This window comes from Pseudooceanicola nanhaiensis DSM 18065, from assembly GCF_000688295.1.
In the GTDB taxonomy this organism is placed as follows: Bacteria; Pseudomonadota; Alphaproteobacteria; order Rhodobacterales; family Rhodobacteraceae; genus Pseudooceanicola; species Pseudooceanicola nanhaiensis.
Window position 1 is genome coordinate 732762 of sequence record NZ_JHZF01000013.1, and the last position, 110886, is coordinate 843647.

Below are 110886 nucleotides of genomic sequence, written 5' to 3' on the forward strand. Positions count from 1 at the left end.
AGACCCGGTGGCCTTCCTTCAGCACCGCCTCGACCCGCGCGTCGGGCTGCATCTTCGACACGGCGATCAGGCTGACGGAGCCGGCCGCGCGGCCCGCGTCGGCCTCGGCCTTTGCGATCTGGTCCCGGATCTCGGTAAGCGACATGGCGAAACTCCTCGTGGCGGCGGGGCGGAGAGAACACCAGATCGGGCGGGAAGGAAAGACCGTCGCGGCCGGAGCGGTGTGGCGCGATCAGCGGCGGGGCAGCGCCTGCGGCCGGCCGGTCGTGATGTAGTAGCGGGGGGCGGCGATCTGCGCCGGGCGGCCCGGATCGGCCCGGAGCCGGGTCTGGGCCCCGATGGTCAGGCCGCCGTCGGTCCGGATGCGCGGCGAGAGGTCGAGCGTGTAGCGCGTGTGCACGTCGCTGCCGGCCGCGCCGTAGGTCACGCCGAATTCGGCCTCGCCGTTCAGCGCGATGACGGGCTCTGCCCCGAGGGGCGCGGCGATGCAAAGGGCGAGAAGGGGGGCGGTCAGGCGGGTCATACGGTCAGCATCGCGCCCCGGCGGACACCACGCAAGAGGGACGCGCAAAAGAAAAAGGGCAGGCCGTGAGGCCTGCCCTTCCGGGAAAACCCGGTCTGGTCAACTCAGAAGTTGAACAGAACGCCGAGGTCGGCGCGGGTGGTGCCGTTCAGGGACGCCACACCGCCGCGGAGCGAAGCGCCGCCGCCGATGTCGTGGGTGAAGCCGACACCGTAGGATTCTTCGGTGACCGAAGCTTCGTCGTAGTTGTAGTACGCCTGGATTTCGGTTGCGGCTGCAACGTCAGCGGAAACGGCCAGGTTGTACTGGTCGAAATCTGCGTGGTCCTTGGCGTAGGCGACCGACACGGTTGCCGGGCCGACTTCGCCAGCGGCGATTGCGACGAACTCGACGTCCGGGCCGTACTCGGAGTCCTGGTAACCCAGGGCGATGGTGTAGCCGCTGAAGTTGGCCGATGCCGCGATTGCAGCGCGCGACTGCGAGCCGACTGCACCGCTGATCGGGTCGGAGTACGACGCGTGCACGCTGTACATGTCGGCTTCGTAGATGACTTCCATGCCGGTGCGGTCTGCACCTTCGGAGTTGAAGTCGTCTGCGCCGAAGTCGGACACGACGTTGACGTAGCCGAGGCCGGTCAGGCCGACGGAGCCGTGGTACAGGTAGGGCATCGAGTCGATGGCGCCCAGGATGTTACCGGCGGCAACGGTCAGGCCGCTGGACATCGCGTAGAAGCGGGCAGCGCTGAGGGTCGGCGAAGCGGTGAAGCCGGCCGCGTTGCTGTTGCCCTGCATACGGACGCGAGCACCGAAGGTGACGCCGTTGTCGGCAGTGGTGGTGCCGTCGATGTTCAGGCGGAAGCGCGACGTGATGGAGGTCTCGTCGTTGGGCGCCGTGGTGACCACGTCATCGGCGGTGCCGGGAATGCCGTCAGCGCCCGGGGCACGGCTGATGACGGTCGTGCCAGGCGCTTCATTGTAGATGATGCCGAACCGGCCGTAGCCGCTCAGCTTGACGTCTGCAGCTGCCATGCCGGCGGTGGCGATCAGCGCAGTCGTTGCGAAGAGAACTTTTTTCATCGTTTTCCCTCGGTTTCTCAGTCGCCCAAAACGGGGAATCCGATTTGGGTATGAAGGGTCTTTCGCTCTTTTCGGCCCTCGATGGCAAGCGCGTGTAACGGCGGTGAAGGTTTGGCGCCTGAATTGGTGCAGCAATGCCACAGTGATGCCATGGTTGCCCCCCGCGCGCCGCCGGCGCGGGCCGAAGCCCGCGTGCCCCTCGTTAATTGACTTGCCCCCTGCAAGGGGCTTGGTTAGGAGGGATTGCACACGATGGGAGCGGATATTCCGATGATTTTTTCGCGTGTTTTCAGGTTCGCGGCGGCGGTCGTCCTTGTGGCGACGGTGGCGGCCTGTGGCGGAGGCGGCGGCGGGTTTCTCGGCGGGTTCGACAACAACTCGGGCGTGACCGAGACCGAATACCGGCGTGAACGGTTCCCCAATAGCGGCAACCAGATCGAAGAGGGCGACGGCACTTCGATCTTCGACCTGTTCCGGCAGCGGGACGACGGCTCGAAGGTCGGCGTGAACCGCTACCTCTGGAATGCCTCGCTCGACGTGCTCGATTTCCTGCCCGTGCAATCGGTCGATCCCTATACCGGCGTGATCACGACCGGCTACGGCGTGCCCCCGGGCGGCGGCCGGGCCTATCGCGCCACGGTCTACATCCGCGACCCCGCGCTCGAGGCGCGCTCGCTCAACGTCTCGCTGCAGACGCAGGGCGGCCAGCCGGTCAGCGCCTCCACCCAGCGGGCGGTCGAGGATGCGATCCTGACCCGGGCCCGTCAGCTTCGGGTCGGCGACTCGCGGTTCTGAGCCCGCCCCGGATTGTCCGGACACGGCGCCCGCGGGGCGCCGTTTTCGTTTCAGACCGTCATGTCGGCCAGGTCCGAGACCCAGTCGAGTTGCCGGGGCAGGCAGATCGACCGCAGGTCGTAGGTCTCGCGCACATGGGCGCGTGCCGCGCGGCCGAGCCTCCGGCGGGCTTCGGGATCGTCGAGCAGGCGGCCCACCTCCTCCACCAGCGCGTCGCCGTCGAAGAAATCGACCAGCCGACCGGTGACGTCATGGGTGATCGCCTCGCGCACCGGGGCGGTGTCGGAGGCGACGATGGCGCCCTCGCAGCTCATCGCCTCGAACAGCGACCAGGACAGGACGAAGGGATAGGTCAGGTAGACATGCACCCGCGCGACCTGCAGCAGCGCGGTGAACTGGCCATAGGGCATGCGGCCGAGGAAATGCACCCGCGCCCAGTCCGCATCCGGGATGTCTCCCCGCACCTCGTCGATGAAGGTCTGCTTCCAGCTGCGCCCGTCGGGCGGCGCGGCGCCGTAGCTGACACCGTCGCCGCCCACGATCAGCACCTGCGCCTCGGGCCGGGTCGCCAGCAGGCGGGGCAGGGCGCGCATGAAGACGTGGTAGCCGCGGTAAGGTTCGAGGTTGCGGTTCACGAAGGTCACCACCTCGTCGTCCCGCGTGAAGGTGCCCGCCCCCGGGACGGTGACCGAGGCGCCCGGGTCCGCGACCAGCGCGTCGGTGTCGATCCCGTCGTGGATCACGCTGATCCGGCTGCGGAACGGCTCGGGGAAGGTGTCGGCCTGGAAGCGGGTCGGGCTGAGGCCCGCCTGCGCCGCGTCGAAATGCAGCTGGTTGTTGATGTTCTTCATCCGGATCCGCATCGGCTCGATCTGCGCGGTGCCGCGGTCGAACTCGGGATCGAAGCCCGCGTGGGGATAGCCGGCCAGATGGTAGAGCTCGCAGTAGAGCCCGATCGGCACCTCGGGCCAGACATCGCGCAGGAAGAGCGATTCCCCCCAGCCGGGATGCGCGATGATGATGTCCGGGGTGAACCCCTCGGCCTTCAGCTTCGTCGCGGCATGGAAACAGGCCTCGCCCCGCGTGACCTTGCTGTCGAGGTCCGTCACCCAGGGGTGGCAGTTCTGCGGCGTCTTCCGCCGGAGCGCGTAGGGCACCAGGCGCACGCCGTTCCAGGTGGTCGCCTGCTTCACGCGCAGAGTCAGCGAAACGACCTCGTGACCCTGCCGCGCGAGCGCGACGGAGAGGTGTTTGAACTGCCCGGGAAAGTTCTGGTGGATGAACAGGACCTTCATGGCGCCTCGTCTTGAGCGGTCCCGCATATATACCCGGCGCGCCCGGCGAGAACAGGGCAGGCCGCCCCCTGTCGCGGGAATGCCACTGGACCCTTGCGGAATTGCCGCATATCACGCCCGGGAACGGAAATTGACCAGGGAGCGCAGGGGATGACGCGCTACGACCCCGCGACGATCGAGGCGAAATGGCAGAAGGCATGGGACGACGCGGGGCTCTTCCGCGCCGAACGCGATCCGTCGCGGCCCAAGTACTACGTGCTCGAGATGTTCCCCTACCCGTCCGGCCGGATCCACATCGGCCACGTCCGGAACTACACGATGGGCGACGTGGTGGCGCGCTACAAGCGGTCCACGGGCCATAACGTGCTGCACCCGATGGGCTTCGACGCCTTCGGCATGCCGGCCGAGAACGCCGCGATGGCGAATGGCGGGCATCCCAAGGACTGGACCTACCAGAACATCGACACGATGGTCGGGCAGATGAAGCCCCTCGGCCTGTCGCTCGACTGGTCGCGGATGTTCGCGACCTGCGACCCGGAATATTACGGCCAGCAGCAGGCGCTCTTCCTCGATTTCCTCGACAAGGGCCTCGTCTACCGCAAGAACGCCGTGGTGAACTGGGACCCGGTCGACATGACCGTGCTCGCCAACGAGCAGGTCGAGAACGGCCGCGGCTGGCGCTCGGGCGCGGTGGTCGAGCGGCGCGAGCTGACGCAATGGTTCTTCCGCATCTCCGACATGGCCGACGAGCTGCTCGAGGCGCTAGACGGGCTCGACGACTGGCCGGCCAAGGTCAAGACGATGCAGGCCAACTGGATCGGCAAGTCGCGCGGGCTCCAGTTCTCCTTCGGCGTGGTCGATGCCGCGCACGGCCACGACCGGATCGAGGTCTACACCACCCGCCCCGATACTCTCATGGGCGCGAGCTTCGTCGGCATCTCGCCGGACCACCCGCTTGCCAAGGAGCTTGAGCGCCACGACCCCGAGGTCGCGGCCTTCTGCGAGAAGGCGCGCCAGGGCGGCACCACCGAGGAGGCGATCGAGACCGCCGAGAAGCTGGGTTACGACACCGGGATCAGGGTCCGTCATCCCTTCGACACGTCGTGGGAGCTGCCGGTCTACATCGCCAATTTCATCCTGATGGATTACGGCACCGGCGCCATCTTCGGCTGCCCGGCCCACGACCAGCGCGACTTCGAATTCGCGACGAAATACGACCTGCCGATCATCCCGACCTTCGAACCGCTCGAGGGCGCCTGCCCCGAGGGCGAGGCCTTCGTGCCGATGAAGTCCGAGAAGGTCCGCTGGATCCGCGGCTTCGGCTGGGACGAGGAGGCCAGTGGTCAGGACGCCGTGAATGCCGCAATCGCGTTCTGCGAGGCGAACGGCGTCGGGCAGGGGGTGACGAAGTTCCGCCTCCGCGACTGGGGCCTCTCGCGCCAGCGCTTCTGGGGCGCGCCGATCCCGGTGGTCCATTGCGACAGCTGCGGCGTGGTCCCCGAGAAGAAAGAGAACCTGCCGGTCGAGCTGCCCTACGACGTGAGCTTCGACCAGCCGGGCAACCCGCTCGACCGTCACCCGACCTGGCGCAACGTCTCCTGCCCCGCCTGCGGCGGGCCGGCCCTGCGCGAGACGGACACGATGGACACCTTCGTGGATTCGTCGTGGTACTTCGCGCGCTTCACGGCGCCCGAGGCCGACACGCCGACCGTGGCCGAGGATGTCGATTACTGGATGAACGTCGACCAGTATATCGGCGGCATCGAGCACGCGATCCTGCACCTGCTCTATTCGCGCTTCTTCGCCCGGGCGATGCATCTCTGCGGCCACCTGCCCGCGAAGTCGAAGGAACCCTTCGATGCGCTCTTCACGCAGGGCATGGTGACGCACGCGATCTTCCAGACGAAGGATGCGAACGGCCGCCCGGTCTATCACTACCCCGAGGACGTCGATCTGCGCGACGGCCGCGGCTTCCTCAAGGACGGCACGGAGGTGGAGATCGTCCCCTCCGCCAAGATGTCCAAGTCGAAGAACAACGTCGTCGACCCGGTCGCGATCATCGGGCAATACGGCGCCGACACCGCCCGCTGGTTCGTCCTCTCGGACAGCCCGCCGGAGCGGGACGTCGAATGGACGGCCGCCGGGGCCGAGGCCGCGCACAAGCACCTCGCCCGGGTCTGGCGGATCGCGGCCGAGGTGGCCGAGGCCAGTGGCGAGGCGACCGTGCAGGGCGCCGACGAACAGCTCCTGCGCGAGATGCACAAGGCGATCCGCGACGTGACGCTCGGGGTCGAGAGCTTCGGCTTCAACGCCGCGATCGCGAAGCTCTACGCCTTCACCAACACGCTCTCGAAATCCCAGGCGGGCGCCAGGGCGAAGCGCGAGGCTGCCATGGTCCTCGCGCAGCTCATGTCGCCGATGACCCCGCACCTCGCGGAAGACGTCTGGGCGATGCTCGGCGGCGAGGGGCTCATCACCGAAGCCCGCTGGCCCGAGGCCGACGAGGCGATGATGGTGGAGGATTCGGTCACGTTGCCGATCCAGGTGAACGGCAAGCGGCGGGGCGAGATCACGGTGCCCAAGGACATGGATCAGGCGGAGGTTGAAAAGGCCGCGCTGGCGGTCGACAATGTCCAGAGGGCGCTGGATGGGGCACAGCCCCGCAAGGTGATCGTCGTCCCCGGCAGGATCGTGAATGTGGTCGTCTGACCGACGCAGCTTCCTGGCCCTCGCGGGCCTTGCCGCCCTCGGCGCCTGCGGGTTCACCCCGGTCTATGGCCCCGGGGGCGGTGGCGCGGCGCTGACGGGCCGGGTGCGGCCCGCCGCGCCCGACACCACGGACGATTACATCCTCGTCCGCGAGATCGAGACCCGTCTCGGCCGGGCGGGCGAGGGGGCGCCCCTGGCGCTCGACTACCAGACCTCGGTGGTCGAGGAGGGGATGGCCGTGACCACCTCCAACGTCACGACCCGGTTCAACGTGATCGGCAGCGTCGCCTACCAGCTGACGGACGCCAGGACCGGCCTCACGCTGCATGAAGGCCGGGTGCGCAGCTTCACCTCCTATTCGGCCACCGGCTCGACCGTCGCCACGCAGGCGGCGCGCCGCGACGCGCGCGAGCGGCTGATGGTGATCCTCGCGGACCTGCTGACCACGCGCCTCTATGCCGAGGCGGCGGACCTGCCGGCATGAAGCTCACCGCCCGCGACGCGCCCGGATATTTCGCCCGGCCCGATGCGGACAAGACCGGGCTGCTGATCTACGGCGGCGATGCCATGCGGGTCGCGCTGCGGCGCCAGCAGGTCGTCAAGGCGCTGGTCGGTCCGCAGGGCGAGGAGGAGATGCGCTTCACCCGCATCGCCGGTGCCGATCTTCGCAAGGACCCCGCCATGCTGGCCGACGCAGTGAAGGCCGTGGGCTTCTTCCCCGGTCCGCGCGTCGTGCTGGTCGAGGAGGTGAACGAGACGCTCGCCGACAAGATCATCCCGGCGGTCGAGGATTGGGCGCCGGGCGACGCGCAGGTGATCGTCACGGCCGGGTCTCTGAAGGCCACGTCGAAGCTGCGGAAGTTCTTCGAATCCCACCGGAACGCCTATGCCGTCGGCATCTACGACGACCCGCCGAGCCGGGGCGAGATCGAGGGCATGCTGAAGGACGGCGGGCTGCAGAACCTGTCGGACGAGGCGATGCGCGACTTGGTGGCGCTGGCGCAGACCCTCGATCCGGGCGACTTCCGCCAGACCGTCGAGAAGCTCGCCCTCTACAAGCTGGGCGATCCCGTGCCCGTCACCGGCGCCGATATAGAGGCCTGCGCGCCCGCCTCCACCGAGGCGGCGATCGACGACGTGCTGAACGTGGTGGCCGAGGCGCAGCCCTCCGAGATCGGGCCGGTCATGGCGCGGCTGCAGGCGCAGGGCGTGCAGGGCGTGGCGCTCTGCATCGGCGCGATGCGGCACTTCCGGACGCTCTACGCCGTCGCCTCCCATCCCGGCGGCCCGGGCGAGGGGATCGGCCGCCTGCGGCCGCCGGTCTTCGGTCCGCGCCGTGATCGCATCCTGCGGCAGGCGCAGGGCTGGGGCGCGGCAAAGCTGCAGGACGCGCTGACGCTGCTGACCGACACCGACCTCCAGCTCCGCTCGGCGGGGCGCACCGCCCCCGACATGGCGCTGGTGGAGCGGACGCTGATCCGCCTCGCGATGATGGCGGGACGGCGGTAGGCCGGCAGCCCCCGCATCCGCCACGCGACGCCGGCGCCGATGACCTGACCGACCGCCCGAAGCGCCCGGCCCCGTGGGGTCTCTTGCCGTCAGACCGCCTGACGCCGGCCCTAGCGCAGGGCTATTCGTCGTGCTGGATCTGGAGCAGGGCGACCGCGGCGAAGAACAGAGCGAACAGGAGCGCCGAGGGCAGCGAGACGCCGTCGAACAGCCGCATCTTGTACAGCGACCGGGCGTCGAAGGCATGGCCCGCGACGACCGAAAGGCTCGTCGAGAAGCCGAGCAGCGCGACAAAGGTCATCGTGTCCGAGGCCCGGTCGCGGAAGGTCAGGATCGCCAGGATGCAGGCGGAGCAGACGATCAGGCCGACCGAGGTCATGATCGCCATCCGGTCCGTCCCGAACCGCGAGGCGCGGAACACCCAGTCGATGCCGCTGCCACCGACCACGTAGACCGTCGCCAGGTTCGCGACGCAGATCATCACCACCACCCCGGTGATCCAGGCCACGGAGGACGTCACGACGCGTCCCCGCGGCAGGAACAGCTGAAGGAACGCGATGCCGAGCAAGGCGAAGCACAACGCGGTCGACGGCACCATCGCGCGGAACTCAGGAACCAGACGGATCGTCGCCTCGTGGCCCAGCATCCAGCCATGCGTGAGCACGAGCGAGGAGACGACCAGCATGGCGGTCGCCACGAAGAGGCAGAAGCCTCTCGCCACGCACATCGGGGTCGGTTTCAGTTTCATCGGGAACGGCGCTCCAGGGCTCGGGCGGTATGGTGAGGGTGTCGGCTGCGAAGAGCCGAATGTGACATTACAGCATCCCACCCCCGCCTGTGCAGAGCTTTTTCCTGTCCGCATCTTTTTTTTTTGTGATCCGCCGAGCGCCGGTCCGCGTCGTCCCTTCACCGGTTCCCGGACACGCTTTCCGGGTGCTGGCATGTTGTCTTGCACGCATCGGCGCTCCATACTCCGGGTGACGTGGCGGAATGCAGCCTGCGCCGCCCAGAACCGGAGTTTCGTCATGGTCCCCAGACAGATCACGCTGGCCGCCGCTGCCCTTCTCGTGGCAGCGCCGCTGTGCGCGCAGACGTTCGACCCGAGCCTCGGGGTGGAGGCGGTCGCCGTGCTGGAGGGCGGACGCCTGCTGGTGGCGAATGCCGAGGCCTCCTTCGACTGTGCGCTCGTGGTGAAGACCGACGCCGTCCTTCTGTCGGATTGTCGGCCCGCCTCCGGCAGCGACGGAGCGGAGGAGCTGACCGCGCTGTCGGACGGCCAGTGGCAGGAGATGGTGCGCGAGACGCTGGTGGCGGCGGATTGCAAGCTGTCGGCCGCGGCCGCCGTCACCGACATCGTGACACAGGCGGCCGAGGACCGTGGCGCCACGCCCGAAGAGATCGAGTCGCTGCGCACGACGCTGGAGGAGAAGGCCGACGCGGCCGTCGACCGCATGATGAAGGACGGCAAGCTTTCGGTCATGGACGGGCAGCTCGTGCTCTACGACTGCCCCTGACCGGCGTCGAGACGTGAAACGGCCTCCGCCGGGATACCGGGGAGGCCGCTTTCATGCCCTGGCGGCGCCTCAGGCGAGGTGGTCGACCACCTCGAGCTTCTGCGCCAGCTTGCCGACCTCGGCCAGCCAGTCCTCGATCACTGCCGGATCGTGCGGGGCGGGGGTCACGCCCGCGGGCAGCCGCCCGGCGAGCACCGCCTCGATCGCCAGAGAGACCGGCACCGAGACGAGCCGCCCCATGGCCGAGCTCTCCGCGTCGCCCCAGGCGTCCATCGCGTAGGTCCGGTGCCAGACGGTCGCGCCGTCCTTCTCGGCCTTCAGCGAGACGAAGAGGACCACGCGGTCGGCCTCGCCCTCGTCATAGGCGTGATCGGCCCAGAACTGGTCCGACATCTCCTTCAGCCTTGCGTCGCCCTCGGGGCCGTTCAGGGTCTCGACCTCGCGGAAGACCGGCGCCCAGGCCTCGGACCAGCCGTCGAGCCGCAGGGTGCCGCGCACGAAGGTCTTCACCTTCCAGTCGGGGTCCAAACGGTAATCCGCGATGAAGGGCAGGGAGTCGCGGTTCGGATAGGCCTCGAACTCCTCGGCGCCGGCGAGCGGGGTGGTGAAGCGGGTGATCGCGTTCCACGGCCGGTCGACGTTCAGCTCCTCGAAATCCTTCAGGGACCGGGAGGGCGACCGCAGGGCCTTCAGCACGCCGAGGGGCGACCAGCTGAACTTGTAGCGGAAGTCGTTCGGCACCTTCGGGAAGCCGCCGCAATAGGAGGTGAAGGAGAGCTCGTTCGCCGGATCGAAGGCCTCCGAGGCGCGGTAGGCGGCGACGAGGTGGTGCGCCATCAGGTGGTCGATGCCGGGATCGAGCCCGACCTCGTTCACGAAGCTGAGCCCCTTCGCCCTGGCCGCGTCGTCCAGCGCCCGCATCTCGGGCGCGATGTAGCTGGACGAGACGAAATGCGCCTCCCTGGCGAGGCAGATCTCGGCCAGCGCCACGTGCCAGTCGGCGGGCAGCATGGAGACCACGACATCGCCCTTCTGCACGGCCTCGGCCAGCGCCTCGGGGGTGAAGGCGCGGATGTCGTCGGTCAGGTCGCCGACCTCGGCCCTGGCCTTCTCGGGCGTCCGGTTCCAGACGGTGACGTCGTGGCCGTTCCGGATCAGCCGGCGCAGGCCGGGGATGGCCGACAGGCCGGTGCCGCACCAGTGGATGGTCATGCGTGCTCTCCCATGTGTTGGTCGTAGATGGCTTTCGCCCGGCCCCAGACGCCCGCGTCGAGATCGTCGAGCGTGAGCAGCGACGGCAGGAGCTGGGCCGCGTAATCCTGCGAGCTTTCCAGCGGCAGGAGCGAGGGCAGGTTGTCGATCGCGGTGACGTCGAGCACCGGGTCCTCGTGGACGCGCAGCGCCGGGGCCTCCCAGCTGGTCGTGCGGTCGTAGACCTTGATCGGCGAGAAGTCCGAGGTCGGATCGCAGGCGACGTCGCCGATGACGGACAGCGCGCGCGGCTCGGTGAGCGTCGAGCGGGGGACGAAGACCGGGGTGCCGGGCATGGCAAGGATCGCGTTCAGGAAGATGTCGTGCCGGGCGATCTCGGGGAAGGGGCCGCCATGCGCGGTCTCGGCCATGTCCCACCTGGTGACGGGCATCCCCATGGCCTCGCACAGGTCCGAGGCGCCGGTCCCGACGCGGCCCCTGGCGCCGATCACGATGGCCGAAGGGCTGCGCCCGGCACCGTCCAGCGCGCCGCGCAGCTCGGCCAGGAGGGCGTCCTTGTCCGGGTAGGACGAGACGGGCCCGCAGATTCCGCCCGCCTGCTGCGCCAGCCAGCATTTCAGCGAGACGGCGGCACCGGCGAAGCCCGCCCAGTAGCCGAAGGCGGCGACGCGGCGGCCGGACTCGTCCAGCAGGTATTCCAGGTCGTAGAGCGTGCCGCCCCCCGCCGCGAAGCGATCGAGCAGGATCCGTCCGGCCGGCTGGCCCTTGAAGGCATGGCCGAACATGATGTGCCGATGGACCAGCGGCGTGCCGTCCTCGGGCAGCTCCTTCAGGCCGAAGATGATGGCGTCGCGGGGGGCGTCGGGCCAGCTGCCCTCGGGCGCGATCCGGGCGCCGGCGGCGCGGTAGCCGTCGAGCGGGATGATCCGGCTGCGGCTCTCTTCGACCGTCAGCGTGAATCCCTTGTCGATCAGGGCTTTCGCGCCCTCGGGCGTCAGCCCGGCGCGGTCTTCGTTGGGGCGCTGTTCGGCGCGCAGCCAGATATGCGTCATCGGCGGTTCCTTTCGGCCCGAACGCCTATGGCATAGCGCCGCCGTGCGCAATCGGGGAGAGGAACGGGCGGCCCGGTCGGCGCGTTGGACAGGCCCAACCATGGAGACCAAGATGAAGACAACGCTTTGCACCACCGCCCTCGCCCTCCTGCTCGCCACGCCGCTGGCGGCACAGAATGCGGAAACCGGCGACGCCGGGCCGGTGACCAGCCGCGACGCGACCTACCTCAAGAGCATCGAGGACATCGACGTGGTCTCGGCCGACGGCGACAAGATCGGCGAAGTCGAGGAGATCCTCGTCGATGCCGACGGCAATCCCGCCGCCTTCCTGATCGAGTTCGGCGGCTGGTTCGATCTGGGCGACGACGACGTCGCGGTGCCGCTCGAGGCGCTGACCTACGATGGGAAGAACTACGTCTCGAAGATGACCGAGGAGCAGCTGCAGAATCTTCAACCGTGGGATGAGTAAGAACCCGCTCAGCGGGGCGGCTGGGGGGTCTGTGGATTTGACCCGCCAGCGCCGTTGACGTCTACTCGCCGCGGGGGGGCGAGGAGGCTCCTATGATGATTCAAATACGGCCCGACAGATTCCTTCAGGACCTGCACACCCTGCGCCAGTTCGGTGCCGCCGGCGTCGGAAAGGGCGTGGTGCGTCCGGCCTATTCCGACCCCGATATCGCCGCCCGTGAATGGCTGGCCGAGCGTTACGCGGACGCCGGCCTCAAGACCCGGTTCGACCCCGTGGGCTCTGTCTGGGGTCTGGCCAAGGGCCAGTCCCTTCTGATCGGGTCGCATTCGGACAGCCAGCCCGAGGGCGGCTGGCTGGACGGTGCGCTCGGCGTCGTCTGCGGTCTCGAGATCGCCCGCGCCGCGATGGAGGCGGGCGGCCCCGCGGTCTCGGCCGTGTCCTTCCAGGACGAGGAAGGGCGCTTCGGCGTCACCACCGGCAGCCGCGTCTGGTCGGGCGCGACCGACCTGAAATCGGCGGACCGGCTGACCGACACCCAGGGCCTGAGCTTCGCGGACGCCCGCGCGCGGATGCGGCACCTCGCCGGGGATTTCGTCGATTACAAGCGGTTCACCGGGTTCCTCGAGGCGCATATCGAGCAGGGCCCGTGGCTCTACGAAGCCGGCGAGGCTGTCGGCGTGGTCACCGACATCGTCGGGATCCGCGACATGCGCATCACCTTCGAGGGCGAACAGAACCACGCGGGCACCACCCCGATGCACCGCCGCCGCGATCCGCTGCAGGCGATGGCCCGGTTCCAGGTCCTGATCGCCGAACGCTTCCGCAATGTCGTGACGCCGCAGACGGTCTGGACCACGGGCCATGTCGACGTCCACCCCGGCGCCCATTCCATCGTCCCGGGCCGCTGCACCTTCTCGATGCAATGGCGCGACGGAGAGACCGAGCGGCTGAAGAAGATGGAGGAGATCATCCGCGACACCGCCGGCGAAGTGGCCGAGGACGGCGGCTTCAGCGTCTCGACCTCGGACCTGGTCGGGATTGAACCGGTTCCCATGGACGCGCGGATGCAGGCCGCCCTCGGCGACGCGGCCGAGGACGTCGCCCCGGGCCGCTGGCGCCGGATGCAGTCGGGAGCCCTGCACGACGCGGCCAGCGTCGCCCGCCTGATGCCGGTCGCGATGCTCTTCGTGCCGTCGATCAACGGGATCAGCCACGCCTTCGCCGAGGACACCCGCGAAGAGGACCTCGTCACCGGACTGCAGGTGATGGCCCAGGCCGTGGAACGGATGTCGGTCGCGCTGGCGGCGTGAGGGGGGCATTGCGGCTGCGGCCGCTACCCCCACTCGACATCCCCCAGGAAGATGTACCCCGCCCCGTAGATCGTCTTGATCAGGCGGGGGTTCTTCGGATCCTCGCGCAGCTTCTGGCGCAGGCGCGAGATCCGGACGTCCATCGCACGGTCAAAGCTCTCGCCCGCGGCGCCGCCGAGGCTCTCCTGCATGGCGGCGCGGGAGATCAGGCGTTTGGGCCGCTCGAGGAACAGCCGCAGCACCTCGCCCTCGGCATGGGAGAAGGGGGTCTCGGCCCCGGTTTCGTCCTCCAGCGCGAAGCGGTCGAAATGGGCGGTCCAGCCGGCGAAGCGGGCCGTCGTGCCCGCCGCGGCGGCGGGGCGGTCGCGCAGGCGGGCGCGCACGCGGGCCACCACCTCGGCCGGGTCGAAGGGCTTGATGATGTAATCGTCCGCCCCGAGTTCCAGCCCCGTCACCCGGTCCTGCACCTGCGCACGGCCCGAGACGATGATCACCGTCGCCCCCTGCTCCAGCGCCAGCCGGTGGACAAGCGTCAGCCCGTCCCGGTCCGGCAGCGACAGATCCACCAGGCACAGGTCCGGCGTGTGCGACTTCAGCGCCGCCTCGAATTCGGTCGCGCGGCCGAAACCCATGGTGCGGAACCCGGCCTCCTCCAGCGCGGCGGAGAGCATCTGCCGGATCTCGGGCTCGTCGTCGAGGATCGTGACAAGGGGGGCGCGGCTCATGCGGCCTCCTCCCCGCGCAGGAAGGCGGCGAGGGCCTTTGCGCCGAAGGGTTTGCGCAGCACCGGCACCCGGGCGCGGGCGGCGGCATGGAGCGGGTGGTCGGGTCTCAGCGAGGTCATCAGGTAGCAGGGCGGCGCGCCCTGCGGCAGCCGGTCCAGCAGGTCGAGCCCGGTGTCGGCGCCCTCCAGCGTGATGTCCGACAGGATCAGGCAGATCCCGGGCACGGCGGCGGCGAGCGTGGCGGCCTCTTCCGCCGTCGTCGCCTCGATCACCGAATGGCCGGTGTCGCGCAGCATGTCGCGGATCGAGCGGCGCAGGTCGACGCTGTCCTCGACCAGCAGGACAAGGCCCGGATCCACCGGCCGCGGCGCCTCCCGCCACGGCAGGCGCAGCGACACGCGCGCGCCGCCGCCCGGCAGGTTCCCGGCACGGACCTGTCCGCCGGCCAGCTTGGTGGCGTTGTAGACCATGGCGAGCCCCAGCCCGGAGCCTTCGCCGCCCTTGGTGGTGAAGAAGGGATCGAAGGCCTTCGCCAGCGCGGCCTCGGAAAAGCCGGGCCCGGTGTCCTGCACGGCGAGCTCGAGCCAGGTCTCCTTCACCGCGCGGGCGATCAGGTCGATCCGTCCGCCCGGCCCGCAGGAATCGCGCGCGTTCAGCACGAGGTTCAGGAGCGAATCCTGCAGCATCCCGCGGTCGATCATCAGCCGTGCCCCCCCGGTGTCGTCGCGGACGTGCAGCCGGGTGCCCTCGGGCATGGCGGCCTGCGCCAGCGTGGTGAAATCCGACAGGAAGGCGCCCAGGTCGGTCGGCACGGGATCGTGCTCCGGCCCCGAGGTCATGTCGGCGATCCGGTTCAGCAGGTCGCCGCCGCGCCGCGCCGCCCCCTGCGTGGCCGAGACCAGCTCGGCCGCCTCTCCGGGCAGGTCCATCTTCTCGAGCCGTGCCTGCATCCCGAGGATGATCGTCAGCAGGTTCGAGAAATCATGCGCCATGCCCGAGGTCACCTGCGCCGCGATCGCCCGCCGCCGGGTCTGGGCGAGCGCGACGCGGGTCTGGGTCTCTTCGGTGACGTCCATCGACAGGATGTAGGTCCCGTCCTTGCGATCGGGCGTCAGCGCCACCCGGATCCGGCGGGACGAGGATTCGTCGGTGAAGGAGAAGGTCGAGGCCCGGCCCTGCAGCGCCGCCTCGAGGTAGGGCAGCACGGCCTGGTGCGCCTGCGCGCCCAGCACGTCGGCGATGTGCAGCCCGACGATGTTCGACGGCCGCCCCGGCATGATCGTGTTCAGCCGCCGGTTCGAATAGGTGTAGCGCCGGTCGGGGCCGAGATGCGCGATATGGGCGGGCATCATCTCGGTGGTCAGCCGGGTCCGCGCCTCCATCTCGGTCAGCTCGCGCTTCGCCTCGGCCAGCGCGGCGTTGGTCGCCTGCAGCTCGCGGTTCGCGGCAGCGAGCTCCTCGGCCCGGGTCAGCAGCTCGGCATGCAGCTCCTCGGAGCGGGCGCGCAGCAGGTGCTCCTGCGCCTTGATGTCGGTGATGTCGGTATAGACCGTGACCCAGCCGCCCTCGGGCAGCGGCGCCCCCTCGACCGAGATCGTCCGCCCGTTCGACCGCCGCCGCTCGATGTAATGCGGCTGGAAGGTCAGCGCCTGCTCCACCCGCTCGCGCACCGCGGCCTCCTTGTCGGTCAGCTGGCCGTATTCCCCGCGCTCGACCTGGTGGCGGATCGTGTCCTCGAAGGTGGCCCCGGGGGTGGTGAGATGCGCCGGCAGCCCGAACATCTCGCGGAACCGCGCGTTGCAGAGCACCAGCCGCAGGTCGTCGTCATAGATCGACAGCGCCTGCTGGATCAGGTTCAGCCCGGCGAGGGTGAGGGAGGATGGCGCGGATCGGGTCACGGGGGCTCCGGGAGGCTGGTTGAGACTGGCTAGCATCCGGGAGGGGGAGGTGGGAAGGGTTTGGGGGGGGGGGGGACGGGAGCGGACCTTCACATCATGCGCCTCGGATGGGCACGCGTCGCCCATTGCAGTCACTCATCTCATCTCAAGCGCCAGACACGGGACCTACGGCCTCGCGTGGACTGAAGAGCCAAGAGGAGTCAGCGCAGTGAGCGAAAGACCCGCCAAAAGAGCACGAACAGTGAAACCGATGCGGTGACGAGGCCGACGAGACACAGCGCCACAAAAAGGTACTCCACCGTCCCGGAACAATAAGGGTTAGTGGAGATGAGCCTTGGTGCAAGCTTGCGACGGCAATGCTTACTTCCAATCTAGAGCAAGGATCGCGCTATCAACCTACTAAGCTTCAACTGAAGAGCGAAACGCCTTAGGCTTAGCCAAGTTAACTCTGGAGTGATTCTGAAATGTCAGAAAAGTTCGAAAAGTTCTCCAAGGCGCTAGATAAATTAATTAAGGACGGAGATATGCTGCATATGGCAATGCAGCTTGACTGTTTTGGAGAGGCCTTCGTCGAGCGCGTGAGAGAGCAACTTGGCGACGACAAAGTCGAAGCCTACCTGGAGAAACTTCCCGAATTTAAGGATACATATCAGGCTTGGTACTCCGAGGCGCAGTCCGTTGTTAAGCAAGTCCTTCCTGATCGGCTTTCAGACTTTCAGTCCTACTATGAGTATCCAAGGGTCAGAAAGGAAATTACGTTCCAAAATTATATGATTCGAGATTACTTGCAGGGGCTCCGTATCACGCGAGGCTACGAGCAGAAAGTAATTGCGGAAGCTCGCCACGCAATTCCTGAATTTGTTCAGCAGTTGAATATCTTGAAGGCTGCTCGGGACAAGCTGGAAAGCGCCTTGATCGACCTAACTGCTATAATGCAGGCGGACCTATTCGACTCAGAGGTTTCTAGCGCCCGCGCATTGGCAAAGGCTGGCTATCTCAGGGCCGCTGGTGCCATTTGTGGAGTCGTGATCGAGAAGCACTTGCAGCAAGTTTGCGATGCACACGGCGTCTCTATCAGAAAGAAGAACCCAGGGATTTCTGATTTCAATCAAGCCTTGAAGGACAAAGATGCGGTCTCAGTTCCTCAGTGGAGGTTCATTCAACACTTGGCCGATATTCGAAATTTATGCGACCATGCGAAAGGCAAAGAGCCCACAAAGGATGAGATTGAAGATTTACTTTCGGGAACTGAAAAAGTTCTCAAAACTGTCTTCTGAATTACGGCCGTGCCGACATAGTCACATGTCTGCTAGCGTGTCGAGGCAAGGGTGCGTTCGCAGCCGCAGCGAACTGCAGCCCCCGCCCTAAACCACCGCGGGACTGTCGGCCGTAAGCCTGTCGCCCGCCCACCCCCTCGCAACAATTCGTTAGATTCCCGACACGATCGCGCAAAACTTCCCCGGGACAAGTGATCTGCGGGCCGGGTAGGCTCGCGAGGAATCGCCGGTACAGGCGAGCGCCCCTGGGGAGAGGGGCAAGGGAGGAGAGAACTTGGCACCTACGTCTGGCGACGGGGGCGCTTGCGCGTCCATTCCGGCCCTGCTCGACCGCAACGCGACCCGGTTCGGGTCGCGCCCCGCCTATCGCGAGAAGGAATTCGGGATCTGGCAGACCTGGTCCTGGGCCGAGGCGAAGGAGGAGATCGAGGCCTTCGCGCTCGGGCTGCTCGGGCTGGGGGTCGAGAAGGGTGATTTCATCGCGATCATCGGCTCGAACCGGCCGCATCTCTACTGGGTGTTCCCGGCGGCGCAGATGATCGGGGCGATCCCGGTGCCGGTCTACCAGGACAGCGCGGCCGAGGAGATGGCCTATGTGCTCGACCATTGCGGCGCGCGCTTCGTGGTGGCCGAGGACCAGGAGCAGGTCGACAAGGTGATCGAGGTGCAGGACCGGCTGCACCAGTTCGAGCACATGGTCTATCTCGATCCGCGGGGGATGCGGAAATACGACCACGGCAAGCTGCACGAATACGCGAAGGTGCAGGAGGAGGGCCGCGCCGCGAGGGCCGGGCGGCAGGCGGAGCTCGACGCGCGCAAGGCCGCGATCCGGTGGGAGGACGTCTGCGTGATGCTCTACACCTCCGGCACGACGGGCAAGCCCAAGGGGGTGGTGCTGTCGAACCGGAACGTGATCGAGACCTCGAGGAATTCCTGCGATTTCGACAAGCTGGGGCCGGGCGAGGACGTGGTGGCCTACCTGCCGATGGCCTGGGTGGGGGATTTCATCTTCTCGATCGGGCAGGCGGCCTGGTCGGGCTTCTGCGTGAACTGCCCGGAGAGCGAGGAGACCCTGCTCACCGACCTGCGCGAGATCGGGCCGACGTATTTCTTCGGCCCGCCGCGGGTGTTCGAGAGCCAGCTCACGCAGGTGATGATCCGGATGGAGGATGCGGGGCGGCTGAAGAAGTGGCTGTTCCACCGCTACATGGCCCATGCGCGCAAGGTGGGGGGGCGGATCCTCGACGGGAAACCCGTGGGCGCGTGGGACCGGTTCCAGTACTGGCTGGGCGACCTGCTGGTCTATGCGCCGCTGAAGAACACGCTGGGGCTGAGCCGGGTGCGCGTGGGCTACACCGCCGGCGAGGCGATCGGGCCCGAGATCTTCGACTTCTACCGCTCGCTCCGGATCAACCTGAAGCAGCTCTACGGCCAGACCGAGGCGTCGGTCTTCATCACCCAGCAGCCGGATGGCGAGGTGCGGTCCGACACGGTGGGCGTCGCCTCGCCGGGGGTGGAGCTGAAGATCGGCGAGACCGGGGAGGTCTATTACCGCTCGCCGGGCGTCTTCGAGTATTACTACAAGAACGAGGAGAGCACGGCCTCGACCAAGGATCCCGAGGGCTGGGTCGCGACGGGCGACGCGGGCTTCATCGAGGAAGAGACGGGCCACCTCAGGATCATCGACCGGGCGAAGGACGTCGGCAAGATGGCCGACGGGACGCTCTTCGCGCCGAAATACGTCGAGAACAAGCTGAAGTTCTATCCGAACATCCTGGAAGCGGTCGTCTTCGGCAACGGGCGGAGCGAATGCACGGCCTTCATCAACATCGACCTGAACGCGGTCGGCAACTGGGCCGAGCGGAACAACATCGCCTATTCGTCCTACCAGGAGCTTGCCGGCCATCCGAAGGTGATGGAGACGGTGCAGTCCCACGTCGAGGAGGTGAACGCGAGCCTTGCCGAGGACGAGATGCTCTCGGGCTGCCAGGTCCATCGCTTCGTCATCCTGCACAAGGAGCTCGATGCGGACGACGGCGAGATCACCCGGACCCGCAAGGTCCGGCGCAGGACGGTCGAGGAGAAGTACCACGACATCATCGCCGCGCTCTACGACGGGTCGGACAAGGTCTCGACCCGGACCGAGGTGACCTACGAGGACGGGCGCAAGGGCTACATCTCGGCCACGCTCGAGATCCGCGACGCGAAAACGGTGCCGGTGGCGGCGCCCAAGCCGGTGGCGGCGGAATGACGGTGCGGCGCGCGACTGCGTCGACGCCCCGCCCGCCATCCCGCCGGACGAGGGAGGAAACGTGATGCCGGACACCCAACAGGACGGCTACATGACCGCCGACGGCCGCAGGATCGGCCCGGTGGTGATGGAGATGCGGAACATCACCCTGCGCTTCGGCGGCGTGGTGGCGATCAAGGACATCTCCTTCGACATCCGCGAGGGCGAGATCCGGGCGATCATCGGGCCGAACGGGGCGGGGAAGTCCTCGATGCTCAATGTCATCTCGGGCTTCTACAAGCCGCAGGAGGGCGAGGTCATCTACAAGGGCGCGCGGCGCCCGCCGATGAAGCCCTACCAGGTGGCCCGCGACGGGATCGCGCGGACCTTCCAGAACATCGCGCTCTTCGAGGGGATGACGGTGCTCGACAACGTCATGACGGGCCGGCTGAACCACATGAGGAGCGGGCTTCTCGGGCAGGCCTTCTGGTGGGCCGGCGCGCAGAAGGAGGAGGTCGCGAACCGCGAGGTGGCCGAGAAGGTCATCGACTTCCTCGAGATCCAGAACATCCGGAAGACGCCCGTCTCGCGCCTGCCCTACGGGCTGAAGAAGCGGGTGGAGCTGGCGCGCGCGCTGGCGGCCGAGCCGAAGATCCTGCTCTTGGACGAGCCGATGGCGGGCATGAACGTCGAGGAGAAGGAGGACATGTGCCGCTTCATCCTCGACGTGAACGACGAGTTCGGCACCACCATCGCGCTGATCGAGCATGACATGGGCGTGGTCATGGACCTCTCGGACCGCGTGGTCGTGATGGATTACGGCAAGAAGATCGGCGATGGCACGCCGGACGAGGTGCGCGCGAACCAGGAGGTGATCGACGCCTATCTGGGGGTGGCCCATGACTGAGCGGGCGATCACCGGGCAGGCCGGGTGGCAGGGAATGGCCGTTTTCGCGACCTTCGCGGGAACCGGAGGGGGAGTGATTCCGGTTGGACTCCGATCGTCAGGATTGGAGACCCGTGATGCCTGCTCAGACCTGGACCCGCCGTACGCTTGCCAGCCTGCTGGACGAGAAGACCCCGAGCGAGGAGGTGCTTCGCGTCGCCGCACCCTTCACCAAGATGGACCTGGAACGGATGACGGAGGGCGAACGCGACGCCGTGCTGGACGCCTTCCGGGATGCGGCGCTTCGGGCGCGGCAGGACCACGGTGGCGCGCTGACGTCCGAGGACGTGATGGCAGGGCTCAGGGCCGCGCGTGCGGCGCTGGAAGCCGTGCCTCAGGACGAGAGGTCGAACCGCGCGATCCGGCTGCTGGCGGATTGCGCCTGCGTGCCGGCGGCGCCGGCCGAAAGCTGAGAGGGGCGCCCCGGCCGCGTCCCCTGACCATGGGGGAGGCGGCCAATGCCTGAACAGCTTCTATTCGCGATGGAGGTCACGCTGAACGGCCTCATGGCGGGCGTGCTCTACGCGCTCGTGGCCCTGGGCTTCGTGCTGATCTTCAAGGCCTCCGGGGTGTTCAACTTCGCCCAGGGGGTGATGGCGCTCTTCGCGGCGCTGACGCTCGTGGGGTTCATGGAGGGCCAGATCCCCTTCGCGCATCTCATCAACGCGATCTTCGGCACCGACATCCACCATTTCGGCTGGCACGTGAACGCGCTGGTGGCGATCCTGATGACCATGGTGGTGATGGTCGCCCTGGCCTGGTGCGTGAACCATTTCGTCATGCGCCACCTCGTGAACCAGGAGCCGATCATCCTGTTCATGGCGACCATCGGGCTGGCCTATTTCCTGGAAGGTCTCGGCGACCTGATGTGGGGGTCGGACATCAAGAACCTGAACGTGGGTCTGCCGCAGGGGATCAACGGCTGGATCGACGAGACGACCTTCAACCTCTTCGGTTACGGCTTCTTCATCGACAACCTCGACATCGTCGCGACCATCGTCGCGGTGGCGCTGGTCATCGTGCTGATCGCCTTCGCGCAATACACCAAGCAGGGCCGGGCGATGCGCGCCGTGGCGGACGACCACCAGGCGGCGCTCTCGGTCGGCATCTCGCTGAACTTCATCTGGGTCATGGTCTGGTCGGTCGCGGGCTTCGTCGCGCTGGTCGCCGGGATCATGTGGGGCTCCAAGTCCGGGGTGCAGTTCTCGCTGTCGCTGATCGCGCTGAAGGCGCTGCCGGTCCTGATGCTGGGCGGCTTCACCTCGATCCCGGGCGCCATCGTCGGCGGTCTGATCATCGGGGTGGGCGAGAAGCTCTTCGAATTCGCCGTCGGCCCGCTGATCGGCGGTGCGACCGAGAACTGGTTCGCCTTCGTGCTGGCGCTCGTCTTCCTCGTCTTCCGGCCGCAGGGGCTGTTCGGCGAGAAGATCATCGAGAGGGTGTAGCGGGATGGGACATCCGCGGATGAATGTACGGACGATGCGCAAGCTTATCGCGGTGCTGAACGTGATGGCATGGGCCGGGTTCTGGGCCTTCGGCTACCTCGCGCTCTCGGGCGACGCGGCGGCCGGAGACGGCCGGATCGTGACGGCGGCGCTGCTCGCGGCGCTTGGCGGCGGGCTGGGGCTCTGGGCGTGGATCACGCTCATCCGGCTTGGCGGGGAACGGGGACAGGCACGGCCGCTGCGGCCGGCGCCGGTGGAAAGTGAAGGGGAGAGGGTCTGATGCTGTACCGCGAGGCCGGGGACTTCAAGACATCCTACGCGAAGGACAACCAGACCTTCCCGATCAGGTTCGACCGCTGGGGCTATTTCGCGCTGCTGGCCGTGGCCTTCCTGGTCGTGCCCTTCGTGATCAACGATTACTGGGCCAGCGCCGTGCTTCTGCCCTTCCTGATCTATTCGATCGCGGCGCTCGGGCTGAACATCCTCACGGGCTATTGCGGGCAGGTCAGCCTCGGCACCGGCGGGTTCATGGCCGTGGGGGCCTATTCCTGCTACAAGCTGATGACCGCCTTCCCGGAGGTCAGCATCGTGATCCACGTCCTGCTCGCGGGCGGCATCACCGCGGGCGTGGGCCTTCTCTTCGGGCTGCCGTCGCTCAGGATCAAGGGCTTCTACCTCGCCGTGGCGACGCTGGCCGCGCAGTTCTTCCTCGTCTGGCTCTTCAACAAGGTGGGCTGGTTCTACAATTACTCCGCCTCGGGCCAGATCTCCTCGGCCCCGCGGTCCGTGCTGGGCTTCGAGGTCACGGGCCCGACCGCCTCGGCGGCGGCCAAGTACCTCATCTGCCTGAGCTTCGTGGTCGTCATGGCGTGGCTCGCCCGCAACCTCACCCGCGGCTCCTACGGCCGGAAGTGGATGGCGATCCGCGACATGGACATCGCGGCCGAGATCATCGGGGTGAACCCGCTCGCCGCCAAGCTCTCGGCCTTTGCCGTGTCGTCCTTCTTCGTCGGGGTCTCGGGCGCGCTGTTCTTCAGCGTCTATCTCGGCGCGGTCGAGGTGGGCGAGGTCTTCGGCATCCAGAAGTCCTTCCTCGTGCTCTTCATGATCATCATCGGCGGGCTGGGCTCGATCCTGGGAAGCTTCGCGGGCGCGGCCTTCATCGTGCTGCTGCCGGTGTTCCTGAAGAACGTGCTCGTCGGCAGCTTCGGCTGGGCCACCGACCTCGCCGCGCATCTCGAGATCATGACCCTCGGCGGGCTCATCATGATGTTCCTGATCCTCGAACCGCACGGGCTGGCCCAGTACTGGCGGACGACGAAGGAGAAACTGAGGCTCTGGCCCTTCCCGCATTGAGGCGGGGCCCGACATGGACCGCGGGGAGGAGGAACCCGCGGCGGTTGAGGACGACAGACAAGAGATCGGTAGAGAACCAATTGGGAGGAAAAAAACCGATGAAATTCAAGATCCTTGCGGCCGCGGCCGCAGCGATGATGGCGGCGGGGCCGGCACTGGCCGACCTGACCGTCCCCGCGCTGAACTACCGGACCGGGCCCTACGCGCCCTCGGGCATTCCCTATGCCGACGGTTTCTCGGACTACATGACGCTGCTCAACGAGCGTGACGGCGGCGTCGGTGGCGAGAAGATCAACGTCGTGGAATGCGAGACCGGCTACAACACCGAGAAGGGTGTGGAATGCTACGAGCAGACCAAGGGCCAGGGCGCGCTGCTCTACATCCCGCAATCCACCGGGATCACCTACCAGCTGATCCCCAAGGCCAGTGCGGACCAGATCCCGATCTGGTCGGTGGCCTACGGCCGCACCAGCGCCGTGAACGGCGAGGTCTTCGAATGGGTCTTCAACATGCCGGTCACCTACTGGGACGGCGCCTCGGTCGCGGTGAAATACGCGATGGAGCAGGAGGGCGGTTCGCTGGACGGCAAGAAGATCGCGCTGGTCTACCACAACTCCGCCTACGGCAAGGAACCGATCCGCACGCTCGAGGCGCTGGCCGAGAAGCACAATTTCGAACTGACGCTGCTGCCGGTCGACCACCCCGGGCAGGAACAGAAGTCGCAATGGCTGCAGATCCGCCGCGAGAAGCCGGATTACGTCTTCATGTGGGGCTGGGGGGTGATGAACTCGGTCGCCATCCAGGAAGCCGCGAACATCCGCTACCCGATGGATCACTTCATCGGCGTGTGGTGGTCGGGCTCCGAGGCGGACGTCGTTCCCGCCGGTGAGGGCGCCGACGGCTACAAGGCGCTGACCTTCCACGGCGTGGGCACGGACTTCCCGGCCCTGCAGGAGATCAAGTCGCAGGTCATCGACGCCGGCAAGAACGCGGGCGACGGGTCCAAGTTCGGCGAAGTCGGCTACAACCGCGGCGTCTTCACGGCTGCCGTCGTCGCCGAGGCGATCAAGACGGCGCAGGAGGCCACCGGCAACGCCGAGATCACCGCGGCCGACATGCGCGACGCGCTCGAGAACCTCGAGATCAGCGATGCGCGGTTCGAGGAACTGGGCCTCGGCGGCTTCGCCCCGGCGATCCAGACCTCCTGCGCGGTCCATTCCTCGCCCCGTCTCGCGGCGGTGCAGCAGTGGAACGCGGCGGACAAGACCTGGACCGTGCTGACCGACTACATGGAGCCCGACTTCGAAGTGGTCGATCCGCTGATCGAGGAGGATTCGATGGCCTACGCCCAGGAGGCCGGCATCGAACCGCGTACGTGCGAGTGACGCTTGGTTGAAGCATCCCGGGGGCCCGGTCGGGCCCCCGGACCCACCCGGGCACGACGCCCGGACGATTTTCCCGGGCCCGCGCGCCCGACCAGAGTGATCGAGGACAGGATGACCGAGGCCCAGACGCTAGAGCCGACCGCCCCCGTGGACGCCCCCGGGACGGGCACCCCGCTGCTGCAGGTGAGCAATGTCGAGGTGATCTACAATTCCGTGATCCTCGTGCTGAAGGGCGTCTCGCTCGCCGTGCCGAAGGGGGGCATCACCGCGCTGCTCGGCGGCAACGGGGCGGGCAAGTCGACGACGCTCAAGTCGATCTCGAACCTGCTCCGCAGCGAGCGGGGCGAGGTGACCAAGGGCCGCATCACCTATCGGGGCGAGCAGATTTACGGGCTGAACCCCTCGGACCTCGTGTCGCGCGGCGTGATCCAGGTGATGGAGGGGCGCCACTGCTTCGAGCACCTGACGGTGGAGGAGAACCTGATGACGGGCTCCTACACCCGCAAGGCCAGCCGGGGCGACATCGATGCCGACCTCGAGATGGTCTACACCTATTTCCCGCGCCTGAAGGAACGGCGCCGCAGCCAGGCGGGCTATACCTCGGGCGGCGAGCAGCAGATGCTGGCGATCGGCCGCGCGCTGATGTCGCGGCCCGAGACGATCCTGCTGGACGAGCCCTCCATGGGCCTCGCGCCGCAGCTCGTGGAGGAGATCTTCAACATCGTCAAAAGCCTCAACGAGGAGCAGGGCGCGACCTTCCTGCTGGCCGAGCAGAACACCAATGTGGCGCTGCGCTTCGCCCATTACGGCTACATCCTGGAAAGCGGGCGGGTGGTGATGGACGGCCCTGCCGCCGACCTGCGCGAGAACCCGGACGTGAAGGAATTCTACCTCGGCATGTCGGAGGAGGGGCGCAAATCCTTCCGCGACGTCCGCTCCTACCGCCGCCGCAAACGCTGGCTGAGCTGAGGCGACAGCCCCTCCGCCCGGAACGCCGCGGCTCGGCGGCCGTTGGGTCAGGACCGGACGGAGGATCGAGATGTCGCGCAGGAAAATCGCCGAGGCCCTGATCGACGAGCAGGGCGAGTTGTTCAGCGTGCAGGTCGGGGCGAACATCGCCCGGGACGTGCCGCAGCAATGGTTTCACTGGCTGCTCACCGTGCAGCTCTGTTCCGCCCGGATCTCGGGCGCGCAGGCGCTGCAGGCGGCGAAGGCACTGAAGGACGAAGGGCTCCACAAGGTGAAGACGCTGCTCGAAAGCGACCGGCAGAGGCGGATCCGGGTGCTGAACCGCAACGGATATGCCCGGTTCGACAACCTGGGCGCCGATCAGATACGCGCCGCGGCCGAACTGGTCGACCGGAGCTATGGCGGCGACCTGAGGCGGCTGCGCGAGGCGGCCGGGGGTGATGCCGGGGAGATCCGGCGCCTCCTGCAGGAGGTGAAGGGGATCGGGCCCGCGGGGGCCGACATCTTCTGCCGCGAGGCGCAGCTCGTCTGGGACGAGCTGGCGCCGACGGCGGACCGGCTGTGCCTCGACATGGCGGCGGAGCTGGGGTTGCCGGACGAGGCCGGTGCGCTGTCCCGTCTCGCCGGCGATCGCGAGAGTTTTGTGCACCTGCTCGCGGCGCTGGCCCGGGCGAAGCTGGACGGGCCGTCCGAGCGGGTGCGCGCGGCGGCGGGGCAATGAGGGCGCGATGAAAGTCAGGACGGAGCGACGGCGATGAGCACCTATTTCGACACGGCCGAAACCCGCAGCGCGGACGAACGCGCCGCGGCCATCGCCCGGGACCTGCCGATGCAGGTGGAGGCGGCGAAGGGCCTGCCCGGAAACGCGGCCCTCGCGGAGGTCGATCCTGCCGCCGTCACCTCGGCCGAGGCGCTGGCGCGCCTGCCCGTGCTCAGGAAATCCGACCTCGTGGCGGCGCAGAAGGCGCGCGCGCCCTTCGGCGGGCTGACAGCGCTGCCGGTGGCGGGTTTCGCGCATGTCTTCCAGTCGCCGGGTCCGATCTACGAACCGGGCGGGGCGGGCCACGACTGGTGGCGGATGGGCCGCTTCCTGCATGCCTGCGGCATCGGGCGCGGCGACATCGTGCAGAACTGCTTCGGCTACCACCTGACGCCCGCGGGCATGATCTTCGAGAACGGCGCGCGGGCGGTCGGGGCGACGGTGCTGCCGGCCGGAACCGGCCAGACCGAGCTTCAGGCGCAGGCCGCGCATGACATCGGCACCACGGCCTATGCCGGCACGCCGGATTACCTGAAGGTGATCCTCGACAAGGCCGAGGAGATGGGCCTGCCGCTCGGGATCAGCCGCGCGGCGGTCGGGGGCGGGGCGCTGTTCCCCTCGCTCCGGCAGGAATACGCGGATCGCGGGATCACCTGCCTGCAGAGCTATGCCACCGCGGACCTCGGCAACATCGCCTACGAGAGCCCGGCGATGGAGGGGATGATCGTCGACGAGGGCGTCATCGTCGAGATCGTGACCCCCGGCACCGGCGATCCGGTGCCGCCGGGCGAGGTCGGCGAGGTGGTGGTGACGACGCTGAACCCCGACTACCCGCTGATCCGCTTCGCCACCGGGGACCTCTCGGCGGTGATGGAGGGCAGCTCGCCCTGCGGGCGCACCAACATGCGGATCAAGGGCTGGATGGGACGCGCGGATCAGACCACGAAGATCAAGGGCATGTTCGTCCGGCCCGAGCAGGTGGCCGCGCTGGTGGCGAAACATGACGAGATATCAAAGGCCCGTGTGATCGCGGAGCGCGACGGCGAAATGGATGTCATGATCGTCCGGATCGAATCACCGGACGGCGGGGGCGGGGAACGTTACCTGTCGTCCGTGGTTGATGCGCTGAAACTGAAGGGCCGGATCGAGATCGTGCCGCCGGGGTCGCTTCCGAACGACGGCAAGGTGATCGAGGATCTGCGCCGGTACGACTGAGCCCCGGCGCTTCCGCCGGCAGGCGGAAGGAGGAGCGATGAAACTCACACGTGTGATGACGGTGGCGCTGGCCGCCGCGGCGGCGAGCCCGCTGGCGGCCGAGGACCTCGCGCTGGTGATCGTGAACGCGGAATACGACCGCGTCCGCGATCTGGACGGCAACGGGCTGGACCAGACCTTCGAGGATGCGCTCGAGGACGCGGGCTTCCGCGTCTTCGCCGGCGCCGACCTGACCGGGCCGCAGATGCAGCGGCTCGCGGGCGAGTTCGCGGCGGCCGCCGGAGACTCGGACGAGGACGACCGGATCGTCGTGGTCCTCTCCGGTCATCTGGCGGGCAGCGCCGCGGACGGCTGGCTTCTGGGGCGCGAGGTGCAGGTGCCCAATGCCTTCGGCGTGGGGGCCGCGGCACTGCCCTTCTCGCCGCTGGCCGAGATCGCCGCGCGCGCGCCCGGGCAGGCGGTCCTCATGGTCGCCGATCCCGAGCGCGAGATCGAGGTGGGCGCCGGCCTGCAGGGCGGCACGGCCCCGCTGCCCGCGCCGCAGGGCGTGACCGTGGCGCAGGGCGAGATCGAGGGCCTGCTCGATTTCCTGCGCGACGGGCTCCTGCAGCCGGGGATGAGCTATGCCGAGGCGATCGACGAGGCGGGCCGCGACGTCACCGTCTCGGGCTATGTCTCGGCCGCGAGCGGCCTGCTGCCCGCCGAGGGCGCCGCCCCCGCGCCGCGCCCGCAGCCGCCGCGCGAGGAGAGCACCGACACCGGCGAGATCGCCTATTGGAGCGCCGTACGCGACATCGGCACGGTGGAGGCGCTGCGCTCCTATCTCGAGCGCTATCCGGACGGCAAGTTCGCCGCGGATGCGCGCCGGCTGATCGACGACGCGGTGACGGCGCCGCAGCGGCGGGCCGAGGCGGCCGAGGCCGCGCTGGAGCTCTCGCGCGACCAGCGGCGCCAGATCCAGCGGAACCTGTCGCTGATCGGCTTCGATCCGCGCGGGATCGACGGGATCTTCGGCCCGGCCACCCGCACCGCGATCGGCGCATGGCAGAAGGCCAAGGGGTTCGACGCCACCACCTTCCTGACCGCGCGCCAGATCCAGGACATCCAGACCGCGGCCAACGCCCGCGCCGCAGAGCTCGAACGCGAGGCCGCAGAACGCCGCGCGGCCGAGGAGCGGCAGGACCGGGCCTATTGGCGCGACCTGGGCGAGGGGCGCGACGAGGCGGCGCTGCGGGCCTACCTGAAGCGCTATCCCGACGGGATCTTCTCGGACGTGGCGCGCGACCGTCTGGCCCAGATCGAGGACGACCGGGCCGGGCAGGTGCGCCGCGAGGTGCGCCAGGCCTGGCGCGGGGCGCAGGAGGCGGACAACATCGCCGCCTACCAGTCCTTCCTCGAACGCTACCCGGACACGCCCTTCGAGGATGCCGCCCGCGCCCGGATCGCCGAGCTGGAGGACCAGAACCGGAACTCCGCCGAGGTCGAACAGGCGCGGCAGGAGGAGACCGGCGTGGCCGGCAACACGGTCACGCGGCTGCTGGTGGAACGCCGGCTTCAGCAGATCGGCTTCGATCCGGGCGCGGTGGACGGCGCCTTCGACGAGGCCGCGCGTCGGGCGATCCGCCGGTTCCAGCGCGACCAGGGCGTGCCGATCACCGGCTACGTCACCCGCGAGACCATGGTGCGCCTGCTCGCCATGCGGTGAGGCGGCCGGACCTTGCGGAGCGCGGCCCCGCGGGGGCCGCGCACGCGATGCCTTGCGATTTGGCCGTGGGCCAAATCGCGGGTGCCTCCGGCGGGGATATTTTCGGCAAGAGGAAGCAGGCGGGGGGATCGGAGGGGGCTGCGCCCTGGCGGACGGTCTCTTCGGTCTCCCGGAATGCGAAAAGGCCGCCCCGGGGGGCGGCCCTTCGGTCACGCGGCAAGCCGCGGCCGGTTCAGCCCTGGCGGGCTTTGAAACGGCGCTGCGTCTTGTTGATCACGTAGACGCGGCCCTTGCGGCGCACGACGCGGCAATCGCGGTGACGGCTCTTGAGCGAGCGGAGCGAGTTGCGGACCTTCATGGACCATCTCCTCTTGTCGCGGCGCGGCGAGCGCCCGGGTTTCCGTCGTGATCCCCCCTGGAGGGGACCGGTGAATGGTGGGCGATACTGGGATCGAACCAGTGACCCCTTCGATGTCAACGAAGTGCTCTACCGCTGAGCTAATCACCCATATGGCCTTCGCTTCGCTTCCCTCCAGGTCATTCTGGCATGCGCCCCAACAAAAGGGGCGCGGGTGAGTTCCGCGCCGGTTCGCAGGTCTATAAAAGGAGTCGAAACCGGGATCAAGGGCTTTTGGCGCGTGTTTTTCACTGTATCATGAAAGCGGAGGCTCGCCATGCAAGATCGCCCATATCGCCTTGATTCGCCTGCGCAACAGACCACCAGCGTGGTCTTTTCCTCGCCGCACAGCGGACGGGACTACCCGCGCGAGTTTCTCAGGGCGAGCGTGCTGGACGATTCGTCGATCCGGTCCTCGGAGGACGCCTTCGTCGACGAGCTCTTCGCTGCCGCGACGGAATTCGGCGCACCGCTGCTCGCGGCCCGCACGCCGCGGGCCTACGTGGACCTCAACCGCTCGGCGGACGAGCTCGACCCCGCGCTGGTGGAGGGGGTGCGGCGGTCGTCGCACAACCCGCGGATCACCTCGGGTCTTGGCGTGATCCCGCGGGTCGTGTCGAACGGGCGGGCGATCTATCGCGGGAAGATGCCGCTGACCGAGGCGCGGCGCCGGATCGACGCCTGCTGGCGGCCCTATCACGCGGCGCTGCAGGCGCTTCTCGACGTGACCAACCGGAGCTTCGGGGAGGTGGTGCTGATCGATTGCCACTCGATGCCGCACGAGGCGGTGGACTGCATCGCCCGCGCCGGGGCGAAGCGGCCCGACGTGGTGATCGGCGACCGGTTCGGCGCCTCCGCCGATGCGGCGATCGTGGACCGGGTGGAGGAGGCCTTTGCCGCCGCCGGTCTGCACGTGATCCGCAACGCGCCCTTCGCGGGGGCCTATGTGACCCAGCATTACGGGCGCCCCTCGCGGCGGCAGCACGCGATCCAGATCGAGATCGACCGCTCGATCTACATGAACGAGCAGATGATCAGGCCGAACGCGAATTTCGAGCCGTTCAAGCGCCTGATCCGGTCCGTGGTGTGCGACCTGACCGAGATCGGACGGCGGAAGGATGTGCCCCTGGCGGCGGAGTGACGCCGAGTGCAGGTCATTGCCGGCCCGTTTCGCCCTGCGCGCCGGGATTGACGGTCCGGCTTGCGCGGGCAGGGCGCGCCCTCAGCGCAGCGCCCGCCCCTTGATGATCGCCTCACTGCCGTAGCGTTCCCGGATCAGGTCCGCCGCCCTCTCGGCCTTGCTGCGTTTCGCGGCCTCCGGGTCGAGGAGGTCGCCGGAGCGGTCCGCGTCGGCCTCGGGCGCCAGCTCCGAGATCCCGACGCCGATCAGCCGGAACGGCGCCTCGCCCGCGACGGGGTCGTAGAGCGCCCGGGCCCGGCGGTAGATCGTGTCGGCCATCTGGGTGGGCTCCCGCAGCGAGACGCGGCGCGTGATCGTCCGGAAATCGGCGCGTTTCAGCTTCAGCACCACGACCCGCCCGGCGAGTGCCCGCGCCTTGGCCCGGTCCGAGACCTTCTCGGACAGCCGCCAGAGGTGGCCGTCCAGCAGGTCCGCATCGCCGGTGTCCTCGTGGAACGTCGTCTCGTTCGAGATCGACTTCACCGGCGCATTGGCCGAGATGCGGCGATGGTCCTGCCCCCGCGCGAGGTGCCAGAGCCGGTCGCCCATGGCGCCGAAGCGGGCGTGCAGATCCGTCCTCTCCCACCTCAGGAGGTCCGAGAAGGTCCGGATCCCGGCCTTGTCGAGCGAATCCTGCGCCGCGGCGCCCACGCCCCAGATCAGGCGCACCGGCTTGTCGCGCAGGAAGTCCGCCGTCTCGGCGGCGCCGATCACCGAGAACCCGTGCGGCTTGTCGAGGTCGGAGGCGACCTTGGCGAGGAACTTGTTGTGCGACAGCCCGACGGAGCCGGTCAGCCCCAGCTCGTCCCGCATCCGCTTCACCAGCCGCGCCAGCATGAAGGCGGGCGCATGGCCGTGCAGCCGCGCGGTGCCGGTCAGGTCGAGAAAGGCCTCGTCGAGCGAGAGCGGCTCGATCGCGGGCGTCATCTCCTCCATCATGGCGCGGATCGCGCGGGAGGCTTCGACATAGGCGGCCATCCGCGGCTTGATGACCACCGCCTCGGGGCAGAGCTTGAGCGCCTGGAACATCGGCATGGCGGACCGCACGCCGCGGATCCGGGCCACGTAGCACGCGGTCGAGACCACGCCCCGCCGGCCGCCGCCGACGATGACGGGCTTGTCGCGCAGCTCGGGATTGTCGCGTTTCTCGACGCTCGCGTAGAAGGCGTCGCAATCCATGTGGGCGATGCTGAGCGTGTTCAGTTCGGCATGCGCGACCACCCGGCGCGACCGGCAGGAGGGGCAGCGCGGGCCGTGGTCGAATTCGGTGAGGCAGTCGCGGCAGAGGGCGGGCATCGTGACATCGCTGGCGGGTGGCTCCCGCCCATCCTACATTGGGGCCATGGAGTATGACAGGCCGTTCGACGGCGCGAAAGTGGCGCTCTTCCTCGGGGACGACCTGCTGGTGATCCGGCGGGACGAGGGCAAGCCGATTCCCTGGCCGGGCTACCTCGATTTCCCGGGCGGCGGGCGCGAGGCGGGCGAAAGCCCCGTGGCCTGCGCCCTGCGCGAAACGCGGGAGGAGACCGGGTTGATACTGGCCCCGGCGGACCTCTTCTGGCGGGCGTGGTATCGGGCCCCCCGCCGGATGTGGTTCTTCGGCGCCCGCCTGGCCGAGCGCCGCCGGGACGAGGTCCGCTTCGGCGACGAGGGGCAGGGCTGGGCGATGATGCCGCCCGAGAGCTACATGCGGGATGCCATGGCGATCCCGCATTTCCGCGACCGGCTGCAGATCCTGCTGGACCACGCCGCAGCGCGCTGACGCGGCCCCGGGGGCGGCTCAGGCGAAACTGGTGTTCGACTGCCAGGCGGTGGCGATTTCCTGCTGGATTGCCTGCGCCGCGCCGCGCGGGTCGTCGGCGCGCCAGACCGGGCGGCCCACCACGATGTGATCGGCGCCGTCGCGGATGGCGGACCGGGGCGTCGCGACGCGCTTCTGGTCGTCGTCCGCGGCGGCCAGAGGGCGGATGCCGGGGGTGACGATCAGCCGGCCCTCGGCTTGCGGAAGGGCGCGGATCGCGGCGGCCTCGCGGGCCGAGCAGATCACCCCGTCGGCCCCGGCCTCGAAGGCGCGGGCGGCGCGGGTGCAGACGATCTCGCGCAGGTCGCCCTGGGTGATGAGCGCGGCGTCGAGGTCTTCGCGCTCCAGCGAGGTCAGGATGGTGACGGCGAGGATCTTGGTGTCCGAGCCCGCCGCACCCTGCTTGGCGGCGCTGACCACGTAGGGGTCGCCATGCACGGTCAGGAAGTCGAGCCCGTAGGCGGCGATGCCGCGGACGGCGTTTTCGACCGTCGCCGGGATGTCGAAGAGCTTCATGTCGAGGAAGATGCGCTTGCCGTGTTCCTGCTTGAGCTCGTTGGCGAGCGCCATGCCGCCGCCGGTGAGCATCCCGAGCCCGATCTTGTAGAAATCCGCCGCGTCGCCGATGCGCTCGGCCATCTGCAGGCCGTCCAGCGCGTTCGGGACGTCGAGGGCCACGATCAGCCGTTCATCCGCCATGTCCGCCTCCTGTGGGATATGCGGGTCTATTGGGGGAACGGTCGGGATGCGTCAAGGGCGGAGGGGTGATGCGTCGCTGCGCGCCGGGCTGCGGTCGGCGGGGTGGGCGGGACGATGCCCGCCACGCCCCCGGGTCAGGCCGCCCGGCCGCCGCTCAGCAGCCGGTCCCAGAGACCGACTGTGGCCTCGCGCACCGAGGGCGGAACGATGATGGGCATCGCCAGCGCGTCCTCGGACGGTTTCCGGCTGCGGAAGCCGGGGTTTGCACCTTCATGCATCCGCTTGGCGCGGGCGAGGACGGCCTTGGTGACGTCCTCGTACGAGCTGTCGAGCGGTGCGGGAATGGAGACCGGATAGGTGAAGGCCTCCTCTTCCATGATCAGCGTCACGGCTGCTTCGAAGCATTGTGTCGCCGGGTTGTAGGTGATCTGCGAAATCCTGTTCTTCTGACGGGCCATGGGTGCCTCCTACGATGTCCCTGCCTGTGTCCCTGCCTGCGAATTCTTGCGATTCGGTCTGTTTCGCTGTGAACCCCCGAAACCCCCGCGCGGTTCCATTTTCGACCTGAAGCGAACTTGAACCGCGCGGTGCGATCCCCATCTCTAGTCCTGAGGTTCCGGCGCGGCACATGCCTTTCGAAGGGTGGCCGTCAGGGGACGCTTTACTGAAGGAGAGAACGATGGACTTGTCGAAGTTCACGGAGCGGTCGCGCGGTTTCATCCAGGCGGCGCAGACGATCGCGATCCGGGAAGGGCATCAGCAGCTGGCCCCGGAACATGTGCTGAAGGCACTCATGGATGACAGCGAAGGGCTGGCCAGCAACCTGATCCGCAAGGCGGGCGGCGATCCCGCGCGGGTGGTGCAGGCCACGGACATCGCGCTGAAGAAACTCCCCAAGGTCTCGGGCGACGCCGGGCAGACCTATCTCGGACAGCAGACCGTGAAGGTCCTGACCGAGGCCGAGAAGGTCGCGCAGAAGGCCAAGGACAGTTTCGTGCCCGTCGAACGGCTGCTGACCGCGCTTGCGCTGGTCAAGAGCCCGGCGCGTGACGCGCTGGAGGCGGGCGGCGTGCATGCGCAGACCCTGAACGAGGCGATCAACGACATCCGCAAGGGGCGGACGGCGGACACCGCCTCGGCCGAGGACACGTTCGAGGCGCTCGAGAAATACGCCCGCGACCTGACCAAGGCCGCCGAGGAGGGCAAGATCGACCCGATCATCGGGCGCGACGACGAGATCCGGCGCTCGATGCAGGTTCTGTCGCGGCGGACCAAGAACAACCCGGTGCTGATCGGCGAACCCGGCGTCGGCAAGACGGCGATCGCGGAGGGCCTTGCCCTGCGGATCATCGACGGCGACGTGCCGGAGAGCCTGCGCAACAAGCGGCTGCTCGCGCTCGACATGGGCGCGCTGATCGCGGGTGCGAAGTATCGCGGCGAGTTCGAGGAACGGCTGAAGGCCATCCTGAAGGAGATCGAGGGCGCCGCGGGCGAGATCATCCTCTTCATCGACGAGATGCACACGCTCGTCGGCGCCGGCAAGACCGACGGCGCGATGGATGCCGCGAACCTCATCAAGCCGGCGCTGGCCCGGGGTGAGCTGCACTGCATCGGCGCGACCACGCTCGACGAATACCGCAAGTACGTCGAGAAGGACGCGGCGCTGGCGCGGCGGTTCCAGCCGGTGACGGTGGCCGAGCCGACGGTCGAGGACACGATCTCGATCCTGCGCGGCATCAAGGAGAAGTACGAACTGCACCACGGCGTGCGGATCAGCGACTCCGCGCTGGTGGCGGCCGCGACGCTCTCGCACCGCTACATCACCGACCGGTTCCTGCCGGACAAGGCGATCGACCTCGTGGACGAGGCCGCAAGCCGGCTCCGGATGGAGGTGGATTCCAAGCCCGAGGAGCTCGACCAGCTCGACCGCCAGATCCTGCAGATGCAGATCGAGGCCGAGGCCCTGAAGAAGGAGGACGACGCGGCCTCCAAGGACCGGCTGGAACGGCTCGAGAAGGAGCTGGCGGACCTGCAGGACCGCTCGAACGAGATGACCGCCAAGTGGCAGGCCGAACGCGACAAGCTCGCCTCGGCGCGCGACCTGAAGGAACAGCTCGACCGGGCGCGGGCCGATCTGGAGATCGCCAAGCGGCAGGGTGACCTGGCGAAGGCCGGGGAGCTCTCCTACGGCGTGATCCCGCAGCTCGAGAAGGAGCTGGGTGCCGCCGAACAGCAGGAAGCCGAAGGCGTCATGGTCGAAGAGGCCGTGCGTCCCGAGCAGATCGCGCAGGTCGTCGAGCGCTGGACGGGGATTCCCACGTCGAAGATGCTGGAAGGCGAACGCGAGAAGCTGCTGCGGATGGAAGAGGGCCTGCACAAGCGGGTCGTCGGCCAGAACGCGGCCGTCACCGCGGTGGCGAATTCCGTCCGGCGGGCGCGTGCGGGTCTCAACGACGAGAACCGGCCGCTGGGCTCGTTCCTCTTCCTCGGGCCGACGGGCGTCGGCAAGACCGAGCTGACCAAGGCCGTCGCGGAGTTCCTGTTCGACGACGACAACGCCATGGTGCGGATCGACATGTCGGAATTCATGGAGAAGCACTCCGTGGCCCGGCTGATCGGCGCGCCTCCGGGCTATGTCGGCTATGACGAGGGCGGCGTTCTGACCGAAGCCGTGCGGCGGCGGCCCTACCAGGTCGTGCTGTTCGACGAGGTCGAGAAGGCGCATCCGGACGTGTTCAACGTGCTGCTGCAGGTGCTCGACGACGGGGTGCTGACCGATGGTCAGGGCCACCGGGTCGACTTCAAGCAGACGCTGATCATCCTGACGTCGAACCTCGGGTCCCAGGCCCTGTCGCGGCTGCCGGAAGGCAGCGACACCGGCGAGGCCAAGCGCGAGGTGATGGAGGCGGTGCGGGCGCATTTCCGGCCCGAGTTCCTGAACCGTCTGGACGAGATCGTCGTCTTCGACCGGCTGGCGCGCGGCGACATGTCGGGGATCGTGGACATCCAGATGTCCCGGCTCCTGAAGCGTCTGGCGCAGCGGAAGATCACGCTCGACCTCGACGACGGCGCGCGGAAGTGGCTCGCGGACGAGGGCTACGACCCGGTCTTCGGGGCGCGCCCGCTGAAGCGGGTGATCCAGAAGGCGCTGCAGGATCCGCTGGCCGAGATGCTGCTGGCGGGCGACGTGAAGGACGGCGACACGGTGCATGTCTCGGCCGGGGCCGAGGGGCTGATCCTCGGCGACCGGGTGGGCAACACCAACCGCGACGCGCCGCGGGATGCCACGGTTCACTGAGCCGCGTGACGTGATGGAGGGGCCCCGCTTCGGCGGGGCCTTTTCGCGTTTCAGGGGCTGAAGGCCGGTCTGCGGCGGCAGGCAGCGGGGCCGCCCGGGCACGACCATGGCACGAAGAGGCAGGCCCGGCCCCGCCGACCCCCCGAACAGATCCCCCCGCCCGGCGCAAGGCCGCAGGGCGCCCGGCCGGCGCCGGCCAGGCTTGCCAGAGCGGAGGGAAGGATGCCCCCGGCGCCGTCCCCGGAGCGGAGGCGCTGGTGCGGTGGCCGCAGGGGGCGGCCATGGCAGGCATGGATCAGAGGGTCGAGAGTTCAGGCTACCAGCGCGGGCCGCGCCGGCGAGGGTCGGACCCTCAGCGCTTCCGCAGGCGGATGACCACGTCGATCTTGCTGATCTCGGCGCCGTCGGGCGCCTTCGGAAGGCGCGCGATCTCGAGCTCTTCCGCGGGGGCGTCCGACAGGCGCCCCTCGTCTTCCCAGTAGAAATGCGGGTGATCGTGCATGTTCGTGTCGAAATAGCTCTTCGACCCGTCCACCGTGATCTCCTGCATCAGCCCCGCATCGCAGAAGGCCCTCAGGGTGTTGTAGACGGTGGCGAGGGAAACGCTTTCGCCGCAGCTCATCGCCGCCTCGTAGAGGCTCTCTGCGGTGACGTGCCGGTTGCGGCCGTCCCCCACGAGAAGCGCCGCCAGCGCAATGCGCTGCCGCGTCGGACGCAATCCGCCCTCGCTGAGCCAGTCGGTTCCGGTCTGGGTTGCGTGTTGCGTAATGGGCTGCACGATATCCGTCTCCTCGGCAGGCAATATAGGGGCGGAAGGTCCGGGATTTCAATCGGTTTCACGGATTTGGCGGACCGGGCCGCGCCGTTGCGTCAGAATGTCATGCCCTTGCATGGGGCTTTCGCCGGATGGTAGAGGGAAGCGACGCCCGGTAAGGGCATGGCGATTGAGGGGGCGAGCCTGTATGGCCGGGTATCCGACCAGTTTCGACAAAGACGATCTGCTGAAATGCGCCCGGGGCGAATTGTTCGGCGAGGGCAATGCGCAGCTACCGGCGCCGCCGATGCTGATGATGGACCGGATCACGGACATCAGCGGGGACGGCGGCAAGCACGGCAAGGGCCACGTCGTCGCCGAATTCGACATCACCCCGGACCTGTGGTTCTTCGAGTGCCACTTCCCCGGCAACCCGATCATGCCGGGCTGCCTCGGGCTCGACGGGCTCTGGCAGCTCACCGGCTTCAATCTCGGCTGGCGCGGCTGGCAGGGGCGGGGCTATGCTCTGGGCGTCGGCGAGGTGAAGCTGAAGGGCATGGTCCGCCCCGACCGCAAGATGCTGACCTACTACGTGGATTTCACCAAGGCCGTGCAGACCCGTCGCCTGACCATGGGGGTCGCGAACGGCATTGTGGAAGCGGACGGAGAGGTTATCTACGAGGTGACCGACATGAAGGTCGCCCTGTCGGAAAGCTGACACCGCCACTATTCCCGGGAAGGAGAGCGCCATGCGCCGCGTCGTCGTCACAGGTCTGGGAGTCGTCTCCTCGATCGGCAACAACGCCGAGGAGGTCACCGCCTCCCTGAAAGCCGGACGCTCCGGCATCGAGCCGGTCGCCGAGATGGCCGAGAACGGCTTCCGCAGCCAGATTGCGGGCACGCTGAAGATCGACCCGTCCGAGCACGTGGACAAGCGCACCCTGCGCTTCATGGGCCCGGGCGCCGCCTATGCCCATATCGCGATGCAGCAGGCGATCGCGGATGCGGGGCTGGACGAGGGCACGATCGTGAACCCGCGCACCGGGCTGGTGGCGGGCTCGGGCGGTCCCTCGACCTCCGCGATGTTCGCCGCGCACCAGACGGTGCTGAAATCCGGCGGGACCAAGCGGATCGGGCCCTTCGCGGTGCCGAAATGCATGTCCTCGACGATCTCCGCGAACCTCGCGACGGCGTTCAGGATCAAGGGGATCAACTATTCGATCACCTCCGCCTGCTCGACCTCGCTGCACTGCATCGGCAACGCGGCCGAGCAGATCATGATGGGCAAGCAGGACGTGATGTTCGCGGGCGGCGGCGAAGAGCTCGACTGGACGCTGTCGTGCCTGTTCGATGCCATGGGCGCGATGTCCTCGAAGTACAACGACGATCCGACGAAGGCGTCCCGCGCCTTCGACGCGGACCGGGACGGCTTCGTGATCTCGGGCGGCGGCGGCATCGTGGTGCTGGAAGACCTCGAGCACGCGCTGGCGCGCGGCGCGAAGATCTATGCCGAAGTCACAGGCTACGCGGCCACCTCGGACGGGCATGACATGGTCGCGCCCTCGGGCGAGGGCGGCGAGCGGGCGATGCGTCTGGCGCTGTCCACGCTGCCCGACGGGCGCAAGGTCAGCTACATCAACGCGCATGGCACCTCGACCCCGGTCGGCGACGTGGGCGAGGTCGAGGCGGTGCGCCGTGTCTTCGGCGACGGCTCCACCCCGCCGATCTCGTCGACCAAGTCGATGACCGGGCATGCGCAGGGCGCGGCCGGCGCGCTCGAGGCGATCTTCTGCCTGCTGATGCTCGACCAGGACTTCATCGCGCCCTCGATCAACGTCGCGACGCTCGATCCGGCGCTGAAGCCCGAGGAGATCGCGACCGAGCTCCGCGAGGCGGCCGAGCTCGACACGGTGATGACCAATTCCTTCGGCTTCGGCGGCACCAACGGCTCCATGCTGCTGTCCCGCTATCGCGGCTGAGTGACGAAGAGGCGGAGGGTAGGGACATGGGCGATCATCTCAAGGGCAAGCGCGGGCTCATCATGGGGGTGGCCAACGACCGCTCCATCGCGTGGGGCATCGCGAAGGCCATGGCGGCCGAGGGGGCGGAGCTGGCCTTCACCTACCAGGGCGAGGCCTTCGGCAAGCGGGTCGAGCCGCTGGCCGCCTCGCTGGGCTCCACGCTGCTGCTGGATGCCGACGTGACCGACGACGCCTCGCTCGATGCGGCCTTCGACCGGCTCGAGGCGGAATGGGGACGGCTCGACTTCCTCGTGCACGCCATCGCCTATTCCAACAAGGACGAGCTGGCGGGCCGGTTCATCAACACCAGCCGCGCGAACTTCAAGCAGTCGCTCGACATCTCGTGCTACTCGCTGATCGACGTGTCGCGGCGGGCGTCGAAGCTGATGACCGAGGGCGGCACGATCCTGACGCTGACCTACCAGGGGTCGAACCGGGTGACGCCCTTCTACAACGTGATGGGCGTGGCCAAGGCGGCGCTCGAGGCCGCGGTGCGATACCTGGCGAACGACCTCGGGCCCGACGGGATCCGGGTGAACGCGGTGTCGCCGGGGCCGATGAAGACCCTTGCCGGCGCGGCGATCGGCGGCGCGCGGAAGACCTTCCGCCAGACCGAGGCCAACGCCCCGCTGCGCGCCAATGCGACGCTCGAGGCGGTCGGCGGCACGGCGGTCTACCTCGCCTCGGACGCGGGCGCCTGCACGACCGGAGAGATCATCCGCGTCGACGGCGGCTACCACGTCCTCGGCATGCCCCAGCCCGAGAACCTGTAAGAGCGGGTCCGTCCGAAAGGCGCGGCCCTGCGGGCCGCACACGATGTCTTGCGATTTGGCCCGAGGCCAAATCGCGGATGCCTCCGGCGGGAGTATTTCCGGAAAAGTGAAGAGGCGGGCCTGCGGCGCGGTTGATCGCGGGGGTCCTCGCGGTGAATGTGTCGGGCGTCCGGAGGAGGCCGGGCACAGCAGGGAGAGGCGCATGGTCCGTGTCGTTGCAATCGGTGAATGCATGGTCGAGATCGCCCGCCCCGAGGGCGCGCCGCCGCGGCTGGGCTTTGCCGGGGACACCTACAACACCGCCTGGTACCTGCGGCGGTGCCTTCCCGACGGGGATGCCGTCGATTACCTGACCGCCCTCGGCGACGATCCGGTGTCGGAAGAGATGCTTGGCGCGATGCGGGCGGCGGGGATCGGCACGGGGCATGTCCGCCGGATCCCGGGCCGGGTGCCGGGGCTCTACATGATCCATACGGAGCGGGGCGAGCGCAGCTTCACCTACTGGCGCGAGACCTCGGCCGCCCGGTGCCTGGCCGATGATCCCGCCGCGCTGGCGGCGGCGCTGGAAGGGGCGGGCTGGGTCTATGTCTCGGGCATCACCATGGCGATCCTGTCTCCGGAGGCCCGCGCGCGCCTGCTGGCGGCGCTCGGGGCCGCGCGGGCCGCGGGCGCGTGCATCGCCTTCGATCCGAACCTGCGGCCCCGTCTCTGGGAGGATGCCGGGACCCTGCGCCGGGTGGTGACGGAGACAGCGGGGCTGGCGGCGCTCGTCCTGCCGAGCTTCGACGACGAGGCGGCCGCCTTCGGCGATGCCGACCCGGGGGCGACGGCCGCGCGCTATGCCGCCGCGGGGGCGGAGGTCGTGGTGGTCAAGACCGGCGGCGGGCCGGTCGTCACGCTGGACCGGGGCGGGCGCGGCACCGTGGGGTGCGAAGCCGTCGCGCCGGTGGACACGACAGGTGCCGGGGACAGTTTCAACGCCGGGCTGCTGGCCGCGCTGATCGGCGGCGCGGGGCTGGAAGCGGCGGTGCGTGCGGGCCATGCCGTGGCCGCCCAGGTGGTCCGCCAGCCGGGGGCGCTGGTGCCGGTCACCGTCTGAGACGAACCTTGCCGGGGCCGGGGCCGGGGCGCCTGTGTCCGCGAACGGACGGCGGGACGGGAAGGGGCGCTTCGCCTTCGTCCCGCTGCCGGAGGCTTGTACGCTGGAGTTCGCCATCGGCTCCTGCCCCGACCATGGGGGGGCGACGGGGCAGATCGGCAGGCGACGTCCGGGCGGCGCATGTCGATTCGGCGCGTGGCCCCTGGTGCGTCTGCGGGCCCGAGCCCGTGTTCGACGTCGTCATCGGCGCAGTTTCGTCGCCCGGCGTGGAAAATGAGCGGATACTCACCGACGATCCGGATTGATCCCAATTCGGCCTAAGCACCGCCGCAATCACCTGTTAAACATGGGGTATGGCAGAGCTGAACTTCAAAACCACCAAGCGTAAATCCTTCGCCCGTGGCCGTGCGTCGAAAACGGCGCTGCGGCTCGTGCTGGGCGGGGTCGCGCTTGCAGGCATCCTGATCCGCCTCGACATCGGGGCCTGATCCGGGCCGGGCCGTGGGCTCAGAACCACTGGCCGGGCTCCATCAGGCCGAGGTCGAGAAGCTGGCGGGAATGCCATTCGAATGGCGCCGAGTTGTGCCACCGGAAGCTGTGGATGTCGTAGCGGGATCCCGGATTGCGCCGCAGCGCCTTTGCCGTCCGGAAGGAACAGATCGCCGCCGTCAGGTTGTGATGCCAGGGGCAGGCGTAGGTGTTGTATTCCGCCTCGTTGAAGACATGCCCCTCGAGCAGCTCCAGCCCGGGCTTGGCCAGGAACAGCGCGATCCGGTCGATCCGGCGGCGGTCCTCGGGAACGTGTTCCTCGAAGCGCCAGCGCAATCCGCCGTGGAAGTCGAACTGCCGCTCGGCGGACCGCCCGGGGTGCGCGGGGTCCGGCCGGTCGACCGCGTAATACCCCGTCCGGTCCAGATGCGCCGCCTCGAGCGAGACGGCGCCCGGCACGGCGGTGAGATCGTCGGCGTAGAGGTCGATCACGTAGGTCAGCATCGCCTCCCGCCGTTCCTCGGCGTGGAAGGCCAGCATCTCGGATACCGAGCGCGTCTCGCAGAACGGGTGGAAGAGGTATTCCGCATTGTAGCAATAATAGAGCCAGGTGCCGGGTGCGGCCGCGATCACCGCGTTGACATTGCGGCAGAGCGCGCCGTCCTCGCCCCGGTCCCATCCGATCCGGATCATGGGTTCGATCCCCTCCGGCGCCGGCGCGTCCGCGGCCATGAAGACCAGGACCTCGGCGAAACCGGCCTGCCGATGGTGCCGGATGGTCGAAGCCAGCTCGACCCCGTCCTCGTCGAAGATCATCGCCACGGGGCCTCTGGTCAGTGCCGTCCGTCCGTCTTTCAGGAAGTGGTCCACCCCATCGTAGCGCATCGCCTGCCTTTCCCGCATCGTGCCGCCAGACTTGCCGCAAGCCGTGCGCATTGCAAGCGGCGGTCCGGATGGTGTAGGCACGCGCCCTGAACCCGCATCCCGGAGGCCGCGAGATGGGCGAGGCGAAGAAGCTCTACATCAAGACCTACGGCTGTCAGATGAACGTCTACGACAGCGAGCGCATGGCCGAGGCCCTGGGCGGCAACGGCTATGTCGAGGTCGGTTCGCCGGAAGAGGCGGACATGATCCTGCTGAACACCTGCCACATCCGGGAGAAGGCGGCCGAGAAGGTCTATTCCGAACTGGGCCGCTTCCGGGGCCTGAAGGCCGACAAGCCGGGGCTGAAGATCGGCGTGGCGGGCTGCGTGGCCCAGGCCGAAGGGGCCGAGATCATGGCGCGGCAGCCGATGGTCGACCTTGTCGTCGGGCCGCAGAGCTATCACCGCCTGCCCGAAATGGAGGCCAGGGCCGGGACGGAAAAGGTCATCGACACCGATTTCCCCGAGGAGGACAAGTTCGCCCGTCTCAGGGAGCGGCCCAAGGCGAAGCGCGGTCCGACCGCGTTCCTGACGGTGCAGGAGGGCTGCGACAAGTTCTGCGCCTTCTGCGTCGTGCCCTATACCCGCGGGGCCGAGGTGTCGCGCCCCGCGGCCCGCATCCTACACGAGGCGCGGGATCTGGTGGACCGCGGCGTGCGCGAGATCACCCTGCTGGGCCAGAACGTCAACGCCTACCACGGGGCCGGGCCGGAGGGCGGCGACTGGACCCTCGCGCGGCTGATCCGGGCGCTCGACCGGATCGACGGGCTGGAGCGCATCCGCTTCACCACCTCGCATCCGAACGACATGGGCGACGACCTGATCGCGGCCCATGCCGAGTGCGGCAAGCTGATGCCCTATCTCCATCTTCCGGTGCAATCGGGCAGCGACCGGATCCTCAAGCGGATGAACCGGCGGCACACGGCCGAAAGCTACATGCGCGTGGTCGAGCGTATCCGGGCGGCCCGGCCGGACATCCTGCTGTCGGGCGATTTCATCGTCGGTTTCCCGGAAGAGACCGAGGCGGACTTCCGCGCCACGATGGAGCTGATCGAGGCGGTTAACTACGGCTCGGCCTTCACCTTCAAGTATTCGCCGCGCCCCGGAACCCCCGCCGCCGAGCGCCCGCAGGTCGATCCGGCCGAGGCCGACGAGAGGCTCCACCGGCTTCAGGCGCTGATCCTGCGCCAGCAGCAGGCGGCCCAGGATTCGATGGTCGGCCGCACGGTCGGGGTGCTTTTCGAGAAGCCGGGCCGGCGGCCGGGCCAGATGGTCGGCAAGTCGGATTACCTGCATTCGGTCTTCGTCGATGCGCAGGAGCTGGACGCCGGCGATCTGCGCCGCGTCCGAATCGTTTCGAGCGGGCCGAACTCGCTGCAGGGCGTGCTGGCCTGACGGCCGCCGCGACACCGGCGCCACATTTCCGCCGCAAATGTGACGGGTTTAGACCTGAATTGCGGCCGTTTCCGGGCTTTGTTTCAGTAGGCGCGACAATAGGCAGATTTCCTTTGCCACCGGTCGCGCAAGCCCCATTATCCAGCTCAGACGCGCCGGGGGGCGCCTTCATCGTGTCACGCGGGGCCGGATGGTTTGGGGCCGGCCGACACGGTTTTGCGAAGTCAGATCCCAAGGGGAACGATATGAAAAAGTTCATTCTCGGCGCCGCCATGGCGGCCGCTCTCGCCGTGCCGGCCTCTGCCGGCAGCTATTCCAAGACGATCTACCAGTTCAGCAACGACGTCATCATCGTGAGCTGCTTCCGCGGCCCGTGGAAGGACGTCATCTGGGACCGTCCGAACTCGAACTTCATCGATAGCCTGATCAAGATCGGCTACGACTACCCGACATCGCACGCCATCGCCGAGCGGGTCTGCCGCGACGACTGGCTGGTCGGCAACGAGGACGGCATGAAGCAGGAGATGATTCGCATCTACCGCGAGTCGCCCGAATTCCGTAAGCGCTGAGACATTCCGGATTACCGAGTGGGGATCGGTCCTGCGCTTCGCGAGGCAGGGCCGGACAGACATAACGAGTGGAAAGGGTCGCCCCGCGGGGCGGCCCTTTTTTCGCAGGGCCTGCCGCGGCATGTGGCGAATATGTCGTAGCCGCCACGCCCCCGCACCCCATATCTGCGCATCGGGCTTTTCTTCGCATCGCGAGCGCCTACATTGATGATACGGGCGGAGGCCGCCGATGGCTGCGGGAACCGCCGGTCTGACGGGAAAGAGCGACGTGACGGGCCAGGTCCCCGACCTCATCGCAATCAAAGCCGGGACGCCCGCGCCTCGAGGCGCGCCCTGGCCCGGAACCTGGGTCGTCTGACCCGGTGCCGGTCCGCCCCGACATATCCCGCCCCGCCGTGCCGCCAGCGCCCTGCTTCGCGGCACGTTTTCGTTCCGGCGCAGTGCTCGCGGCATTGAGACTTGCGCCCTGTCCCCGTGCTTGGCACGCTCACCCCAGAACCATTCCGCAGGAGTCCTGATTGGCCACCACCGTGCTGCCCCCGCCGACTGACGACGCCCCGCTCGCCGAAGTCCAGATCGACTTCCCCGACAATTACCTGCTGATCGCGCTCTGCGGCGAATACGACCGCAATCTGGCCGAGATCGAACAGAAGCTTTCGGTCCAGATCCTGCGGCGCGGCAACCACCTCGTGGTGATCGGCGAGAAGGCCGCCGCGGATCTGTCCGTGGCGCTTCTGAAGGCGCTCTACGCCCGGCTCGAGGCCGGTCGCGAGGTCGGCCCGGCCGACATCGACCGCGAACTCAGGATGAGCGAGCCGGGCCCGGCGCGGCCGACGCGCGACGGCAACCAGCTCGAGATGTTCAAGGGCGGCCCGGTCGAGATCAAGACCCGCAAGAAGCTGGTCGAGCCGCGGACCGACGCGCAGAAGGCCTATGTCTCGAACCTCTTCAACAACGAGCTCGCCTTCGGCATCGGCCCCGCGGGGACCGGCAAGACCTATCTCGCGGTGGCCGTCGGCGTCTCGATGTATATCGAGGGGCTGGTGGACCGGATCATCCTGTCCCGTCCGGCCGTCGAGGCGGGCGAGAAGCTGGGCTACCTGCCCGGCGACATGAAGGAGAAGGTCGATCCCTACATGCAGCCGCTCTATGACGCGCTGAACGACTTCCTGCCCGCGAAGCAGCTGCAGAAGATGTTCGAGGAGAAGCGCGTCGAGATCGCGCCGCTCGCGTTCATGCGCGGCCGGACGCTGGCGAACGCCTATGTCGTTCTGGACGAGGCGCAGAACGCGACCACGATGCAGATGAAGATGTTCCTGACCCGCCTGGGCGAGGGATCGCGCATGGTCATCACCGGCGACCGCACCCAGGTCGACCTGCCGCGCGGCGTGACCTCGGGCCTGTCGGACGCAGAGCGGATCCTGAACGACATCAAGGGCATCAGCTTCAACTACTTCACCGCCAAGGACGTGGTGCGCCACCCCCTTGTCGCCGCGATCATCGAAGCCTACGACGCGGATCAGTAACGAAAACCTGCCCCTGCTTTCCTCTGGTCAATGTATCCTCGGGGGCGCGGGGGCAGACAGCCCCCGCTCCGACATGTCCACACTCACTGACCTCCTGATCGAAGATCCCCGCTGGGAACAGGCCGGCCTCGAAGCCCTGGCCGAGACCGCGGCGCGGGCGACGCTCACCCATCTCGATCTCGACCCCGAGGACTGGGAGATCTCCATCCTCGCCTGCGATGACGCCCGGATCGCCGGGCTGAACGCCGATTTCCGCGACAAGCCGACCCCCACGAACGTCCTCTCATGGCCCTCCGAGGAGCGCGGCGCCGAGATCCCCGGCGCGCGGCCCGAGCCGCCCGAGCCCCGCGATCCCGAGCTCGGAGACATCGCCATCGCCTGGGAAACCTGCGCGCGCGAGGCCCGCGAGGGGGGAAAACCGCTCACCGACCATGCCACGCACCTGATCGTTCATGCAGTGTTGCATTTGCTGGGTTATGATCACGTTCGTGACGAAGATGCCACTTTGATGGAACATTTAGAGACTGACATACTTGGCAAACTGGGTATTGCAGACCCATATGACTGATCGTCGGCCATTTCGGGCCGACCGCACCGGAAAGGACAGATGGGCGACTCCACTGACGGTTCTTTGAGTGCAGCGCAGGGCGCGCTGCCGAAGGGCACACCGACACAAGCGGCTCCGGCGGTTCAGCCCGCCCCGCGCCGCGGACTCTTATCCCGGCTCTTCGCGCGCGGCCCCGCCGCAGCGCCGGAGCCATCCCGGACACACTCCGCCACCGAGACGCCACGCCCGGCCCACGGCATGGTCAACCTGCGCCGCATGCGGGTCGAGGATGTCTCGGTCCCCAAGGCCGACATCGTGGCCGTGCCCTCCACCATCACCCGGGACGACCTGGTCAAGGTCTTCCGCGAGACGGGCATGACCCGGGTGCCGGTCTTCCAGGGCACGCTGGACACGCCCATCGGGCTGATCCACCTGAAGGACTTCGCGCTCAAGCACGGGTTCAACGGCGCGGGCGGGCGGTTCTCGATCAAGGCGCTGCTCCGGCCGCTGCTGTTCGTGCCGCCGTCGATGCCGATCGGGGTGCTGCTGCAGAAGATGCAGCAGGAACGCCGCCACATGGCGCTGGTGATCGACGAATACGGCGGGGTGGACGGGCTCGTGACCATCGAGGACCTGATCGAACAGGTCATCGGCGAGATCGAGGACGAGCACGACGTCGAGGAAGACGCGCTCTGGACCAAGGAGAAGACCGGCTCGTGGCTGGTCCTCGCCAAGGCGCCGCTCGATGAATTCGAGGCCGAGACCGGGGTCAACCTGACCGAGGACGACAGCGTCGACGAGGAAGAGATCGACACGCTCGGCGGCCTGGTGTTCATGCTCTCGGGCCGGGTGCCGGCGCGCGGCGAGGTGGTCGAACACCCCGCCGGCCACGAGTTCGAGGTGATCGACGCCGATCCCCGCCGCATCAAGCGGCTGCGGGTGCGGCTCGCCCAGAACGAACTCGCGGATGCCTGACACCGCTTCGGCGGTGCGCCGCCCGCTCTGGCGAGACCTCGGTCTCGCCGCCGGGTTCGGCGCGGTGGCGGCTCTGGGGCTCGCCCCCTTCAACCTCTGGCCGCTGGCGCTTTTCGCGCTGGCGGGCGTGGTGTGGCGATTCGACCGCGCCCCCTCGGTCCGCCGGGCGGCCTGGGCCGGATGGGCGGCCGGCACCGGATACTTCCTCGTCGCGCTGAACTGGATCGTCGAGCCGTTCCTCATCGACATCGCGCGCCACGGCTGGATGGCGCCCTTCGCGCTCATCTTCATGGCGGGCGGGCTCGCGCTCTTCTGGGCCGCGGGTTCCGCGCTGGCGCAGTGGATCGCGCCCCGGGGCCGGATGCGCCTGCCGGCCTTCGTCGCCGCGCTCACGCTGGCCGAGCTGGTCCGCGGCGTGATCTTCACCGGCTTCCCCTGGGCGCAGATCGGACATGTGCTGATCGGCTCTCCGCTGATCCAGGTGGCTGCGTGGACGGGGCCGGGCGGGCTGACATTGCTGGCGCTGGCGCTCGCGGCCGCCCTGTCCCGCGTGCCAGCGCAGCCGCTGCGGGCCGGGGTGCCGCTCGTGATCGTCACCGGCGGCCTGATCCTCACCGCGCCGGCGCTGGCACCGAAGCCCCCCGAGACGCCCGGCGATGCGCCGGTGCTGCGTCTGATGCAACCGAACGCCCCGCAGCGCGAGAAATGGGATCCCGAGAAGATCGGGTTCTACTTCAACCGGATGCTCGATTATTCGGCGCAGGCGCCCGCGGTGGACGTGGCGATCTGGCCGGAGACCTCGGTGCCCGCCTTCCTCGACGATGCGGATCAGATCCTTTCGGTCATCGCCGAACGGGCGCAGGGCGCTGTCAGCGTGATCGGCATCGAACGGCGCGAGGACTGGGATTATTTCAACTCCCTCGCGGTCCTGCAGCCCGACGGCGCGGTCAGCGAGGTCTACGACAAGCACCACCTCGTCCCGTTCGGGGAATACCTGCCGCAGGGCGCGCTGCTGTCGCGCCTCGGGCTCGCGCCGATAGTGGACCGCTTCGGCGGTTTCACCCCCGGCGAGGGGCCCAGGGCGATCGACCTCGGCCCCGCCGGCCGCGCGATTCCGCTGATCTGCTACGAGGCCGTCTTCCCGGCCGAGATCCGCAGCGTCGCGGAGCGGCCCGATGTCCTGCTCCAGATCACCAACGACGCATGGTTCGGCACCTTCTCGGGCCCCTACCAGCATTTCGCGCAGGCCCGGCTGCGGGCGGTCGAACAGGGGCTGCCGATGGTCCGGGTCGCCAATACCGGCATCTCGGCGGTGATCGCCGCGGACGGGACCACGATCGCCGCCCTCCCCCTGGGCGAGACCGGCTATCTCGACGTGCCGCGGCCCGCGGCGGCGGCGCCCACGCTCTATGCCCGGATCGGGAGCTGGCCGCTCCTCGGATTGGTGATTCTCGTGCTTGTATCGGCATTTGCGGCGCGAAGAGGACAAATGCATACAACCGGCCATTGACGCCCCGGGGCCCCGGGCGTAACGAGAAGAGCACTCCTGTCACAACGGCTTCCTGGCGTGACAGGCAACTTCCAATGGAGCATTTTCATGACAAGGCAGAACTACATTTTCACCTCGGAATCCGTTTCCGAGGGGCACCCGGACAAGGTCTGCGATCGTATTTCAGACGCGGTTCTGGACGCGCTCATCGCTGAAGAGCCCCACGCGCGCGTCGCCTGCGAGACATTTGCAACCACCAATCGTGTCGTCATCGGCGGAGAAATCGGCCTCGCCGACGAGGACAACCTGAAGACCATGATGAGCCGGGTCGAGGGGATCGCCCGCGACTGCATCCGCGACATCGGCTACGAGCAGGACAAGTTCCACTGGGAAACCTGCGAGATCACCAACCTGCTGCACAAGCAGTCCGCGCATATCGCCCAGGGCGTGAACGCCAGCGACAGCAAGGACGAGGGCGCGGGCGACCAGGGCATCATGTTCGGCTACGCCACGAACGAGACCGACGCGCTGATGCCGGCGCCGATCCTGTTCTCGCACGCGATCCTCAAGCGGCTGGCCGAAGCCCGCAAGAGCGGCGCGGAGCCGACGCTGCGGCCCGACGCCAAAAGCCAGATCTCGCTGCGCTACGAGAACGGGCAGCCGGTCGAGGTGACGCAGCTCGTGCTCTCGACCCAGCACGCCGACGAGAGCCAGTCGAGCGAGGACATCCGCGCCATCGTCGAGCCCTACATCCGCGAGGTCCTGCCGGACGGCTGGCTGACCGACAAGACGGAATGGTGGGTGAACCCGACGGGCAAGTTCGTCATCGGCGGACCCGACGGGGATGCGGGCCTCACGGGGCGGAAGATCATCGTGGACACCTACGGTGGCGCGGCGCCGCATGGCGGCGGGGCGTTCTCGGGCAAGGATCCGACCAAGGTGGACCGTTCGGCGGCCTATGCCGCGCGCTACCTCGCCAAGAACGTCGTGGCGGCGGGGATGGCCGACAAGTGCTCGATCCAGCTGAGCTACGCGATCGGGATCTCGAAGCCGCTGTCGATCTATGCCGACACCTACGGGACCGGCCATGTCGACGAGGAGGAGATCGAGCGCGCGATCGCCCGGGTCATGGACCTGAGCCCGCGGGGCATCCGCGAGCACCTCGAGCTCAACAAGCCGATCTACCAGCGCACCGCGGCCTACGGCCATTTCGGCCGGGCGCCGGAAGAGGACGGCGGCTTCTCCTGGGAGAAGACGGACCTCGTCGAGGCGCTGAAGAAGGGCTGAAGGCTTCTGCCCGGCAAGCAAAAGGCCCCGCCGGAGCGGGGCCTTTCGCGTTTTCGGGGGCGCTCAGAGCGTGGTGTCGGTCTTCCGCCCGTCGATGGACAGGGCGCCGGCGCCGAAGGCCACGACCATCAGCATGCCGCCCGCGATCGAGACGTTCTTCATGAAGGAGATCATGTTGGCCTGGGCCTCCATCCCCTCCATGCCGAGCGAGGGCAGGTAATGGAAGAGGAAGCCCGAGAGCAGCGAGAAGCCGGCCAGCAGGAAGGCGGAGAGGCGGGCCTGCCAGCCGACCAGCAGGGCGATGCCGCCGCCGAGTTCGACGAGGATCACGAGGGGCAGGAGCGCGCCGGGCACGCCCATGGCCTCCATGTAGCCCTGGGTGCCGGCATAGCCGGTGATCTTGCCGAAGCCGGAGGTGATGAAGATGAGGGCGAGAAGCACGCGGCCGAGCGGGGCGGCGTAGCGGAGGGTGTCGGTCATTCGTGAACGCTTTCGGTTTGCATGAAATGGGGCAATGCCCCTCGGCGGGGAAAATGGCGGCAGAGGCCGCACCGCGCCATCCGGGAAAACACAACAGATCCTGTGCGGGAGCGCGCAGGTGGCAGGGTCCGATCCAGCGGAGGCCCCTGGCGGGGCCACGCGATCCCCGCGCGCGCCGGGGGCGCGCGGCCGGCGCCCGTGGCTGCGGCGGCGCGGTTGATCCCCGTCGCGCCCGGCGGTAAAGGCGCGACATGAGCACCCAGCATCCCTCCGGCGCCCCGTGGCGCAACTTCTACGGCCGTTTCAAGGGCAAGCACCTGCGCAAGTCGCAGGAGGCCTACCTGGACGAGGACCTCGCGGCCCTCTCGCCCGGGCCCGTCGGCTGGGACGTGAACCCGGAGCGCGAGACGCTGGACGTGGCGGCGCTCTTCCCGGGGAAGGATCTCTGGCTGGAGGTGGGCTTCGGCGGCGGCGAGCACCTCGTCCACCAGGCCGAGGGGAACCCGGGCGTCGGGATCATCGGCTGCGAGCCCTACATCAACGGGGTCGCGATGCTGCTGGGCAAGATCCGGTCGTCGGGGGTGGAGAACCTGCGCGTGCATCCGGGCGACGCGCGGGATCTCTTCGACGTGCTGCCGGAGGCCTCGGTGGCGAAGGCGTTCCTGCTCTATCCCGATCCCTGGCCGAAGAAGCGGCATCACCGGCGGCGCTTCGTGACGCCGGAGCATCTGGAGCCGCTGGCACGGGTGATGAAGCCCGGGGCGGAGTTCCGGGTGGCGACGGACATTCCCGATTACGTACGGCAGACGCTGGAGGAAGTGCCGCGGGCCGGGTTCGAATGGCTGGCAGAGGGGCCGTCGGACTGGCGCGCGCCCTGGGACGACTGGATCTCGACGCGGTACGAGCAGAAGGCGCTGCGCGAGGGGCGGGTGCCGCATTACCTGACGTTCCGGCGCATCGGATAGCGACCCTCCGGGGGGAGTATTTGTCGGAAAGATGAAGCCGGGGGCGGGGCCCTGGCGGTGAGCGGCCCTTCCCCGGGGGGCGCCTCTCCGGCGAGATGAAGGGACGGGCGGCGCGATGGACGAGGGGCGGGCGCTGCGCTATCCATCGAGCAGATTGCGAAGGACAGCAGCATGAGCGGACATGGCGAACCGGTGCCGATGGTGGCACGCAAGGGCGGGCGGCTTGCCGGCGTGGCGGCGATCCCGGGGGACAAGTCGATCTCGCACCGCGCGCTGATCCTGGGCGCCCTTTCGGTGGGCGAGACGCGGGTGACAGGGCTGCTCGAAGGGCAGGACGTGCTGGACACCGCGAAGGCCATGCGCGCCTTCGGCGCCGAGGTCGAGCGGACGGGCGAGGGCGCCTGGCGGGTTCATGGCGTCGGCGTCGGCGGGTTCGCCGAGCCGGAGCAGGTGATCGACTGCGGCAATTCCGGGACCGGGGTGCGGCTGATCATGGGAGCGATGGCGACCTCGCCGATCGCGGCGACCTTCACCGGGGATGCGAGCCTCAACGGGCGGCCGATGGCGCGGGTGACAGATCCGCTGGCGCTCTTCGGGGCGCGCGCCTTCGGCCGCGCGGGCGGGCGGCTGCCGATGACGATCCTCGGGGCCGAGGACCCGGTGCCGGTGCGCTACGCGACGCCGATGCCCTCGGCGCAGGTGAAATCCGCCGTGCTGCTGGCCGGGCTGAACGCCCCGGGCGAGACGGTGGTGATCGAGCGCGAGGCGACGCGGGACCATTCGGAGCGGATGCTCAGGGGGTTCGGGGCGGAGGTGACGACCGAGGTGACCTCGGAGGGCCGGGTGATCGTGCTGAAGGGGCAGCCGGAGCTCAGGGGGCAGGTGGTCGACGTGCCGCGGGATCCGTCGAGCGCGGCCTTCCCGGTCTGCGCGGCGCTGATCGTCGAGGGCTCGGAGGTGCTGGTCCCGAACATCGGGCTGAACCCGACGCGGGCGGGGCTCTACGAGACCCTGCGCGAGATGGGCGCGGACCTGACCTATGAGAACCCCCGCGAGGAGGGGGGCGAGCCGGTCGCGGATCTGCGCGCGCGCTTCTCTCCGAACATGAAGGGGATCGAGGTGCCGGCGGAGAGGGCGGCCTCGATGATCGACGAATACCCGGTGCTTTCCGTCGTGGCGGCCTTCGCCGAGGGGCGGACGGAGATGCCCGGCGTGAAGGAGCTGCGCGTCAAGGAGAGCGACCGGATCGACGCGATGGCCGTGGGGCTGCGCGCCTGCGGGGTCGAGGTCGACGAGGGCGAGGATTGGTGGGCCGTGGAGGGGCGCGGCCCCGCCGGCGTCGCGGGCGGGGCGACGGTGGAGAGCCGGCTCGACCACCGGATCGCGATGGCGTTCCTGTGCCTCGGGCTGGCGACCGAGGCGCCGGTGACGGTGGACGACGCGGGGCCGATCGTGACCTCGTTCCCGATCTTCGAGCCGCTGATGCGGGATCTCGGCGCCTCGCTGACGCGGGCGGAGGGGTGATCCGCGGGAGGCCGGCCCTGGCGATGAACGGGAGGAGGCGATGATCTTCACGGTGGCGATCGACGGGCCCGCGGCGGCGGGCAAGGGCACGATCTCGCGCGAGGTGGCGGCGCGGTTCGGCTTTGCGCATCTCGACACCGGACTGATCTACCGCGCGACCGGGCGGCGGGTGCTGGCCGGCGAGGCGCCGCTCGAGGCCGCGCGGGCGCTGGAGCCGGGCGATCTTGCCGCGGGCGGGCTCCGGACGCCCGAGGTGGCGCAGGCGGCGAGCCGGGTCGCGGCGATTCCCGAGGTGCGCGAGGCGCTGGTGGCCTTCCAGCGCCGCTTTGCCCGGCGCGAGGGCGGCGCGGTGCTCGACGGGCGCGACATCGGCACGGTGATCTGTCCCGAGGCCGAGGTGAAGCTCTTCGTGACCGCCTCGGACGCGGTGCGGGCGCACCGGCGCTGGCTGGAAGAGCAGGCGGCGGGGCTGGGCACCTCCGAGGCCGATGTCCTGGCCGAATTGCAGGCGCGGGATGCGCGGGATGCCGCCCGTGCCGCGGCGCCGATGCGGGCGGCCGATGATGCGCTGCAATTGGACACCAGCCGGATGAGCATCGAAGAGGCGGTGGCGGCGGCCGTGGCGGCGATCTCGGACCGGATGGACCGGGGCTGACGGCGGCTGTCTGACGCAGGGTAAGGAATACCGGACTGGTTCGACCGGTCGCGGGCGTGCAGGGTGGGTGCAGTACCGAGTGCCCTTTCAAACAGTCCATATTTCAATGACCTCTGCCTTTGCCACACCCCCGCGTGCGGTCCCGGATCCCGACGTCCCTGTCCCCATGGGCTCGCCGGAACGCCCGGACTGCCGCGGGGTCGATTGCGCGATGGATTGCCTCGTGCCGGTGCCCTGCCCGCGGGACGACCGAGAGGCGCGCGCGCGTGTCCGGCGGGACCCGGGCGCGGGCGTGACCTCCGCCGCAGCGCGCCCCGGCCTTTCCCCTGCGTAAGCGTCTAGCGGCCCATCCGGGCGCAAGGGCCTTGCCTGATTGGCCCGGAGCGCATATAGAGCGCGCGTCGACAAGGCGTAAACGCCGCGATGGAAGATTGAGCAGGGGTCGGGTGCCACCGGCCCTCTTTCGTTTGCGGAAGCTAGAGTGACCAACCCCAAGACCGGCGGAGACAACCGCACGGCCAGCCAAACCGAGAAAAGGAACCGATAGAGCACATGGCTCAAAACGCATCCATGGAGGAATTCGAAGCCCTCCTGAACGAAAGCTTCGAAATGGACACCCCCGAAGAGGGCTCTGTCGTCAAAGGCAAGGTGATCGCTGTCGAAGCGGGCCAGGCCATCATCGACGTCGGCTACAAGATGGAAGGCCGTGTCGATCTGAAAGAATTCGCGAACCCCGGCGAAACCCCCGACATCTCCATCGGCGATGAAGTCGAAGTCTTCCTGCGCGCGGCCGAGAACGCCCGCGGCGAAGCCGTCATCTCGCGCGAGATGGCCCGCCGTGAAGAAGCCTGGGACCGCCTCGAGAAGGCCTATGCCGACGACGCCCGTGTCGAAGGCGCGATCTTCGGCCGCGTCAAGGGTGGCTTCACCGTCGACCTCGGCGGCGCCGTGGCCTTCCTGCCCGGTTCGCAGGTCGATGTGCGCCCCGTGCGCGACGCAGGCCCCCTCATGGGTCTCAAGCAGCCGTTCCAGATCCTCAAGATGGACCGTCGCCGCGGCAACATCGTTGTCTCGCGCCGTGCAATCCTTGAAGAATCGCGTGCCGAACAGCGTGCCGAAGTCATCGCCAACCTGACCGAAGGTCAGACGGTCGAGGGCGTGGTCAAGAACATCACCGAGTACGGCGCCTTCGTCGACCTCGGCGGCGTCGACGGCCTGCTGCACGTGACCGACATGGCATGGCGCCGGGTCAACCACCCCTCCGAGATCCTGTCGATCGGCGAGACCGTGAAGGTCCAGGTCATCAAGATCAACAAGGAGACCCACCGTATCTCCCTCGGCATGAAGCAGCTGCAGGAAGATCCGTGGAACCTGGTCGCTGCCAAGTTCCCGCTGGGGTCGGTCCATCCGGGCCGCGTCACGAACATCACCGATTACGGTGCGTTCGTCGAGCTGGAGCCGGGCGTCGAGGGCCTCGTTCACGTGTCCGAAATGTCCTGGACCAAGAAGAACGTGCACCCCGGCAAGATCGTGTCCACCTCGCAGGAAGTGGACGTCATGGTGCTCGAGATCGACGCTGCGAAGCGCCGCGTCTCGCTGGGCCTCAAGCAGACCATGCGCAACCCGTGGGAAGTCTTCGCAGAGACCCACCCGGAAGGCACCGTGGTCGAGGGCGAGGTCAAGAACATCACCGAGTTCGGTCTGTTCGTGGGTCTCCCGGGCGAGATCGACGGCATGGTCCACCTTTCGGACCTGTCCTGGGACGAGCGCGGTGAAGACGCGATCCAGAACTACCGCAAGGGCGATGTCGTCAAGGCCGTGGTCTCCGAAGTCGACACCGAGAAGGAGCGCATCTCGCTCTCGATCAAGAACGTCGAAGGCGACAAGTTCGCCGACGCGGTCGGCGGCGTGAAGCGCGGTTCGATCATCACCGTCACCGTGACGGCGATCGAGGACGGCGGCATCGAGGTGGAATACGAAGGCATGAAATCCTTCATCCGCCGCTCCGACCTGTCGCGTGACCGCTCCGAACAGCGCCCCGAGCGCTTCTCCGTCGGCGACCACGTGGACGTGCGCGTCACCAACGTCGACAGCAAGTCGCACCGCCTGGGTCTGTCGATCAAGGCACGCGAGATCGCCGAAGAGAAAGAGGCCGTCGAACAATACGGTTCCTCCGCTTCGGGCGCCTCGCTGGGCGACATCCTCGGCGCGGCCCTCAAGGGCGACGAGTGATCGCGGCTTCTGCGACCTGACAATCGGAAGGCCCCGGCGGAAACGCCGGGGCCTTTTTCGTTGCGTTCCATGGCACCCGGCGCCTGGATCCCCGAGCTCTGGCTGACGGCGGTGCCGCGTCCGCGCCCGCCACGGCGGGCCGCCGGGCGCGTGGCGGCGGAACCGGCCCCTGCCGGAAGGCCGCCGGATTCAGCGCCGCGCTCCGCGGGGGAAACATTTCCCTCTCCCGAATCAAGCGCGGGACCGCTGCGGCGCGGCATGGGCGCCGGATCACGCCTTGCAGTCACCTTTGAGCGCATTTCCCGCGAAGATCCGCGCAAACCTAAGTAATCAACAGGATTTTCCGCTTCCCGCCGCGGAACTAGTGTTTCCGCGCCGAAACAAAATACCTATAGTCGTGACCGTTGAGGACGCAAGAATCCTTCACCGCCCGGGAGACTGCTGCACATGATCCGTTCGGAACTGATCCAGAAGATTGCCGAAGAGAACCCCCACCTCTACCAGCGCGACGTGGAGCGGATCGTGAACACGATCTTCGAAGAGATCATCGAGGCGATGGCCGGCGGGGATCGCGTCGAACTGCGCGGTTTCGGCGCATTCTCGGTCAAGCAGCGGGATGCCAGAACCGGGCGGAACCCCCGCACGGGCGAAGCGGTTGATGTGGAAGAGAAACACGTCCCATTCTTCAAGACCGGCAAGCTGCTGCGGGACAGACTGAACGGAAAGGCCTGACCCCATGCGGTTCCTCCGCCTCATCTTCCTTCTTGTGCTCGCCCTCGTGCTGGTCTCGATCGCTCTTGCGAACAGGGGCATGGTCACGCTGACCCTGCTGCCGACCGCGCTTGCCGACCTCTGGGGGCACAACCCCTCGGTCGACCTGCCGCTCTTCATCGTGATCCTGCTGGGGATCGTGGCCGGGCTGCTGATCGGTTTCGTCTGGGAATGGTTCCGCGAACACAAGCACCGCGCCGAGGCCCGCAACCGGGCCAGGGAAGCGAAGAAGCTGGAACGCGAGGTCACGCGCCTCAAGGGTGAGAAGCATCAGGGCAAGGACGAGGTTCTCGCCCTGCTGGAGTGAGCTTTCCAAGCGGGCGCCTTTGGCCTAAGCAGCGGACATGACCATCCGGGTAAAGTATTGCGGGCTGTCCCGCCCCGAAGACGTCGCGGCCGCGGTCGCGGCAGGCGCCGGCTACGTGGGCTTCGTGTTCTTCCCCAAATCCCCCCGCTGCATCGACGTCGAGACGGCGCGGGCCCTGGCGCTCGAGGTGCCCGTGGGCATCGCCAAGGTCGCCCTGACGGTCGATGCCGATGACGCGCTGCTGGACGAGATCACCGGCGCCGTGCCGCTCGACATGCTCCAGCTTCACGGCTCCGAAAGCCCCGAGCGGGTGAGCGAGGTCCGCGCGCGCTATGGCCTTCCGGTGATGAAGGCCGTGGGCATCTCGGGGCCGGAGGACCTTCCGGCGCTCGAGACCTACGGCAAGGTGGCGGACCAGCTGCTGGTCGACGCCAAGCCGCCGCAGGGGGCGGATCTGCCGGGCGGCAACGGGCTGCCCTTCGACTGGCGGCTGATCGCCGGGCGGCGCTGGCCGGTGCCCTGGATGCTGGCCGGGGGGCTGACGGCGGAGAACGCGGCCGAGGCGCTCCGCCGCACCGGTGCCCGGCAGCTCGACGTCTCGAGCGGCGTCGAAAGCGCCCGGGGCGTGAAGGATGCCGCGCTGATCCGGGCCTTCGGCGCGGCGGCCAGGGCGTGAGCGTCAGCTTCCGCTTGGCCGTGCGGGCCGATGTGCCCGCCGTGGTGGCGCTGCTTTCCGACGACACGCTGGGCGCAACCCGGGAAGGCGCGGATGCGCTGGAGAGCTATTTCGCCGCCTTCGATGCGATGCAGGCCGAGGGCGCGAACCACCTGGTCGTGGGCGTCGGGGACGGGGCGGTCGTGGCGAGCTACCAGCTCACCTTCATCACCGGGCTCTCCCTGAAGGCCACGCGCCGCGCGCAGGTGGAAAGCGTCCGCGTCGCGGCGCCGTTGCGGAGTGCGGGGATCGGGGCGCTGCTGATGGCCGACGCGGAAGCCCGTGCGCGGGAGGCGGGCTGTGGCCTGATCCAGCTCACCACCAACCGCGCACGGAGCGATGCGCACCGGTTCTATGACCGCCTCGGCTACGAGCCCTCGCATCTGGGCTACAAGAAGGCACTCGGCTAGCCGCACGGTTGGCCCGCCCGGCCGACGCGCCCTCAGACCCGGAGGATCCCCCGCCGCGCGAGCGCCTGGTCCACGAGCTCCGTCTCGACCGGCTCCAGCTGCTGCGCCCTTGGATAGACCGGGGCCGCGCGGTCGTCCCGCACGGAGCCCCAGCCGTCGGTCGTGTCGAAGAAGCGCTCGACCGCCTCCGCGCCGAATTCCCGCAGGTAGCCCTGCACGCAGACGTCGAGGTAGCTCAGCAGCACCGGCCGGGGTTCGGACGCCAGGATGTGCTTGGCCTCGGGGATCCAGTAGATGGCCATCGGCACCTCGCCGATGTCGTGCACCACGTGCGCCGCCGCATCGACCCGGTCATAGGCCGCCTCGCGGGCGTCCAGCGCGCGCCAGTCCGCGCCCGGGACCGCCGCCACCAGCCCCTCGATCTCGCTCGCCTCGTCCGGCACGGCGGTCAGGACCGCGTGGTCGCGCCCCTCGATATGGCGCCAGACCCGCCGCCAGCCGCGGGCGCGGGCCAGCCGCGCGTCGGGATAGGCGTGGGTCGCCCGGTTCACGAGGGAGCCATAGCCGAAGAAATAGGGGGTCATCGCGTGGCCTTGATCCAGATCATGTTTCCTGGTGCATTTTCCTGACACCTTTCCGGCCCAAAGGCAAAGGAGGGGTCCGGTGCGGCTGACCAAGCGGACGAACATCTCGATGCGGGTGCTGATGTACTGCGCGGCGCACGAGGGCCGGCTGGTGACCAAGTCCGAGATCGCCGAATGCTGCAACGCGTCCGAGAACCACCTGGCGCAGGTGATCAATCGGCTGGGGCAGCTCGGGTTCCTGCACACCCAGCGGGGCCGGCACGGCGGGCTCACCCTGGGCCGCGCGATGGACGAGATCAGCGTGGGCGCCGTCTTCCGCGCGATGGAGACCGGGGTGCCGGTGACCGAGTGCTTCGACGCCGAGGACAACACCTGTCCGCTGGTCGAAGCCTGCCTGCTGCGCCCGGCGATCGCCGAGGCGATCGAGGCGTTCTATGCCCGGATGGACCGCGTGACGCTGGCCGAACTTGTCTGCGGGAACGGCCGTCTGCTGCAGATCATGGCACCCCAGGTCGCCTGCGGCCGCGCGGCCGCGGTTTGACTTGCATCGCGCGCGGCGCTTGGTAAACATCCCCTCACAGGATCGGGAGAACCGGCTTTGCCGGTGCCGAAGGAGCAACCGCCCCGGAAACTCTCAGGCCAACGGGACCGGTCCGACAAGAAACTCTGGAGAGAGGCACGCGCAGGCGGGCCCGCCGAAGGGATAACGATCTCAGGCGCCAAGGACAGAGGGGGCATTGCAGCGACCGGGATCGGCCCGGCGCCCATGTGATGCCCGAGCGCAATCGCCTCGGACCGGAAAAGGGGACCCGGAGAGACGATGACAGCCTTGCTCCAGACGCCGCTTCACGCCCTGCACCTCGAACTCGGGGCGCGGATGGTCGCATTCGCGGGCTACGAGATGCCCGTGCAATATCCCGCGGGCGTCATGAAGGAACACCTGCACACCCGTGAGGCCGCCGGCCTCTTCGATGTCAGCCACATGGGGCAGGTGATCCTGCGCGGCGAGAGCTACGAGGCCGTCGCGCTGGCGCTCGAGGCCCTGGTGCCGGTGGATGTCGCGGGGCTGAAGCCCGGGCGGCAGCGCTACGGCTTCTTCACCAATGACGCGGGCGGTCTGCGCGACGACCTGATGCTCGCGAACCGCGGCGATCACCTGTTCCTGGTGGTCAACGCCGCCTGCAAGCAGGATGACCTCGCCCATCTCGTCGCGCATCTGAAGGACGTCACGATCGAGCCGGTGACCGACCGCGCGCTCCTGGCCCTGCAGGGGCCCGAGGCGGAGGCGGTGCTCTCCGCCCTCGCGCCCGAGGTGGCGGCGATGAAATTCATGGACGTGATCACCACGACGATCCTTGGCGCGGAGGCCTGGGTCTCGCGCTCGGGCTACACCGGCGAGGACGGGTTCGAGATCTCGGTCCCCGAGGCCGGGGCCGAGGCGCTGGCCCGTGCCCTGCTGGAGGACGACCGCGTCCTGCCGGTCGGCCTCGGCGCGCGCGACAGCCTGCGGCTGGAGGCCGGGCTCTGCCTCTATGGCCACGACATCGACACCGCCACCAGCCCGGTCGAGGCCGCGCTGACCTGGGCGATCCAGAAGGTCCGCCGCTCGGACGGCGCCCGCGCGGGCGGGTTCCCGGGCGCCGAGCGCATCCTGTCCGAGATCCACAACGGCGCGGAACGGCGCCGCGTGGGCCTGCGTCCCGAGGGCCGGGCGCCGATGCGCGAGGGCACGCCGCTCTATGCCGGCGAGACCGGCGGCGATCCCGTGGGCGAAGTCACGTCCGGCGCCTTCGGTCCGACCCTTGGCGCACCCATGTCGATGGGCTACCTGCCATCCGAACTCGCCGCTTCCGGCACCAAGGTCTGGGGCGAGGTCCGGGGAAAGCGGCTGCCCGCCACGGTGGCGGACCTGCCCTTCGTCCCTGCACGTTTCAAACGCTGAACAGCCAGAGAGCTCTGAGAGAGGTCCCATGAAATTCACCGAAGAACACGAATGGCTCCGCCCCGAGGACGACGTGATCGTCGTGGGCATCACCGAACATGCCGCCGAGCAGCTCGGCGACATCGTCTTCGTGGAACTGCCCGAGGTGGGCACAGAGGTGTCCAAGGATGACGAATGCGTCGTGATCGAATCGGTCAAGGCGGCGTCCGACATCCTCGCCCCCATCGACGGCGAGATCGTCGAGGTGAACGAGGTGCTGATCGACAACCCGGCCAAGGTCAACGACGACCCGATGGGCGACGCCTGGTTCTTCAAGATCAAGCCGGCGGATGCCTCCCAGCTCGACGATTACATGTCCGAGGCCGAATACAAGGACATGATTTCCTGAAGCGATGGCGGTCCTGCGCATCACACCCAACCTCGCCTGCGAGGATCCGACCGGGATGGCGGCGTTCTACCGCCATCTCTTCGACCTCGATATCGCGATGAACATGGAGTTCATCGTGACGATGGAGCCCGGGACCGCCACGCGCCAGCCGCCGCAGGTCTCGGTGCTGTCCGAGGGGGGCTCGGGCACCCCGGTGCCGGCGCTCTCGATCGAGGTCGACGACCTCGACCGGGTGATCACCCGCTGCCGGCTGCGCGGGATCGCCATCGACTACGGCCCGGTGGAGGAGCCCTGGGGCGTCCGCCGCATCTACCTGCGCGACCCCGCAGGGCATCTCGTGAACGTTCTGACCCACAAGTGAGGTTTCACCCGTGACGACCTTCTCGCCCACCGATTACGACCCCTACGACTTCGCCAACCGGCGCCACATCGGCCCCTCGCCCGACGAGATGGCCGAGATGCTGAAGGTGGTGGGGGCCGAGAGCCTCGACGCGCTGATCGACGACACGGTGCCGCAGGGCATCCGGCAGGACGATCCGCTCGATTTCGGCGGGCCGCTGTCGGAGCAGGAACTTCTGGTGAAGATGCGCGCGGTGTCCAAGCGCAACCGGGTGCTGACCTCGCTGATCGGGCAGGGCTACCACGCCACGATCACCCCGCCGGCGATCAAGCGGAACATCTTCGAGAACCCGGCCTGGTACACCGCCTACACCCCCTACCAGCCCGAGATCAGCCAGGGTCGGCTGGAGGCGCTGCTGAACTACCAGACGATGATCGCCGATCTGACGGGCCTGCCGATCGCCAATGCCTCGCTCCTGGACGAGGCCACGGCGGCGGCCGAGGCGATGACCATGGCGCAGCGGTCGTCCAAGTCGAAGGCCACCGCCTTCTTCGTGGACGAGGCGCTGCATCCGCAGAACATCGCCGTGATCCGGACCCGGGCGAAGCCCCTGGGGATCGAGATCATCACCGGGCGGCCCTCGGACCTCGACGCCTCGACCGTCTTCGGAGCGATCTTCCAGTATCCCGGCACCAACGGCGTGCTGCGGGACTTCACCGAGCAGATGCAGGCGCTGCATGCCGCGAAGGCGCTCGGGATCGTCATCGCCGACCCGCTGGCCCTGTGCCTGCTGAAGGAGCCCGGGGCCATGGGCGCCGACATCGCCGTCGGCTCCACCCAGCGGTTCGGCGTGCCCGTGGGCTACGGCGGCCCGCATGCCGCCTACATGGCCTGCCGGGACGAGCTGAAGCGCGCGATGCCTGGCCGCCTCGTCGGGGTCTCGATCGACGCGCGCGGCAACCGGGCCTACCGTCTGGCGCTCCAGACCCGCGAGCAGCATATCCGGCGCGAGAAGGCGACCTCCAACGTCTGTACCGCGCAGGCTCTGCTGGCCGTCATGGCGTCGATGTACGCGGTCTTCCACGGGCCGAAGGGGCTGAAGGGGATCGCCCAGAGGGTCCATGCGCGGACCGTCGACATGGCCGAAGGGCTGCGCGCGGCGGGGTTCGACGTCTTCCCGAGGAAGGTCTTCGACACGGTGACGGTCGAGGTCGGTCCGTTCCAGGGCGCGATCCTGAAATCGGCGCGGGAGGAGGGGATCAACCTCCGGCCCGTCGGCGAGACAAGGATCGGCATCGCGCTCGACGAATGCACCACGCCGGCGGTGATCGAATCCGTCTGGCGCGCCTTCGGGGTCACCGACCGGAAGGCGGCGACCGAACCCGCCTATGACCTGCCCGAGAAGCTGGTGCGCGAGACGCCCTACCTGACGCACGAGATCTTCCACATGAACCGGGCCGAGACCGAGATGATGCGCTACATGCGCCGCCTCGCGGACCGGGACCTCGCGCTCGACCGGGCGATGATCCCGCTGGGCTCCTGCACGATGAAGCTGAACGCGGCGGCCGAGATGATGCCGGTGTCGTGGGACGAATTCGCCTCGCTCCACCCCTTCGTGCCGGAGGACCAGGCGGCGGGCTACAGGGAGCTGATCGACGACCTCTCGGCCAAGCTCTGCGACGTGACGGGCTATGCCGCCTTCTCGATGCAGCCGAATTCCGGCGCGCAGGGGGAATATGCAGGGCTCCTGACCATCGCGGGCTATCACGCGGCCAACGGCGAAGGGCACCGCAACGTCTGCCTGATCCCGATGTCGGCGCATGGCACCAACCCGGCCTCGGCCCAGATGGTCGGCTGGAAGGTCGTGCCGGTGAAGAGCCGCGGAAACGGCGACATCGACCTGGAGGATTTCCGCGCGCAGGCGGAGAAACATGCCGAGACCCTCGCGGGCTGCATGATCACCTACCCCTCGACCCACGGCGTCTTCGAGGAGACCGTGCGCGAGGTCTGCGCCATCACCCATGAGCACGGCGGGCAGGTCTATATCGACGGCGCCAACATGAACGCGATGGTGGGGCTGGCGCGGCCGGGCGACGTGGGGGGCGATGTCAGCCACCTGAACCTGCACAAGACCTTCTGCATTCCGCATGGCGGCGGCGGCCCCGGCATGGGGCCGATCGGGGTGAAGGCGCACCTGGCAGAGCACCTGCCGGGGCATCCGCATTTCGGGACGGAGGGGGCGGTCTCGGCCGCGCCCTACGGCTCGCCCTCGATCCTGCCGATCTCCTGGGCCTATTGCCTGATGATGGGCGGCGCGGGGCTGACGCAGGCGACGCGGGTGGCGATCCTGAACGCGAATTACATCGTGAAGCGGCTGGAGGGGGCCTATGACGTGCTCTACCGCGGGCCCTCGGGTCGGGTGGCACATGAGTGCATCCTCGACACGCGGCCCTTCGAAAAGAGCGCGGGCGTGACCGTCGACGACATCGCCAAGCGGCTGATCGACTGCGGCTTCCACGCGCCGACGATGAGCTTCCCGGTGGCGGGGACGCTGATGGTCGAGCCGACGGAGAGCGAGACCAAGGCCGAGCTCGACCGGTTCTGCGACGCGATGCTGGCGATCCGGGCCGAAATCCGGGAGATCGAGGAGGGGAAGATCGCGGCCGAGGCTTCGCCGCTGAAGTTCGCGCCCCATACGGTGGAGGACCTCGTGGGCGATTGGGACCGGGCCTATGGACGCGAGCAGGGCTGCTTCCCGCCGGGCGCCTTCCGGGTGGACAAGTACTGGCCGCCGGTCAACCGCGTCGACAATGTCTGGGGCGACCGGAACCTGACCTGCACCTGTCCGCCGATGAGCGATTACGCCGAAGCGGCCGAATAGGCGGGGACCGATCCAATGGAGCGGCCCCCTTCCGGGGGCCGCACACTATCTATTTCCTTGATTGGGGCTCTGCCCCAAACCCCGGGATATTTTCGGCAAGAGGAAGCAGGCGCCGAAGGCGTCACTCCCTTGCCCGCAGGACCCGCGCCGGGCGGGCGCGCAGCGGAGCCCAGGCGAAGGCGAGGCCGGCGGCGAGGTTCGCCAGCAGCCCGCCCGCGACGATGGCGAGCGCCGAGGGCCAGATCACGGCGTAGCCCGTCTCCATCACGAAATGGCAGATCGCCCAGCCTCCGGCGATGCCCGCCCCGAGCGCGACGATGCCTGCCGCGGCGCCGAGGAGGGCAGAGCGGAGGGCGAGGCTGGCGAGGATGCGGGCCCGCGTGGCGCCGAGCGTCTTCAGGATCGCGGCCTCCTGGACGCGCGCGCCCTCGCCCGAGACCGCCGCGCCGATCAGGACGAGGAAGCCGGTGAGCAGCGTTGCCGCCGCGCCGTAGGAGGTGGCGGTGGCGAGCCCGGCGAGCAGGTCGGACACCCGGTCGATGGCATCCCGGACCGAGATCGCGGTCACGTTCGGGAAGGTGTTGGAGATGTCGCGCAGGATGGCGGCCTCGGCGTCTGCGTCGGCGTAGACCGTGGCGATGAAGGTGTGCGGCGCGCCCTCGACCGAGGCCGGGTTCAGGGCGGTGACGAAGCCCATCCCGGCGGAGGAGAAATCGACCTCGCGGAAGCTCGTCAGGGTCGCGGTGATGTCGCGGCCGAGGATGTTGACGGTGATCTCGTCGCCGAGCTCCAGGCCCACCTCGGCGGCCTCCTCGGCGGCGAAGCTCATCAGGGGCGGGCCGTCGTAATCCTCGGGCCACCAGGCGCCCTCGGTGAGGCGGGTGGTTTCGGGCAGGGTCGCGGAATAGGTGATGCCGCGGTCGCCGCGGACGACCCAGTGATCGCCCGCCACCTCGCGCGCCGGGCGGCCGTTGATCCGGGAGATCACGCCGCGGAGCATCGGGGCGCTTTCCACGCGGTTCACCTGCGGGTCGCTCTCGATGCGGTCGAGGAAGCCCGCCATCTGGTCCTTCTGGATGTCCACGAAGAAGAACGACGGCGCCCGGTCGGGCAGGTCGCGGGAGATCGCGGCGCGCAGGTTGCCGTCGATCTGGCCGACGGCGGCGAGGACCGAGAGGCCGAGGCCGAGGGAGAGGACCACCGAGATCGCATCGGTGCGCGGTCCGCCGATGGCGGCCAGCGCCCAGCGGAGGGGCGGCCGGCCGCGCGCGGCCTGGCGGAAGCGGCGCGCGAGGGCGCGGATGCCGAGGGCGGCGAGCGCGAGGAGCAGGAGCGCGAAGGCGATGCCGCCGGAGGTCCAGAGGGTGAGCTGGAGGTTGCCGGAGAAGGCGGCGGCGGTGCCGATGAGGGCCGCGGTGAGGGCCAGCGTGGCGACCAGGTAACGGGCGGGGGGCAGGAGGCTGCCGCCCTCCATCGCGTCGCGGAAGAGGGAGGCGGCGCGGATCTCGCCTGCGCGGGAGAGCGGCCAGAGGGTGAAGACGAGGGCGGTCAGCACGCCGTAGACCGCGGCCTCGGCCAGCGGCTCGGGGTAGAGGCCGAAGACCGCCGGGATCGGCAGGGCCGAGGTGATGAGCGGCGAGAGCAGGACCGGGGTCAGGGCGCCGAGGGCGAGGCCGATCAGGATGCCGACGAGCGCGAGCGCGCCGATCTGGAGGAAGTAGGTCGCGAAGATGGTGGAACGCTCGGCCCCGAGGGTGCGGAGCGTGGCGATGACCGAGGTCTTGCCTGCGAGGTAGCCGCGGACCGAGGCCGCGACGCCGACGCCGCCGACGGCGAGGCCCGACAGGCCCACGAGGATCAGGAAGGCGCCGAGGCGGTCGACGAACTGCCGGATGCCGGGGGCGCCGTTGCGCGCGTCCCGCCAGCGCAGGCCGGAGTCCCGGAATTGCGCCTCCGCCTCGGCCTTCAGGGCGGCGAGGTCTGCGCCCTCGGGCAGGAGCAGCCGGTAGTCGGTGTCGAAGAGCGAGCCGGGCTCGAGCAGGCCCGAGCCCGCGAGGGCGTCGCGCAGCACGATCGTGCGGGGGCCGAGGGAAAAGCCCGCCGCGCCCGCGTCGGGTTCGGTCTCGAGCCGGGCCATCAGGACGAAATCGGCGGTGCCGAGGCGGAAGCGGTCCCCGGGCGCGAGGCCGAGCCGGTCCACGAGCAGCGGCGCCATGACCGCGCCGGGGAGGCCGTCACGACCGGCGAAGGCCTCGGAGATCGGCATCTCGGGCGACAGGCGCACATTGCCGACGAGCGGGTAGGCGTCGTCCACGGCCTTCACCTGCGTCAGCCCGCGCTCGGCGGTGTCGCCGGTCCCGGCCACGGCCATGGAGCGGAAATCGGCGACCTCCGAGACGGCGGTCGCGGTCTCCTCCATCCACGCCAGCTCCTCGGGGTCGGCGAAGCGGTAGGTGAAGGACATCTGCGCATCGCCGCCGAGGAGGGCGGAGCCTTCCTGCGCCAGCCCCGCCTCGATGGCGGAACGGACCGAGCCGACGCCCGCGATGGCTGCGACCCCGAGGGCGAGGCAGGCGATCAGGATGCGGAAGCCGCGCAGGCCGCCGCGCAATTCCCGCCCGGCGAGCCGGGCCGCGACCGAGAGGCTCATTCCGCGGCCTCGGTCCGGTCGACGGCGGAATCTTCGAGCCGCCCGTCGCGCAGCCGGATCACCCGGTCGCAGCGGCTGGCCAGTTCGGGCGCGTGGGTCACGAGGATCAGCGTCGCGCCGTGGCGGTCGCGCAACCCGAAGAGCATGTCGACGATCGCCGCGCCGTTGGTCTCGTCGAGGTTGCCGGTCGGTTCGTCCGCCAGGAGGATCTCGGGCCGGGTGACCGAGGCGCGGGCGAGGGCCACGCGCTGCTGTTCGCCGCCCGACATCTGGCTGGGGTAATGGCCCGCGCGGTGGCCGAGGCCCACGGCCTCGAGCTCTGCCTCCGCCCGCTCGAAGGCGTCCTTCACCCCGGCCAGTTCCAGCGGGGTCGCGACATTTTCAAGCGCCGTCATCGTGGGAATGAGGTGGAAGGACTGGAAGACCACCCCCATATGATCCCTGCGGAACCGCGCGAGCGCGTCCTCGTCCATCGCAGTCAGATCCTGGCCGAGCGCCGCGATCCGGCCGCCGGTGGCGCGTTCGAGGCCGCCCATGAGCATAAGGAGCGACGACTTGCCAGAACCCGAAGGTCCGACCAGCCCCAGCGTTTCCCCCCGCGCCACGTCGAGCGAGATGCCGTGCAGGATCTCGACCCGCCCGGCATTGCCATCCAGCGCCAGACGCGCGTCGGTGAGGGAAAGGACGGGGTCTGTCATGGGCTTGGCCTTTGCGGTTGGACGTCTGGTGTCATATGGGCGCGCGGTCCTGAGCCGCAAGGCGATTGCGGCAATGCTGCTCATCCTGCCGCTCCAGGCCATGGCCGAAGAGGTGCGGATCCTCGCATTGGGCGATTCCCTCACAGCGGGATACGGTCTGCCGGAGGAAAGTGGATTTGTTCCGCAGCTCCAGGGCTGGCTGAACGACCACGGCGAGGATGTCGTGATCGTCAACGCCGGCGTCTCGGGCGACACGACGGCGGGCGGGCTGTCGCGGGTGGAATGGTCGCTGACGCCCGAGATCGACGCGATGATCGTCGCGCTTGGCGGCAACGACGTGCTGCGCGGCGTCGACCCGGCCTCCACCCGGAAGAACCTCGAGGGCATCCTCGCCGTGGCCGAGGCGCGCGACCTGCCGGTGCTGGTGATCGGGCTGCAGGCGTCGCGCAATTTCGGGGCTGATTTCAAGGCGGCCTTCGACCGGATCCATCCCGAGGTGGCCGAGGCGCATGGCGCGCTCTACGAGCCGAACTTCTTCGCGGGTCTCGGGGGCGACGGCACGGACCCGGCGGCCTATCGCGCCTTCATGCAGGCGGACGGCATCCACCCGAATGCCGAGGGCGTCCGGCGCATCGTGGCGCAGATCGGCCCGCGCGTGCAGGCGCTTGTCGACCGGGTGGAGTGAGGTTTCACTCCCCCGGCGGCGGCCCGGCCTTCAGCCCGAAGAATGTCCGCACGTCGTCCCAGAGCGTCGGCGCGGTGACGAAGAGGATGTGGCCCTGCCCGTCGTAGATCTTCATCCCGTCGGCGGGGATCGAAACCGCGAAGCGCGACGTGGGGCCGATCGGAAAGACGGTGTCCTCGCGGCCATGGAAGACGCCGATCTTCGCCTTGGCGAGGTTCGGGTCCTGCGGCAGCGTCCATGTCATCAGGTCGGCGGTGTGGGCCATCGTCATCCGCGGCCCCGGGGTCAGAAGCTGGCCGCGCTGTTCCTCGGCCAGCACCTTGCTCTGTTTCGCCGTGTCTCCGTTCACGTAGTGCTTCCGCCCGTAAAGCAGAGTGCGGTAATTCTCGAGCCAGGCATCCTCCATCGAGGTGCCGTGCGAACGGACCAGCGCGCCGACCACGTCGAAGAACCCCTCGACCGAGGCCTCGATGCCGGCGGGGAAGGGCCCGGCGGAGGAGATCAGCGCGACGCTCACCTCCTTGCGGGGCAGCCGCCGGGCGGCCTCGAGCGCGACGGGGCCGCCGGTGGAGAAACCGATCAGGTAGACCTCCTCGACCTCCAGCTTGTCCATCGTCTCGGCGATCAGCTCTCCCGCCGCGGCGATGTCGAGCCGGTGGTTCAGCTTCGTCCCGTCGAGCCCGGGGAAGCGATAGGCAAGCACGGCGCCGTCGCCGAGATCCCAGTCGAGCACCGGTTCGAACATGCCGACCGAGGCCATCGCGCCCGGGATCACCACCACCGCGCGTTTCATCCCGCGGTGCGCGTTGCCGTCGTGCACGATCGGCATGACATCGGCGTCCTGCGCGGTCGGAAGGCCGGAACAGGCGGCCAGCAGGGCCAGCAGGAAAACGGGGACAAGACGGCAGGTTCGGAGGATCATCGCGGTCAGATAATGAGGCGGCCGCGGGCCGGGTCAAGGCGTCATCACCACGTGGTGTTGCGGCGCGCGTCCGGCGGTCTATAACGGGAATTGAATACGTCGGGAGAAGCGGAATGACGGCGAAAAAAGTGGTGTGCCTCGCGTGCGGTCAGACCAACCGGCTGCCCGAGGAGAAGCTTGGCGCGGCGCCCAAATGCGGCACCTGCGGCGCCGGGCTGATGCCGGCCAAACCCATCGAGATCGACGCGGCCACCTTCGCCAAGGCCAGCAGGACGGACGAGGTCACGCTGGTCGTCGATTTCTGGGCGCCCTGGTGCGGACCCTGCAGGGCGATGGCCCCGCAATATGCCGCCGCGGCGCAGGCGATGCAGGGGCGCGCCCGCTTCGCCAAGCTCAACACCGAGGATCACCCCGAACCCGGCGCCCGCCAGGGCATCCGCGGGATCCCGACCATGGTGATCTATCGCGGCGGGCGCGAGGTGGCGCGCGTCTCGGGGGCGCGGTCCTCGTCGCAGATCGTGGAATGGGTGCGCCAGCAGACCGCGCAGAAGGCCTGAGCGGTCTGAAGGCGGGAGCGCCGGAAACGCGAACGGGCGGCCGGTCCGGTGACCGCCGCCCGTTCCTGTCTGCGCCTCTGCGCTGCGTAGCTTAAAGCACCGTGACCCTGGTGCCGATCGGCACCTGGTTGTAGAGGTCGATCACGTTCTCGTTCAGCATCCGGAAGCAGCCCGACGACGCCGCGCGGCCGATGCTCCGCGGTTCGGTCGTGCCGTGGATCCGGATGTAGGTGTCCTTGCCGCCCTGGTAGAGATACATGGCGCGCGCGCCGAGCGGGTTGCCGGGGCCGCCGGGCATCCGCTCATCGTTGCCCTTGTACTTGCCGTAGGTCGAGGGGTTGCCGTCGATCATCTCGTCGGTCGGGCGCCATGTCGGCCATTCGACCTTGCGCCGGATCGTGGCGGTGCCCTTCCAGCCCCAGCCGGGTTTCGCGACCGCGATGCCGTAGCGCAGCGCACGGCCGGGGGCGGTGACGTAGTAGAGGAAATAGGCGCCCGGCACGATGACGATTTCGCCCGGTTGATAGCGCGAGGTGACGTTCACCTCCTGCTTCGCGAGGACCGAGGGGGCGGCCTGCTGGGCGAAGGCGGGAAGCGGCAGGGCAAGCGCGGCGGTGCCTGCGGCGGCCTGCGTCAGGAACGTACGGCGGGTGGTCATGGATGGCAGCTCCAATGGATTCGCTTTTCAATGCTGACGGCCACTCTACGCGAATGTCACGGCGGACTCCCGCCGCATGGGAGCGGAGCGTTGACGGAGTGTGACCGAGAAGCCGCGCCTCTCACCGGAACGTGATGCGGCCTAGCCCCAGATCCCCTCGAGCTCGGCCCGGATCCAGGCGCGGAACCGGGTGAACTGCGGCATCTCCTCGGCCCGGTCCGGGTAGATCAGCGTATAGGCCTGCCCGCTGTCCATCTCGCGCGCAGAGGCGCGGATCAGGCGGCCCTCGCGCAGCGGCCCGCGGGCCAGCACCTCGGGCACGAGGCCCGCGCCGAGGCCGGCGATGGCCGCGTCGATCACCATGTCGAAATGGTCGAACCGCGCGCCGCGCAGGATGCGGCGGCTGTCGAGGTTCGCGTGCCGGAACCAGTCGAGCCAGAGCGTGGGCCGGGTGGTCTGCTGGAGAAGCGGCAGGGCGAGCAGGTCCTCGTCCGACAGGGCAAGGCCACCCGTCAGGGCGGGCGAGCAGACGGCGACGAGGGATTCGTCGAGCAGGTGGAGGTGATGCGCCGCCCCGCTCCGGTGCCGCGACCGCTGGATGGCGAGGTCGAAGGGCTCCTCGGCGAAATCCACCGGGTCGAGCCGGGCGGCGACATCGACCGTGGTGCCGGGCGCGGCGGCAAGGAAGCCTCCGAGCCGCGGGATCAACCAGGACCGCCCGAACGAGGGCAGCACCGCGATGCGCAGGACGGTGGACTGGCCGCCGAAGGCCATGACGCCGACGGCGGCCGCGTTCAGGTCGTCCAGCAGCCTGCGCGCCTTGGGCAGGAAGGCGCGGCCCGCGTCCGACAGGGTCATCCGCTGACGCTGGCGCACGAAGAGCGCGACGCCCAGCCGGTCCTCGAGCGCGCGGACGGAGCGGCTGACCGCGGTCTGGCTCAGATGCACGCGGCGGGCGGCCAGATGCGTGGTGCCTGCGCGAGCCAATTCGCAAAAGGCTTCAAGTTCGCGGATCGTCGGTATGAAACTTTCGGGCATGCTGCGGGCCAGTGATGCGTTTTTCGCATCATGTATCACGGCATTCGTGTTGGCAACGCGGGGCGCCACCTTTTATGATGCGCCGCAAAGGCAACAGGGCCGCTCCGGCCCGGAAGGAGGAGCCGATGAACATCCAGGACCGACCGATCATCAAGGACAAGGACCGCCCGAACATGGCGTCCTTCAACTGGGAGGACCCGTTCCTCCTCGAGGACCAGCTCGACGAGGACGAGCGGATGATCCGCGATTCCGCCCACAGCTTCTGCCAGGAGAAGCTGATGCCGCGGGTCGAGAAGATGTACATGGAAGAGGGCGTCGACCCCTCGATCTTCGCCGAGATGGGCGAACAGGGCATCCTCGGCGTGACCGTGCCCGAGGAATATGGCGGGATCGGCGCGAACTACGTCTCCTACGGGCTCGTCGCCCGCGAGGTCGAGCGGGTGGATTCGGGCTTCCGTTCGATGTGCTCGGTGCAGTCGTCGCTCGTCATGTACCCGATCTATGCCTACGGCTCGGAGGAGCAGCGGAAGAAATACCTGCCGAAACTGGCCTCCGGCGAGTGGATCGGCTGCTTCGGCCTGACCGAACCCGAGGCGGGCTCGGACCCGGGCGGGATGAAGACCCGGGCGAAGAAGACCGACGGCGGCTACGTGCTGTCCGGCTCCAAGATGTGGATCTCGAACGCGCCGATCGCGGATGTCTTCGTGGTCTGGGCGAAGTCCGACGCCCATGACGGCGCGATCCGGGGCTTCGTTCTCGAGAAGGGGATGAAGGGGCTCACGGCGCCGAAGGTCGGCGGCAAGCTGAGCCTGCGCGCCTCGATCACCGGCGAGATCGTCCTCGACAACGTGGAAGTGGGCGAAGAGGCCCTGCTGCCGCATGTCTCGGGCCTGAAGGGGCCCTTCGGCTGCCTCAACCGCGCGCGCTACGGCATCGGCTGGGGCGTGATGGGCGCGGCCGAGGATTGCTGGTTCCAGGCACGGTCCTACGGGCTCGACCGGCAGCAGTTCGGCAAGCCGCTGGCCGGCACGCAGCTCTACCAGAAGAAGCTGGCGGACATGCAGACCGAGATCGCGCTGGGCCTTCAGGCGGCGCTGCGGGTCGGGCGGCTGTTCGACCAGGCCAAGGCCTCGCCCGAGATGGTCTCGATCATCAAGCGCAACAATTGCGGCAAGGCGCTGGATATCGCCCGGCTCGCCCGGGACATGCACGGCGGCAACGGGATCCAGATCGGCTACAAGGTGATGCGCCACGCGGCGAACCTCGAGACGGTGAACACCTACGAGGGGACGCATGACGTGCACGCCCTGATCCTGGGCCGCGCGCAGACCGGGCTGCAGGCCTTCGTCTGAGCCTGGCCGAACGGAGCGTGCGCGATGCGCACGCACATGAAGCTTGCCGCGCCCATCCGGGCGCGGCGTTTCTGTCTGGGGATGCAGGGCGCTTCCCGGCAACCTGGCGCGCGTGGCGGGGGCGCGATGCCTCCGGCGGGAGTATTTATGGAAAGATGAAGGAGGCGGGCGTCTTCAACCGGCGGTCAGGAAGGTGACATGGGTGTCGCCGTAGCGGCGGCTGTCGATGAGGGAGAAGCCCTCGGGCGCGGTCTGCCCGGTGCTTTCCTCCCAGACTATGAGCGCCTCGGGGGCGATCCAGCCCCCCGCGCGGCAGGCGGTGAGGACGGGTGCGCCGAGGGCGCGGCCGTAGGGCGGATCGAGGAAGACGAGGGTGGCCGGCGGCTCGGTGTTCTCGGGCAGGCGGCGGGCGTCGCGGTGCATCAGCCGGGCGCGGGGGGCCGCGCCGAGGGCCGCGACGTTCTGCTTGATGAGCCGGGTGGCGACCCGGCCGTCGTCGACGAAGGTGACGAAGTCGGCCCCGCGGGAGAGCGCCTCGAGCCCGAGGGCCCCGGTGCCGGCGAAGAGGTCGAGGACGCGGGCGCCGGAGAGCGGGTCTCCGTAGCGGCCGCCCGCCAGCGCCGAGAAGAGGCTTTCGCGGACGCGGTCGGTGGTGGGGCGCAGATGCGCGCCCGCGTCGCCCTTGCCGAGCGCCGCGAGGGGGCGGCCGCGCCATTCTCCGGCGATGATCCTCACGCGGCCAGCAGCGCCTTCAGCGCGGTTTCCGGGTCGGCGACGAGGGCGGGGTCGGGGCTGCGCCCGGCCTCGATCAGGCGCTTGCCGGTCATGTAGGCGCGGGGGTCGTTCATCGCGTCCACCGCGAGGAGCCGGTCGCCGCAATAATACCAGAAGGAGATCGCCTCGCCCTCGCCCTTGCGGGTGACGACACGGTCGTAGCCGGTGTTGAGCCCGGCAATCTGGAGCTTCACGTCGTACTGGTCGGACCAGAACCAGGGCTTCGGGATGTAGTCCTGATCGGCGCCCATCATGCTGTCGGCCACCGCCTCGGCCTGGTCGATGGCGTTCTGGACCGACTCGAGCCGGATGCGCTGACCCCGATAGGGCAGCGAGGCGCAATCGCCGGCGGCCCAGATCGCGGGGTCGGAGGTGCGGCCGCGGGCGTCGGTGGCGATGCCGTTGTCGATAGTGAGGCCGGCGGCCTCGGCCAGTTCCGTCGCGGGGGCGATGCCGATGCCGGCGATCGCCACGTCGCAGGGGATCTCGCGGCCGTCCGCCAGCAGGGCGCCGGTGACGTGGTCCTCGCCCAGCAGGGTCCTGAGCGCGGTGTCCTCGAGGATCTCGACGCCATGCGAGCGGTGCAGGTCGCGGAACCATGCGGCGGTCTCGGGCGCGGCGACGCGGCCGAGGATGCGGGCGGCGGCCTCCAACAGCGTGACCTTCAGGCCGGACTTCGCGGCCACCGCCGCGGCCTCGAGCCCGATGTAGCCGCCGCCGATCACGAGCAGCGCGTTGCCGGGCGTGAGGTAGGGGCGCATCTCGTCGGCATCCGCGAGGCTGCGCATGGTGAGCACGCCGGGCAGGTCGCCCCCGATCGCCTCGGGCAGGCGGCGGGGGTGCGAGCCGGTGGTGAGCGCGAGGCGGTCGTAGGTCAGGACCTCGCCATCCGCGAGCGTGACGGTCTTCGCCGCGGGGTCGATCCGTTCGACCCGCATTCCGGTGCGCAGGGCGATGTCGTGATCGGCGTAGAATGCCTCGGGGCGGAGGAAGAGGCGCGGCATCTCCATCTCGCCCATGAGATAGGCCTTCGAGAGCGGCGGGCGCTGGTAGGGCGGCACCGGCTCCTCGCCGATGAGGGTGATCTCGCCCTCCTCGCCCTTCGCCCTCAGGCGGGCCACCAGAGCCGCCCCGGCCTGACCGGCTCCGATCACGATGGTATGCGCCATGGGCTCTCCTCCGAATGCACTGGTCGTTTCACGGACGGAGCCTATAACGTGCGGGGCGCGGGTGCCATAAGCCGCGCGACATGACAGAAGGTGAGGACATGACGATTTCCAAGGGCGATACGCTGCCCGATGCGACGGTGATCGAGACCGCGGGCGACAGCCCGGCGCAGGTGCAGATGGCCGACAAGGTGAAGGGCCGGAAGGTCGTGATCTTCGGGCTGCCGGCGGCCTTCAGCGGGACCTGCACGACGGCGCATGTGCCGAGCTTCCTGAAGAACCGGGAGGCGCTCTCGGCCAGGGGCGTGGACGAGGTGATCTGCGTCTCGGTCAACGACTATTTCGCGATGAAGGCCTGGGACAAGGAAATGGGCGCCTCGGCCGGAGGGATCACCATGATCGCCGACGGGATGGCCGAGTTCACCAAGGCGATCGGGATGGAATTCTCGGCCCCGCCCGTGGGCTTCGTCGACCGCTCCAAGCGCTACACGATGCTGGTCGAGGACGGCGTCGTGACCGAGCTCAACATCGAGGAGACGCCGGGCACCTGCACGATCTCGGCGGCGGAGACCCTGCTCGACACGATGTGACCCGTTGCCGGAGCGCGCCCCCCGGCGCGCTCCGGACACGCCGCTCACGGCTGGACGGGAAGCCCCGCTCGGGGGGCGCGCAAGATGGCCAGCGTCCGTCCGAGGAAGAGGCCGGCGACCAGCCCGACGATCAGCACGAACCCGGCCCGGAACCCCGTTCCGGCGGCGACCTGGGGGGCCACGGCCTGCATCGTGCCGAGGGCGAAGTTCGCGAGGAAGACGGTCAGGATCGTCACCAGGGTCAGCGCCTCGCCCCGGAGCGCCACGCGCCTGTCATCCCGCCCCATGATCCAGCGCGGCTGTACCCGCCACCCCAGGACGGCGCCCGTGGCGTAGCTCGCCGCGAAGAGGCCCCAGAGTTCGGGCGTGGCGTGCAGCGCTGCCACGGCTCTCACCGCCAGGATCGCGAGGAGCGGTATCAGGTAGAACGGCAGGACCGGGCTCACCCTGCTGCGTGTCGACCGCAGGCCGAGGAGCACGAGCACGGCCAGAAGCGGCCAGACCCAGAGCGGTGCGCCGGTCGCGATCCCCCTCAGCATGAGCGGTCCTCCGTCCCCGTGTCGCGCCCGCCGAGGCCCACGACGAAGAAGAAGCCGGCGCCCAGTATGGCGGCGATGCCGTGGCCGATCACCGCGCCGAGCCAGACATTGGCGGCGATGATCCCCACCACCCCGAGGAAGAGGCGGAACTTGCGCAGCGCCTTCGGCCCGGCGTCCCTGCCCATGACCGCCTGTGCCAGGCGGTCGATGCGGTCCTGAAGCGTTTCAATGGTCGTTGTCATCTCGCGTTCTCCTTTCGGCTCGTGTCCAACTGGGCTAGGAGGTGACGCGGCAAGACCCTTCCGAACAACGCGATTTGCGTGAACGACAGGCCAGGCTTCGTGAGTGACATCGACCGACTTGGGAAACCGCGCCAACGCCCGGTGCTGCATCTGCCGGAGCAGCTGGCGGGCTGTGCGCTGACCGTCGCGGTGCTGACTGTGCTGGGTCCCTTTTCGACCTCCGAGCTGCCTGCCGCGACCCGCGCGGCCTACTGGGCGCTCAGTATCGGGCCGGGATGGATGCTGGTCGTCGGACTGGCCCTGCTGATGCGGGGTCTGCGCGTCTTCGAAGGACGCGCGCCGGTCCTGCCCCCGCTGACGGCCTTCGCGCTGGCCTTCCCGCCGATCGTCTTCATCGCCATCCAGACCGACCGCCTGTTCCGGCCCGAAAGCGGCGACGCGCCGATCTGGGTCATGCTGGTGAACGTCGGCACGATCTTCGTGCTGGTGACCGCGATCCTGTTCTCCCGCCTCCGCGCGCGGCTGGAGCCGCCCGCGCCGCTGCCCGCGCGCAACGCCTTCCTCGATCGCCTGCCGCCGAAGCTGGGCACGGCGCTGATCTCGCTCACGGCGCAGGATCATTATGTCGAGGTCACCACCGCCAGGGGGCGGGAGCTGATCCACATGCGCCTGTCGGATGCGATCGAGGAGCTGGGCGACTATCCCGGCCACCAGATCCACCGGTCGCACTGGATATCCGGCCATGCCTTCACCGGGACCAGCCGCGAGAACGGGAAGCTCATGGCGCATCTCGCCGATGGCCGCACCTTGCCCGTCTCGCGCTCCTTCGCGCCGCAGGTGCGGCGGATGCAGCCGGTGCGCCCGGTGCCGGTGGTGGAGCCGTAGGGCGGGCCGAGGGGCGTGCTCACGCCGCCTCCGGGACCTCCGAGCTCGGACACCCTGTGGCGACCTTGCCCTGACGATGCGCCAGGGCCGGCCGGTCCCCGGCGCTCAAGGCTGGCCCGTCATCGAGACACACATCCGCGTCGGAGGTGTCGGCGGCACATGCGTCCGGCGGGGGCGCCTTTCGCCGCTCGGGATCAGCTCGCGGTGGCGCGCTGCGGCTCGGGATCGGGCGTGTCGCGTTCGAGCTGGAGCGTCTGGGTCGGGAAGGGGATGTCGACCCCGCCGGCGTCGAGCGCCTCCTTCACCTTGCGGGTCATGTCGGCCTTGTAGGCGAAATAGACCGCGGAATCGCACCAGACGCGGACGAGGAAATCGACCGAGAAATCGCCGAGGTTCGTCACCTGGATGAAGGGCTCGGGCTCCTTGTGGGAGCGTTCGTCGGCCATGATCGTGTCGATGATGATCCGCTCGGCCTTCTTCAGGTCGGCGTCGTAGGTGACGCCGAAGGTCCATTCCGCGCGCCGGGTCGGGTAGATCGAGTAATTGACGATCGTGTTCCCCCAGACCTCGGAATTGGGGATGATGATCTGCACGTTCGACAGGTTCGCGAGTTCGGTGAAGTTCAGCGTGATGTCCTTCACCGTGCCCATCTGGCCCGCGATCTCGACGAAATCGCCGATCTTGATCGGGCGGAAGAAGATGATCATCACCCCCGCCGCGATGTTCGACAGCGTGCCCTGCAGCGCGAGGCCGATGGCGAGGCCGGCCGCACCGATGACGGCGACGAGGCTGGTCGTGCGGATCCCGAAGGTGTTCAGGATGAAGAGCGCCGTGAAGCCGATGATCGCGTATTTGACGATGGAGCCGAGGAAGTTGAACAGCGTGTCGTCGAGCTTGGCGTGCTTCGTGGCAAGGCCGGTGATCCGCCGGTTGGCCCAGCCCGCGATGAAGAGCCCGACGATCAGGATCAGCACGGCGGTCAGCACGTTGCCGACGAGCCCGGCCAGGAAATCGAGGGTCAGCAGATCCCCCAGGGTATTGCCGTTGTAGAGGTCGGTCTTCAGCAGGTCTTCCATCAGTCTTCCCGTATCTGGTCCATCTTGCGGGCGAGTTTCGCGTCCAGCGACGAGAGGCCGCCCACGTCATGCGTGGTCAGCGAAATTGTCACACGATTGTAGCTGTTGGACCAGTCCGGGTGGTGGTTCCACTTCTCGGCCCAGAGCGCGGCGCGGGTCATGAAGGCGAAAGCCTCGGTGAAATCCGCGAATTCATAGGTCTTGGCGATGCGATCCGCCTCGGCATCGACGGTCCAGCCGTTCGCGACCAGCGGGTCGATCAGCGACTTGCGGGCGGTGTCCGACAGTTTCTCGGTCAATCCTGCTCCTCCCTCTGTTCCTTGCGGAACGGGCCGTAGGCGGTGAGGACCTCGATGTCCTCTTCCACCGCGCGCCGTTCCTGGGTCAGGAACTGCTCGACGGCGCGGGCGAATCCGCGGTCGCCGATCCAGTGCAGCGAATGGCATTCCGACGGAAGGTAGCCGCGCGCCAGCTTGTGTTCGCCCTGCGCCCCCGCCTCGACCCGGGCCAGGCCGTTCTCGATCGCGTAGTCGATGGCGCGATAATAGCACGTCTCGAAATGCAGGAAGTCGTGATGCTCGATGCAGCCCCAGTAGCGGCCGAAGAGCACGTCGCGCCCGATCATGTTCAGCGCGCCGGCCACGTCGCGGCCCTCGCGTTCGCACATCACCAGGAGGATGTCGTCGCGCAGCACCTCGTGCGCGATCTCGAAGAACGCCCGGGTGAGGTAGGGAGAGCCCCATTTCCGCGCGCCGGTGTCCTGGTAGAAGCGCCAGAAGCTGTCCCAGTGCTGCGGTTCGATCTCGTCCCCGGTGAGCAGGCGGATCTCGCCGCCGAAGGCGTTGGCGCGCTGGCGCTCCTTGCGGATCGTCTTGCGCTTGCGCGACGACAGGTCGGCGAGGAAGGCGTCGAAATCCGGGTAATCGCGGTTTTCCCAGTGGTATTGCTGGGTGGTCCGGCGCATCAGGCCGATCTCGTCGCCCGCGATGGCCTCTGCCTCGGTGCAGAAGGTGACGTGCAGCGAGGAGAGCCCGTTGTCGGCCGCCAGCTTCACGGCGCCCTGCACCAGCGCGGACATGCCCGCGGCCTCGTGCCCGGGTCTGGTGAGGAAACGGCGGCCCGTGGCGGGGGTGAAGGGGACGGCGATCTGCAGCTTGGGGTAATACTGTCCGCCCGCGTTCTCATAGGCGTGGGCCCAGGAGAAATCGAAGATGTATTCGCCCTGGCTGTTCGACTTCGCGTAGAGCGGGGCGACGGCGATCAGCTCACCGTTCTGCCGGGCGGCGAGGTGGCGCGGCTCCCATCCGGTGCCGCGACCGACCGAGCGGCTGTCTTCCAGCGCCTTCAGGAACCGGTGCGTGGTGAAGGGATCGACCGGGCGCCCGCCGTCCGCAGCTTCGGGACAGGCGCAGGCATCCCACTCCTCGGCCGGGATCTCGTCCAGGCCGGGGAGGACGGCGATCTCGATCAGACTGTCCGTGTCCATTGGCATCGGCCCTCAATCTGGCGCGGGCGGCCTGTCGTTCAAGGCGGATCAGGCCGGAAGGGCGGCAGGGTAACCCTCGAAGGTGATGTTCTGCGCGACCTGGCGGGCCAGGGTCTCCTGATCGGGCGAGCGGATGGTCCAGCAGAGCACCGGCAGCCCCTGGTCCAGCAGCGCGGCGACGCGGGGCCGGTCGAGGTCGCGCGCCTCGTGGCTGATGAAGCTGGCGCGCGAGGCCGCGATGTCCGGGATCTCGCGCAGGCGGTCGAGCGTGCCCGCCGGGATCGGCTTCCAGTCGTCGGGCCGGTAGGAACAGGTGACGATACCGCGCGGCACGTCGGGTGCGAGCCCCGAGAGCACGCGGACCGAGTTCGGGTTGAACGACATGAAGGCGAGCGGGCCGTCGTAGCCGCGGACGGCCTCGGCCGCCGCCTCTTCGAGGATGCCGACCGCGGCGCCCAGCTGGCCGTCCTGGTCCTTGATCTCGACCAGCAGCGGCACGCGGCCCGCCACAAGCTCGAGCACCTCGGCGAAGGTGGGGATGCCGGTGGCGCCGCCCTTCAGCCTGATCTGCCCGAGCGCCGCGGCGCTGCGGGCGCGCAGCGGGCCGGTTTCCCCGGTCAGGCGGTCGAGGTCGTAATCGTGGAACACCATCGCCTGCCGGTCGGCGGAGAGCTGGAGGTCGATCTCGATCCCGTAGCCCGCCGCCACCGCGGCCTCGATCGCCTCGCGCGAGTTCTCGGGGCGGCCCTGCGTGACGTCATGCAGGGCCCGGTGCGCGATCGGCGCCTCAAGGAAGGCCGCGGGCAGGGGCGGGGTGCGGGTCATCGGCGCGTCCTCCGGCGTCTGTCGTCAGGCGATCTGGAAGATGCCTTCGATCTCGACCGCCACGCCGAAGGGCAGCGATCCGGCGGACACGGCCGAACGGGAATGGCGCCCGGCGTCGCCCAGAACCTCGACCAGGAAGTCCGACGCGCCGTTCACGACCTTGGGCTGGTCGCCGAAGTCGGGGGTGGAGTTGACGAAGCCGGTCAGCTTGACCACGCGCTTCAGCCGGGACAGGTCGCCGCCGCAGGCCGCCTTGACCTGTGCGAGCAGCGAGATGGCGCAGGTCTTCGCCGCGGCCGCACCCTCGTCCACGGTCAGCGCGTCGCCGACCTTGCCCTTGATCATCTCGCCGTCCTTCATCGAGATCTGGCCCGAGACGTAGAGCGTGTCGCCGACCTGCACGAAGGGGATGTAATTCGCCGCCGGGGCGGTCGCTTCGGGCAGGGTGATGCCCATTTCGGCAAGGCGGGATTCGATGTTGGACATGGGGGCCTCCGGTGTCTGGATTTCGCCCCGGACGCTAGACGCGCCGGGGCGGAATGCAACCGGAAAACTCTCAGCTCTCGCGGAAGGCGCGGCGGAAATAATCGGTGAAGGGCTTAATGAGGTAATCGAGCGGCGTCTGCTCGGCCGTCGCGATGAAGGCCTCGACCGGCATGCCCGGGACAAGGCGCTGGTTGTCGCCCAGCTTGTCGATCTCGCCGTCGTTCAGTGCGATCTCGACCCGGTAATAGCTGGACCGGTTCGAATCCTCCGTGAAGGCATCGGCCGAGACCTGCTTCACCTTGCCGAAGAACTCGGGCGTCTCGCGCTGGTTGAAGGCCGAGAACCGCAGCACGACATGCTGGTCCACATGGACCTGGTCGATCGAGGTCGGCTCCACGTTCGCCATGATGACGAGCGGCCGGTCCTGCGGGATCAGGAACATCACCGGGTCCGCGGGCCTGAGCACCGATTGCGGCGCGAAGACCTGCAGCCCGTAGACCACGCCCGAGACCGGGGCCCGGATCTCGAGCCGGTCGATCTGCGCCAGCAGCGCGCGCCGCTGTTCCGCCAGTTCGAGCTCGCGGTACTGGAGGTCGCGCAGCGTGGTGATCGCCTGTTCCCGGCGGGTGGAGTCGAGCTTCAGCACCTCGAGGTCGATCTCGGCGATCCGCCCCTCGCCCTGCGCCCGGCGCGAGGCCAGTTCGCCCACCGACCCCTCGAGCTTCGCCTTCTCGCGCTGGAGCGCCAGCACCCGCGCCGCCTGCGCCAGACCCCGGTCGAGCAGGGATTGCTGCGAGGTGAGCTCTTCCTCGATCAGCTCGAGCTGGATGGCGAGCGCGGCGGTCTGCGCGTCCATCCCGTCGATCTGGTTGCCGATCTGGTCGCGCTGCTTCCTCAGCTGCTCGGCCTCGCGCTCCATCGAGAAATTGCGCGCCTCGAACAGGTTGCGCTGCCCGTCCATCAGCGATCTCGCGTCCGCGTTGCCGGCCGCGGCCTCGACCAGCACCGGGTCGAAGGTGATCTCGTCGGCGCCGTCCCGCTCGGCCTCGAGCCGGCCACGGCGGGCCATGATCTCGAACAGCTGGCCCTCGACGATGGCGAGCTGGGAGAGGAGCTCGTTCGATTCCAGCCGCAGCAGCACCTCGCCCGCCTCGACGAAATCGCCCTCGCTCACCTCGATGTCCTGCACCACGCCGCCGTCCGGGTGCTGGATGACCTGCCGGTTGCGTTCGACCTCCACGCGCCCGGGCGCGATGACCGCGCCCGCCAGTTCCGAGGTCGCCGCCCAGGTGCCGAAGCCGCCGACGAGGACCAGAAGGGCGAGCAGGCCGATCGTCAGCGGAGAGGCCGCGGAATACCGCGCCGGGGTCTGGTCGCCGCCGCTCATCTCACGCCTCCGGGGCCGGTGGCCTGCTGGATCTGCTGGTGGTTGGTGACCATCTTGCGCAGCACCTCCTCCTTCGGGCCGAAGGCGACGCGGGTGCCGCCGTCGAGCATCAGCAGGATGTCGCATTCCTGGATCGCCGCGGGACGGTGCGCCATGACGAGGACCGAGCTGCCGCGCTCCTTCAGGGCGCGGATCGCCGCGTTCAGCGCCTTGCTGCCCTCGTTGTCGAGGTTCGAGTTCGGCTCGTCCAGGACGAGGATCACCGGATCGTCGTACATCGCCCGCGCCAGCCCGATGCGCTGGATCTGCCCGCCCGACAGCCGCCCGCCGTTGGCCGTGACCCGCGTGTCATAGCCTTCGGGCAGTTTCACGATCATGTCGTGCGCATCCGCCAGCCGGGCGGCGGCGATGATCTTGGCGTCGTCCCGGTCGGGGCGCAGCCGGGCGATGTTCTCGGCGATGGTGCCGTCGAAGAGCTGCACGCGCTGCGGCAGGTAGCCGATGTAGCGCCCCAGCTCGGTCGGGTCGTACTGGTCGAGCGCCGCCCCGTCGAGGCGGATCTTGCCGCCGGCCACGCGCCAAGCGCCGGTCAGCGCCCGCGCCAGCGTGGACTTGCCCGCACCCGAGGAGCCGATGACCCCGACCGCCTGCCCGGGCTCGACCGTGAACGAGATCAGCCGCAGCGCGGCGGTGGAATCGCCGGGCGGGATCACCGTCGCCTGAAGGACGTCGAGCCGGGCGCGCGGCCGTGGCAGCGCGGTGCGGGCGGTCTCGGGCGGCACTTCGGACAGCAGCCGGGCGAGGCTCTTCCAGCCGGTGGAGGCGCGCTGCACCAGCGGCCACTGGCCGATCGCCAGCTCGATCGGTGCCAGCGCCCGGCCCAGCAGGATCGAGCCCGCGATCATCGCGCCGGCCGAAAGCTCTCCGCGCAGGACGAGGAAGGCGCCGAGGCCCAGCATGGCCGATTGCAGGAACAGCCGGAACGTCTTGGTGATCGACGAGAAGGTGCCGGTCAGGTCCGCGCTCCTGAGCTGCGATCTGAGCGACAGCTGCCGGGCGGATTGCCAGCGGGTGAAGGCCGCCTCGCGCATGCCCATGGCCTGCAGCATCTCGGCCTCGGTCCTGAGCTGCTCCGACATCAGCTCGGACCGGACGTTGGCGCGCGATGCCTCGAGCTGCGGGCGCTTGGAGCTGAGCTGGTTGAGCAGGGTGATGATGACCAGAAGCCCGCCACCGGACATGGCGAGGATGCCGAGCCAGGGGTGGAAGAGCGAGATCCCGGCAAGGAAGATCGGCGTCCACGGCAGATCGAAGAGCGCGATCAGCACCGAGGAGCCGAGCAGCCGCTGGATCGATTCGAGATCCCGCAGCCCGGTCGCCGCCAGTTCGTCGGGCTGGGTCGCCGACCGGCGCACCACGGCGTCGAAGACCCGCCGGTCGAGCCGCGCCTGGAAATTGGCGCCGATCCGCGCGAGGATGCGGGCCCGCGCATAATCGAGGATCCCCATGACGAGGAACAGGAAGGCGACGATCGTGCTGAGCGCGACCAGGGTCGCGACCGAACGGGAGCTGAGCACGCGGTCATAGACCTGCAGCATGTAGAGCGGGCCGGTCAGCATCAGCAGATTGGCGAACATGCTGAACAGCGCGGCGGCCCAGAACAGCGGGCGGCTTTCGCGGCGCACGGCGCGCAGTTCGGCCTGTCCCGCTTCGGTGTTGTTTCTGGGCGACGCCATGGTCCCGCTTTCTCAATCTCTTGAATTGTCACCGCAGGCGACAAGATTAATAAGTATGACTTCGGTCGACGGACGCGCCGGCCGCGTCCACTTGGCGCACGCTCCCGTCTTTACGCCCGCATCAATCCGGGCGATGCCAGCATTAGCGGATGAACCTGAAAGGTCCAATTAATTGTCACGCCCCGGCTTCCTGCGAATTCTCTTCACCCGTCATCGCGCAAAGCTGGCCGTGGCGGCGCTGCCGCTCGTCCTGGCGGCGTGCTCCGGTTCGGTCGACCCGGCCCCGGGCGAGATCAACGATCCCTACGAGCCGCTGAACCGCCGGCTGCACGAGGGGCTCAAGCGCACCGACCGCGCCGTGCTGCGGCCCGCCTCCGTGGGCTATGCCCAGACGGTGCCCCGCGGCGTGCAGGACAGCATCAGCAACTTCCGCACCAACTTCGCCACGCCCGCCTATGTCGTGAACGACATGCTCCAGATGCAGGGCGAGGACGCGCTGGTGAACGCCTACCGCTTCCTCGTCAACACGACCTTCGGGCTGGGCGGGCTGTTCGACCCGGCGGCGCAGCTCGGCCTGCCGGCACGGAAAAGCGACTTCGGCGGCACGCTGCACTTCTGGCGCGTGCCGGAGGGGGCCTATCTGTCGGTGCCGATCATCGGGCCGAGCACCGAGCGTGACCTGGCCGGGCGCATCGCGGACGGGTTCCTCAACCCGCTGGCCTACGCCGTGCCGACGCCCGAACGCTATGTCGTGACCGGGGCGGGCGTGCTCGACCGGCTCGGCAAGCGGGGCCGCTACGCCGGGACCGTGGACAGCCTGCTCTACGACAGCGCCGACAGCTACGCCCAGACCCGGAACACCTATCTCCAGAACCGCCGCTACGAGCTGAGCGGCACGGGCGCGGCCCTCGATCCCTATGCCGATACCACAGGAGCGAACGCCACCGATGCGGACCCCTACACCGATCCCTACCTCGACCCCTATGCGGAATGAGATCACCCGCCGCGCCTTCGGCTTCGGGCTGGGGGCGCTGGCGCTCGCCGCCGTTCTGCCGGGCCGGGCGCTCGCGCTGACCGATGCCGCCGCGCGCGGGCTGGTCGAGAAGCTGGTCGCCGACATCAACGCGGTGATCGCCTCGGGCCGGTCGGAAGCTGCGATGATCCAGGATTTCACCCGGATCTTCGATCGCTACGCCGACGTGCCGATCATCGCGCGCTCCTGCCTCGGGGCGGATGCGCGCCGGTTCAGCACGGCCGAGATCGCGGCCTACACCCAGGCGTTCCGCGGCTATATCGGCCGGAAATACGGCAAGCGCTTCCGCGAATTCGTCGGCGGGCGGGTCGCGGTGAACGCGGTCCGGCCGGTCAAGACGTGGCACGAGGTCTCGGGCACCGTGATCCTGCGCAACGAGGCGCCCTTCGAGGTGCGCTTCCTCGTGTCGGACAAGTCGGGCCGGCCGCTCTTCTTCGACATGCTGATCGAAGGCGTCTCCATGCGGCTGACCGAACGGACCGAGATCGGCGCGCTGCTCGACCAGAACGGCGGCGACATCGGACGGCTGACCGCCGCGCTCCAGCGCGCGGGCTGAGCCCGGCGCCGGGCACTTTCACGACAGTTCCGAATGGCATGCAGGCCGGGCGTCCGCCCGGCCCTCCCTCAGTTCAGCCCGAGGATGTCCTTCAGGAGCCGCTCGACCGGGTTCTCCTGCCGGGGCGCAGGCGCCGGGGCCGCGCCGGGATAGGAGGGCTGCGGCTGCTGCTGGACCGGCTCCGGCGCGGCGGGCGCCAGCATCGGCAGCGGGTGCGGTTCGAGCCCCTCGTGCACGCGGACCATGACCTCGCGCCAGATCTCGGCCGGAAGGCCCGCGCCGGTGACGCCGGTGAGCGGCGTGTTGTCGTCGTAGCCCATCCAGACGCCGGCGACGTAATCCGCCGAGAAGCCCACGAACCACGCGTCGCGCGCGGCCTGCGTGGTGCCGGTCTTGCCCGCCACCTCCAGACCCTCGATCGCGGCGCGGCCGCCGGTGCCGCCGGTCACGACGCGGCGCATCATCCACGTCAGCTCCCGCGCGGCGGGCTCGCGGATCACCCGCTCGCCGATGCCCGTCTCGATCTCCATCAGCGGTTCCGTCTCGCCCTGCAGCGTCAGCGAGGTCAGCCCGTAGGGCGTCACCGATGAGCCGCCGTTCAGGATGCCGGCATAGGCGCCGACCATCTCGATCAGCGTGCTTTCCGAGGCGCCGAGCGCCAGCGCGGGCCCCTGGGCCAGATCGCTCTCGATCCCGAAGTCGCTGGCGATCCGGCGCACGTTGTCGAGCCCCACGGCCTGCGCGACCTTCACCGCCGGGATGTTCAGCGAATCCTTCAGCGCGTCGGCAAGCGTCACCGTGCCACGGAACTTGTGATCGTAATTGTCCGGGCTCCACGGGCCCGAGCCCGGGATGTTGATCGTCAGCGGCGTGTCCTCGACCGTCGCGAGGGGCGAATTGCCGAGGTCGAGCGCGGCGGCATAGACGAAGGGCTTGAAGCTCGACCCGGTCTGGCGCATCGCCTGGGTGGCGCGGTTGAAGGCGCCCGAGACCTTGGTCTGCCGCCCGCCGACCATGCCGCGCACGGCGCCGTCGGCGCTCATCACCACGATGGCGGCCTGCACCTTGGAGCCGTCCTTGAGCTTCTCCTCGAAGACCGTCTTCATCGCGTCCTCGGCCGCCCTCTGGATCCGCTGGTCCAGCGTGGTGCGGATGATGACGTCCTCGGTCGTCTTGCGGGTCAGGAACTCCGGCCCCGAGGCCATCACCCAGTCGGCGAAGTAGCCGCCCGCCTTCTGCTGCGCCGCCTGGCTCAGCGACGCGGGATGGGCGAGCGCGTCCTTCGCCTCGGCGCTCGTCAGGTAGCCCTGCTCTTCCATCAGGGTGACGATGGTGGCGGCGCGGTCCTGCGAGCGTTGCAGGTTGTTCGTCGGCGCGTAGCGGGTCGGCGCGACCAGCAGGCCGGCGAGCATGGCGCCCTCGGCCGGGCTGACCTCGGCCGCGGACTTGCCGAAATAGAGCTGGCTGGCCGCCTCGAAGCCGCGCGTCCCCTCGCCGAGGTAGGCGCGGTTCATGTAGATCGTCAGGATCTCGTCCTTGGAGTACTTCATCTCCATCGCGACGGAATAGACGGCCTCCTTCGCCTTGCGCCACAGCGTGGTGCGGCGGCAGTCGGCCTCGTATTCCGTCTCGTTCTTCCAGACCGTCGGGTCATAGGGCACGCCGAGGCAGAGCAGCTTGGCCGTCTGCTGCGTCAGGGTCGAGCCGCCGTGCCCCTCGAGCGGGCCGCGGCCCTCGCGCATGTTGATCCGGATGGCCGAGGCGATGCCCCGCGGCGAGACGCCGAAATGGCGGTAGAAGCGCTTGTCCTCGGTCGCGATGATCGCGTTCTTGAGGTTGGGCGAGACGGACTCGGCCGTGACCACGCCGCCGAACTGGTCGCCGCGCCAGGCGTAGACCGATCCGTCGCGGTCCATCATCGTGACCGAACCGCGGGCGCGGCCGTCGAGGATGTCGTCGACCGGCGGCAGGGTCAGCGAGACATAGGCCGAGATGCCGATGATGAGGATCGCGGCAATCGCCCCGAGCCGCCAGAACACGCCCCAGACGATCCGCCAGATCCAGTAGAAGAGCCCGGTGATGGCCGCGACCAGCGGGTTGCGCTTGCGCCGCGGGGTGCGGCGCGCCTGCGGCTTCCGCGGCGGCTTGCGCCCGCCGCCGGAACCCGGGCCGCCGCTGCGCGTGCGCCCGCTCTGCCCGGTGGTCCTGCCTGATTTCGACGTGTGCCGTCGTTCCGCAACCAGAGGTTTGCGTTTCTTCGTTCCACTCATGCTGCCTGCCCGGAGCCTTTGTCTTTGCCGGGCATACTACAGCCGCCCGTCCGGGTTGTAGAGGCCCAAGGCCGGTGTCACGGGTTTTTCATTCGACCATTTTTTGTGCAGATTATCCGTATCGCCCAAAATATGGGCAAAGAACCGCGAATTGCCTGCGGTTTGGGCCCGTCAACCTTCCGACTCCACCTCCCCGGCGGCTTATCTGCCTCTGCGAACGGCGGGGTGCGCCCGCGACCAGGAAGGGGATCACAGTGAAACTCATCATTGCAACGATCAAACCGTTCAAGCTGGAGGAGGTCCGCGAAGCGCTGACCGAGATCGGCGTGCGCGGCATGATGGTGACAGAAATCAAGGGCTTCGGCTCTCAGTCCGGGCATACGGAGATCTATCGCGGCGCCGAATACGCCGTGAACTTCGTGCCCAAGATCAAGCTCGAGATCGCGGTCAGCGCCGCAATGGCCGACCAGGTGGTCGAGACCATCACCAACACCGCCAAGACCGGCAAGATCGGCGACGGCAAGATCTTCGTCCTCGACATCTCGCAGGCGGTCCGCGTCCGGACCGGCGAGACGAACGAAGACGCACTGTGATCGCACGGAGAGGGGAAAGAGAGAAAATGCAGACCAAAACGTGGATGAAACTGGGCCTGGCCGCCGCGCTTCTCGCGGCGCCGAGCCTGGGCATGGCGCAGGAGGCCGCGGCCGCGGCCGCCGAGGCCGAAGCCGAGACCACCCCGCCCATGGCGGATATCGGCTATATCTTCACCACCTTCATGTTCCTCGTCACGGGCTTCCTCGTGATGTTCATGGCGGCGGGCTTCTCGATGCTCGAGGCGGGCCTCGTGCGGCAGAAGAACGTGACCATGCAGCTGATGAAGAACGTGTCGCTCTTCGCCTTCGCGGCGGTGATGTACTATCTCGTCGGCTACAACCTGATGTATCCGGGTGACGGCTGGACCATGGACGGCATGCTGGGCGCCTTCTCGTTCGCCTCGCTCGAGCCCGTGGGCCTCGCCGAGACCGAAACTGACCTGACCTATGCCTCGGTCGGCTCGGACTTCTTCTTCCAGCTGATGTTCTGCGCGACCACCGCCTCGATCGTCTCGGGCACGCTGGCCGAGCGGATCAAGCTGTGGCCGTTCCTGGTCTTCATCATCATCCTGACCGGCTTCATCTACCCGATCCAGGCGTCCTGGAAATGGGGCGGCGGCTTCCTTGACCAGGCCGGCTTCCTCGACTTCGCGGGCTCGACCGTGGTGCACTCGGTGGGTGGCTGGGCCGCTCTGACCGGCGCCATCATCCTCGGGCCGCGACTGGGCCGCTACGTCGACGGTCGCGTCGTGCCCTTCCCGGGCTCGAACCTGACCCTCGCCACGCTCGGCACGTTCATCCTGTGGCTCGGCTGGTTCGGCTTCAACGGCGGCTCGCAGCTCTACATGGATACCGCGGGCAACGTGGCCGACATCAGCCGCATCTTCGCGAACACCAACACGGCCGCTGCCGGCGGTGCCATCGCGGCGCTGATCCTGACGCAGATCCTCTACAAGAAGCCGGACCTCACCATGGTGCTGAACGGCGCGCTGGCGGGCCTCGTCTCGATCACCGCCGAGCCGCTGACCCCGGGTCTGGGCTCTGCCACGATCATCGGCGCCATCGGCGGCATCCTCGTGGTCCTCGCGGTCCCGATGCTCGACAAGCTGAAGATCGACGACGTCGTCGGCGCCATCCCGGTGCACCTCGTCTGCGGCATCTGGGGCACCATCGCGGTCGTCTTCACCAATGCGGACGCATCGCTGGGGACGCAGCTCTACTCGATCGTCGTGGTCGGCATCTTCGTGGTCGTCGTCTCGGCCGTGGTGTGGTTCATCCTCAAGGCCATCATGGGCCTGCGCGTCAGTGCCGAGGACGAGATGACCGGGCTCGACATGGCCGAGCTGGGCATGGAGGCCTACCCCGAGTTTGCGAAGGGCTGATATTCCTTCCTGTCAGTCCTGAGACCTGGCCCGGGCGTTCGCGCCCGGGCTTTTTCGTCGGGGTGCAGGGGGGCGGCCGCCAGGGCGGCTCACCCCATGCGCTTCGGCGCCCCGGTGGACATTTCCGTCCCCACGTAGGGCAGCTTCGCCTGCTTCCAGCCGCCGAAGCCGCCCTCCATGTGGGCGATCCGGTCGGCCCCGGCCTCGAGCGCCACCTTCGCCATCTTCTCCGAGCGCACGCCCGAACCGCAATGCAGCACGATCCGCTTCCCCTCCTGCCCCGGCAGGGCCCTGGCGTCGAAGAAGGCCATCGGGAAGAGCAGCGCCCCCTCGATATGCTCGAACATGTATTCCTGCGGCGTCCGCACGTCGATCAGCACGATCTCTCGGGCGTCAAGCGCGGCCTTCACCTCTTCCGGTGTCCAGGTGTCCAGCGTGGCGCCGTCGATCTTTTCGGTCTTCATCCTGTCTCTCCTTCAGAAGCGGTTGGCGGGGATCTTGAAATAGCTGTGCCCGTCGGCCTCGGGTTCCGGCAGGCGCCCGCCGCGCAGGTTCACCTGCAGGGCGTGCAGCATGCGTTCGGGCAGGGGCAGCGTCGCGTCCCGCTCCTGCCTGAGCGCGATGTATTCCTCCCGGCTCTTGCCGGCGAGATGCGGGTTGCCGGCCCGGTGCGCGGCGACCGTCGCCTCCCAGGCGGGGTCCTCACGGTCGTCCACGGGCGGATAATCATGGCCGATGAAGAGCCGCGTCTCGTCCGGCAGCGCCAGGATCGCCTGCAGCGAGTCCCACAGGTCGGCCGCCGTCCCGCCGGGGAAATCGGCGCGCGAGGTGCCGACGTCGACATGCATGAACGTGTCGTGCACGAAGGCCGCGTCGCCCATCACGTAGGTGATCGAGCCCAGCGTGTGGCCGGGCGAGAGCATCACCCGCACGTCCATCTCGCCGAGCCTGAAGGTCTCGCCATCCGCGAAGAGACGGGTGAAGTCGCGCTTCACGTCGAAGGCCTCGGGCAGGTTGTAGTAATCGCGCCAGAGCGCCGCGATATCGGCCACCTTCGCCCCGATCGCATTCGGCGCACCGGTCCGCCCGGCGAGCCATGCGGAGGCCATGAGGTGGTCGGCGTGGGGATGGGTGTCGAGCACCCAGGCAACCTCGAGCCCCTCGCGTTCGACGAAGGCGAGGATCTCGCCCGCGCTCTCGAAACCGGTGGCCGCGTTCTTCGGATCGAAATCCTGCACGACGTCGATCAGCGCGCAGGTCCGGGTCGCCTCGTCCACGGCCACGTACTGGACCGAGCCGGTCGCCTTGTCGTGGAAACCATGCACCGTCGGGGAGCCGGGGCCGGTCGATGGGCTTTTGCGGTGGAACATCTTCTGCCTCGTTCGTTGCTTATATTCACTTAGTAGAATGTTAATGCGATGCAAGGGCCGCGGTCCTTCCGGCATCTGCCACCCGCTTTACGCAGGGTGCACGTCACCTGGCGATTGCCGCCCGCCCCGCGCGCGTCTAGCCTGAGCGAAAAGCGACAGGAGGTCCGGGACATGTACGATTTCGCCGCCATGGGCGCGTGGCTGGAATTCGCGGTGCGCTGGACCCATGTCATCACCGCGATCGCCTGGATCGGCTCCTCCTTCTACTTCATCGCGCTGGACCTCGGGCTGCACCGGGACCGCAACCTCGCCTCGGGTGCGGATGGCGAGGAATGGCAGGTCCACGGCGGCGGGTTCTACCATATCCAGAAGTACCTGATCGCCCCCGACAAGATGCCGGACGACCTCGTCTGGTTCAAGTGGGAGGCCTATTCCACCTGGCTGACCGGCTTCGCCCTGCTGATCCTCGTCTACTACCTCGGGGCCGAATTCTACCTGATCGACCCCGCGGTCATGGACCTTGCGGTCTGGCAGGCGGTGGCGATCTCGGCCGGTTCGCTGGTCCTCGGCTGGCTTGCCTATGACTGGCTCTGCAAGTCGCGCTTCGGCAATGACAACACCCGCCTGATGCTGGCGCTCTACGTGATCCTCGTCGGCATCGCGTATTTCTACACCCATGTCTTCTCGGGCCGCGCGGCGCTGCTGCATCTCGGCGCCTTCACCGCGACGATCATGTCCGCGAACGTCTTCTTCACCATCATGCCGAACCAGCGGATCGTGGTGGCGGACCTCAAGGCCGGCCGGGTGCCCGATGCCAAATACGGCAAGATCGCCAAGCAGCGCTCGACCCACAACAACTACCTGACGCTGCCGGTGATCTTCATGATGCTGTCGAACCACTACCCGCTCGCCTTCGCGACCGAGTGGAACTGGGTCATCGCCAGCCTCGTCTTCCTGATGGGGGTGACGATCCGGCATTACTTCAACTCGGTCCATGCGCGGAAAGGCAACCCGACCTGGACCTGGGCGGTGACGGCGGTGCTGTTCATCCTGGTGATGTGGCTCTCGACCGCGCCGATGTTCCGCGCGGAGGAGCCGGAGGAGGCCACAGGCGCCGCCCTGCGCTTCGCCGAGGCCGAGGGGTTCGACGAGGTCCATGACATCGTGCTCGGCCGCTGCTCCATGTGCCACGCGGCCGAGCCTGCGTGGGAGGGGCTGCTCTGGGCGCCGAAGGGGGTGAGGCTGGAGACCGAGGGCCAGATTGCCCGCGCAGCGCGCGAGATCTACCTCCAGGCCGGGGTGAGCCACGGGATGCCGCCGGCGAACCTGTCGTTCATCGAGCCGGATGAGCGGGCGAAGATCGTGGCGTGGTACGAGGGGGCGTCGTAGGGCGGAGACGTCCCGCGCCCCGCACCCCTTTTCAGCCTTCCTCGCGGGGAACATAAAAAGAACATTGCGCCCCGCAGCACGTTCCTCCATCCTGAAACTCCGCGTTTCAGAATCAAACCACCCATGCTAGGTCTGGTAGGATGAACAGCCCGACCCGCAACATGAGCCCTGACCGCCCCCAGATCCGGCAGCTGGACGAGGCCGCCATCAACCGTATCGCCGCCGGCGAGGTGGTCGAGCGCCCGGCCTCCGCCGTCAAGGAGCTGGTGGAGAACGCGATCGACGCCGGCGCGCGCCGGATCACGGTCACGATCGCGGACGGCGGCAAGACCCTGATCCGCGTGGCCGACGACGGCTGCGGCATCGCGGCCCGGGACCTTCCGCTCGCGCTCGCCCGCCATGCGACGTCGAAGATCGACGGCTCCGACCTCCTCGACATCCACACCTTCGGCTTCCGGGGCGAGGCGCTGCCCTCGCTCGGCGCCGTCGGGCGGCTGAAGATCACCTCCCGCGTCGCCGGCGCGGAGGCCGCCGAGATCACCGTCACCGGCGGCCGCATGTCCGAGGTGAGACCGGCGGCCCTCGGCCCCGGCACCACGGTGGAGCTGCGCGACCTCTTCTTCGCCACGCCCGCCCGGCTCAAGTTCCTGCGCACCGACCGGGCCGAGACCCAGGCGGTGACCGACACGATCCGCCGCCTCGCGATGACCGAGCCCTTCATCACCTTCGTGCTGAAGATCCAGCGCGACGGCGACGAGCGCGAGACCTTCCGCGCCGATGCCGAGCAGGGCGAGCTGTTCGAGGCGCTCTCGGCCCGCCTCGCCTCGGTCCTCGGGCGCGAGTTCATCCAGAACGCGATCCCCGTGGAGGCCGAGCGCGAGAACCTCCACATGACCGGCTTCGCGGGCCTGCCGACCTATTCCCGGGGCGCCGCCGTGGCGCAGCACCTCTTCGTCAACGGCCGTCCGGTGAACGACCGGATGCTCACCGGCGCGCTGCGTGCCGCCTATACCGACCTTCTGAGCCGCAGCCGCTACCCGGCGGCGGCGCTCTTCCTCAATTGCGACCCGCACCTCGTGGACGTGAACGTCCACCCCGCGAAATCCGAGGTCCGCTTCCGCGATCCCGGCGCCGCGCGGGGGCTCATCGTCTCGGGCCTGCGGCACGCGCTGGCCGAGAACGGGCACCGCGCCTCGACCACCGTGGCGGGCGCGACGCTCGGGGCCTTCCGGCCCGAACCGGCGGGCCAGCCGCGCATCTACCAGATGGACCGGCCCTCGCGCGGGGCGATCCATTCCAGCTATGCCGCCCAGGCCCCGGGCGGGGTGACCCCCGCCCCGGCCTATGGCCAGACCGCCTTCGGGCAGGCGCCGGCCCACGCGGATGCGACGCTCCACGGCACCGAGCCCGGCAGCACCCACGCCGAGGCCCCTGCCTTCCGCGAGGCCCCTGCGCATTTCGACGGTTTCGACGCCGCCCCGAGCGGCCGCGTCGAACACCTGCCGCAGGATACCGGCCCCAAGCCCGAGTCGCACCCGCTGGGTGCCGCGCGGGCGCAGGTCCACGAGAACTATATCATCGCCCAGACCGAGCGCGGCATGGTGATCGTCGACCAGCACGCGGCCCACGAGAGGCTGGTCTACGAGAAGCTCAAGCGGCAGGCCGAGGCGACCGGAGTCGCGGCACAGGCGCTTCTTATCCCGGAAATCGTTGAACTATCCTCAACGGACAGGGGCCTTCTGCTGGAGCACGCCGAGGACCTCGCCCGCTTCGGCCTGACGCTCGAACCCTTCGGCGGCAACGCGGTGGCGGTGCGCGAGACGCCGGCGATCCTCGGCGAGGTCAACGCCGAGGCGATGCTGCGCGACATCCTCGACGAGCTCGACGATGCGGGCGACAGCGACCTCGTGAAGGCGCAGGTGGACGCGATCCTCAGCCGGATGGCCTGCCACGGCTCGATCCGCTCGGGCCGCCGGATGCGCGCGGAGGAGATGAACGCGCTCCTGCGCGAGATGGAGGCGACGCCCCATTCCGGCCAGTGCAACCACGGGCGGCCCACCTATGTGGAGCTGCATCTCAAGGATATCGAAAGGCTTTTCGGGCGGACATGATCGAGATCGGCGGCCAGACCTACAGTTTCAGCGATCCGCTGGTGATCGCGTCCCTCGCGGGCGCGGGGGTGGTCCTGCTGATCCTCGTCCTGCTCGTCATGGCGATCCGCGCCTCGCGCAGCGCGACCGATCCGCTGATCTACCAGCTCGACCGGATGGGCCGCACGATCGAGGGGCTGAGCCGCGGGCAGGAGCAGCTCGCGGGCGGGCTGACGACCGTGTCGAACGCGCAGGCCAACGGGCACACGCAGGTGCTGCAGGCGATGGAGACGCGGCTCGCGGCCGTCCAGAGCCACATGAACGACCGGCTGCACGAGAACGCGATGCGCTCGGCGCGGGCGCTCTCGGAGATGCAGGAGAAGATGAACGAGCAGCTGCAGGGCGGGTCCGAGAAGACGACCAAGTCGCTGACGGAGCTGCAGGAACGGCTGAAGGTCATCGACCGCGCGCAGGAGAACATCACCCGGCTCTCGGGCGACGTGCTGAGCCTGCAGGACATCCTGTCGAACAAGCAGACCCGCGGGGCCTTCGGGGAGATCCAGCTGAACGACATCGTCGGGAAGGCGCTGCCCTCGGATTCGTTCACCCTCCAGGCGACGCTGTCGAACGGGAAGCGGGCGGATTGCCTGATCCACCTGCCGAACCCCCCGGGGCCGATCGTGATCGACGCGAAGTTCCCGCTCGAGGCCTACGAGAAGCTGCGCGCCGGCGAGCCGGGCGCGCCGCAGGCGTTCCGGACCTCGGTCAAGGCGCATATCAAGGCGATCTCGGAGCGCTACATCATCGAGGGCGAGACGGCGGACGGGGCGCTGATGTTCCTGCCGTCGGAGGCGGTCTATGCCGAGCTGCACGCGAATTTCGGAGAGCTCGTGCGGGAAGGCTTCGCGGCCCGGGTCTGGATCGTGTCGCCGACGACCTGCATGGCGACGCTGAACACGATGCGGGCGATCCTGAAGGACGCGCGGATGCGGGAGCAGGCCGGGGCGATCCGCAACATGCTGAAACTGCTGCACCGGGACGTGGAGCTCATCGGCGAGCGGGTCGGGAAGTTGCAGACGCATTTCCGGCAGGCGCGGGAGGATGTCGACGGGATCGGCATCGCGTCCGAGCGGGCCGGGAAGCGGGCGGCGAAGCTCGACAATTTCGATTTCGAGGAACTGGCGCCGGAAGATGCGCAGGTGGTGCGGCTTCCGGGCGAGTAGGGTTGCCCCGGTAGAGCGATGACCAATGTCCGGCCTGTGCCTTGTGGCAAGCGTGGATGGTGCCCGCGGGCACGCGCCCTGCCGGGGGGGTAAGGGGCTCGGCCTGGCCTTCATGTTTCCGGGGGGTGCCTGACGGAACAGCCCGGCACGCCCGGCTATGCCTTGCCCCATCCCCCGCCGCCCGGTGTGAGCATCTCGAAGGCGTCGCCCGCGGAGAGGGCGCTCTCGGAATTGCCGGGCACGACCTCGCGGGTTCCGTCCCCGCGCAGCACCGCGTTCTCGCCGGTCGCGCCCGGTGCGCCGCCGTGCCCGCCGGGGGGCGGGACCTCGCGGTGCGAGGAGAGTGTCGTCACCGTCACGTCCTCGAGGAAGCGCACGACCCGGTGCACGCCGTTGCCGCCCTGCCATTCGCCGTCGCCGCCGGAGCCCTCGCGGAGCCCGAAGAGCTCCACCCGGACCGGGAAGCGCGTCTCGAGCACCTCGGGGTCCGTCATCAGCGTGTTGGTCATGTGCGAATGCACGCCGGAGGCGCCATGGAAGCCGGGCCCGGCGCCGGTGCCGCCGGCGATGGTCTCGTAGTTCTGGAAGCGGTCGTTGCCCCAGACGAAGTTGTTCATCGTGCCCTGGCTGCCGGCGATCACGCCGAGCGCGCCGAAGAGGCAGTCGGCGATCGCCTGGCTGACCTCGGTATTGCCCGAGATCACCGCGGCCGGGTGGACCGGGTTGATCATCGTCCCCTCGGGGAGGACCAGGTGCAGCGGTTTCAGGCAGCCCTCGTTCATCGGGATGTCGCGGCCGACCAGCGTGCGGAAGACGTAGAGCGTCACCGCCATCGTGATCGAACGCGGCGCGTTGTAGTTCATCGGGTGCTGGTCGCTCGTCCCGGTGAAGTCGAGCGTCGCCTCGCCCGCCTCGCGGTCGACGGTGATCTTCACCTTGATCTGCGAGCCGTCATCCAGCGGATAGGTGCATTCGCCGTCCTTCAGGGACCCGATCACCTGCCGCACGCTCGCCTCCGCATTGGCCTGCACGTGGCCCATGTAGGCGAGCACCGTGTCGCGGCCGAAGGTGTCGATCATCCGGTTGACCTCGGCGATGCCGGTCGCGTTCGCGGCCACCTGTGCCTCGAGGTCGGCGAGGTTGTCGTCGGGGTTGCGGCAGGGGTATCTGCCTGACCCCAGCAGGGCGCGCGTCTCCTGTTCCAGAAGCTTGCCGTCCCGGACGAGGAGGAAGTTGTCGATCACGACGCCTTCCTCGTCGATGTGCCGCGAGTCGGGCGGCGCCGACCCGGGGGTGCGGCCGCCGATGTCGGCGTGGTGGCCGCGGGAGCCGACCCAGAAGAGGATCTCCTCGCCCGCGCGGTCGAAGACCGGGGTGATGACGGTGACGTCGGGCAGGTGCGTGCCGCCGTTGAACGGGTTGTTCAGCATGTAGGCGTCGCCCGGGCGGATGCTCCCCGCGTTCAGCCGCGCCACGGTGCGGACCGAATCGGACATGGAGCCGAGGTGCACGGGCACGTGCGGCGCGTTGGCGACGAGGTTGCCCTCGCCGTCGAAGAGCGCGCAGGAGAAATCGAGCCGCTCCTTGATGTTCACCGAATAGGCGGTGTTCTTCAGCGTCGCGCCCATCTGTTCGGCGATCGACATGAAGAGGTTGTTGAAGACCTCGAGCAGGATCGGGTCGGCCTCGGTCCCGAGCGCGTGTTCACCCTGCCGCGCCTCGGTGCGGTCGAGGATCAGGTTCCCGGCGGCGTCGATCCGGGCGGACCAGCCGGGCTCGATCACGTTGGTGCCGGTGGATTCGGTGATGATCGCGGGGCCGGTGATCCGCGCGTCCGCCGCGAGGCTGTCGCGGTCGTAGAGGGGCACGTCCCGGGTTTCGCCGTTCATCACGATTTGAAGGGTGTCGAGCGGCGCGGGGTCCTTGGTGCCTTGCGGGGCAGGGGCCTGGGCGTCGTCGGTGGCGCCGATGGCCTCGACGGCCAACATCTCGATCAGCAGGTCGCGATCCGGGGAGGAGAAGCCGAAGCGCAGGTTGTGCAGGTCGTTGAAGCTGTCCTTCATCGCCTCGGCGGTGTCGAAGGGCACCTCCAGCGTCTGGTGCGAGCCCTTGTAGCGGAGGTGGGCGCGGGCTTCGGTGCGGATATCCGCCTCGTCGATGCCCTGCTTTGCGACCTCGGCGCGGGCGGTCTCGGCCATCTCCGCGACCTGGGATTTCGCCTTGTCCGTCTCCTCCAGCGGCTGGCCGAACTGCGCCTCGCGGGAAGCGCGGATGTCGGCCAGCCCCATGCCGAAGGCCGAGAGCACGCCGGCGTAGGGATGCACGAAGACGGAGGCCATCCCGAGCGCATCCGCCACGAGGCAGGCATGCTGCCCGCCCGCGCCGCCGAAGCAGTTCAGCGTGTAGCGGGTGACGTCGTAGCCGCGCTCGACCGAGATCTTCTTGATCGCCTGCGCCATGTTCTGGACGGCGATCTTCAGGAAGCCCTCGGCGGTCTCCTCTGGCGAGAGCTTCGGCTTGCCCGTCGCCTCGGCGATCTCGGCGGCCAGCGCCTCGAACTTCTCGCGCACCACCTCGGCGTCGAGCGGCTGGTCGCCCTCGGGCCCGAAGACGTTCGGGAAGTGCGTCGGCGACAGTTTCCCGAGCATCACGTTGCAATCGGTCACCGTCAGCGGCCCGCCGCGGCGGTAGCACGCCGGCCCCGGGTCCGCCCCGGCGCTTTCGGGGCCGACCTGATAGCGGCCTTCGCGGAAGTTGAGGATCGAGCCGCCCCCGGCCGCGACCGTGTGGATATGCATCATCGGCGCGCGCATCCGGGTGCCCGCGACCTCGGTCTCGAAGCTGCGCTCATAGGCGCCCGCGTAGTGACAGACGTCGGTCGAGGTGCCGCCCATGTCGAAGCCGATCAGCCGGTCGAAGCCCGCGGCCTCGGCGGTGCGGACCATGCCCACGACGCCGCCCGCGGGCCCCGAGAGGATCGCGTCGCGGCCCTGGAAGAGGCTCGCGTCGGTGAGCCCGCCCGAGGATTGCATGAAGAAGAGGCGCTCGCAGGCCCCGTCCTCGCCCAGATCGAGGGCGGTCGCGACCTGGTCGACGTAGCGGCGCAGGACCGGGGAGAGGTAGGCGTCGACCACGGCGGTGTCGCCGCGCGAGACAAGCTTGATGAGGGCGGAGGCCTCGTGGGACGGCGTGACCTGGGTGAAGCCGACCTCGCGGGCGATCTCGGCCGCGCGCTTCTCGTGCGCAGGGTTCAGGTAGCCGTGCATCGAGGCGATGGCGACGGAGCGGAGGCCGTCTTCGTAGGCGTCCTGCAGGGTGGCGCGTGTGGTCTCCTCGTCGAGCGGGGTCAGGACCGAGCCGTCGGCAGCAAGACGTTCGGGAAGGGGGGCGACGCGGGCGTAGATCGCCTCCGGCAGGCGAATCTCGAGGTCGAAGAGACGGGGCCGGGCCTGCGTGCCGATTCGCAGCAGGTCGGTGAAGCCGTCGGTGATGAGAAGGAGGGTCGGCGTCCCCTTCCGCTCGAGCAGCGCGTTGGTGGCGACGGTGGTCCCCATCTTCACCGCGTCGATGCCGTGCCTGGGAAAGTCCCTCACACCCATCAGGCGGCGGATCCCCTCTATGGCCGCATCCGCGTAAATCTCTGGATTCTCTGACAAAAGCTTCGTCGTGTGCAGGGTCCCGTCCGGCGCCCGCCCGACGAGGTCGGTGAAGGTGCCGCCACGGTCCACCCAGAACTGCCACTTTTCCGTGCGCTCGGTCATTCTACCTGCCCTTCCGTCAAAAACCTGTTGCATGAGTTCCAGAACGTTGGCAATTTGTCAACATAACGCAAACGATGTGACCACACACACTTCAGGGAGACCACCATGCTACGCTTTGCCCTTCCCCTCGCCGCGACGCTCGTCGCCGCACCGGCCCTGGCCGAGACCTGGGACATGCCGACGCCCTATGGCGACACGACCTTCCACACCCAGAACATCCGCGACTTCGCCGATGACGTGAAAGAGGCGACCGGCGGCGCGCTCGAGATCACCGTCCATTCCGCCGGCTCGCTCTTCCCGCACGCCGAGATCAAGAATGCCGTCCGCTCGCGCCAGGTGCCGATCGGGGAATTCTTCCTGTCGACGCTCGCCAACGAGGACCTCGCCTTCGGGATGGACAGCCAGCCGTTCCTCGCGACCTCCTACGAGGACGCGGCGAAGCTCTGGGAGGCGCAGAAGCCCGCCATCGAGAAACTGCTGGGCGAGCAGGGGCTGAAGCCGCTCTACACCGTGCCGTGGCCGGCGCAGGGGCTCTACACGAAGAAGGAGATCAAGACGGTCGAGGACCTGAACGGTCTCCGCTTCCGGGCCTATAACGCGGCGCTCGAGGAATTCGCGACGCTCGCGGGCGCGGCCCCGGTGCAGGTCGAGGCGCCGGACATCCCGCAGGCCTTCTCAACCGGGCAGGTCGAGGCGATGATCACCTCGCCCTCGACCGGCGCGAACTCCAAGGCCTGGGACTTCCTGAGCCATTACACCCCGATCAACGCCTGGGTGCCGAAGAACATCGTGGTGGTGAACAGCCGCGTGTTCGACGGGCTGGACGAAAGCGTGCAGCAGGCCGTGCTGGATGCCGCCGCGAAGGCCGAAGCGCGCGGGCTGGAGATGTCGAAGGCCGAGACCGAGGCGAAGGTCGCCGAGCTCGAGGAGAACGGCATCACCGTCTACGAGCCGAGCGAGGAACTGGTCGCCGGGCTGAAGGAGATCGGCGACAAGATGCTCGAGAACTGGAAATCCACCGCGAGCGACGACGCCAAGGGCGCGCTCGACGCCTTCCAGCAGTGAGACGGACGGGGCGGGGGAAACCTCGCCCCATTGCCGTCGGGTGCATGCTCTGCATGCACCCGTTGCGGCCGGTCGGGGGCACGGTGCATCCCGGGCATGCACCCTAGGGAGAATTTCCATGCGACGGTTTCTGGACGCCATCTATCGCGTCTCCGGCGGGATCGCCGCGGCGCTGATCCTCGGGATCTGCCTGCTGATCTCGGCGCAGATCCTGCTGAACCTCGGAGCGCGGATCCTCGGGCCGGGCTGGGGCGGGACGATCCCCTCCTATGCCGATTTCGCGGGCTTCATGCTGGCGGGGGCCTCGTTCCTCGCGCTGGCCTACACGCTTCGGATGGGCGGGCACATCCGGGTCTCGCTGCTGACGCAGAAGCTGACCGGGCGCGCGGCGCTGACCGCCGAAGTGCTCTGCCTGCTGATCGCGCTCGGCGTCACCGGCACCGCGGGCTGGTTCCTCGTGAGCCTGGTGCAGGAGAGCGTCCATTACGGCGACACCTCCTCGGGAATCGTGCCGATCCCGCTCTGGATCCCGCAGACCGGGGTGGCCATCGGCATGGGCCTCCTGATCCTCGCCCTGCTCGACACGCTGGTCGAGACCATCCGGACCGGCGGTCCGGTCCTGCCCGACAGCGCGGAGGAATAAATGTCCGACCCAATCGTCGCCCTCGTCCTCCTCGCCGTGCTGATCGGGCTTCTGGCCCTCGGCGTCTGGGTGGCCATCGCGCTGATCGTGGTGGCGCTGGTCGCCATCGTCTTCTTCTCGAACGCGCCCGCGGGGCTGGTCATGGCGACCACGCTCTGGGGGCATTCGCATTCCTGGGCGCTGGCCGCCCTGCCGCTCTTCATCCTGATGGGGGAGATCCTGCTGCGCTCCCGCCTGAGCCAGGACATGTTCTCGGGCATCGCGCCCTGGATCGGGCGCTTCCCGGGGCGGCTGCTGCACGTGAACATCCTCGGCTGCGCGATCTTCGCCGCCGTGTCCGGCTCCTCCGCCGCCACCGCGGCCACGATCGGGCGGATGTCGGTGCCCGAGCTGAAGGAGCGCGGCTATCCGGAGAGCATGATCCTCGGCACCCTCGCGGGCTCTGCCACCCTCGGCCTGCTGATCCCGCCCTCCATCATCCTGATCGTCTACGGCGTCGCGACAGAGCAGAGCATCGCCCGGCTCTTCGTCGCGGGCATCCTGCCGGGCGCGATGCTGGTCCTGCTCTTCGGGCTCTACGTGGCGGGCTACGCCTGGACCCGGCCCGAGCGCATCCCCGAAGAGCCCGCGCATTCCTGGGGCGAGAAGTTCTATGCCGCCCGGCGCCTCATCCCGGTGGGTCTGCTGATCGCGGGCGTGATCGGTTCGATCTACACCGGCATCGCGAGCCCGACCGACGCCGCGGCCCTCGGCGTGGTGCTGGCGACGATCCTCGCCTTCGCCTCCGGCTCCTTCGGCTGGAAGGACTTCATGGAGGCGCTGATGGCCGCCACGAAGACCTCCTGCATGATCGCCTTCATCCTCGTGGCCGCGGCCTTCCTGTCGATCTCGATGGGCTTCACCGGCCTGCCGCGGAACCTCGCGGCCTGGATCGGGTCGCTGGAGCTTTCCCAGGGCGCGCTCCTCGCCGCGCTCACGCTCTTCTTCGTGGTGCTGGGCTGCTTCCTCGACGGGATCTCGGTCGTGGTGCTGACCACCTCGATCATCATGCCGATGGTGCAGGCCGCCGGGATCGATCCGCTCTGGTTCGGCATCTACCTCGTTATCGTGGTGGAGATGTCCCAGATCACCCCGCCCGTGGGCTTCAACCTCTTCGTGATCCAGGGGCTGACGGGGATCGACATCCTGCGGGTGGCCAAGGCAGCGCTGCCGTTCTTCTTCCTTCTGGTGCTGGGCGTGGTGCTCATCACTTTGTTCCCCGGCATCGTCACCTGGCTGCCCTCCCTCATGGGGCGCTGAGGCCACGCGCGTTCACGAACGCGACGTCGAGGGAACCGCCCCGGCCCCCCGCCGGTTTGAATGGCAGCATCAGAATGAAGTACGTCCAAGGGGGTCATCCATGAAACGCAGAAACGTCCTGACAGGCGGTCTCGGTCTTGCCGCGACCGGCCTTCTCTCCGGCGTGGCCTCGGCCCATTCCGACAACACCTCGCCGCCGCCCGCACCCGAAGCGCAGCCGGTCATGGTGCCCGAGCCGCGGCTGGTGCAGCTGCCCTACCAGATCACGCCCTACGAGGTGCATGTCTTCCCCGACCAGTTCCGCCTCTACTGGACGCTGCCCGACCGGACCGCGTGGGAATATCCGATCCGGGTCGGCCGCGCCGGGCTCTACGAATCCGGCGAGTTCTACGTCGGCGCCAAGAAGGAATGGCCGTCCTGGACGCCGACGCCCGAGATGGTGGAGCGCGAGCCCGAGAAATACGAGCAATACGCCGAGGAAGGCATGCCGGGCGGCCCGGGCAACCCGCTTGGCGCCCGCGCGCTCTACCTGTTCCAGGAGGGGCGGGGTGACACGTTCCTGCGCATCCACGGCACCGACGATCCGGCCACGATCGGGCGTGCGGTGTCGAACGGCTGCGCGGGTCTGACGAACGATCAGATCGTGATGCTCTACGACCAGGTGCCGATGGACACGCTGGTCAAGCTCTATCCCAAGCTCGACCCCTCGACCTGAGCCCCGGCGCCGGCCGGGCGTGCCCCGCGCGAATGAAGCGCCGATCGCCGCGCCGAGGCATCCCCGGCCCGCCGCCCCTACGGGGGCGGTCGCCTACAGCGACGCGGCGGCGCGGCTGGCCTGGTCGTATTGCCCGGACAGCGCGCGCAGTCGTGTGGCCATGGCGCGCAGCTCCTCGCCCGTCAGGTCCATGTGGCCGATCCCCTCGAGCAGGCATTGTGCGCGCACCTTGCGATAGCTCTCGCAGAGCGCGGCGCCCGTTTCGGAGGCGGAATAGAAGACCTCCTTGCCGCGTTTCTCGCCTTCCAGCAGCCCCGCCTTCAGCAGCTTGCGAAGCGCGTAGTTCACCGTATGCGTGTCCTCGATGTTGAGCAGGAAGCAGATGTCCGTCAGCCGCTTGTCCCGCCCGCGCGAGTTCACGTTGTGCAGGACGAGGATCTCGAGCGCGCTCAGCTCTCCGCCTCCCGCCGCGGTCATGCACTTGACCATCCAGCGCGAAAACGCGTTGTAGGCGATGATGAGTCCGTATTCGAATTCCGAAGCTTCCCAGCCCGCGCCCTCGGCGAGGTGACGGGACGAGACGATGCGACGGGTCTCCGGTTCTGCCATGACGGTCCTCCTGTTGGACCTCAGCGTAACACCGGCAAAACGCGCGCGAAAGCGCGGGGAAACGGAAGTTTCGCGGGGATGGGGAGATTCCCGGCCCGACCCTGTTGACTTGCTTCCGAGTCGGGCCTAAAGACGCGACTTCAGATTCCACCGAACCGCAGACACGGGACGTAGATTACATGGCCAATTCGCCGCAATCCAAGAAACGCGCCCGCCAGGCCGATCGCCGGCTGGCAGTGAACAAAGCGCGCCGGTCGCGGATTCGCACCTTCCTCAAGAAGGTCGAAGAGGCGATCGCGTCGGGCGACAAATCCGCAGCAGAGACCGCTCTGCGCACCGCACAGCCCGAGCTGATGCGTGGCGTGACGAAGGGCGTCTACCACAAGAACACCGCTTCGCGGAAAATGTCGCGTCTCTCCTCGCGGGTGAACGCGATCGCCTGATCGCCTTCGCTGCAAGGACGGAAATGCAATGGAAAAGGCACCGGTTCGCGGTGCCTTTTTGCGTTCCCGGGACGGCTTGCAACGGGAGGGAGATTCTTTTCGGAGAAATCTGAGTCAAGCGCGTTGTGTGCTTGCCGCTGTCCTGACCGGGTTGCTAGCTTCACAGGTGCGAGTCACTCGCCTTGGGGGGACATGGTGAACCGGTTCCGGTTCCGTATTCGACAGGCTGGGGAAACCCGGTCAGGCCAGCTGCGGCCGCCACACGAATACATGTCTGCAGGGATGCCTTCGGGCACACGTTGAAAAGAATCGGGCAGCGAGCTGCATCGCTGTCAACGATGACGTGTTGCCACGAGTCGGGCCCTGTCGACGCCGGATCCAGAACAGAACCGCGGGAATCCGCGGCGCCATGTTCTGTGCGTATGACCCCGAGACGAAGTGTTGGGTGCCCTCTGGCCAGGGTTCGCGCATGGCCGTTGTTGTATTGGACTGGATTGGGGCGAGACCAAACACATGACGACAGAGCAATGGGGCGAGTTGAAGAAACAACTGCTCGAGACAGTGGGTGAAAGCAATTACCGCAACTGGATCGAGCCACTTCAATTCGTGGACAGTACCGGAGGCGTGGCGCGGATCGCGGCTCCGACGAATTTCGCAGGGACCTATGTCTCGCGCAATTACGGCGACCTGATCCTGCATCGGATCTCGTCCTTCGATTCCGGGGTCAGGCGCATCGAGTTCTCGACGGCGCCCGCGAACACCCAGGCGATACCGGCCGCGCGCCGCACCGAGGCTGCTGCCGCCGCCGGTGCCGCCGCGGCACCGGCGCCCGCGGCCGCACCTGCCAGGCGGCCCGTGAGCGCCCGCGATTCCATGCTGCCGCCCGCGCCGCTGGATTCGCGCTTCACCTTCGACACCTTCGTCGTCGGCAAGCCGAACGAGCTGGCCCATGCCGCCGCCCGCCGGGTGGCCGAGGGCGGGCCGGTGACCTTCAACCCGCTGTTCCTCTATGGTGGCGTGGGCCTCGGCAAGACGCACCTGATGCATGCCATCGCCTGGGAGCTGAAGACCTCGCATCCCGAGCTGAACGTGGTCTACCTGAGCGCCGAGCAGTTCATGTATCGCTTCGTGCAGGCGCTCAGGGACAAGAAGATCATGGACTTCAAGTCGCTCTTCCGGTCGGTCGACGTGCTGATGGTGGATGACGTGCAGTTCATCGCGGGCAAGGATTCCACGCAGGAGGAGTTCTTCCACACCTTCAACGCCCTGATCGACCAGAACCGGCAGATCATCATCTCGGGCGATTGCCCCCCCGGCGAGATGAAGGACATGGAAGAGCGCATCAAGTCGCGCCTGCAATGCGGTCTGGTCGTCGACCTGCACCCCACGGATTACGAGCTGCGGCTCGGGATCCTTCAGTCCAAGACCGACAGCTTCCGCGCGCAGCAGCCGGACCTCGTCATCAAGGACGGCGTGCTCGAATTCCTCGCGCACCGGATCTCGACCAACGTGCGGGTGCTGGAAGGGGCCTTGACGCGGCTCTTCGCCTTCGCCTCGCTGGTCGGGCGCGAGATCACGCTGGAGCTGGCGCAGGATTGCCTGTCGGACATCCTCCGGGCCTCCGAGCGCAAGATCACGGTCGAGGAGATCCAGCGCAGGGTCAGCGACCATTACAACATCCGCCTCTCGGACATGCTGGGGCCGAAACGGGTCCGCAGCTTCGCGCGGCCGCGGCAGGTGGCGATGTACCTCGCCAAGCAGATGACCTCGCGGTCGCTGCCGGAGATCGGCCGGAGGTTCGGCGGCCGGGACCATACGACGGTCCTGCACGGGGTGAAGCGGATCGAGGAACTGCGCCAGCAGGACGGACAGATCGCGGAGGATCTTGAGATGCTGCGGCGCGCGCTGGAGGCGTAGGAGCCTCGCGCAGGAGCGGTTCCGGGGCGGCCTTGGGGTCGCCCTTTTCGTTTGCGGTCGGGAGATCGGGTTGGCACCCGGCCTCCGGGGCGTGGTGATGGCCTCGCCTGACGGCATCCGACTTCGCCCCCGGGCGGGCGCGATCTGGCGGCGGCCTCTCCCCGTTCCGAACGCAGGTGCCTTGGCGGGGGCGCCGCGACGGCTCGATGCCGCCCTCGGGGCCGGGCGCGATCCGGTGGCGCAGGGTGGATGCGGTCTGGCTCAAGGCCCGCCCATGGCAAGAGGCGCGCTTGCGGGCAGGGCCTGCGCGGCCGCGGCCGCCTAAAGCGCGCGCAGGTGCCGCGACGGCACCCAGCCCTCCGCCCCCTCGGCGTTCCGGCAGAGCGTCCAGCCGTGGGTTTCGGTCACCGCCTCCATCTCCTCTCCGACCGCGCAGCCCAGTTCCAGCGCCGAATACTCCCGCACCGCGCGCCCCTCCGGAGAGACCAGCGTATCGGGTACCCAGCCCTCCCGCCCGTCCTCCGCGACGGCCCAGAGCCAGCGGTGGCCGTCCCAGATATCCTCGCGGCCCGAGAGCCTCGGCGCCTCGCCCGCGCGCAGCCGGATCGGGTCCGCATAGCTCGCCTGCCAGCCTTTCGTCGCGATCACCCGCATGGCGCTACCTCCTCCGGGTATCCTCCCCGAACCCGGCCGCGATTGCCACAGCCCAAGCTTGTGTCCCACGGGCCACTTGATCGGCGCCAACTGCCGTCCTAAACGCAAGAAACCACTTGAGCCGCGGATCGAAAGCGATAGCGTGGCCGTCCCGGAACCGCACGGGTCCGGCAACCGACAGGAGCGAGGGATGAAACTCAGCATCGAACGCGGCACGCTGCTCAAGGCCGTGGCTCAGGCGCAATCCGTGGTCGAGCGCCGCAACACCATCCCGATCCTCGCCAACGTCCTGATCGAGGCCGAGGGCGGCAACGTCCAGTTCCGCGCCACCGACCTCGACATCGAGGTGGTCGACAAGGCCGCCGCCATGGTCGAACGCGCGGGCGCCACGACGGTGAGCGCGGTGACGCTGCACGAGATCGTCCGCAAGCTGCCGGACGGCGCGCTGGTGACGCTCTCGGATGATGGCGCCTCGGGCCGGCTGGTGGTCGAGGCGGGGCGGTCGAACTTCTCGCTCGCGACCCTGCCGAAGGAAGACTTCCCGCAGATGGCCTCGTCGGAATACACGGCGAATTTCTCGGCCAAGGCGCCGGTGCTGCGGCGGCTCTTCGACAAGTCGAAATTCGCGATCTCGACCGAGGAGACGCGGTATTACCTGAACGGCGTCTACATGCATGTCGCGGAAGGCGAAGGCGGCCGCGTCCTGCGCTGCGTCGCGACCGACGGCCACCGGCTGGCCCGGATCGACGCGGATCTGCCCGCCGGTGCCGAGGACATGCCCGGCGTGATCGTGCCCCGCAAGACCGTGGGCGAGATGCGCAAGCTGCTCGAGGACGACGACACCGAGATCGCGGTCTCGGTCTCGGAGACCAAGGTGCGGTTCGCCACGCCCGACATCACGCTGACCTCGAAGGTGATCGACGGGACCTTCCCGGATTACTCGCGCGTGATCCCGCAGAACAACCCGAAGCGGCTGGAAGTCGACGCGGCCGAGTTCGCCAAGGCGGTCGACCGGGTCGCCACGGTGTCCTCCGAACGCTCGCGCGCGGTCAAGCTGGCGCTCGACGAGGACCGGCTGATCCTGTCGGTGAATGCACCCGACAGCGGGGCGGCCGAGGAAGAGCTCGCCGTGGCCTATGGCGACGAGCGGCTGGAGATCGGGTTCAACGCGAAATACCTGCTCGAGATCGCGAGCCAGGTGGATCGCGAGAACGCGGTCTTCCTGTTCAACTCCTCCGGGGACCCGACCCTGATGCGCGAGGGGAACGACACCTCGGCGGTCTACGTGGTCATGCCGATGCGCGTGTGACCTCGGTCGGAGGAGGCCGCTGCGCGGCGTGCCTCCGGCGGGAGTGTGAGCGCCGTCCCTGAAACGCTCCGTCGGAGCGTCTCAGGCGTGAACGGGCGGAGCCCGATAGCTGAACGAGACAGGGGGCCGGGTTGGCGGAGTTGTATCTCACCGAACTGGCCCTTTCGCATTTCCGCTCGCACCGTCGGGCGGCGGTGGCGCTCGACGGGCGGCCGGTGGCGATCTGGGGGCCGAACGGGGCGGGCAAGACCAACCTGATCGAGGCGGTGTCGCTGTTCTCTCCGGGGCGCGGGCTGCGGCGCGCGGCGGCGGAGGAGATGGCGCGGCGGCCGGAGAGCCTCGGGTGGAGGCTGTCGGGGGTCTTGCGGTCGCTGTACCAGCTCCACGAGGTCGAGATCCGGGCAGAGGGCGGCGCATCCCGGCAGGTGAAGATCGACGGGAAGGCGGCGGCGCAGGTGGCTCTGGGCCGGATCGCCCGCGTGCTCTGGCTGGTGCCCTCGATGGACCGGCTCTGGATCGAGGGGGCCGAGGGACGGCGGCGGTTCCTCGACCGGATGACGCTGTCGTTCTTTCCCGGCCACGCGGATGTCTCGCTGGCCTATGACAAGGCGATGCGGGAGCGGAACCGGCTGTTGAAGGACATGGTCCGCGACGGCCACTGGTACGTCGCGCTCGAACGGCAGATGGCCGAGGCAGGCGCGGAGATCACGTGGAACCGGACCCGGGCGCTTGCGATGATCGCCGAGGCGACGCGCGCGGCGGAGACGGCCTTTCCGGCGCCGGACCTCGCCATGGTCCATCCGGAGGGCGACCTGCCCGAGGGGGCGGAGGACCTGCGGGTGGCGCTCTCCGAAGGACGGACGCGGGACCTCGCGGCGGGGCGGACGCTGATCGGGGCGCATCGGGTCGACATGGAGGCGCATTGGGCGGCCAAGGGGATCGCGGCGCGGGACGCCTCGACCGGGGAGCAGAAGGCGCTCCTGATCTCTCTGATCCTTGCGAACGCCCGCGGGCTGGCGCGGGATTTCGGGGCGCCGCCGATCCTGCTGCTGGACGAGGTGGCCGCCCACCTTGACGCCGGGCGGCGGGCCGCGCTCTATGACGAGATCTGTGCGCTCGGCGCGCAGGCCTGGATGACAGGGACGGGGCCGGAGCTGTTCTCGGACCTCGGCCCCCGGGCGCAATACCTGGAAGTGACGGAAAGCGGCGGCGAGAGCGCTGTCGCGGAAAGAGAGGCGCCATGACCCCGCAACGCGTGACCCTCATCACCCTCGGGGTGAGCGACCTGGAACGGTCCCGGAAATTCTACGCCGCGCTCGGGTGGGAGCCGGTGCCGGGCCCGCCGCAGGTGATCTTCTACCGGATGGACGGCATGGCGCTCGGGCTCTTCGGAGTGAACGCGCTGGCCGACGACCAGGGGCGGCCGGGCGCGCAGCTCGGGACCGGTGCGATGACGCTGGCGCAGAACTTCGCCACGGAAGCCGAGGTCGATGCCGCCTTCGAGGCGGCCCTGGAGGCCGGGGCGGAGGCGCTGAAGCGCCCGCAGAAGGTCTTCTGGGGCGGCTATTCGGGGTATTACGCGGATCCGGACGGGCATGTCTGGGAACTGGCGATGAACCCCTTCTGGGAGCTCGACGACGCGGGCCGCCTGACGATCCCCGACCCCGAATGACCATCACGCCCTCGGAGATCGCCCTCTACGCGGGCGCGCTCGTCATCCTGTTCTTCACGCCCGGCCCCGTCTGGCTGGCGCTCACCGCCCGCGCACTCTCGGGCGGGTTCAACGCGGCCTGGCCGCTGGCGCTCGGCGTCGTGGTGGGCGATGCGCTCTGGCCGCTGCTGGCGATCCTCGGCGTGTCGTGGATCGTCTCGGTCTTCGACGGGTTCATGACGGTGCTGCGCCTCGTGGGGGCGGGCATGTTCCTGGTCATGGGAGTCCTGCTGATCCGCAACGCGGACCGGTCGATCGCCGCGGATTCGCGACTGACCCGGCCCGGGATGTGGGCGGGCTTCGCGGCGGGG

At 68.6% G+C, this 110886-nt stretch carries 108 protein-coding genes, 1 tRNA gene and 3 riboswitches (2 of these 112 running past the window's edge); of the genes, 69 read left to right on the forward strand and 40 right to left on the reverse strand.

Features of this window, described 5'->3' with window-relative positions:
* The 3 genes from Q344_RS0113595 to Q344_RS0113605 form a co-directional block, all read right to left on the reverse strand.
* Positions 1 to 145 carry the 5' portion of a YggS family pyridoxal phosphate-dependent enzyme gene (locus tag Q344_RS0113595; RefSeq protein WP_028287217.1) on the reverse strand. The gene continues 512 nt to the left of window position 1, outside the view, so only the first 145 of its 657 coding nucleotides appear in the window; its start codon is at positions 143 to 145; its stop codon lies off the left edge, out of view.
* Positions 146 to 232: 87 nt separating this feature from the next.
* Entirely contained in the window at positions 233 to 523 is a 291-nt protein-coding gene (locus tag Q344_RS0113600) for a hypothetical protein (protein ID WP_028287218.1), read from the reverse strand.
* Between the two features lie 104 nt (positions 524 to 627).
* Positions 628 to 1599: a porin gene (locus tag Q344_RS0113605; protein ID WP_028287219.1), complete on the reverse strand. Its 972-nt coding sequence runs from the start codon at positions 1597 to 1599 to the stop codon at positions 628 to 630.
* 270 nt (positions 1600 to 1869) lie between these two features.
* On the opposite strand from Q344_RS0113605, the gene Q344_RS0113610 reads away from it, so the two are divergent.
* Entirely contained in the window at positions 1870 to 2394 is a 525-nt protein-coding gene (locus tag Q344_RS0113610) for a DUF3576 domain-containing protein (RefSeq protein WP_028287220.1), read from the forward strand.
* Between the two features lie 50 nt (positions 2395 to 2444).
* On the opposite strand, the gene Q344_RS0113615 is transcribed toward Q344_RS0113610, so the two are convergent.
* Positions 2445 to 3689: a glycosyltransferase gene (locus Q344_RS0113615; RefSeq protein ID WP_028287221.1), complete on the reverse strand. Its 1245-nt coding sequence runs from the start codon at positions 3687 to 3689 to the stop codon at positions 2445 to 2447.
* A gap of 150 nt (positions 3690 to 3839) precedes the next feature.
* On the opposite strand from Q344_RS0113615, the gene leuS reads away from it, so the two are divergent.
* The 3 genes from leuS to holA are packed head-to-tail and all read left to right on the forward strand — an operon-like array spanning position 3840 to position 7907.
* Positions 3840 to 6398, forward strand: a complete 2559-nt coding sequence (leuS, locus tag Q344_RS0113620) for a leucine--tRNA ligase (protein WP_028287222.1) — start codon at positions 3840 to 3842, stop codon at positions 6396 to 6398.
* The gene (lptE, locus tag Q344_RS0113625) at positions 6385 to 6882 is read left to right on the forward strand and encodes an LPS assembly lipoprotein LptE (protein WP_028287223.1); all 498 of its coding nucleotides are present in this window, start codon (positions 6385 to 6387) and stop codon (positions 6880 to 6882) included. The genes leuS and lptE overlap by 14 nt, the downstream gene beginning before the upstream one ends.
* On the forward strand, positions 6879 to 7907 hold the full coding sequence (holA, locus tag Q344_RS0113630) for a DNA polymerase III subunit delta (protein WP_028287224.1): 1029 nt from the start codon (positions 6879 to 6881) through the stop codon (positions 7905 to 7907). Before lptE ends, holA begins: the two co-directional genes overlap by 4 nt.
* Positions 7908 to 8028: 121 nt before the next feature.
* Here holA and Q344_RS0113635 read toward each other — a convergent pair whose 3' ends face one another.
* Entirely contained in the window at positions 8029 to 8655 is a 627-nt protein-coding gene (locus Q344_RS0113635; protein WP_156954704.1) for a hypothetical protein, read from the reverse strand.
* A gap of 277 nt (positions 8656 to 8932) precedes the next feature.
* On the opposite strand from Q344_RS0113635, the gene Q344_RS0113640 reads away from it, so the two are divergent.
* Positions 8933 to 9421 carry a hypothetical protein gene (locus tag Q344_RS0113640; RefSeq protein WP_028287226.1) on the forward strand — a complete coding sequence of 163 codons (489 nt, stop codon included), beginning with the start codon at positions 8933 to 8935 and terminating at the stop codon, positions 9419 to 9421.
* A 69-nt stretch (positions 9422 to 9490) separates the two neighbouring features.
* On the opposite strand, the gene Q344_RS0113645 is transcribed toward Q344_RS0113640, so the two are convergent.
* Together Q344_RS0113645 and Q344_RS0113650 are read right to left on the reverse strand one after the other, a co-directional pair.
* Positions 9491 to 10633, reverse strand: a complete 1143-nt coding sequence (locus Q344_RS0113645) for a saccharopine dehydrogenase family protein (RefSeq protein ID WP_028287227.1) — start codon at positions 10631 to 10633, stop codon at positions 9491 to 9493.
* On the reverse strand, positions 10630 to 11685 hold the full coding sequence (locus Q344_RS0113650) for a saccharopine dehydrogenase (RefSeq protein ID WP_028287228.1): 1056 nt from the start codon (positions 11683 to 11685) through the stop codon (positions 10630 to 10632). Before Q344_RS0113650 ends, Q344_RS0113645 begins: the two co-directional genes overlap by 4 nt.
* Before the next feature lie 112 nt (positions 11686 to 11797).
* On the opposite strand from Q344_RS0113650, the gene Q344_RS23950 reads away from it, so the two are divergent.
* Both Q344_RS23950 and Q344_RS0113660 read left to right on the forward strand, forming a co-directional pair.
* Positions 11798 to 12154, forward strand: a complete 357-nt coding sequence (locus tag Q344_RS23950; protein WP_169739194.1) for a PRC-barrel domain-containing protein — start codon at positions 11798 to 11800, stop codon at positions 12152 to 12154.
* 95 nt (positions 12155 to 12249) lie between these two features.
* Entirely contained in the window at positions 12250 to 13464 is a 1215-nt protein-coding gene (locus Q344_RS0113660) for a hydantoinase/carbamoylase family amidase (protein WP_036539594.1), read from the forward strand.
* Between the two features lie 23 nt (positions 13465 to 13487).
* Here the strand turns inward: Q344_RS0113660 and Q344_RS0113665 are convergent, their stop codons facing one another.
* Entirely contained in the window at positions 13488 to 14189 is a 702-nt protein-coding gene (locus tag Q344_RS0113665; RefSeq protein WP_028287230.1) for a response regulator transcription factor, read from the reverse strand.
* A complete protein-coding gene (locus tag Q344_RS0113670; protein WP_051630618.1) occupies positions 14186 to 16123 on the reverse strand; it encodes a PAS-domain containing protein in 1938 nt (645 codons plus the stop codon). The genes Q344_RS0113665 and Q344_RS0113670 overlap by 4 nt, the downstream gene beginning before the upstream one ends.
* Before the next feature lie 428 nt (positions 16124 to 16551).
* Between Q344_RS0113670 and Q344_RS0113675 the strand changes: the two genes are divergently transcribed.
* The 12 genes from Q344_RS0113675 to Q344_RS23955 all read left to right on the forward strand — a co-directional run bounded on the left by Q344_RS0113675 (position 16552) and on the right by Q344_RS23955 (position 29375).
* Positions 16552 to 17364, forward strand: a complete 813-nt coding sequence (locus tag Q344_RS0113675) for a hypothetical protein (protein ID WP_028287232.1) — start codon at positions 16552 to 16554, stop codon at positions 17362 to 17364.
* 274 nt (positions 17365 to 17638) lie between these two features.
* Positions 17639 to 19615: an AMP-binding protein gene (locus Q344_RS0113680; RefSeq protein ID WP_051630620.1), complete on the forward strand. Its 1977-nt coding sequence runs from the start codon at positions 17639 to 17641 to the stop codon at positions 19613 to 19615.
* A gap of 64 nt (positions 19616 to 19679) precedes the next feature.
* Positions 19680 to 20501, forward strand: coding sequence for an ABC transporter ATP-binding protein (locus Q344_RS0113685; protein ID WP_028287234.1), 822 nt, complete (start codon positions 19680 to 19682; stop codon positions 20499 to 20501).
* 116 nt (positions 20502 to 20617) lie between these two features.
* Positions 20618 to 20953 carry a hypothetical protein gene (locus tag Q344_RS0113690; protein ID WP_028287235.1) on the forward strand — a complete coding sequence of 112 codons (336 nt, stop codon included), beginning with the start codon at positions 20618 to 20620 and terminating at the stop codon, positions 20951 to 20953.
* A gap of 45 nt (positions 20954 to 20998) precedes the next feature.
* Positions 20999 to 21985 carry a branched-chain amino acid ABC transporter permease gene (locus Q344_RS0113695; protein WP_028287236.1) on the forward strand — a complete coding sequence of 329 codons (987 nt, stop codon included), beginning with the start codon at positions 20999 to 21001 and terminating at the stop codon, positions 21983 to 21985.
* Positions 21986 to 22019: 34 nt separating this feature from the next.
* Complete coding sequence (locus Q344_RS0113700; RefSeq protein WP_028287237.1) at positions 22020 to 22265, forward strand: hypothetical protein; 246 nt, start codon at positions 22020 to 22022, stop codon at positions 22263 to 22265.
* Entirely contained in the window at positions 22265 to 23341 is a 1077-nt protein-coding gene (locus Q344_RS0113705; RefSeq protein ID WP_028287238.1) for a branched-chain amino acid ABC transporter permease, read from the forward strand. The genes Q344_RS0113700 and Q344_RS0113705 overlap by 1 nt, the downstream gene beginning before the upstream one ends.
* Before the next feature lie 98 nt (positions 23342 to 23439).
* Entirely contained in the window at positions 23440 to 24726 is a 1287-nt protein-coding gene (locus Q344_RS0113710; protein WP_028287239.1) for an ABC transporter substrate-binding protein, read from the forward strand.
* A 111-nt stretch (positions 24727 to 24837) separates the two neighbouring features.
* Positions 24838 to 25695, forward strand: coding sequence for an ABC transporter ATP-binding protein (locus Q344_RS0113715; protein ID WP_084178405.1), 858 nt, complete (start codon positions 24838 to 24840; stop codon positions 25693 to 25695).
* Positions 25696 to 25765: 70 nt separating this feature from the next.
* Positions 25766 to 26416 carry a hypothetical protein gene (locus Q344_RS0113720; RefSeq protein WP_028287241.1) on the forward strand — a complete coding sequence of 217 codons (651 nt, stop codon included), beginning with the start codon at positions 25766 to 25768 and terminating at the stop codon, positions 26414 to 26416.
* 33 nt (positions 26417 to 26449) lie between these two features.
* The gene (locus tag Q344_RS0113725) at positions 26450 to 27670 is read left to right on the forward strand and encodes a phenylacetate--CoA ligase family protein (RefSeq protein WP_028287242.1); all 1221 of its coding nucleotides are present in this window, start codon (positions 26450 to 26452) and stop codon (positions 27668 to 27670) included.
* A gap of 37 nt (positions 27671 to 27707) precedes the next feature.
* Positions 27708 to 29375 (forward strand): peptidoglycan-binding protein, encoded by a 1668-nt coding sequence (locus Q344_RS23955; protein ID WP_051630624.1) that lies wholly within the window; start codon positions 27708 to 27710, stop codon positions 29373 to 29375.
* Between the two features lie 232 nt (positions 29376 to 29607).
* Here the strand turns inward: Q344_RS23955 and ykgO are convergent, their stop codons facing one another.
* Positions 29608 to 29733, reverse strand: a complete 126-nt coding sequence (ykgO, locus tag Q344_RS0113735) for a type B 50S ribosomal protein L36 (RefSeq protein WP_028287243.1) — start codon at positions 29731 to 29733, stop codon at positions 29608 to 29610.
* Positions 29734 to 29808: 75 nt separating this feature from the next.
* Positions 29809 to 29883, reverse strand: a tRNA-Val gene (locus tag Q344_RS0113740).
* Between the two features lie 166 nt (positions 29884 to 30049).
* On the opposite strand from Q344_RS0113740, the gene Q344_RS0113745 reads away from it, so the two are divergent.
* A complete protein-coding gene (locus Q344_RS0113745) occupies positions 30050 to 30913 on the forward strand; it encodes an N-formylglutamate amidohydrolase (protein ID WP_028287244.1) in 864 nt (287 codons plus the stop codon).
* A gap of 81 nt (positions 30914 to 30994) precedes the next feature.
* On the opposite strand, the gene Q344_RS0113750 is transcribed toward Q344_RS0113745, so the two are convergent.
* Positions 30995 to 32248: a DNA polymerase IV gene (locus tag Q344_RS0113750; protein WP_028287245.1), complete on the reverse strand. Its 1254-nt coding sequence runs from the start codon at positions 32246 to 32248 to the stop codon at positions 30995 to 30997.
* A gap of 46 nt (positions 32249 to 32294) precedes the next feature.
* Between Q344_RS0113750 and Q344_RS0113755 the strand changes: the two genes are divergently transcribed.
* Complete coding sequence (locus tag Q344_RS0113755; RefSeq protein ID WP_036539224.1) at positions 32295 to 32714, forward strand: NUDIX domain-containing protein; 420 nt, start codon at positions 32295 to 32297, stop codon at positions 32712 to 32714.
* A gap of 18 nt (positions 32715 to 32732) precedes the next feature.
* Here Q344_RS0113755 and pyrF read toward each other — a convergent pair whose 3' ends face one another.
* Both pyrF and Q344_RS23960 read right to left on the reverse strand, forming a co-directional pair.
* Positions 32733 to 33452 (reverse strand): orotidine-5'-phosphate decarboxylase, encoded by a 720-nt coding sequence (pyrF, locus tag Q344_RS0113760; protein WP_028287247.1) that lies wholly within the window; start codon positions 33450 to 33452, stop codon positions 32733 to 32735.
* 134 nt (positions 33453 to 33586) lie between these two features.
* A complete protein-coding gene (locus Q344_RS23960) occupies positions 33587 to 33910 on the reverse strand; it encodes a hypothetical protein (RefSeq protein ID WP_036539227.1) in 324 nt (107 codons plus the stop codon).
* 221 nt (positions 33911 to 34131) lie between these two features.
* Between Q344_RS23960 and clpB the strand changes: the two genes are divergently transcribed.
* Positions 34132 to 36750 carry an ATP-dependent chaperone ClpB gene (gene clpB, locus Q344_RS0113770; protein ID WP_028287248.1) on the forward strand — a complete coding sequence of 873 codons (2619 nt, stop codon included), beginning with the start codon at positions 34132 to 34134 and terminating at the stop codon, positions 36748 to 36750.
* 352 nt (positions 36751 to 37102) lie between these two features.
* On the opposite strand, the gene irrA is transcribed toward clpB, so the two are convergent.
* Positions 37103 to 37519: an iron response transcriptional regulator IrrA gene (irrA, locus tag Q344_RS0113775; protein ID WP_028287249.1), complete on the reverse strand. Its 417-nt coding sequence runs from the start codon at positions 37517 to 37519 to the stop codon at positions 37103 to 37105.
* 193 nt (positions 37520 to 37712) lie between these two features.
* Between irrA and fabA the strand changes: the two genes are divergently transcribed.
* From fabA to Q344_RS26705, 5 genes are all read left to right on the forward strand, one after another.
* Positions 37713 to 38222, forward strand: coding sequence for a bifunctional 3-hydroxydecanoyl-ACP dehydratase/trans-2-decenoyl-ACP isomerase (gene fabA, locus Q344_RS0113780; protein ID WP_028287250.1), 510 nt, complete (start codon positions 37713 to 37715; stop codon positions 38220 to 38222).
* 31 nt (positions 38223 to 38253) lie between these two features.
* Positions 38254 to 39483 carry a beta-ketoacyl-ACP synthase I gene (fabB, locus tag Q344_RS0113785; protein ID WP_028287251.1) on the forward strand — a complete coding sequence of 410 codons (1230 nt, stop codon included), beginning with the start codon at positions 38254 to 38256 and terminating at the stop codon, positions 39481 to 39483.
* A 26-nt stretch (positions 39484 to 39509) separates the two neighbouring features.
* Positions 39510 to 40298 carry an enoyl-ACP reductase FabI gene (locus Q344_RS0113790; RefSeq protein ID WP_028287252.1) on the forward strand — a complete coding sequence of 263 codons (789 nt, stop codon included), beginning with the start codon at positions 39510 to 39512 and terminating at the stop codon, positions 40296 to 40298.
* Positions 40299 to 40500: 202 nt separating this feature from the next.
* A complete protein-coding gene (locus Q344_RS0113795) occupies positions 40501 to 41397 on the forward strand; it encodes a sugar kinase (protein ID WP_028287253.1) in 897 nt (298 codons plus the stop codon).
* Positions 41398 to 41750: 353 nt separating this feature from the next.
* Entirely contained in the window at positions 41751 to 41885 is a 135-nt protein-coding gene (locus Q344_RS26705; RefSeq protein WP_268238641.1) for a hypothetical protein, read from the forward strand.
* A 19-nt stretch (positions 41886 to 41904) separates the two neighbouring features.
* Here Q344_RS26705 and Q344_RS0113805 read toward each other — a convergent pair whose 3' ends face one another.
* A complete protein-coding gene (locus tag Q344_RS0113805; RefSeq protein WP_028287254.1) occupies positions 41905 to 42771 on the reverse strand; it encodes a hypothetical protein in 867 nt (288 codons plus the stop codon).
* Positions 42772 to 42884: 113 nt separating this feature from the next.
* Between Q344_RS0113805 and miaB the strand changes: the two genes are divergently transcribed.
* From miaB to metK, 7 genes are all read left to right on the forward strand, one after another.
* Positions 42885 to 44204, forward strand: a complete 1320-nt coding sequence (miaB, locus tag Q344_RS0113810) for a tRNA (N6-isopentenyl adenosine(37)-C2)-methylthiotransferase MiaB (protein ID WP_028287255.1) — start codon at positions 42885 to 42887, stop codon at positions 44202 to 44204.
* A 245-nt stretch (positions 44205 to 44449) separates the two neighbouring features.
* Positions 44450 to 44773, forward strand: coding sequence for a hypothetical protein (locus Q344_RS0113815; protein ID WP_028287256.1), 324 nt, complete (start codon positions 44450 to 44452; stop codon positions 44771 to 44773).
* A 518-nt stretch (positions 44774 to 45291) separates the two neighbouring features.
* On the forward strand, positions 45292 to 46299 hold the full coding sequence (locus Q344_RS0113820) for a PhoH family protein (RefSeq protein ID WP_028287257.1): 1008 nt from the start codon (positions 45292 to 45294) through the stop codon (positions 46297 to 46299).
* 73 nt (positions 46300 to 46372) lie between these two features.
* Positions 46373 to 46867 carry an rRNA maturation RNase YbeY gene (gene ybeY, locus Q344_RS0113825; protein ID WP_028287258.1) on the forward strand — a complete coding sequence of 165 codons (495 nt, stop codon included), beginning with the start codon at positions 46373 to 46375 and terminating at the stop codon, positions 46865 to 46867.
* A gap of 39 nt (positions 46868 to 46906) precedes the next feature.
* The gene (locus Q344_RS0113830; protein WP_028287259.1) at positions 46907 to 47821 is read left to right on the forward strand and encodes a hemolysin family protein; all 915 of its coding nucleotides are present in this window, start codon (positions 46907 to 46909) and stop codon (positions 47819 to 47821) included.
* Positions 47814 to 49331, forward strand: coding sequence for an apolipoprotein N-acyltransferase (gene lnt, locus Q344_RS23965; protein WP_036539229.1), 1518 nt, complete (start codon positions 47814 to 47816; stop codon positions 49329 to 49331). Before Q344_RS0113830 ends, lnt begins: the two co-directional genes overlap by 8 nt.
* Positions 49332 to 49364: 33 nt before the next feature.
* Positions 49365 to 49413: riboswitch (SAM-SAH riboswitch) on the forward strand.
* A 5-nt stretch (positions 49414 to 49418) separates the two neighbouring features.
* The gene (metK, locus tag Q344_RS0113840; protein ID WP_028287260.1) at positions 49419 to 50597 is read left to right on the forward strand and encodes a methionine adenosyltransferase; all 1179 of its coding nucleotides are present in this window, start codon (positions 49419 to 49421) and stop codon (positions 50595 to 50597) included.
* 63 nt (positions 50598 to 50660) lie between these two features.
* Here the strand turns inward: metK and Q344_RS0113845 are convergent, their stop codons facing one another.
* Complete coding sequence (locus tag Q344_RS0113845) at positions 50661 to 51077, reverse strand: DoxX family protein (RefSeq protein ID WP_028287261.1); 417 nt, start codon at positions 51075 to 51077, stop codon at positions 50661 to 50663.
* Positions 51078 to 51328: 251 nt separating this feature from the next.
* Here Q344_RS0113845 and trmB point away from each other — a divergent pair, with 251 nt between their 5' ends.
* From trmB to Q344_RS0113885, 8 genes are all read left to right on the forward strand, one after another.
* Entirely contained in the window at positions 51329 to 52042 is a 714-nt protein-coding gene (gene trmB, locus Q344_RS0113850; protein ID WP_028287262.1) for a tRNA (guanine(46)-N(7))-methyltransferase TrmB, read from the forward strand.
* A gap of 171 nt (positions 52043 to 52213) precedes the next feature.
* Complete coding sequence (gene aroA, locus Q344_RS0113855) at positions 52214 to 53566, forward strand: 3-phosphoshikimate 1-carboxyvinyltransferase (protein ID WP_028287263.1); 1353 nt, start codon at positions 52214 to 52216, stop codon at positions 53564 to 53566.
* 40 nt (positions 53567 to 53606) lie between these two features.
* A complete protein-coding gene (locus Q344_RS0113860) occupies positions 53607 to 54221 on the forward strand; it encodes a (d)CMP kinase (protein ID WP_028287264.1) in 615 nt (204 codons plus the stop codon).
* Positions 54222 to 54773: 552 nt separating this feature from the next.
* On the forward strand, positions 54774 to 56453 hold the full coding sequence (gene rpsA, locus Q344_RS0113865; protein ID WP_084178406.1) for a 30S ribosomal protein S1: 1680 nt from the start codon (positions 54774 to 54776) through the stop codon (positions 56451 to 56453).
* Between the two features lie 447 nt (positions 56454 to 56900).
* Positions 56901 to 57185 carry an integration host factor subunit beta gene (ihfB, locus tag Q344_RS0113870; RefSeq protein WP_028287266.1) on the forward strand — a complete coding sequence of 95 codons (285 nt, stop codon included), beginning with the start codon at positions 56901 to 56903 and terminating at the stop codon, positions 57183 to 57185.
* A gap of 4 nt (positions 57186 to 57189) precedes the next feature.
* Complete coding sequence (locus Q344_RS0113875) at positions 57190 to 57531, forward strand: LapA family protein (protein ID WP_028287267.1); 342 nt, start codon at positions 57190 to 57192, stop codon at positions 57529 to 57531.
* A gap of 37 nt (positions 57532 to 57568) precedes the next feature.
* Entirely contained in the window at positions 57569 to 58207 is a 639-nt protein-coding gene (locus Q344_RS0113880) for a phosphoribosylanthranilate isomerase (RefSeq protein WP_028287268.1), read from the forward strand.
* Positions 58204 to 58656: a GNAT family N-acetyltransferase gene (locus tag Q344_RS0113885; RefSeq protein WP_028287269.1), complete on the forward strand. Its 453-nt coding sequence runs from the start codon at positions 58204 to 58206 to the stop codon at positions 58654 to 58656. The genes Q344_RS0113880 and Q344_RS0113885 overlap by 4 nt, the downstream gene beginning before the upstream one ends.
* 32 nt (positions 58657 to 58688) lie before the next feature.
* On the opposite strand, the gene Q344_RS0113890 is transcribed toward Q344_RS0113885, so the two are convergent.
* Entirely contained in the window at positions 58689 to 59240 is a 552-nt protein-coding gene (locus Q344_RS0113890) for a gamma-glutamylcyclotransferase (protein ID WP_028287270.1), read from the reverse strand.
* Between the two features lie 79 nt (positions 59241 to 59319).
* Here Q344_RS0113890 and Q344_RS0113895 point away from each other — a divergent pair, with 79 nt between their 5' ends.
* The 5 genes from Q344_RS0113895 to gcvP all read left to right on the forward strand — a co-directional run bounded on the left by Q344_RS0113895 (position 59320) and on the right by gcvP (position 64791).
* Positions 59320 to 59781: an RrF2 family transcriptional regulator gene (locus Q344_RS0113895; protein WP_028287271.1), complete on the forward strand. Its 462-nt coding sequence runs from the start codon at positions 59320 to 59322 to the stop codon at positions 59779 to 59781.
* 33 nt (positions 59782 to 59814) lie between these two features.
* Positions 59815 to 59901, forward strand: a riboswitch (glycine riboswitch).
* Positions 59902 to 59904: 3 nt separating this feature from the next.
* Positions 59905 to 59971, forward strand: a riboswitch (glycine riboswitch).
* An 89-nt stretch (positions 59972 to 60060) separates the two neighbouring features.
* The gene (gene gcvT, locus Q344_RS0113900) at positions 60061 to 61182 is read left to right on the forward strand and encodes a glycine cleavage system aminomethyltransferase GcvT (protein WP_028287272.1); all 1122 of its coding nucleotides are present in this window, start codon (positions 60061 to 60063) and stop codon (positions 61180 to 61182) included.
* A 28-nt stretch (positions 61183 to 61210) separates the two neighbouring features.
* Positions 61211 to 61570, forward strand: a complete 360-nt coding sequence (gene gcvH, locus Q344_RS0113905) for a glycine cleavage system protein GcvH (RefSeq protein WP_028287273.1) — start codon at positions 61211 to 61213, stop codon at positions 61568 to 61570.
* 4 nt (positions 61571 to 61574) lie between these two features.
* Positions 61575 to 61931: a VOC family protein gene (locus tag Q344_RS0113910; RefSeq protein ID WP_028287274.1), complete on the forward strand. Its 357-nt coding sequence runs from the start codon at positions 61575 to 61577 to the stop codon at positions 61929 to 61931.
* Between the two features lie 10 nt (positions 61932 to 61941).
* Positions 61942 to 64791, forward strand: a complete 2850-nt coding sequence (gene gcvP / locus Q344_RS0113915; RefSeq protein ID WP_028287275.1) for an aminomethyl-transferring glycine dehydrogenase — start codon at positions 61942 to 61944, stop codon at positions 64789 to 64791.
* Positions 64792 to 64912: 121 nt separating this feature from the next.
* On the opposite strand, the gene Q344_RS0113920 is transcribed toward gcvP, so the two are convergent.
* Both Q344_RS0113920 and Q344_RS0113925 read right to left on the reverse strand, forming a co-directional pair.
* A complete protein-coding gene (locus tag Q344_RS0113920) occupies positions 64913 to 67441 on the reverse strand; it encodes an ABC transporter permease (protein WP_028287276.1) in 2529 nt (842 codons plus the stop codon).
* Positions 67438 to 68139 (reverse strand): ABC transporter ATP-binding protein, encoded by a 702-nt coding sequence (locus tag Q344_RS0113925; protein ID WP_028287277.1) that lies wholly within the window; start codon positions 68137 to 68139, stop codon positions 67438 to 67440. Before Q344_RS0113925 ends, Q344_RS0113920 begins: the two co-directional genes overlap by 4 nt.
* 73 nt (positions 68140 to 68212) lie before the next feature.
* Here Q344_RS0113925 and Q344_RS0113930 point away from each other — a divergent pair, with 73 nt between their 5' ends.
* Complete coding sequence (locus Q344_RS0113930) at positions 68213 to 68824, forward strand: arylesterase (protein ID WP_036539600.1); 612 nt, start codon at positions 68213 to 68215, stop codon at positions 68822 to 68824.
* 4 nt (positions 68825 to 68828) lie between these two features.
* On the opposite strand, the gene Q344_RS0113935 is transcribed toward Q344_RS0113930, so the two are convergent.
* Positions 68829 to 69746 carry an alpha/beta fold hydrolase gene (locus Q344_RS0113935; protein ID WP_036539231.1) on the reverse strand — a complete coding sequence of 306 codons (918 nt, stop codon included), beginning with the start codon at positions 69744 to 69746 and terminating at the stop codon, positions 68829 to 68831.
* Between the two features lie 113 nt (positions 69747 to 69859).
* On the opposite strand from Q344_RS0113935, the gene trxC reads away from it, so the two are divergent.
* Entirely contained in the window at positions 69860 to 70303 is a 444-nt protein-coding gene (gene trxC, locus Q344_RS0113940; RefSeq protein WP_028287280.1) for a thioredoxin TrxC, read from the forward strand.
* A 91-nt stretch (positions 70304 to 70394) separates the two neighbouring features.
* Here the strand turns inward: trxC and Q344_RS0113945 are convergent, their stop codons facing one another.
* Both Q344_RS0113945 and Q344_RS0113950 read right to left on the reverse strand, forming a co-directional pair.
* Entirely contained in the window at positions 70395 to 70961 is a 567-nt protein-coding gene (locus Q344_RS0113945) for a L,D-transpeptidase (RefSeq protein ID WP_028287281.1), read from the reverse strand.
* A gap of 141 nt (positions 70962 to 71102) precedes the next feature.
* Entirely contained in the window at positions 71103 to 71999 is an 897-nt protein-coding gene (locus tag Q344_RS0113950) for a LysR family transcriptional regulator (protein ID WP_028287282.1), read from the reverse strand.
* A 125-nt stretch (positions 72000 to 72124) separates the two neighbouring features.
* Between Q344_RS0113950 and Q344_RS0113955 the strand changes: the two genes are divergently transcribed.
* Complete coding sequence (locus tag Q344_RS0113955; protein WP_211249921.1) at positions 72125 to 73351, forward strand: acyl-CoA dehydrogenase; 1227 nt, start codon at positions 72125 to 72127, stop codon at positions 73349 to 73351.
* A gap of 174 nt (positions 73352 to 73525) precedes the next feature.
* Here Q344_RS0113955 and rsmD read toward each other — a convergent pair whose 3' ends face one another.
* Together rsmD and Q344_RS0113965 are read right to left on the reverse strand one after the other, a co-directional pair.
* Positions 73526 to 74086 (reverse strand): 16S rRNA (guanine(966)-N(2))-methyltransferase RsmD, encoded by a 561-nt coding sequence (gene rsmD / locus Q344_RS0113960; RefSeq protein WP_028287284.1) that lies wholly within the window; start codon positions 74084 to 74086, stop codon positions 73526 to 73528.
* Complete coding sequence (locus Q344_RS0113965) at positions 74083 to 75294, reverse strand: NAD(P)/FAD-dependent oxidoreductase (protein ID WP_028287285.1); 1212 nt, start codon at positions 75292 to 75294, stop codon at positions 74083 to 74085. Before Q344_RS0113965 ends, rsmD begins: the two co-directional genes overlap by 4 nt.
* A 98-nt stretch (positions 75295 to 75392) precedes the next feature.
* Here Q344_RS0113965 and Q344_RS0113970 point away from each other — a divergent pair, with 98 nt between their 5' ends.
* Positions 75393 to 75881: a peroxiredoxin gene (locus Q344_RS0113970; protein ID WP_028287286.1), complete on the forward strand. Its 489-nt coding sequence runs from the start codon at positions 75393 to 75395 to the stop codon at positions 75879 to 75881.
* 44 nt (positions 75882 to 75925) lie between these two features.
* Here Q344_RS0113970 and Q344_RS0113975 read toward each other — a convergent pair whose 3' ends face one another.
* Together Q344_RS0113975 and Q344_RS0113980 are read right to left on the reverse strand one after the other, a co-directional pair.
* Positions 75926 to 76420: a DUF6622 family protein gene (locus Q344_RS0113975; RefSeq protein ID WP_028287287.1), complete on the reverse strand. Its 495-nt coding sequence runs from the start codon at positions 76418 to 76420 to the stop codon at positions 75926 to 75928.
* Entirely contained in the window at positions 76414 to 76662 is a 249-nt protein-coding gene (locus Q344_RS0113980) for a hypothetical protein (protein WP_028287288.1), read from the reverse strand. Before Q344_RS0113980 ends, Q344_RS0113975 begins: the two co-directional genes overlap by 7 nt.
* A 99-nt stretch (positions 76663 to 76761) precedes the next feature.
* Here Q344_RS0113980 and Q344_RS25160 point away from each other — a divergent pair, with 99 nt between their 5' ends.
* The gene (locus Q344_RS25160) at positions 76762 to 77547 is read left to right on the forward strand and encodes a LytTR family DNA-binding domain-containing protein (protein ID WP_156954705.1); all 786 of its coding nucleotides are present in this window, start codon (positions 76762 to 76764) and stop codon (positions 77545 to 77547) included.
* A gap of 194 nt (positions 77548 to 77741) precedes the next feature.
* On the opposite strand, the gene Q344_RS0113990 is transcribed toward Q344_RS25160, so the two are convergent.
* The 7 genes from Q344_RS0113990 to Q344_RS0114020 form a co-directional block, all read right to left on the reverse strand.
* Positions 77742 to 78623 (reverse strand): mechanosensitive ion channel family protein, encoded by an 882-nt coding sequence (locus tag Q344_RS0113990; protein ID WP_028287289.1) that lies wholly within the window; start codon positions 78621 to 78623, stop codon positions 77742 to 77744.
* Positions 78623 to 78922 carry a 4a-hydroxytetrahydrobiopterin dehydratase gene (locus Q344_RS0113995; protein ID WP_028287290.1) on the reverse strand — a complete coding sequence of 100 codons (300 nt, stop codon included), beginning with the start codon at positions 78920 to 78922 and terminating at the stop codon, positions 78623 to 78625. The genes Q344_RS0113990 and Q344_RS0113995 overlap by 1 nt, the downstream gene beginning before the upstream one ends.
* Complete coding sequence (locus tag Q344_RS0114000; RefSeq protein ID WP_028287291.1) at positions 78919 to 80109, reverse strand: GNAT family N-acetyltransferase; 1191 nt, start codon at positions 80107 to 80109, stop codon at positions 78919 to 78921. Before Q344_RS0114000 ends, Q344_RS0113995 begins: the two co-directional genes overlap by 4 nt.
* A gap of 48 nt (positions 80110 to 80157) precedes the next feature.
* Complete coding sequence (locus Q344_RS0114005) at positions 80158 to 80934, reverse strand: glycerophosphodiester phosphodiesterase family protein (RefSeq protein WP_028287292.1); 777 nt, start codon at positions 80932 to 80934, stop codon at positions 80158 to 80160.
* Between the two features lie 24 nt (positions 80935 to 80958).
* Positions 80959 to 81420: a RidA family protein gene (locus tag Q344_RS0114010; protein ID WP_028287293.1), complete on the reverse strand. Its 462-nt coding sequence runs from the start codon at positions 81418 to 81420 to the stop codon at positions 80959 to 80961.
* Positions 81421 to 81490: 70 nt separating this feature from the next.
* Positions 81491 to 82807 carry an HlyD family type I secretion periplasmic adaptor subunit gene (locus tag Q344_RS0114015; protein ID WP_028287294.1) on the reverse strand — a complete coding sequence of 439 codons (1317 nt, stop codon included), beginning with the start codon at positions 82805 to 82807 and terminating at the stop codon, positions 81491 to 81493.
* Positions 82804 to 84543: a type I secretion system permease/ATPase gene (locus tag Q344_RS0114020; RefSeq protein ID WP_028287295.1), complete on the reverse strand. Its 1740-nt coding sequence runs from the start codon at positions 84541 to 84543 to the stop codon at positions 82804 to 82806. Before Q344_RS0114020 ends, Q344_RS0114015 begins: the two co-directional genes overlap by 4 nt.
* A gap of 172 nt (positions 84544 to 84715) precedes the next feature.
* Between Q344_RS0114020 and Q344_RS23975 the strand changes: the two genes are divergently transcribed.
* Both Q344_RS23975 and Q344_RS0114030 read left to right on the forward strand, forming a co-directional pair.
* Complete coding sequence (locus Q344_RS23975) at positions 84716 to 85537, forward strand: MlaA family lipoprotein (protein ID WP_229669200.1); 822 nt, start codon at positions 84716 to 84718, stop codon at positions 85535 to 85537.
* Entirely contained in the window at positions 85527 to 86132 is a 606-nt protein-coding gene (locus tag Q344_RS0114030; RefSeq protein WP_028287296.1) for an MlaC/ttg2D family ABC transporter substrate-binding protein, read from the forward strand. Before Q344_RS23975 ends, Q344_RS0114030 begins: the two co-directional genes overlap by 11 nt.
* A gap of 68 nt (positions 86133 to 86200) precedes the next feature.
* On the opposite strand, the gene Q344_RS23980 is transcribed toward Q344_RS0114030, so the two are convergent.
* Entirely contained in the window at positions 86201 to 88402 is a 2202-nt protein-coding gene (locus Q344_RS23980; protein WP_051630626.1) for a transglycosylase domain-containing protein, read from the reverse strand.
* Between the two features lie 254 nt (positions 88403 to 88656).
* On the opposite strand from Q344_RS23980, the gene Q344_RS0114040 reads away from it, so the two are divergent.
* Complete coding sequence (locus Q344_RS0114040) at positions 88657 to 88995, forward strand: P-II family nitrogen regulator (protein WP_028287297.1); 339 nt, start codon at positions 88657 to 88659, stop codon at positions 88993 to 88995.
* A gap of 26 nt (positions 88996 to 89021) precedes the next feature.
* Positions 89022 to 90377 (forward strand): ammonium transporter, encoded by a 1356-nt coding sequence (locus Q344_RS0114045; RefSeq protein ID WP_188781519.1) that lies wholly within the window; start codon positions 89022 to 89024, stop codon positions 90375 to 90377.
* A gap of 89 nt (positions 90378 to 90466) precedes the next feature.
* On the opposite strand, the gene Q344_RS0114050 is transcribed toward Q344_RS0114045, so the two are convergent.
* Entirely contained in the window at positions 90467 to 90841 is a 375-nt protein-coding gene (locus Q344_RS0114050; protein WP_028287299.1) for a rhodanese-like domain-containing protein, read from the reverse strand.
* Positions 90842 to 90853: 12 nt separating this feature from the next.
* Complete coding sequence (locus Q344_RS0114055; RefSeq protein ID WP_028287300.1) at positions 90854 to 91747, reverse strand: MBL fold metallo-hydrolase; 894 nt, start codon at positions 91745 to 91747, stop codon at positions 90854 to 90856.
* A 171-nt stretch (positions 91748 to 91918) separates the two neighbouring features.
* Here Q344_RS0114055 and Q344_RS0114060 point away from each other — a divergent pair, with 171 nt between their 5' ends.
* The 3 genes from Q344_RS0114060 to Q344_RS0114070 all read left to right on the forward strand — a co-directional run bounded on the left by Q344_RS0114060 (position 91919) and on the right by Q344_RS0114070 (position 96449).
* On the forward strand, positions 91919 to 93136 hold the full coding sequence (locus Q344_RS0114060) for a urate hydroxylase PuuD (RefSeq protein ID WP_028287301.1): 1218 nt from the start codon (positions 91919 to 91921) through the stop codon (positions 93134 to 93136).
* Between the two features lie 140 nt (positions 93137 to 93276).
* Positions 93277 to 95247 (forward strand): DNA mismatch repair endonuclease MutL, encoded by a 1971-nt coding sequence (gene mutL / locus Q344_RS0114065; protein WP_028287302.1) that lies wholly within the window; start codon positions 93277 to 93279, stop codon positions 95245 to 95247.
* Positions 95244 to 96449: a DNA recombination protein RmuC gene (locus Q344_RS0114070; protein ID WP_028287303.1), complete on the forward strand. Its 1206-nt coding sequence runs from the start codon at positions 95244 to 95246 to the stop codon at positions 96447 to 96449. The genes mutL and Q344_RS0114070 overlap by 4 nt, the downstream gene beginning before the upstream one ends.
* 155 nt (positions 96450 to 96604) lie before the next feature.
* Here Q344_RS0114070 and Q344_RS0114075 read toward each other — a convergent pair whose 3' ends face one another.
* Positions 96605 to 100210 (reverse strand): hydantoinase B/oxoprolinase family protein, encoded by a 3606-nt coding sequence (locus Q344_RS0114075; protein ID WP_028287304.1) that lies wholly within the window; start codon positions 100208 to 100210, stop codon positions 96605 to 96607.
* A gap of 105 nt (positions 100211 to 100315) precedes the next feature.
* On the opposite strand from Q344_RS0114075, the gene Q344_RS0114080 reads away from it, so the two are divergent.
* The 4 genes from Q344_RS0114080 to Q344_RS0114095 all read left to right on the forward strand — a co-directional run bounded on the left by Q344_RS0114080 (position 100316) and on the right by Q344_RS0114095 (position 103932).
* The gene (locus Q344_RS0114080; RefSeq protein ID WP_028287305.1) at positions 100316 to 101275 is read left to right on the forward strand and encodes a TRAP transporter substrate-binding protein; all 960 of its coding nucleotides are present in this window, start codon (positions 100316 to 100318) and stop codon (positions 101273 to 101275) included.
* Between the two features lie 118 nt (positions 101276 to 101393).
* Positions 101394 to 101918, forward strand: coding sequence for a TRAP transporter small permease (locus tag Q344_RS0114085; RefSeq protein WP_028287306.1), 525 nt, complete (start codon positions 101394 to 101396; stop codon positions 101916 to 101918).
* Positions 101919 to 103217, forward strand: coding sequence for a TRAP transporter large permease (locus Q344_RS0114090; protein WP_028287307.1), 1299 nt, complete (start codon positions 101919 to 101921; stop codon positions 103215 to 103217).
* Positions 103218 to 103317: 100 nt separating this feature from the next.
* Complete coding sequence (locus tag Q344_RS0114095) at positions 103318 to 103932, forward strand: L,D-transpeptidase (RefSeq protein ID WP_028287308.1); 615 nt, start codon at positions 103318 to 103320, stop codon at positions 103930 to 103932.
* 93 nt (positions 103933 to 104025) lie between these two features.
* Here the strand turns inward: Q344_RS0114095 and Q344_RS0114100 are convergent, their stop codons facing one another.
* Positions 104026 to 104541 carry a winged helix DNA-binding protein gene (locus Q344_RS0114100; RefSeq protein WP_028287309.1) on the reverse strand — a complete coding sequence of 172 codons (516 nt, stop codon included), beginning with the start codon at positions 104539 to 104541 and terminating at the stop codon, positions 104026 to 104028.
* 179 nt (positions 104542 to 104720) lie between these two features.
* Here Q344_RS0114100 and rpsT point away from each other — a divergent pair, with 179 nt between their 5' ends.
* Positions 104721 to 104984 carry a 30S ribosomal protein S20 gene (gene rpsT / locus Q344_RS0114105; RefSeq protein ID WP_028287310.1) on the forward strand — a complete coding sequence of 88 codons (264 nt, stop codon included), beginning with the start codon at positions 104721 to 104723 and terminating at the stop codon, positions 104982 to 104984.
* Between the two features lie 513 nt (positions 104985 to 105497).
* Positions 105498 to 106901: a chromosomal replication initiator protein DnaA gene (dnaA, locus tag Q344_RS0114110; protein ID WP_028287311.1), complete on the forward strand. Its 1404-nt coding sequence runs from the start codon at positions 105498 to 105500 to the stop codon at positions 106899 to 106901.
* 321 nt (positions 106902 to 107222) lie between these two features.
* Here dnaA and Q344_RS26375 read toward each other — a convergent pair whose 3' ends face one another.
* Positions 107223 to 107555: an SH3 domain-containing protein gene (locus tag Q344_RS26375; protein ID WP_028287312.1), complete on the reverse strand. Its 333-nt coding sequence runs from the start codon at positions 107553 to 107555 to the stop codon at positions 107223 to 107225.
* A 190-nt stretch (positions 107556 to 107745) separates the two neighbouring features.
* Between Q344_RS26375 and dnaN the strand changes: the two genes are divergently transcribed.
* The 4 genes from dnaN to Q344_RS0114135 all read left to right on the forward strand — a co-directional run.
* Complete coding sequence (gene dnaN / locus Q344_RS0114120) at positions 107746 to 108864, forward strand: DNA polymerase III subunit beta (RefSeq protein ID WP_028287313.1); 1119 nt, start codon at positions 107746 to 107748, stop codon at positions 108862 to 108864.
* Positions 108865 to 108995: 131 nt separating this feature from the next.
* Positions 108996 to 110108 (forward strand): DNA replication/repair protein RecF, encoded by a 1113-nt coding sequence (recF, locus tag Q344_RS0114125; protein ID WP_028287314.1) that lies wholly within the window; start codon positions 108996 to 108998, stop codon positions 110106 to 110108.
* Positions 110105 to 110536, forward strand: coding sequence for a VOC family protein (locus Q344_RS0114130; protein WP_028287315.1), 432 nt, complete (start codon positions 110105 to 110107; stop codon positions 110534 to 110536). The genes recF and Q344_RS0114130 overlap by 4 nt, the downstream gene beginning before the upstream one ends.
* A protein-coding gene (locus tag Q344_RS0114135) for a LysE family translocator (RefSeq protein WP_028287316.1) crosses the window boundary here: on the forward strand, positions 110533 to 110886 show its 5' portion. The gene runs 267 nt beyond the window's last position; only the first 354 of its 621 coding nucleotides appear in the window; its start codon is at positions 110533 to 110535; the stop codon falls past the right edge of the window. Before Q344_RS0114130 ends, Q344_RS0114135 begins: the two co-directional genes overlap by 4 nt.

Excerpts from the sequence above, each read along its gene's own strand:
- Q344_RS0113600 (WP_028287218.1), bottom strand. The coding sequence starts at position 523 with ATGACCCGCCTGACCGCCCCCCTTCTCGCCCTTTGCATCGCCGCGCCC.
- Q344_RS0113605 (WP_028287219.1), bottom strand. The coding sequence starts at position 1,599 with ATGAAAAAAGTTCTCTTCGCAACGACTGCGCTGATCGCCACCGCCGGC.
- Q344_RS0113610 (WP_028287220.1), top strand. The coding sequence starts at position 1,870 with ATGATTTTTTCGCGTGTTTTCAGGTTCGCGGCGGCGGTCGTCCTTGTG.
- Q344_RS0113615 (WP_028287221.1), bottom strand. The coding sequence starts at position 3,689 with ATGAAGGTCCTGTTCATCCACCAGAACTTTCCCGGGCAGTTCAAACAC.
- leuS (WP_028287222.1), top strand. The coding sequence starts at position 3,840 with ATGACGCGCTACGACCCCGCGACGATCGAGGCGAAATGGCAGAAGGCA.
- lptE (WP_028287223.1), top strand. The coding sequence starts at position 6,385 with ATGTGGTCGTCTGACCGACGCAGCTTCCTGGCCCTCGCGGGCCTTGCC.
- holA (WP_028287224.1), top strand. The coding sequence starts at position 6,879 with ATGAAGCTCACCGCCCGCGACGCGCCCGGATATTTCGCCCGGCCCGAT.
- Q344_RS0113635 (WP_156954704.1), bottom strand. The coding sequence starts at position 8,655 with ATGAAACTGAAACCGACCCCGATGTGCGTGGCGAGAGGCTTCTGCCTC.
- Q344_RS0113640 (WP_028287226.1), top strand. The coding sequence starts at position 8,933 with ATGGTCCCCAGACAGATCACGCTGGCCGCCGCTGCCCTTCTCGTGGCA.
- Q344_RS0113645 (WP_028287227.1), bottom strand. The coding sequence starts at position 10,633 with ATGACCATCCACTGGTGCGGCACCGGCCTGTCGGCCATCCCCGGCCTG.
- Q344_RS0113650 (WP_028287228.1), bottom strand. The coding sequence starts at position 11,685 with ATGACGCATATCTGGCTGCGCGCCGAACAGCGCCCCAACGAAGACCGC.
- Q344_RS23950 (WP_169739194.1), top strand. The coding sequence starts at position 11,798 with ATGAAGACAACGCTTTGCACCACCGCCCTCGCCCTCCTGCTCGCCACG.
- Q344_RS0113660 (WP_036539594.1), top strand. The coding sequence starts at position 12,250 with ATGATTCAAATACGGCCCGACAGATTCCTTCAGGACCTGCACACCCTG.
- Q344_RS0113665 (WP_028287230.1), bottom strand. The coding sequence starts at position 14,189 with ATGAGCCGCGCCCCCCTTGTCACGATCCTCGACGACGAGCCCGAGATC.
- Q344_RS0113670 (WP_051630618.1), bottom strand. The coding sequence starts at position 16,123 with ATGCTAGCCAGTCTCAACCAGCCTCCCGGAGCCCCCGTGACCCGATCC.
- Q344_RS0113675 (WP_028287232.1), top strand. The coding sequence starts at position 16,552 with ATGTCAGAAAAGTTCGAAAAGTTCTCCAAGGCGCTAGATAAATTAATT.
- Q344_RS0113685 (WP_028287234.1), top strand. The coding sequence starts at position 19,680 with ATGCCGGACACCCAACAGGACGGCTACATGACCGCCGACGGCCGCAGG.
- Q344_RS0113690 (WP_028287235.1), top strand. The coding sequence starts at position 20,618 with ATGCCTGCTCAGACCTGGACCCGCCGTACGCTTGCCAGCCTGCTGGAC.
- Q344_RS0113695 (WP_028287236.1), top strand. The coding sequence starts at position 20,999 with ATGCCTGAACAGCTTCTATTCGCGATGGAGGTCACGCTGAACGGCCTC.
- Q344_RS0113700 (WP_028287237.1), top strand. The coding sequence starts at position 22,020 with ATGCGCAAGCTTATCGCGGTGCTGAACGTGATGGCATGGGCCGGGTTC.
- Q344_RS0113705 (WP_028287238.1), top strand. The coding sequence starts at position 22,265 with ATGCTGTACCGCGAGGCCGGGGACTTCAAGACATCCTACGCGAAGGAC.
- Q344_RS0113710 (WP_028287239.1), top strand. The coding sequence starts at position 23,440 with ATGAAATTCAAGATCCTTGCGGCCGCGGCCGCAGCGATGATGGCGGCG.
- Q344_RS0113715 (WP_084178405.1), top strand. The coding sequence starts at position 24,838 with ATGACCGAGGCCCAGACGCTAGAGCCGACCGCCCCCGTGGACGCCCCC.
- Q344_RS0113720 (WP_028287241.1), top strand. The coding sequence starts at position 25,766 with ATGTCGCGCAGGAAAATCGCCGAGGCCCTGATCGACGAGCAGGGCGAG.
- Q344_RS0113725 (WP_028287242.1), top strand. The coding sequence starts at position 26,450 with ATGAGCACCTATTTCGACACGGCCGAAACCCGCAGCGCGGACGAACGC.
- Q344_RS23955 (WP_051630624.1), top strand. The coding sequence starts at position 27,708 with ATGAAACTCACACGTGTGATGACGGTGGCGCTGGCCGCCGCGGCGGCG.
- ykgO (WP_028287243.1), bottom strand. The coding sequence starts at position 29,733 with ATGAAGGTCCGCAACTCGCTCCGCTCGCTCAAGAGCCGTCACCGCGAT.
- Q344_RS0113745 (WP_028287244.1), top strand. The coding sequence starts at position 30,050 with ATGCAAGATCGCCCATATCGCCTTGATTCGCCTGCGCAACAGACCACC.
- Q344_RS0113750 (WP_028287245.1), bottom strand. The coding sequence starts at position 32,248 with ATGCCCGCCCTCTGCCGCGACTGCCTCACCGAATTCGACCACGGCCCG.
- Q344_RS0113755 (WP_036539224.1), top strand. The coding sequence starts at position 32,295 with ATGGAGTATGACAGGCCGTTCGACGGCGCGAAAGTGGCGCTCTTCCTC.
- pyrF (WP_028287247.1), bottom strand. The coding sequence starts at position 33,452 with ATGGCGGATGAACGGCTGATCGTGGCCCTCGACGTCCCGAACGCGCTG.
- Q344_RS23960 (WP_036539227.1), bottom strand. The coding sequence starts at position 33,910 with ATGGCCCGTCAGAAGAACAGGATTTCGCAGATCACCTACAACCCGGCG.
- clpB (WP_028287248.1), top strand. The coding sequence starts at position 34,132 with ATGGACTTGTCGAAGTTCACGGAGCGGTCGCGCGGTTTCATCCAGGCG.
- fabA (WP_028287250.1), top strand. The coding sequence starts at position 37,713 with ATGGCCGGGTATCCGACCAGTTTCGACAAAGACGATCTGCTGAAATGC.
- fabB (WP_028287251.1), top strand. The coding sequence starts at position 38,254 with ATGCGCCGCGTCGTCGTCACAGGTCTGGGAGTCGTCTCCTCGATCGGC.
- Q344_RS0113790 (WP_028287252.1), top strand. The coding sequence starts at position 39,510 with ATGGGCGATCATCTCAAGGGCAAGCGCGGGCTCATCATGGGGGTGGCC.
- Q344_RS0113795 (WP_028287253.1), top strand. The coding sequence starts at position 40,501 with ATGGTCCGTGTCGTTGCAATCGGTGAATGCATGGTCGAGATCGCCCGC.
- Q344_RS26705 (WP_268238641.1), top strand. The coding sequence starts at position 41,751 with ATGGCAGAGCTGAACTTCAAAACCACCAAGCGTAAATCCTTCGCCCGT.
- Q344_RS0113805 (WP_028287254.1), bottom strand. The coding sequence starts at position 42,771 with ATGCGCTACGATGGGGTGGACCACTTCCTGAAAGACGGACGGACGGCA.
- miaB (WP_028287255.1), top strand. The coding sequence starts at position 42,885 with ATGGGCGAGGCGAAGAAGCTCTACATCAAGACCTACGGCTGTCAGATG.
- Q344_RS0113815 (WP_028287256.1), top strand. The coding sequence starts at position 44,450 with ATGAAAAAGTTCATTCTCGGCGCCGCCATGGCGGCCGCTCTCGCCGTG.
- ybeY (WP_028287258.1), top strand. The coding sequence starts at position 46,373 with ATGTCCACACTCACTGACCTCCTGATCGAAGATCCCCGCTGGGAACAG.
- Q344_RS0113830 (WP_028287259.1), top strand. The coding sequence starts at position 46,907 with ATGGGCGACTCCACTGACGGTTCTTTGAGTGCAGCGCAGGGCGCGCTG.
- lnt (WP_036539229.1), top strand. The coding sequence starts at position 47,814 with ATGCCTGACACCGCTTCGGCGGTGCGCCGCCCGCTCTGGCGAGACCTC.
- metK (WP_028287260.1), top strand. The coding sequence starts at position 49,419 with ATGACAAGGCAGAACTACATTTTCACCTCGGAATCCGTTTCCGAGGGG.
- Q344_RS0113845 (WP_028287261.1), bottom strand. The coding sequence starts at position 51,077 with ATGACCGACACCCTCCGCTACGCCGCCCCGCTCGGCCGCGTGCTTCTC.
- trmB (WP_028287262.1), top strand. The coding sequence starts at position 51,329 with ATGAGCACCCAGCATCCCTCCGGCGCCCCGTGGCGCAACTTCTACGGC.
- aroA (WP_028287263.1), top strand. The coding sequence starts at position 52,214 with ATGAGCGGACATGGCGAACCGGTGCCGATGGTGGCACGCAAGGGCGGG.
- Q344_RS0113860 (WP_028287264.1), top strand. The coding sequence starts at position 53,607 with ATGATCTTCACGGTGGCGATCGACGGGCCCGCGGCGGCGGGCAAGGGC.
- rpsA (WP_084178406.1), top strand. The coding sequence starts at position 54,774 with ATGGCTCAAAACGCATCCATGGAGGAATTCGAAGCCCTCCTGAACGAA.
- ihfB (WP_028287266.1), top strand. The coding sequence starts at position 56,901 with ATGATCCGTTCGGAACTGATCCAGAAGATTGCCGAAGAGAACCCCCAC.
- Q344_RS0113875 (WP_028287267.1), top strand. The coding sequence starts at position 57,190 with ATGCGGTTCCTCCGCCTCATCTTCCTTCTTGTGCTCGCCCTCGTGCTG.
- Q344_RS0113880 (WP_028287268.1), top strand. The coding sequence starts at position 57,569 with ATGACCATCCGGGTAAAGTATTGCGGGCTGTCCCGCCCCGAAGACGTC.
- Q344_RS0113890 (WP_028287270.1), bottom strand. The coding sequence starts at position 59,240 with ATGACCCCCTATTTCTTCGGCTATGGCTCCCTCGTGAACCGGGCGACC.
- gcvT (WP_028287272.1), top strand. The coding sequence starts at position 60,061 with ATGACAGCCTTGCTCCAGACGCCGCTTCACGCCCTGCACCTCGAACTC.
- gcvH (WP_028287273.1), top strand. The coding sequence starts at position 61,211 with ATGAAATTCACCGAAGAACACGAATGGCTCCGCCCCGAGGACGACGTG.
- Q344_RS0113910 (WP_028287274.1), top strand. The coding sequence starts at position 61,575 with ATGGCGGTCCTGCGCATCACACCCAACCTCGCCTGCGAGGATCCGACC.
- Q344_RS0113920 (WP_028287276.1), bottom strand. The coding sequence starts at position 67,441 with ATGAGCCTCTCGGTCGCGGCCCGGCTCGCCGGGCGGGAATTGCGCGGC.
- Q344_RS0113925 (WP_028287277.1), bottom strand. The coding sequence starts at position 68,139 with ATGACAGACCCCGTCCTTTCCCTCACCGACGCGCGTCTGGCGCTGGAT.
- Q344_RS0113930 (WP_036539600.1), top strand. The coding sequence starts at position 68,213 with ATGCTGCTCATCCTGCCGCTCCAGGCCATGGCCGAAGAGGTGCGGATC.
- Q344_RS0113935 (WP_036539231.1), bottom strand. The coding sequence starts at position 69,746 with ATGATCCTCCGAACCTGCCGTCTTGTCCCCGTTTTCCTGCTGGCCCTG.
- trxC (WP_028287280.1), top strand. The coding sequence starts at position 69,860 with ATGACGGCGAAAAAAGTGGTGTGCCTCGCGTGCGGTCAGACCAACCGG.
- Q344_RS0113945 (WP_028287281.1), bottom strand. The coding sequence starts at position 70,961 with ATGACCACCCGCCGTACGTTCCTGACGCAGGCCGCCGCAGGCACCGCC.
- Q344_RS0113950 (WP_028287282.1), bottom strand. The coding sequence starts at position 71,999 with ATGCCCGAAAGTTTCATACCGACGATCCGCGAACTTGAAGCCTTTTGC.
- Q344_RS0113955 (WP_211249921.1), top strand. The coding sequence starts at position 72,125 with ATGAACATCCAGGACCGACCGATCATCAAGGACAAGGACCGCCCGAAC.
- Q344_RS0113965 (WP_028287285.1), bottom strand. The coding sequence starts at position 75,294 with ATGGCGCATACCATCGTGATCGGAGCCGGTCAGGCCGGGGCGGCTCTG.
- Q344_RS0113970 (WP_028287286.1), top strand. The coding sequence starts at position 75,393 with ATGACGATTTCCAAGGGCGATACGCTGCCCGATGCGACGGTGATCGAG.
- Q344_RS0113975 (WP_028287287.1), bottom strand. The coding sequence starts at position 76,420 with ATGCTGAGGGGGATCGCGACCGGCGCACCGCTCTGGGTCTGGCCGCTT.
- Q344_RS0113980 (WP_028287288.1), bottom strand. The coding sequence starts at position 76,662 with ATGACAACGACCATTGAAACGCTTCAGGACCGCATCGACCGCCTGGCA.
- Q344_RS0113990 (WP_028287289.1), bottom strand. The coding sequence starts at position 78,623 with ATGGAAGACCTGCTGAAGACCGACCTCTACAACGGCAATACCCTGGGG.
- Q344_RS0114000 (WP_028287291.1), bottom strand. The coding sequence starts at position 80,109 with ATGGACACGGACAGTCTGATCGAGATCGCCGTCCTCCCCGGCCTGGAC.
- Q344_RS0114005 (WP_028287292.1), bottom strand. The coding sequence starts at position 80,934 with ATGACCCGCACCCCGCCCCTGCCCGCGGCCTTCCTTGAGGCGCCGATC.
- Q344_RS0114010 (WP_028287293.1), bottom strand. The coding sequence starts at position 81,420 with ATGTCCAACATCGAATCCCGCCTTGCCGAAATGGGCATCACCCTGCCC.
- Q344_RS0114015 (WP_028287294.1), bottom strand. The coding sequence starts at position 82,807 with ATGAGCGGCGGCGACCAGACCCCGGCGCGGTATTCCGCGGCCTCTCCG.
- Q344_RS0114020 (WP_028287295.1), bottom strand. The coding sequence starts at position 84,543 with ATGGCGTCGCCCAGAAACAACACCGAAGCGGGACAGGCCGAACTGCGC.
- Q344_RS0114030 (WP_028287296.1), top strand. The coding sequence starts at position 85,527 with ATGCGGAATGAGATCACCCGCCGCGCCTTCGGCTTCGGGCTGGGGGCG.
- Q344_RS23980 (WP_051630626.1), bottom strand. The coding sequence starts at position 88,402 with ATGAGTGGAACGAAGAAACGCAAACCTCTGGTTGCGGAACGACGGCAC.
- Q344_RS0114045 (WP_188781519.1), top strand. The coding sequence starts at position 89,022 with ATGCAGACCAAAACGTGGATGAAACTGGGCCTGGCCGCCGCGCTTCTC.
- Q344_RS0114050 (WP_028287299.1), bottom strand. The coding sequence starts at position 90,841 with ATGAAGACCGAAAAGATCGACGGCGCCACGCTGGACACCTGGACACCG.
- Q344_RS0114055 (WP_028287300.1), bottom strand. The coding sequence starts at position 91,747 with ATGTTCCACCGCAAAAGCCCATCGACCGGCCCCGGCTCCCCGACGGTG.
- Q344_RS0114060 (WP_028287301.1), top strand. The coding sequence starts at position 91,919 with ATGTACGATTTCGCCGCCATGGGCGCGTGGCTGGAATTCGCGGTGCGC.
- mutL (WP_028287302.1), top strand. The coding sequence starts at position 93,277 with ATGAACAGCCCGACCCGCAACATGAGCCCTGACCGCCCCCAGATCCGG.
- Q344_RS0114070 (WP_028287303.1), top strand. The coding sequence starts at position 95,244 with ATGATCGAGATCGGCGGCCAGACCTACAGTTTCAGCGATCCGCTGGTG.
- Q344_RS0114075 (WP_028287304.1), bottom strand. The coding sequence starts at position 100,210 with ATGACCGAGCGCACGGAAAAGTGGCAGTTCTGGGTGGACCGTGGCGGC.
- Q344_RS0114080 (WP_028287305.1), top strand. The coding sequence starts at position 100,316 with ATGCTACGCTTTGCCCTTCCCCTCGCCGCGACGCTCGTCGCCGCACCG.
- Q344_RS0114085 (WP_028287306.1), top strand. The coding sequence starts at position 101,394 with ATGCGACGGTTTCTGGACGCCATCTATCGCGTCTCCGGCGGGATCGCC.
- Q344_RS0114090 (WP_028287307.1), top strand. The coding sequence starts at position 101,919 with ATGTCCGACCCAATCGTCGCCCTCGTCCTCCTCGCCGTGCTGATCGGG.
- Q344_RS0114095 (WP_028287308.1), top strand. The coding sequence starts at position 103,318 with ATGAAACGCAGAAACGTCCTGACAGGCGGTCTCGGTCTTGCCGCGACC.
- Q344_RS0114100 (WP_028287309.1), bottom strand. The coding sequence starts at position 104,541 with ATGGCAGAACCGGAGACCCGTCGCATCGTCTCGTCCCGTCACCTCGCC.
- rpsT (WP_028287310.1), top strand. The coding sequence starts at position 104,721 with ATGGCCAATTCGCCGCAATCCAAGAAACGCGCCCGCCAGGCCGATCGC.
- dnaA (WP_028287311.1), top strand. The coding sequence starts at position 105,498 with ATGACGACAGAGCAATGGGGCGAGTTGAAGAAACAACTGCTCGAGACA.
- Q344_RS26375 (WP_028287312.1), bottom strand. The coding sequence starts at position 107,555 with ATGCGGGTGATCGCGACGAAAGGCTGGCAGGCGAGCTATGCGGACCCG.
- dnaN (WP_028287313.1), top strand. The coding sequence starts at position 107,746 with ATGAAACTCAGCATCGAACGCGGCACGCTGCTCAAGGCCGTGGCTCAG.
- Q344_RS0114130 (WP_028287315.1), top strand. The coding sequence starts at position 110,105 with ATGACCCCGCAACGCGTGACCCTCATCACCCTCGGGGTGAGCGACCTG.